Below are 99,123 nucleotides of genomic sequence, written 5' to 3' on the forward strand. Positions count from 1 at the left end.
TCCGCCCGGCCCGGGGCCGAGTAGACATGCACCTGCCGCCCGGGGCCATAGTAAAGCTCAAACTGTTCCAGCGCGGCGGCATACCGCTGCCGCTGGCGGGCCAGCACCGCCGGTTCTGTGCCATAGAGCGTGCAGAGCGCTTCGTCCCACTGCCCCGCAAGGATCTCCCGTTTGAGTTGTGCACTGGTCGCCATGGCCGTTCCTCCTCCACAAACGTTCTCCGCAAAGTCCGTGCATGAAGGGTCCATGCACTTGGGTTAGCCTTATTGTACTTCATTCCGCCCTCTTTTGCAATTTGAATCCGCAAAAAATCAAATTTCAGCGCGAAAAACAAAGTTTCGGATGTACTTTTGTTGAATTTGCAGATACAGTTATGATATACTGGAATCAAGAATGCGGTCAACTGGAGGAAACGATCATGGCAGATGTCTACAAGCAGTCCTTCAAGCAGAATTACACCAATAATATTGAATTATCCATCTTCAACTGTGGTCTGGAACGCTGTGCCCCGGGCCAGACCTGGGGCCCCGGTATCCGGGATCACTACCTGATCCATCTGGTGGTCTCGGGCAAGGGCACTTTTGAAGTGGGCGGCAAGACCTTTGAGGTCGTGCCGGGGGATCTGTTCTTTGCCCGGCCCAGTCAGCTCATCCGCTACTCTGCCGATGAGCAGCAGCCCTGGGAGTACAGCTGGGTCGGCTTCAACGGTGCCTGCGCTCACAAACTGGCGGCACAGCTGCCCTTTACCGACACTGCTCCTGTGCACCACACGCAGGACCCGGAGGGAATGCGGGCAGCTCTGACCAACATTTATTCTTCCCGCGGGTTAGAGCCTCAGGACGAGGCTGCCATGGTGGGGTACCTCTACCTGTTCATCTCTGCCCTGATGAAGGAGACCAGCGAGACGCGCCCCCACAACGCTTCCTCCTCCAATCAATATGTGCTGAATGCCATCAAATACATCCAGTTCAACTATTCGCACGACATCTCCATTGATGATGTCGCCAAGAGCGTGGGCGTTTCCCGCAGTCATCTGTACCGGGTGTTTATGCTCAATGTGGGCAAGAGCCCCATCGATTATCTGACCGAATACCGCATCAACGAAGCCTGCAAGCTGCTGAGGGCCGGCAACCTTTCCATTGCAGAGGTCGCCATCTCGGTGGGCTTCTTTGACCAGTTCTATTTTTCCCGGGTCTTCAAGCGGGCCAAGGGGATGCCGCCCAGCAAATACATTGCCGCCCAGAGCGAAAATGCAGATGCCCCCGCTTCGGAAGAAGCCTGACCCAATCCCATTCCAAAGGAGAATTTCCATGCCCTTACAAAAAAATCAGGTGCTGACCCTGACCATTGAGCGCCTGTCCAACGATGGCAGCGGCGTTGCTCACAGCCCGGACGGCGAGGCTGTGTTCATACCCGGCACCGCCCCCGGTGACGTTGCCGCCATCCGCATCGTGAAAGATTGCGGCCGCTACGCTTTCGGTATTTTGGATGCCATTCAGACTCCCTCGCCTGACCGTATCCCGGTAGATTGTGCAGTGGCCGGCCCCTGCGGTGGCTGCAGCCTGCGGCATCTGGATTATGCCGCTGAACTGCGCGCCAAGGGCGAAAGCGTTACCGATGCTTTCCGCCGCATTGGCGGGCTGGATGTACCCGTGCTGCCGCCCCTCCCCTCCCCCGAGATCGACCGCTACCGCAATAAGGTTCAATTCCCGGTGGGCCGTGATAAGAATGGCAAGCCCTGCATCGGTTTCTACGCCGGGCGCACCCACCGCATTGTACCCTGCCCCGACTGCAAGCTGCAGCCGGATGTGCTGAACGAGATCGGCAATACCCTCTGCGATTTCTTTGCCGCCCACAACATCCAACCCTACGACGAGCAGACGGGCAAGGGGCTGGTGCGTCATGTGTTTCTGCGGCGGGGTGTCCACAGCGGCCAGATCATGGTCTGTCTGGTCTGCACCCGGGCAAAGCTGCCCCACGCAGAGGAGCTTTGTCGCACACTGACTGCGCAGTTTTCCGATATCGCCACCATCCTGATCAATGTCAACGCCAGAAACACCAATGTGATCCTGGGCAGCGAGACCCACACCCTGTACGGCCCCGGGTTCATCGAGGACACCCTCTGCGGCGTTCCTGTGCAGCTGGGCCCTTTGTCGTTCTATCAGGTCAATACCCTGGCCGCTGAGCAGCTCTATGGCATTGCCGCAGAATATGCTCAGTTGACCCCAGATGACCTGCTACTGGATCTCTATTGCGGCATGGGCACCATTGGCCTGTCCATGGCAGACCATTGCCGGGAGCTCATCGGTGTGGAGATCGTGCCTGAGGCCATCGAAAGCGCCAAGGCCAATGCTGCCCGCATGGGTGATGCCATAGCCGCAAAGAGCCGCTTCTTCTGCGCCGATGCTGGTAAGGCGGCCTCTCAGCTTGCCGCCGAGGGCCTGCACCCGGATGTTGTGATGCTCGACCCGCCCCGCAAAGGCTGTGACGAAGCAACCCTTTCCGCTGTCGTCACCATGTCCCCCCGCCGGGTGGTCTATGTCAGCTGCAACCCCTCCACCGCCGCCCGGGATGCCAAGTGGCTAGAAGAGCATGGGTATCGGGCAGAAAAGGTGCAGCCGGTGGACCTTTTCCCGAGGACGAGGCATGTGGAGACGGTATGTTTATTGTCCAAACTTAATGCAAAGCAACATATCGAGGTAGACATCCACATGGACGAACTTGATCTCACCGATGCAGAGAAGAAAGCCACCTATTCGGAAATCAAGGAATATGTGCTGGAGCATACCGGACTCAAGGTCAGCAGCTTGTATATCGCTCAGGTGAAGCAGAAATGCGGTATCATCGAGCGAGAAAATTACAACAAACCGAAGTCCGATGATGCAAAACAGCCCCAATGCCCGCCCGATAAGGAAAAAGCAATCAAGGAGGCGCTCAAGCACTTCGGCATGATCTAAGGAGGGCAAAATGAAGCGTTTACTTTCTTGTGAGTTCAATATGGATACTGCCTGTGTGGAGCTGAAATTTGCAAATGGCAGCATGATTGCCATTGATACGATTGCGGTAGAGAATGAGGTTGCCGATAATATATATCAGCGGTCAGAGCTGGACTGGCTGATTTACAACGATCCGGCAGCCTATGCAGATTTAGTTCTCAACGGCGACCCGGAAACATACCTGAAAACTGTTACAGAATATAAACCTTTGGACTGATTACCAGAGATAAAGCAAGCCGCCTGTGCGGGCATATCAAATGCTCATACAGGCGGCTTTTCCTTTTTGTACTGTGACTTTATCAGTTCTCCGAAATGGACCGCTTAAACAATATCCATGTACTTATGAAGTAGCATATCAGCAGTAAGAAAAGAATACCAATGATAATCCCTACTTGTACCATCAAGGCTCCGCAGCCAATATAAGCTGAGATTTCAGCAGAAACACTTTGAAGAAAATAGCCAATCACAATAATTGCTACAACGATTGCCGCTGTGATCGGCATCCCAAACCAAACACCAAGCTGTTTTAGAACCAAAGTATGCAGGTCCTTCTCTTCCACTCCCATTTTTCGCAGAACCGAAAATCTGTAGTTGTTTTTTTCTGCATCCAGGAGCTGCTGAAGAGCCAGCACGGTAAGACACATCACCATCAGAACAATTGCACCATAGATCAAGGACGCTTTTAGGATAAAGTTAAGGGCGATTATACGGTTCACTTCCGTAGTATGGACAGTTGTACTGTATCCTGCCAGATTGTCTTTATCAGGATCTTCTGGATAAGAACGCCCAAGAAGCTGTTCCAGCATTTCTGCCGTTTTGAAGGGAAGCGGATATTGGGTCATCACAAATCGGTTGCGCTGTACCGGAAGCAAGACTTGCGCTATTTCGTCAGGTATGATATACACCACATCTGTATAAAGATTATAGATGGATTCCCCCACAGGCTCCTGAAACACGGCGTTCTCACTGAGTTTCAGGGTGCCTGCGTCAGTTTCCAATAAGGTATGCTCAGCAATGTAGTTTTCAATATCCTTGTCCTCTGCTGCACGATGCCAGTGGGTAGCAAATTCATCCGTTTGTAAGATAATAGGTTCATATCCCAACATTTTCCGAACAGCGTTATAATCCTTCAGTGCGATCGCCAAGGGAGGAAAATTGTACTTTACTCGCTGGTGAAAGTCGCTTTGCTTGGGAAGATATTCCGAAAAAGTCAAATCGTCCTTTATCGCTATTTTGTTTTGTTCTATGAACGCAGTAATTTCTCCATAGTCTGTATCCGGAAGATTTTCCACTTCATAAACATCGTTGTAGCGGCTTGAAATTTGAATATCATAGACAGCCCGACTGTCCAAATAGCCCAGACTCCATCCCGTTAAAACCGGCGCAATGACAAACAAGCAGATAGAAAAAGTCAGGGTCACACAAATGATCGTCATCGTTTTCGTATTGGTAGCCAGCTTAGAGGAAAGCTGTCCAAACAGAAATAAACTCGTATTATGATATTTGCGGGACACTTTAGACTCCTTCCAGTATAGGAGCGCCGCATTCGATAAATACATGACTGCGGAAATGATAAACAAAATATCCGCAACCCCAAACAGCAAATATTGATTCAGAGTTGGAGCGTCAAATCCAAGGAAGTAGGCTTTTTCCAGTTCTGCGATGGAAAAAATCGGGATAGCGGTCAATACAGCACCAGCCAGAAGTCCGCAAAGATATCGGGAAAACCCTATTTTTCTGTGTAAAACAGCACCTGCGATTGCCCAAAGCAGCGTCAGTGCAGGGAAAAGGACATTCCCCCAATACATGAGCTTTACAGGAAGCGGATGTCTGGAATCGAAGTAAAAATGATATTTTACAGTACCTACCTCCAGCATCCACAGCAGCAGAATGCCATAGAAAATACAGATCATCGGCATCCATCTGCTTTTATGAAGCGGTTTTTCATTCTGACGGTTTGCCGTCATAAGCTCAATAATCCTGCTTTTGTTGAGAATTCTGACATTCCCGACTCCAACCAGAATCTGGCAAACAACAAAGAAGCCCACGGTCAACAGCACAGTATCCGGGAAAAACGACCAAGAAAAAGCGTAGGGTTCCCCAAAAGAAGCAAGCAGCATAGCCGTAATGACCTGAGAAACGACCATCCCCAGAAGGATTCCCACCGACACAGAGAATATGAGCAGGAAAAAAGTCTCTCCAAAAAAGAGCAGGCCTATGGTTTTTTGCCCCATTCCCAAGGTTGCCTCAACGGCAAACTCCTTTTGCTTTTTTCTCAGCATGAAACGATTGACATAGTGGATCAGAAACAACAAAAGCAAACTAATCCCGCAAATTGCCAGTTTCATACCTCCAGCCAGCAGGGAAATATTATATTCCGCACCAATGGTCGGATGATAATGGGTGCTGCTGATAGACAAAAACGCATAGAACAGGGTGACACAGAGTGTCATGGTCACAATATAAATCAAATAGTCCTTCACAGACCGCTTTGCATTTTTGAAAATAAGTTTAGCGTACATCGCTCGTGCCCCCTCCCATCATGGTAAGGACATCCAGGATTTTTTCAAAGAAAGTCCTGCGGGAATCACCCCCCTTACGGATTTCCGTAAAGATTGCCCCGTCCCTCATAAAGAGAATACGATTGGCATAGCTTGCCGAGAAAGCATCGTGTGTCACCATCAGAATCGTGGCTCCGAGATCTTCATTGATACTCTGGATCGTCGAGAGCAGCATCTGGGACGAGTGACTGTCTAACGCACCGGTGGGTTCATCCGCCAAAATCAGCTTAGGCTGATTGATAATGGCTCTGGCACAGGCGCACCGCTGCTTCTGGCCGCCGGACACCTGATAGGGGTATTTGTCCAGAATATCCGTGATATTCAGCTTTCCGGCCATTTCCCGCACCCGCCCATCAATCTCGCCTGCTGGAACCTTGTTGATGGTCAGCGCCAGGGCTATGTTTTCCGAAATGGTCAGCGTGTCCAGCAGGTTAAAATCCTGAAATACAAATCCAAGATTCTCCCGACGAAACCGGGCAATCTGTTTTTCGTTGATTTCCGTCACATCGGTTCCGTCCAGATAGATATGTCCTGCACTGACGGTATCAATGGTGGAAATACAGTTGAGCAGGGTAGTCTTGCCGGAGCCAGATGCTCCCATGATTCCTACAAATTCTCCCTCTTGAACGGAAAAGCTGATGTCCTGAATTGCTTTTGTAACATTTCCGCCATTTCCGTAATATTTTTGGATATGATCCAGTTTCAAAATTTCTTTCATTGTTATCACCTCTGATCTCTATTGTAAAATAAGAGTGGCTTCGTTTGTATCAAGTTTTCTTACAAAGTTCTAACAAAAATGTAAGAAGTGCAGAACGCTTTTCAGTTCTGCACTTCATGAATCAGACAGTTAATGTGAAAAGAAAGGGAAATGGCTGTGCCATGTTCCGACGACTCCGCCGTAATGCCAATGCCCAGCTTTTCACAGAGCCGTTTGCACAGATACAGACCAATGCCCGTGGACTGCTGAATCAGACGACCATTCTGACCGGTAAATCCCTTTTCAAAGATACGGGGCAGATCGGACGCAGCAATCCCGATTCCATTGTCCTCCACGACAAGGACAACCTGATCCTGCCGTTTATGAGTAGAAATGCGGAGAACCGGCTGCTTCGTACGATACTTGACCGCATTGACAATCAGTTGATTTAGGATAAAACGCACCCACTTTTCATCTGAATAAACCGTATCCTGCATTTCCTCCACTTCCAGGCGCATACCACTTTGGAGCAGCAGATATTTGTTATCTGCAATCGCCTGATGCACCACTTGGGACAGTGCCATTTCCCGGACAGAATAATCTTTCTCTGTATGCTCACTGCGGGCATAATAAAGAGCCTGTTCCGTAAAGCGGTTGGTCTTTTCCAGTTCCAGCAGAAGTTCTTTTGTCCAGTTCGTCCGATGGTTTTCACATAGGAGTTTCATGGCAGTAATGGGCGTTTTGATTTCGTGAATCCATTGTTCAATGTATTCCTTGTACTCCAGGCGTTCCCGCTCGACCTCCCCAATCTGCTCCAACATGGATTTTCCAGCCATTTTCAAAATCTGATAGTAAACCTGATCCTCGGCCTGTTCCGGCAGTTCCATCACTTCAGAAATAAGGTATCTCTCGGAGAGCTGCTTCGCCATATCCAGAAGTTTTTTCATCTGCCGCTTTCGTTTCCAGTAAGTGAGGACAAGTCCCATCAGCAAAATCAATGCCCATACGATCAGGATCAATACTACTGCGGAAGCCGAATTGCCGCACACCAGCAAAAATACAGTGAGCGCAGCCATGCAAACAAGGTTCGTCAGCAGAAATGGAAGCCTGTTTTTCCAATACCGTTTGCTGTTCATATCGTGTACCCCTGGCGATGCTTTGTCTTGATAAAATCCGTCAGGCCAATGCCCGCCAGTTTTTCCCGGATGCGGTTGATATTGACGCTCAAAGCATTGTCATCCACATATAGCTGATTGTCCCATAGATAATCTACAATATCATTACGGGAACAAATCTTTCCTGCGTGTTTGAAAAGATAATATAATATTTTCAATTCATTCTTTGTCAGTTCTGCTTGGTTACCGTCATATTCAATCGTGCTACTTTCTAAGTGAAGAATCGCTCCTTGCCAATTCAGACGCTCAATTTGTTCTATCGGGTAAGCTCGTTTCATCAAGGATGAAATCTTTGCCAGCAGAATTGCTGTGTTATAAGGCTTGGTGATAAAAGCATCTCCACCCAGCAAAATACTGTTCAATTCATCCATGTCCGTATTGCAGCTTGTTACAAAGATAATCGGTACATTGGAAAAACTGCGGATTTGAGAACAGATTGAGTAGCCGCTTTCTTGTGGCAGCTTTATGTCCAGCAAAATCAAATAGGGATGAGTATTTTTGACCGCTTGCATAACTGATGTAAAGTCAGTAACTGCGGATGCCTCATATCCGTTTCCGTTTAACAGAACTTGTAATTCAGTTTGAATGATTGGGTCATCTTCGATGATGAGTATTTTATATTTTTCCATGATTACATGTCCCTTTCTTTGAATATTTAGTACCACCAAGGCAGTTCCAGCCAGAAGTTATCCAGAGCCAATTTCTCCGTGGACTTTGCTCTGCTCTCTGACAGATGGAAGTGCTTCGCCGTTTCGCTCAGAGGATGGAGGACATCGTCCTCAAAGCCAAAGCGATACCAGAGATAGGCTTTCTCTCGCTCATCAATCATTTCCAGAGCCGTATGGATTTCTTCGTGGGTTTCCTTTGCAATGAAAATCTGCTCTGGGTTCTGTACTCTGGAATCTGCTATAAATTCATGTTGTCCCTTATTCTCGCCCTTTTTGACCTCATCCAGACGAATGATACAGTCCAGATTTTTGGCTTCAAAGGTAGGATTCAGCCTGCGGATGTAGTCCAGCATGGCATTATGAATAGCCGGGGCAGCATAGGTCAAAAACTTGTTCCCGTAGTCGGGTTGAAAGCTGCTTATGCAGCCCAGAAGCCCCAATGAACCCTCCTGCACCAAATCGTTCAGTTCAATGCCGAGGGCAACGTTCAGCTCCCGCTGTGCGCTCCATATCTCGTATGCCGTCTTTCGGATAAACCGCAGATTGTTCTCTACAAGGGCGTTTTCTGCCCATTTGTCACCGCTCTGCGCCGCAATACAGAGCTGCTCGTTAGTTATCTTGTCCATCATCTTCCGGCAGCACCATCGTCTGCATCAGCCCCAGCAAGGCTTTGTTAAAGTTGTCCAGAGCTTCCTGATTGACTCCATCGACACCGGAAATGCTGCCTGTAATAGCATCAACAACTGCTTCCGGCGTGATGGTCGGATTCTGCATATCCTGCCCCTTGGTCAGCTCGGCAAACATCTTTTCGGTGGCTTCCTTGCTGATTGCCTTGGCTGCGACCAAATCGCTGCCTGCTTCTTTCTTGATTTCCTTAACCACCGTCATAAAGGTGTTTTGAATCGTGGTCTGGTCTGCCTGATAAGCGGGAATTTTCATGGCATTAGCGGTTCGGGCTGCCTGTACTGCTTCGGGAGCTTGGTTCTGTCCCAACAGCAGAGAGCCAACGGTAGCAAACATCTGGTTTTGTGCGGCATATCCTCTTGCAAGGGTATCATCCATATACTGTGCAATCATATAAGTAACCATGGCAAAGCGGGGATTTTCCAGCAGACGGTTGACTACATCATTGTTGACCTTTCCGGTATAAAGATTCTTTGCAGCTTCAACAGATAATCCCAGTTCTGAAATATCGTAGTTCTTTTTATCCGGGATTACGGTCGTACCCAAGATAAAGTCCGTGGACACATTGAACACTCTGGCGATGCGGATAACGCTTTCCTCGCTCAGCTTTTCGGTCTTTCCGCTAAGGAAGCGGCTGATGGTGCTTTCATTCACATCAATCCGAAGTGCCAGTTCTCGCTGGGTCATCTTGCGTTCTCTCATTACATCAACGATTCTTTTCCGAACATCGGCGGGTAAATAAGTATCAGCCATTATGCTTCCTCCCCTCTGTCTGTTTTCTGTTTGATATATTTTCCGCTTTTAATGCGGGCATCTGTCGGCTTTTCAGCGTCCTCCGGGATGATCCAGCGGCTTCCTGCCCGCTGTGCGCCCGGTATGCGGTCATTGTTGCAGAGGATACCAACTCTTCGGGGAGAGATACCCCATTTCTCGGCAACTTCAAATGTAGACAGGTATTTCATTTCTGTATCATCCCTCCTGATTCATATTAACTTCAATTATATTCTATTTACGGAACAATATCAACCAACTTTGTGTGAACACTGCCGTCTCGAAACTTACATTTTTTCAAGTTTTCGGGGCGGCTTTTTGCTTTGCTTGCGGAAGTGCCTGATTTTTCGGTTGAAAGCGTTTTTCTGCGTATATTCAGGCAGATGAAAAAATCATCGAGAAAAATCAAGGAGGTTATGCAAATGAACATTTTTGAAACAGTCAAGGCGGCGGTCACGGTTAGGCAAGCCGCCGAACACTACGGGCTGAAAATCAATCGCTCCGGGATGATTTGCTGCCCTTTCCACGATGACAGACACCCCAGCTTGAAGCTGAACGAGGATTACTTCTATTGCTTCGGCTGCGGTGCCAAGGGAGATGTGATTGACTTTGTGGCAAGGCTGCTTGACCTGTCTGCCTATGAAGCAGCGCAGAGACTGGCTGCGGATTTCGGACTGGACAGGCCGCCGTCCGTGGTGGCACAGGTAAAGAAGTACCGTCCCCGTGTGAATCAGTCGAAACAGGACGAGCTTTTCTGCATGAATGTGCTGTCCGGGTATCTTCATCTTTTGGAGGACTGGAAAGAGCGATATGCTCCCGAAGCACCGGAGGACGAGCCGGATGAGAGGTTCGTGGAAGCTTGCCACAAGCTGGAATATGTGGAGTATCTGAACGATTTGCTCCTTATGAGCGATCAGGAAGAAAGGACTGATACCGTCAAGGAACTTTTGACAGACGGAACGATTGCAAGAATGCAAACACGACTGGACGAGCAGAAAAAGGAGGTGCGCTGCCATGTCAGAGAACAGGAAATTGCTTGAGATGAATGTGCCGATGTGGTTTGACGGCAAGAGTATCAATGAAGCTCTGTTTTGTGAAGATTTTCTGAGAACCCGTCAGATTATCTTTGCAAACGGAGCTTTTTTCACACCTGATGGTCGAGTGACGGACGACCTGCCGCTTCGTGGCGAAATCTTTGAAGAATTGAAATATTGTGCCGTGAACAACATTCCCCGCAAAATCAGCAACATCATTGAGATTATGAAGCTGGCGGCTCATGTGGAGGACTTCCCGCCGGAGCAGGACAGGATTCATCTGGCAAACGGTACGCTCATGCTGGACGGCACTTTTACAGAGGGGAAGCCGGATATTGTGAGAAACAGGCTCCCGGTTTTCTATCGCCCGGATACTCCGAAACCTGTGCTGTGGCTTTCCTTTCTGAATGGTCTGCTTTACCCGGAGGACATCCCTACCTTGCAGGAATTTATCGGCTATTGCCTGATTCCCTCCAATAAAGGACAGAGGATGATGGTCATTAAGGGCAATGGCGGCGAGGGTAAATCCCAAATCGGTGCGGTGCTGGGGCAAATGCTGGGCAGTTCCATGAAGGACGGAAGCATTGGTAAAATCTCTGAGAACCGATTTGCCCGTGCCGATCTGGAGCATATCCTCCTATGCGTGGATGATGATATGCGAATGGAAGCCTTGCGCCAGACCAATTATGTGAAATCCATTGTGACAGCTCAAGGGAAAATGGATTTGGAGCGCAAGGGCAAACAGAGCTATCAGGGCTGGATGTTCGCCCGTCTGCTGGCTTTCTCCAATGGAGATTTACAGGCATTGTATGACCGAAGTGACGGTTTCTACCGCAGACAGCTTGTGCTGACCACAAAGGAAAAGCCTGCCGGAAGAATGGATGACCCTGACCTCGCCCAGAAGATGAAAGCTGAGGTGGAGGGCATTTTCCTCTGGGCGTTTGAGGGATTGCAGCGTCTGGTTGCCAACAATTTCAAATTCACGGAAAGTGAGCGCACCAAAACCAACCGAGAGTCCGTCAAGCGTGACAACAACAATATTTTCGACTTCATGGAGTCTGAGGGCTATATCCGGCTGAAAGCGGATGCTTCCATCAGCTCCAAGGAGCTGTACGAAATTTATCGGATGTGGTGTGAGGAAAATTCTCTGCCGCCCCTGAAATCCCGCAGCTTTAGTGACAGTGTGGTGGCAAATTTAAGTCGCTACAATCTGGAACACACCAACAAAATCACAAACTCTGCCGGGCGCAGGGTGTGGGGATTCATGGGAATTGAAGCCGTAGCCCGTCCGAATATAAATGGGTTTTACGACGTTTCGCCGTGTACGTACGTACCGGAGGAATGGCGGGATTGATTTTTTGGTACGTACGTACACAGCGTACGAGCGTAAATCACTCCTGTATAAAACCTTCGTGACGTACCCAAATGACAGGAAAAAGTCAGTCTTTTTTCTGTCAACGGACGGGGCGGTTTCGCAAAACAGCAGCCGTCCGTGCCGGACATTGGAAAGAGGAGCAGACAACTTTCTGATGTTCGGCAGAGGTCGCCGCAGCGACCGCATTACCCTCGGAGAGCCCCTCGGGAGAGCCCACGGCACTTTGCAGCCAGTATGGATGAAAGTGTCATAGTGGGTTATTACACTTCCGCAGAAGTGCCTTTCCAAAGCTACCTGTCTGCAAATCCCAAAGAAAGGAAGGAAAAATATGGCAAGAAATGACGGAGTTGACCGTACCTGTGCAAGAAATATGGATGTCACAGATAATGACATCGGAGATGCACAGGCACACAATGAGCGTGAAAAAGAAATATACAGTAACGAAGATATTATCCCGGAAAGAAGTTCCCTCAACGTACACTTCAAAGAACCTACCGGGAGCTACGCTGAAATGTTTGAGCAGATGAAAGCTGACAACATCATTTCCACCAGAGGTCTGAAGGCGGATGCCGTCCATTTCAACGAAATGGTCTTTGATGTGAACTCTGCGTACTTCGACAATCACGGCGGTTATGAATACGCCAGACAGTTTTATGAGGAAGCCTATAAATCCGCTGTGGAGATTGTTGGCGGTGAACAGTATATCCTCTCGGCAGTCATGCACGCTGACGAGATTAACCGGGCGATGTCCGAAGCACTTGGCAAGGACGTGTTCCATTATCATCTTCATGTGGTCTATGTCCCTGTGGTGGAGAAACAGATTTTGTGGTCGAAACGCTGCAAGGATGAAGCTCTCAGAGGAACGGTAAAGGAAACCATTATGCAGGTCAGCCGCAGTAAAAAGTGGCTGTCCAAACCTGCTGTGGACAAAGATGGAAAACCAATTCTGCAAGTCAATGGTAAGCCTGTTCTCCGAAAATCCTATTCTGTTTTACAGGATGATTTTTTTCAGCACATGAGAGCTGCCGGATATACCGATGTGGAACGTGGAGAGCGTGACAGCACCGAGGAACATCTGACTGTGACCCAGTTTAAGGTGGCAAAGGAAAAGCAGCGACTGGAAGCTGTGACGGCGGAACTGAACCAGAAAGAAGCACAGCTTGACGATACTACACAGGCTGCGGAGAAGAAAAAGCAGGAGCTTAAATCCCTGCAAGCACAGACTAAGGCGGCAACCGGAATAGCGGTGACGGTTCAGGAGCTGGAGTCGATGGGTAAGAAATCTTTTACCGGGAACATCGTCTTGACACCCGATGAATGCCGTACTCTCAAAAATTATGCTGTCAGCAGCTTTGCTGAAAAAGCGGAGAAATTAAAATACCAGCAGAAATATGAAACAGCCAAGAAAGATGCTGGGGTATGGAAAAAACGATATGAGAAACTTCTGGAACAGGCTCAGCCGTATCTGGATGCTGTCAAGCTCGCACCTGAAAGGGTACGGGCTTTTCTTAATGCCGTTTTGACCAGAGGAAAAGAGAAACAGGACATTCCGCAGGAACGTGGACGAAAAAGAAAGGAGAGCACTATTGACAGATAAATGGAATGGTTTTGCCGATTTACTTGCAAATTTAATAGAAAAATATGCGGCGGTTCTGGATATTGATAATCTTCCAGAGCCGCCGTCTTGTTTGGAGGAAGAAAACACATCTGAAGAACCCAGTGACACTATTGAATTGATGGAAAAGCAATGATATAATAGTCGTGGAATAAGTGTCCAAACTCTATGCGAGAGCTACTGTTCTCAACGCATAGAGCTACATAGAATAAAAGCGCAATACCCCGTTGCACAATTAGAAATGAGGTGTTCCGGTGAACAATTATGATGATATGAATCAAAAATCCAATATGATTATTTACACAACAGAAGATGGATTGACAAAAATTGAAACCACATTTGATGAGGATACCGTGTGGTTATCCATTGACCAGATGGCAGAGTTGTTCCAGAGAGATAAATCTACTATTTCAAGACATATAAAAAATGTATTTTCCGAAGGCGAGCTGCAGCGAGAGTCAGTTGTTGCAAATTTTGCAACAACTGCGGCAGATGGAAAAACCTATCAGGTTGACTACTATAATCTTGATGTTATCATTTCTGTCGGCTATCGTGTAAAATCCAAGCGTGGCACACAGTTCAGAATCTGGGCAACTAACATTCTCAAAGAATACATGAAAAAAGGTTTTGCTTTGGATGATGAACGATTGAAAAATCTGGGCGGCGGTGGATATTTCAAGGAACTGCTTGAAAGAATCAGAGACATCCGTGCATCGGAAAAGGTGTTTTATCGTCAGGTGCTTGAAATCTATGCCACCAGCATTGACTACGACCCGAAAGCGGAAATCTCTATCCGTTTTTTCAAAAAGGTTCAGAATAAAATTCATTATGCCATTCACGGACAGACTGCGGCAGAAGTGATTTATACAAGAGCGGATGCGGAAAAAGAGTTCATGGGACTTACCACCTTTGCCGGTAATCAGCCGACACTCAAAGAAGCGATTGTTGCGAAAAACTATCTGAATGAGAAAGAGCTTCGTGCTATGGGACAACTTGTATCCGGGTATCTGGATTTTGCGGAACGTCAGGCAGAGCGTGAACAGGCAATGACGATGCAGGACTGGGCAGAGCATCTGGATCGCATTCTTACCATGAGTGGAGAGCAGCTTTTAATTGGAAATGGAAGCATTACTCATAAGCAGGCTGTTGATAAAGCGACTGGAGAATATCGAAAATATAAGACAAGAACGCTCAGCGACGTGGAAAATGATTATTTAAATTCGATAAAGATGTTGGAACAGAAAACTGACGGCAAAAAATAACAGACGATGAAAGCTGAATTATGCCACAGGCTGTGGCACAAATGAGGATGGCGATATGAAAGAAAAAACAAAAGTATATATTTATACGAGAGTATCTACTGCCGTTCAGGTAGACGGTTACTCCTTGGATGCTCAGAAATCAAGAATGAAAGCCTATGCTGAGTTCAACGATTTTGAAATCGTCGGTGAATATGAGGATGCCGGTAAATCGGGAAAGTCCATTGAGGGCAGATTGGAATTTAACCGCATGATGGAGGATATCAAGTCCGGTAAAGATGGCGTGTCCTATGTGCTGGTGTTCAAGTTATCACGTTTTGGCAGAAATGCGGCAGATGTGCTGTCTACCTTACAGGTGATGCAAGATTTCGATGTCAATCTGATTTGTGTGGAGGATGGCATTGATTCTTCCAAAGATGCCGGTAAGCTGATGATTTCCGTGCTTTCTGCGGTTGCCGAGATTGAGCGTGAGAATATCCGTGTTCAGACGATGGAAGGCAGAATCCAGAAAGCTCGTGAGGGTAAATGGAACGGTGGTTTTGCTCCCTACGGATACAAATTGGAAAAAGGTATGCTGTATATCAACGAGGAAGAAGCCGAGGCAATCCGCATTATCTTTGACCAGTATGTGCATACCGATATAGGAGCTAACGGACTTGCGAAATACCTTGCCAATCACGGTATCAACAAAATTCAGCGGTAGAATGGAAAAAATCCTCTGTTTGATGCAGCCCTGATTCGCAGAATTTTGAAAAATCCCGTTTACTGTGGTAAAATTGCTTACGGCAGGAGAAGAACAGAAAAGGTACATGGAACTCGCAATGATTACCGACTTGTGGAGCAGGAAAATTATCTGTTAGTTGACGGTCTGCATGAAGCCATTGTATCAGAAGGACTCTGGCATGAAGCCCAAGTAAAACTTCTTGCTCAGGCGAAGAAGTATGAAAAGGTCAACAACGGTAAAGACAACAAGGTACACCTGCTGACCGGATTACTTAAATGTCCTATTTGCGGAGCCGGAATGTACGGCAACAAAAGCATCAAGCACAAGCCGGACGGCACGAAATATAAGGATTTCTTCTATTATGGCTGCAAACACCGCACTATGACCCGTGGTCATAAGTGTGAATACAAGAAGCAAATCAATGAGGAATTGCTGGACGGTGCTGTTGCAGAGGTTATTATCAAACTGGTCAGCAATCCGAAGTTTGCGGCGATGATGCAGCAAAAAATCAATATGAAGATAGATACATCCGCCATTGAACAGGAGATTGCCAATTATGAAAAACAGCTTCGTCAGAGCTATGCTACGAAGTCCCGTTTGATTGATGAGATTGATACCCTTGACCCAGATGATAAGCACTACATCAAGCGTAAAGCAGACCTTGATGATCGCCTTTATAAAATGTATGATAAGATAGAGGATACGGAGAATCTGTTGATTGAAGCCAGAGCAAAGAAAATGGCAATAGAAGCAGAAAAACTCACTGCTGACAATATCTACAAAGTGCTGATTTATTTTGAAAAGCTGTACGCTGTCATGGACGAGCAGGAGAAGCGACAGATTATGGAATCGCTGATTTCTGAAATCCATATCTATGAGGAACGACAGCCAAACGGTCAGTGGCTCAAATCCATCAAATTCAAGCTTCCGATTATTGAGGAAGATATGGAAATGAGTTTGGACAGTGATACACATGTCGAAGCGATAGTTTCGCTACAAAGAGGAATCTAGTGGAAATCATCCGCTTTACGTTGTTTTCTCGTCATGTTGTGTTCGATGGCGAGGGCGATAAACTCCGCAATAAACGCATTGAAAATCATATCACCGTTTCGGTGGTAATTGATATGGAGTGCGGAAACACAAAGAATTGAATATCTAACAATCGGCATAGCCGCAGACTTTAACAAAAAGCCTGCGGCTTTTTCTTTGCCCAAAAACAGAAAGGAGGCATCCGTGAAATGGCAGTTTTTCGGGTAGAAAAGAACAGCGGCTACACGGTCATGTCAAACCACCACCTGCGGAACCGGGCCTTGTCCCTGAAAGCCAAAGGCTTACTCTCCCAAATGCTCTCCCTGCCGGAAGATTGGGACTACACCCTGCAAGGGCTGGCCCGTATCAACCGGGAAAGCATTGACGCGATACGGCAGGCCATCCGGGAACTGGAACAGGCAGGCTACATCCAGCGTTCCAGAGAACGGGACGAGAAAGGGCGGCTGCGCGGTGCAGACTATGTGATCTTCGAGCTGCCGCAGCCCGTTCCTGCATCGGTTTCACCTACATTGGAAAATCCAACGTTGGAGAATCCCACGCAGGAAAACCCTACGTTGGAAAATCCAATGCAATTAAATAAAGATAAACTAATTACAGAAAAACAAAAGAAAGAGAGACAAAATACCGATTCCATTCCTATCCATTCCCCAAACCCCTTGCCTTTGGACAAGGACGAGGCAGTGGCACCGCCACCAGAATGGACGGGAAACCGAAAGGAAGCGGCCTATCAAATCTACCGGGACCTGATTTTGGAGAACATCGAGTATGACACCCTCACCCAGAATCCCCGGATAGACCGGGAACAGCTGGACGAAATCGTGGACATCCTGCTGGAAACGGTCTGCACTTCCCGCAAGTCCATCCGGGTGGCCGGGGACGATTACCCGGCAGAGTTGGTCAAGGCGAAATTCTTGAAGCTGGACAGCCATCACATCGAGTTCGTCATGGACTGCCTGCGGGACAACACCACCAAAGTCCGCAACATCAAGCAATACCTGCGGGCCATGCTGTTCAACGCCCCCAGCACCATCAACAGCTACTATGCGTCCCTTGTGGCGCACGATATGGCGCAGCCCGATTGGGGCCGCCCGCCCAACACCTGACCGAAAGGAGTACCCATCCATGAGAACACTTTACCTGCGGCGGCTGGTGGTTCCACCCTAGCTGCCGCTCTGAATTTTCTGCAACAAGGAGGGATTCATATTGCAGGAAGAAGTCACCCAGAAAACTATTGCCCTGTCCATGAAAACGGGCAAGCTCACTGCCCAAGCGTTGCAAGCTGCCCTGAAAAAATATTTGCAGCACCGGGCCAAGGGGCCAAAGCTGCACCACGGCAAGCAAAGCCTGAAACAGCTGAAAGCCCACGGCGCGGCCCTGACCAACATTGAAGTCACGGAAGCGAACATCGGGGCGTTCAAGCCCTGCGCCAAGAAGTACGGCGTGGACTTCACCTTGCGTAAGGACAAGACCACCCAGCCGCCCCACTACATCGTGATCTTCAAGGCCAAGGATGCGGACAATCTGGAACAGGCGTTCCGGGAGTTCACGGCCAAAACACTCTCCAAGGAGCAGCGGCCCTCCATCCGCAAGGTGCTGGCAGCAGCCAAGCAGAAAGCGGCCCAGCAGCCGAAACGCGCTAAAGAAAAAATTAAGCAAAGGGGGTTAGAGCGATGAAGCCTGAACTGAAAAAACTGCTGGTGCTGAATCTGCCGTATCTGCTGTTCGTGTACCTGTTCGCCAAATGCGGGCAGGCATACCGTCTGGCGGCGGGCGCGGATGCTTCGGCAAAGCTGCTCCACCTGACGGGCGGCATCTCTGTCGCCTTTGCAAGCCCGCTGCCCAGCCTGCATCTGTTTGACCTCTGCGTTGGCGTTGTTGGTGCGGTGGCTGTCCGGCTCATCGTGTACAGCAAGGGCAAGAACGCCAAGAAGTACCGCAAGGGCGAGGAATACGGTTCTGCCCGGTGGAGTGCATAATTTTAAGTGTAAATGACACATACATGGACGCACAGGAGGTTATGCACATGACTGATTATAGCAAAATTACAGCCCTTTACTCCCGCCTTTCCGTGGGCGACGAGGACAGGGACGGCGGCATCCCTAACCCGCATTTTCATGTGATGACAACCATGCGCCCTTTGAACCCGGATGGCACATGGGGACAAAAACAGCGTCGGGAATATCTTCTTGATGAAGATGGAAACCGAATCCGGGATAAAAACGGCGATTATATGTTTAACGCTGTCCATACAACAGACTGGCATGAGCCGGAAACGCTGGAACACTGGCGGGAGCAGTGGGCGGCTGCCGTTAATACAAAATTTGAGGAAAAAGGGCTGGATGTGCGTATCGACCACCGTTCCTATGTGCGGCAGGGGCTTGACCTGATACCTACTGTCCACGAGGGAGCTAATGTCCGGCAGATGGAAGCAAAGGGCATCCGCACCGAGAAAGGGGAACTGAACCGCTGGATTAAAGCCACCAACCGGCTCATGCAGGATGTGAGGAAGAAGATCAAAGCCCTGTTTGTCTGGATGGCAGAGGTAAAAGAAGAACTTTCCAAACCGCAGACACCGAGCCTTGCCGACCTGTTGATCGCTTATTACAACCAGCGCAACGCAGGGGCATGGAGCAATAAAGCCAGAACCGGAAACTTAAAGCAGTTTGCCGAAGCCGTCAATTATCTGACGGAAAACAAGCTGCTCACATTAGAGGATTTGCAGGAGCGTCTTTCCTCTGTCAACGAAGAATTTGAAGCGTTAAGCGACTCCATGAAAAAGAAATCTGCCCGGATAAAGGAATTGCAGGAATTGATACGGGAGGGCGAGAATTACCAGCGGCTAAAACCTGTTCATACGGAATTGAACAATATCAAGTTTAAGAAACAGAGGGAGAAATTTGAAACATCCCACGATGCGGAGTTACGGCTGTTTTATGCCGCCCGCCGTATTTTGAAAGAAAAACTGGACGGAAAACCCATTGCCCTGAAAGCATGGAAACAGGAATACGCACAGTTAAAAACAGAGTATGCCGAACTGTCTCCGCAGCACAAGCCACTCCGGGAGGAAGTCATACGGCTACGGCAGGTGCAGAACGCCGTAGATACCGCACTGCGCCGGAGGGAGCAGCCACAGGCAGTACAGAGAAAGAAACATGAGATGGAGCTATGATATAACCGGCAGCTTTACCGCTACCAGTATTTTTATGGAGGGAGCATTTGAATGTATTTGAAGCGGTGAAACAGTCTGTTACCACCCGGCAGGCTGCTTCATTCTATGGAATCCGGGTGGGGAGAAACGGCATGGTCTGCTGTCCATTCCACAATGACCGCACGCCCAGCATGAAAGTGGACAGCCGCTTTTACTGCTTCGGCTGCGGGGCTTCCGGGGATGTGATCGACTTGGCCGCTTTGCTGCATGGATTGGGGAAACGGGAAGCTGCGGTCAGGCTTGCGGAGGACTTCGGCGTTTCCTATGAGAAATCCGGCAATGCGCCGCCAGATAGGAAGCGTCACAACAGGTCACAGCCCCGACAAAAATCAGCGGAGCAGAGATTTCAGGAAACGGAACGGTATTGTTTCCGGGTGCTATGCGATTATCTGCGCCTGCTGGAGCATTGGAAAACAGCACACGCCCCACAGCCGCAGGATGCCATCTGGCATCCTCTTTTTGTGGAAGCGTTGCAGAGGATAAGCTACACAGAATACCTTTTGGATATTTTGTTATACGGAGAAATAGAAGAAAAAGCGGCATTGATCGCCGCACAGGGAAAGGAGGTGTTGCGGCTTGAACAGCGAATTTCAGAGCTTGCCGCCGGAAACGCAGGAAGCGGTCAAAAGGACGATGGACACAATGGAACCGGCGCAGACACCGGCAGAAATCCGGGAAACATTAGAGGGGACGCAGAAAGGCGGCGTGAAGAACAGCATCCGAAACTGCCTGACGGTGTTCCAGCGTGACCCTCTGTTTCGCGGGGCGCTGCGCCTGAACCTTTTGACGGAGCAGATTGACATTGTGAAGCCGCTGGGCTGGGAGCGCACCAGTACCACGCTGACCGACATGGACATGAACTACCTGCTTTTGTATCTGGAAGAAAATTACGGGCTTACCAGCGAGAAAAAGGTGCAGAGCGCCATCAAGATTGTTGCCAATGAAAACCGCTACCATCCAGTCAGGGATTACCTGAACAGCCTGCAATGGGACGGCACAGAGCGCATCCGTTACGCCCTGCATCACTTTCTGGGAGCCGATACGGACGAATACACCTATGAAGCCTTGAAACTGTTCCTGATGGGAGCCATCCGGCGGGTATTCAGACCGGGGAGCAAGTTTGAGGTCATGCTCTGTCTGGTTGGTGGTCAGGGAGCCGGGAAATCTACCTTTTTCCGGCTGCTGGCAGGCAGGGACGAATGGTTTTCAGACGATTTGAAAAAGCTGGACGATGAAAATGTGTACCGCAAGCTGCAAGGGCATTGGATTATCGAGATGTCGGAGATGATTGCCACAGCCAACGCCAAGAGTATTGAGGAAATCAAGTCATTCTTAAGCCGCCAGAAAGAAACCTACAAAGTGCCGTATGAGACACATCCGGCAGACCGGCTGCGGCAATGTGTATTTGGAGGGACGACCAACCGGCAGGACTTTTTGCCCCGTGACCGCACCGGCAACCGGCGCTTTCTCCCCGTGACGGTGTACCCGGAACGGGCGGAGGTTCACATACTGGACGATGAAGCGGCGGCGAGGGCGTATATCGAACAGATGTGGGCGGAAGCCATGACGGTTTATCGCAGTGGGAAGTATAAGCTGTCATTCAGCATGGAAATGAACCGATACCTGAACGCCCACCAGCAGGACTTTATGCAGGAAGACACACAGGCCGGCATGATCTACGCCTATTTGGAGGACTACACCGGCGACAGGGTATGTTCCAAGCAGCTTTATGAGGAAGCGCTGGGGAACTTAAATTCCCCGGCAGACTGGGAGACACGGGCAATCTGCGAGATTATGAATACCGGCATTGCGGGCGGCATCATACAGGGCTGGGTAGCCTACAAAAGCCCGAAGCGGTATAAGAAATACGGTTCTCAAAAAGGCTGGGAGCGTGTCAACCAAGCTCCGCCGGAGGGGGACGGTTTTCAGGAAATCACGGAAGAAGAAGCCCGGCAAATGGAACTTCCATTCTGAAAAGCCACCGGTTGACAGTTTGGTTGACGCTTTGGTTGACAGCCGGTTGACGGGGAAAAGCCTGATATTTGGGGCATTTCTCTCCTTTGTCAACCATGTCAACCAAGAAATCAAAGAAAAAGTAAAAAGTAATAATAGAGCGCCTATGGATTGTTTTCAAAGTCTTTTCTGCCGGTTGACACGGTTTGGTTGACACGGAGACAGTCTGCGGCTGTACACCTGTCTGACATTCCCTTGTCGGGCATATTTCATTTATGGAGGTAACTGCCTATGGCAAAAAGCAAAAACGAGAGCAATAACAAAAACAGCGGCACCCTGCTTACCGAAAAAGACGGCACCCAGTATTTTGTCATGGGGAAAGTCCGTATCAAGGTATCGGAGCATTTCGCACAGGATGGGAAGCCGCTTGACAGCCTGCTGGAAGATGTGATCCAGCACGCTGCCGCCGCTTCCTGAAAAAATACGGAATAACGACTGTCAATCAGCCCACGCTTATGATATACTTGTACCAGCGAGTATTGTATAAGCGTGGGTTGTTTCTTTTAGAAGGAGGATTTTTAACCGTGAAACAACCATACAATACAACGATTTATAACACTGCACTATATTTGAGATTGAGCCGTGACGATGAATTACAGGGGGAAAGCGGCAGTATCCAGACCCAGCGCATGATGCTTAGACAGTATGCCGCAGAGCATGGGCTGACCGTTGTAGACGAGTACATTGACGACGGATGGAGTGGGACAAATTTCGAGCGTCCAAGTTTCCAAAGGATGATTGATGACATCGAAGACGGGAAAATCAACTGCGTTGTCACAAAGGACTTATCCCGTCTGGGAAGAAACTATATCCTGACCGGTCAGTACACGGAAATCTATTTCCCCAGCAAGGGAGTACGCTACATTGCCATCAATGACAATGTGGACACCATCAACGGAGAAAGCGAGCTTGCACCGTTCTTAAACATCCTGAATGAAATGCACGCCCGACAGACCAGCAAAAAGGTCAAGGCTGCCATGCACACAAGATTTGCCAATGGCGCACACTATGGAGCCTATGCACCGCTGGGCTATGTAAAAGACCCGGACAAAAAAGGTCATCTTCTGATCGACCCGGAAACACGCTGGATTGTAGAGAAGATTTTTGACCTTGCTGTACACGGGCGTGGAGCCGCCAGCATTACACGGATTCTGGTGGAGGAAAAAGTACCTACCCCCGGCTGGCTGAACTATGAAAGATACGGGACTTTCGCCAATATCTACGCCGGTGCGCCCGCAGAAAAAGCCTATGCGTGGACGATAGCACAGGTCAAGAGCATTTTGAAAGAGGAAACCTACATCGGTCACAGCATTCACAACAAGCAGAGCAACATTTCATTCAAGAACAAGAAAAAGGTGCGGAAGCCGCAGGAAGAATGGTATCGTGTGGAAAATACCCACGAAGCCATCATTTCTGAAGAAGTGTTCCAAAAAGTTCAGGAGCTGATTGCAAGCAGACGCAGGAAACGCAGAAACGGTACGACACAGATTTTCGCAGGATTGATAAAATGTGCAGACTGCGGATGGTCTTTAGCCTATGGGGAAAACAAGCAGAATAAGAACCCATACGGGTACTACCATTGCAGCAAGAACGGGCAGGGATTACGCCAGTGTTCCATGCACTATATCCGCTATGATGTACTGTATGCCTATGTGCTTGCAAGACTGCAATACTGGTCTATGCTGGCACAGAAAGACGAGGACAAGCTGCTGAAACGCCTGCTCAATGCCAGCGACAGGGAAAGAAACTCTGCGAAGAAAAAGCAGGCTGCGGAGCTGAAAAAGGCAGAGAAGCGTAAAGCCGAGGTTGACGGGCTGTTTGCTAAAATGTATGAGGACTGGTCTGCCGGACGCATAACCGAGTATAACTTCAATATGCTGTCCGAGAAGTACCAGAACGAGCAAAAGGAGCTTGAAACAAAAATAAGACAGCTTCACGAAACGATGGAAGCCGCCGTACAGACCGCAGCGGATGCTGAAAAGTGGATTGCCCTGATGAAACAGTATGTCAACCCTGTGGAGCTGACCGCCGAACTTCTGAACACTCTAATTGAAAAAATAACCGTCCACGAAGCTGTCAAGGGCGAGGACGGAAGCCGTGAGCAGGAAGTAGAAATCTACTACCGCTTCATCGGCAAAATCGACTGACCTTTCTTTTTTACCCAACAATATCTTTAATTAAGGGAGACGGGTGCGACCTATCCTGAAATCAAGGCCCGTGTGTTGGAACAGACTGGGCTGAAGGTTTCTTCCCTGTATATCTCGCAGGTCAAGCAGAAATGCGGTCTGGAGGTACGAGAGAACCACCACAAGGCGAAGTCCGAAAATACAAAGCAGCCTCAGTGTCCGAAGGAGAAAGAGGATGCGATTGTGGAGGCTTTGAAGCATTTTCAGATGATATGATTTACAGTATGTCCGTCTGATTTTCAGGCGGGCATTTTCTTTTGCCGGAATATGGTGTTTCCACTTTTATCGTGGTACAATAGACGCAAGAATCATTTTTCAGGAAAAGCATTCTGCTATCCGATTTATAGGACACCCATTGTTGTAGAATCAGGATGTCCACCTATCACAAAAAACAAGGAGCAACGTATGCCAAACGATAAGATCACCGCCGTAGGTGCCAACATTGCCGAAAAAGCCGCCATGATCTGGAACGTGGCCGATATGCTGCGTGGGCCGTTCAAGCCCCACGAGTACGGTCTGGTTATTCTGCCCATGACCGTGGTGAAGCGGTTCCACGACTGCCTGCTGCCCACCCATCAGGCGGTGCTGGACACCTACGAGAAGGTGAAAAAGCTGCAGGTCATCGACGGCTTTTTGCAGAAAGCCTCCGGTTACCAGTTCTATAACACCAGCCGGTTCACCTTCGAGACCCTGCTGGCAGACCCGGACAACATTGAGTCCAACTTCCGGGATTACCTGTCCGGCTTTTCTGCCAACGCACAGGACGTGCTGGCAAAGTTCGACTTTGACAACATCATCAAGCGGATGGTGGAGAGCAACACCCTCTACCTCGTCATCAAGGAGTTCGGCTCTGGGAAGGGCTATCTTGGCCCGGACAAGATCAGCGCCGTGGACTGCGGCTACATCTTTGAGGACTTGGTGCGGCGGTTCTCTGAGAGCTTTGGCGAGGAAGCCGGAGCTCACTTCACCAGCCGGGATATCATCTACCTGATGACCGACCTGCTGCTGTCTGAAGCCGACCTCGATACCAGCAGCATGACCGTTTACGATATGGCCATGGGAACCAGCCAGATGCTGAGCTGCATGGAGGAGCGCATCCACGAGCTGAACAGCGACATTGAGGTAACCTGCTTCGGGCAGGAGTTCAACCCCTCCACCTTTGCCATCGCCAAGGCGGACATGATGATCCGGGGCGGCGACCCCAACAATATGCGGTTCGGTGACACCCTGTCAGAGGATCAGTTTCCCGGGTTCACCTTCCAGTACATCATCTCCAACCCGCCCTTCGGCATTGACTGGAAGCGGGAGCAGAAGGCGGTGGAAGCCGAAGCCGCCCGGGGCGAGATGGGGCGTTTTGCCCCCGGTCTGCCCAAGATCAGCGATGGTCAGCAGCTTTTTGTGCTGAACGGTCTTGCCAAGCTGGCAAACAAGGGCAAGATGGCCATTATCCAGAACGGCTCTCCCCTGTTCAGCGGCGATGCCGGCAGCGGCCCGAGCAACATCCGGCAGTATATTCTGGAAAACGACTGGCTGGACTGCATCATCCAGCTTTCCACCGATATGTTCATGAACACCGGCATCTCCACCTACATCTGGGTGCTCAGCAAGGATAAGCCCGCCCACCGTGCAGGCAAGGTGCAGCTCATTGACGCCAGCCACTGCTTCGAGCCACGCCGCAAGAGCATCGGCACCAAGCGCAACGACATCACCGATGCCTGCCGGGAGCTGATCGTCACCGCCTACGGCGAATTTGCCAACGGCAAGGTGTACGGCGACAAAAACGGCATCTACTGCGAGAGCAAGGTGTTCGAGAGCGTGGAGTTCGGCTACAACAAAATCGTGGTGGAGCGCCCCCAGCGGGACGAGGCAGGCAACATCCTCCTGAAGCGTGGCAAGCCTGTGCCGGACACCAGCCTGCGTGACACTGAAAACGTACCGCTGGTGCAGGATATTGACGCCTACTTTGCCCGGGAAGTTCTGCCCTACGCCCCCGACGCATGGATCGACCACAGCAAGACCAAGGTGGGCTACGAAATCCCCATGACCCGCTATTTCTACGAGTATCAGGCACCGGAAGCCGTAGAGGATATCGTGGCGCGCATCACCGCACTGGAACAGGATATCTCCGCCGGGCTGGCAGAGCTGTTCCATAAGGAGGACGAATAATGGAACGGAAAAGTATGATTAAGGTTCGCGGTGGATTTAGTGACAGAGCCGGCATTGACCCTTGTAACATCCAAATGCAAATTGATGATTTTGATGAAAGAACTCGGACATTTATTAGTAATAAACTCTACGATTTTTTGCAAGTAACATTCAACCATGAATGCGAAACTCGTAATATAAAGTACGGTCCTACAGATCAAAATCTTTCAAATATTTTCTGTAAAAATCTAATGCAGAATGTTTTTGCAGATTTAAATCATTTACCGCTTGGTTATCATTATGATTGGGAAAAGTTTTATTCCCGAATCGAAGAGGTTTTAATGGAGGCTCCTTATAACGAAGTTTTAGATTTGCTTTGGTATATTTGCAATTGGTTTGCCTTATCCACTAACAATTGTATCGATGTTTTTCAAGAGTGGTTCAATGAACTTTTCCAAAGTGAGTATGTAGGTTACCGCTTTATATCTGGTGAAATCGTTCCTATTACAGATGAAATCGAAGTAAAAGAAATTGAACAAGCCTGCTGTACGCCTTTTGACGGCGCACGCAAACACCTTAAGAAGGCTCTCAACTTTTTATCTGACCGTGAACACCCAGACTATAAAAACTGCGTCAAAGAAAGTATCAGTGCCGTCGAAGCAACCTGCCGCATTATTGCAGAAAAAGACAGTGCTACTCTTGGTGAAGCATTAAAACTACTTGCTAAGCACGGACTAAAATTGCATCCTTGTCTTAACTCTGGAATTGATAAACTTTACTCTTATGCCTGCGATCAAGGTGGTGTACGTCATGCCGAGCACGAAGCCGAAAGCATCGTTACTTTTGAAGAAGCCAAATTCATGATGGTTACCTGTAGTGCAATCGTCAACTATCTGGTTGCAGAATACGGAAAGCATGGTACAGAAAATGCGTAAAATGAAAGACAGCGGCATTGAATGGATTGGGGAGATTCCAGAGGGGTGGGAGGTTGTAAAGGCTAAGTATCTTTTTGCTCAACGGAACGAAAAAGGAAACTCTGCTCTTGTTCTTCTCTCTCCTACTCAAAAATATGGTGTTATTCCACAAAGTCAGTTAGAGGGCGTTGTTCAAGTCAAAGAAAACACGGATTTACGAACTTTCAAAACAATCCATATTGGAGATTTCGTAATCAGTCTGCGTAGTTTTCAAGGCGGCTTTGAGTTTTCAAATTATGAGGGTGTATGTTCCCCTGCATATCAGGTATTACATGCCACCAAAGACCTTTCCAATGACTTTTTTCGGTATCTTTTCAAATCAGATGGTTTTATCAGTAAAATAAACAGTCTTACTGTTGGCATTCGTGAGGGCAAGAATATCCAGTACTGGGATTTTTCAAATATGTTACTTGCCCTTCCTCCTAAAGAGATTCAGATTCGGTCTGCTCAGTACTTGAATGCAAAATGCACTGAAATTGACACTATGCTTTCCAAAACTCGCTCTAGCATTGAGGAATACAAAAAGCTCAAGCAGGCAGTTATTACGCAAGCTGTTACCAAAGGCGTGCGTGGTGAGCGGGAGATGAAGGATTGCGGAGTTGAATGGGCTGGTCTAGTTCCACACCATTGGGGTGTCGCTAAAATTGGAAGCATAGGTCAAACTTCCAGTGGTGCCACGCCACTAAGAAGTAAAGAATCTTCTTTTTTTGATGATGCCACTATCAGATGGGTTCGTACACTCGATTTAAATGATGGTTTTGTTTATGACAGTTCAGAGAAAATAACCGAATTGGCTTTAGCCTCATCTGCTTGCTCTATTATGCCTAAAGGCACAGTTTGTGTTGCCATGTACGGTGGTGCCGGAACAATCGGAAAATGCGGTCTACTCATGTCAGATTGTGCAACAAATCAGGCTGTTTGCTCCATCGTCTGCAATCGCAAAATTGTTTCTCCCATTTTTCTGCTAATGCAGTTGCTTGCACTAAAACCATATTGGATGAAATATGCTGTTGGAACAAGAAAAGACCCCAATATCAGTCAAGACATTGTTGCTCGAATGAAAATACTCATTCCGCCACTAGATGAACAAAAAGAAATCACCGACTACCTTGATGCCAAGTGCGCCGAGATTGACAAGTTGATTGCAAAGAAGGAGCAGCTGGTGAAAGAGCTGGAAAGCTATAAGAAAAGTTTGATTTATGAGGTTGTAACAGGGAAAAGGGAGGTGTAAAATTATGGTGGATGAAATCTCACCACGGTCTGGCGTCCTTGACTGTGAACAGGGCGGTGCAACATTTTATGAAGAGAACTACAAATTCCGTATTATGAATAACGTTCCTTTCAAAGCCACTTCTAGCCGTACCGAAGATTATTCAAAATTAGCACAGAGCAACAAATACTTTCATGGTACTACCCATGACGGCAGCGACATTGCTGTTTATTGCGGAAGTCGGACAATGCCTCCTATCCGAACCGTTGCAATTTTTTCTTCTAATGTTTATGCAATTCAAAAAGGAAATCTTGAAACTTGTAATTGGGAAAAAATCGATGCGATTGAGTTCAGGGGTGGAACTTTAGACTCATTGTTTTTCTCCATCGATTCGCCATATGAACTTGTAAATGGAGCCGTTCAACTTTCTGCTCCAAAGTCACCTTTTTGCTTTTCTTTTGATTATAATGGCTCCTGTATATATGTTAAATCAGGCAACCAGGCACATGAAACTTATGATTTGAACCGTGTTGAACTGATTGGTCGGACGCGTTATTTGACCCTTCAATTTTCAGAGCCGATTTCTTTCGGAGCGGTTCCGTTTCATATTGAAAAGATCAAAACACTGTTATCTTTTATGACTTTCCGTCAGAACGTCGACTTTGATGAAATTGCTTTACAAGAAAAAACATCCTTTCCTCCTCTTTTGATGGATACCGCTTTGGTTTATTCAAAAGGTTCTTCTACTGTGACTCAGAAAAAAGCCCCAAACAATATTTGCTTCAATGATTTAGATGTCACTCTTTCTTCTTTGATTGAGTTAATTTACTGTGAGCAAAAAAACAATCCTTTTTCTTTTATGAACTTCGTGCCAGAAGATGATAAAGGCCTTGGTCGAGTGACTAACGATATGGTCAAAGGGATTGTAACCTGTTTGGAATGCGAAATCGCACGTCTAAAAAAATCCGATGATATTACGTCAGCTATACAAGACAACAAAAACGACACCTATATTCAAGAAGAACTGCGGCTTCAGTCACTTGTGAAAGAATTACAGAAAGTTGCAAAGGATTTCCAAAAGAAAAATGGAAAATTTTCAAAGAAAACAAACGATATGATTTGCGGTAGACTCAAATATATGACTATCGCTGACGCAGATAAAGTCTGTCTCTTTTATGTCAAATATCAAAAATTCATCCGAAAGCTATTTGATAAATTTGAAATCGTTCCAACAGAAGATGACATCCAGAATTTAATCATCTATCGCAATAGAACTACGCATGGAACACAAGCTGTTTTGGATGAGCATATTGTAACAACTGCGCTTTATCTAACTGGTTTAATTTACTGTATGATTCTTCACAGTATCGGAATTGATGACAAAAATTTGGAGCAGCTTTGTTCCAGACACTTTTTATGGCGATAACAAAAGGAGGTCTAACCATGCCCCTCAACACCACCGAAAAGCAGTTTGAATCGGACATTGCGGCGGCGCTGCTCTCCCCTGCCGGGGGCTACACCCGCAATGGGGATTGCTACGACCCCAAGCTGGGGCTGTTTGTGGATACCCTGATCCGCTTTGTGCAAAAGACCCAGCCCAACGAGTGGGCATTTTTTGAAAAGCAGAACCCGGTAAACCCGGTGCGGAAGTTCTGCACGGCCTTTAACAATGCCTGCGATGCGGACGGACTGCTTTCGGTGCTGCGGTATGGGTTCAAGCACCGGGGACGGCGGTTCCGGGTGTGCTATTTTCAGCCAGAATCTGCGCTGAACCAGAAGGACGCCCAGCGCTACGCCCAAAACGAGATCACCTGCAACCGGCAGTGGTTCTACTCCGACACCACCCACAACTCGGTGGACATGGTGCTGGCGGTAAACGGCATCCCGGTGTTCGCCTTTGAGCTGAAGAACCAGTTCACCGGGCAGACCGTGGAGAACGCCAAACAGCAGTGGATGCACGACCGGGACCCCCGGGAGGTGTGTTTCCAGTTCAACAAGCGCATTCTGGGCTACTTTTGCGTAGACCTGACCGAGGTGTGGATGGCCACCCGGCTGGCAGGCAAGGACACCCGCTTTCTGCCCTTCAATCAGGGCTCCAACGGTGCCGGGCGGGACGGCGGCGCAGGCAACCCGCCCAACCCCAGCGGCTACCTTACCGCCTACCTCTGGGAAGAAGTGTTCCAGAAGGACAGCATGATGGACATCCTGCAAAAGTTTATGAGCCTGCAGGACGGCAAGACCCTGATCTTTCCCCGGTACCATCAGCTGGACGTGGTGCGCAAACTGGTGGCAGATGTGCGGCAGAAGGGTGCCGGGCAGCACTATCTCATCCAGCACAGCGCCGGGTCGGGCAAGTCCAACTCCATTGCTTGGACGGCGTACCGGCTGGCTTCCCTGTTCAACACCGAGAACAAGCCGGTGTTTGCCAGCGTCATCGTGGTGACTGACCGCACCGTGCTGGACGCACAGCTGCAGGAGACCATCTCCGGCTTCGACCATACGCTGGGTGCGGTGGAGGCCATCGGCGAGGACAAAAACTCCGGCGACCTGCGGGATGCCATCAACAACGGCGCACGCATCATCATCACCACGCTGCAAAAGTTCCCGGTCATCTACACTGAGGTGAATAAGACCGCCGGGAAGAACTATGCCGTTATCATCGACGAAGCGCACTCCTCCCAGACCGGCACCTCTGCTTTAAAGCTGAAAGCCGCCCTTGCCGACACCGAGGACGCGCTGCGGGAATATGCCGAGCTGGAAGGCAAAGCGGAGGACGAGATCGACCCGGAGGATGCACTGGTGAAGGAGTTGACCTCCCACGGGCGGCACAAGAACCTGTCCTTCTTTGCCTTTACCGCCACCCCAAAAGCCGCCACGCTGGAGCTGTTCGGCACCGAGTACCCGGACGGCAGCCACCACCCTTTCCACATTTACAGTATGCGGCAGGCCATCGAGGAAGGGTTCATTCTGGATGTGCTGCAAAACTACATGACCTATTCCACCTGCTTCAAGATCGCCAAGACCATCCCGGACAACCCCGACCTGCCTGCCAGCCGGGCGGCGAAGCTCATCCGCAAGTATGAGGAGCTGCACCCCTATAACATCAGCCAGAAGGCAAAGATCATTGTAGAGACCTTCCGGGAGACCACCAGCCACAAGATCGGCGGGCGGGGCAAGATGATGGTAGTCACCTCCTCCCGATTGGCCGATTGGCGGCGGTGCGATACTTCCACGAGGTCAAGCGCTACATTGCCGAGCAGGGCTATGACGATGTGCAGATCTTAGCGGCATTTTCCGGTGCTGTGCCGGACGGCGGTGTGGAGTACACGGAGCCGTCTCTGAACGTCCGCGCTGATGGCAGTCACATTGCAGAGAGCCAGACCAAAAAGGAGTTCCACAACAACTTCAATGTGCTCATCGTGGCAGAAAAATACCAGACCGGTTTTGACGAACCGCTGCTCCACACCATGATCGTGGACAAAAAGCTGAAGGGCGTCAAGGCAGTGCAGACTCTCTCCCGTCTGAACCGTACCTGTCCCGGCAAAACCGACACCTTTGTGCTGGATTTTGTGAACAAGGCAGAGGACATCCGGGAGGCATTCCAGCCGTTTTATCAGGAAACCTTTCTGGAGCAGGAGGTCAACACCGACCTCATTTACAAGACCCAGAAGGAGCTGCGGAGCTTTGCCGTTTATTCCGATGCAGACGTGGAAGCCTTTGCCAAGGAGTATTTCCGCAGCACCAAGCAGGATAAAAACGCCGTGGGCCGCATGAGCAGCGTCTTGAAGCCGGTGGCAGACCGCTACAACCAGAAAACGCAGGCCGAGCGGTACCAGTTCCGCCGCTTGCTGCGCAGCCTTGTCAAGTGGTACGGCTACGTTTCGCAGGTGGCACGGATGTTCGATGAAGAGCTGCACAAGGAGAACGTATTCTGTGCCTACCTGCTCAAGCTGCTGCCGCCGGACGAGGTCTCTCCGCTGGATCTGGAGGGCAAATTGCAGCTGGAATATTACAAGCTGCAAAAGACCTTTGCCGGTGCCATTGAGCTGGAACACGCCAAGGGCGTCTACGAGCCTGTCACCCAGAAGGGTGCTCTCGGCCACGACCCCAAGGAGCCGCTGGACGAGATCATTTTGAAAATCAACGAAAAGTTCAAGGGTGAGTTCACCAATGCCGACCGGGTGCTGCTTACCGCTCTGCATGACCGTCTGCTGGCTGACCCGAAGCTGGCAAAGCTGGCGCGCAGCTCCGACCCGCAGATCTTTACCGAGAGCATCTTCCCCAAAGCCTTTGACACCGCCGCACAGGACAGCTATCTCGAAGCGCAGGACACCTTCTCTTCCCTGTTTGAGGACACCAGCAAGTACAAGGCTATCATGTCGGCGCTGGCAGAGTGGCTGTATGGAGAATTCCGCAAGAAGTAAAACAGTTTTCCTTTTTATTTGCTTAAAACAGCCTGCATCCTTCAGATGCAGTTCAAGGGTTTGGGTGCTCCCCAACAAGTATTTTGCAGAGCAAAATAAGCAGATGTATATACGTCTGCATTGCTTGCTACAATGGTGTTGGTTCTGAGAAGCTCACAGCCAGTGAGCTATACAGATGCCCAAACCTAAGCTACAATGAAGATGTGCTGAGAGAACGAAGCATTGCTTGAGCTGAACGCTCGTACGCGCAAACTGTTCTCCGCCATCTCCATTGCAGCGTTCGATCGACGCAGGTTGAGTAGATGTTGCCGTACATTCGTGTCACAAAGCAAGCTGAATCGGTAATGGGCATAGGCGGAACCGGCATTAAAGGAGGTCAGAAAAATGGAAGCTGCTGTTATTACCGCCGTCGGTATTGATGTGTCTAAGAGCAAAAGCACAGTTGCGGTACGGAGACCCGGAGGCGAAATCGTACTTCGGCCTTTCGATGTCCGCCACACGAACAGTGACTTAAAAAAGCTGACATCCACACTCAAAAAACTGGGAGGCGATATTCGTATTGTAATGGAACATACCAGTACGTACTGGAGACCGATCGCGCTGACATTAAAGGAAGCAGGCTTTTTTGTTTCCGTTGTCAATGCGATGCTGATCCACGATTTTAGTGATAATACGATCCGAAAGCTGAAGACGGACCGTGCGGATGCTCTTAAAATCGCAAACTATGCGCTTACCTTTTGGGATATACTGCCCCCGTTCAATAATGAAGAAGAAACCAGGCTGCTTCTTAAAATGCAATCCAGAGCAAATGAGCGGATCACTGCGACTGCAACAGCGTTGCGGAACGGTCTGATTGCGCTGGCTGACCAAACATTTTCCGGGGTAAATATTGCGTTTGCTCCGAACACCAAAAATGCGAATGGACATGAAAAATGGGTAGATTTCTTTCTGCGTTATTGGCACAAGGATTGTGTCTGTCAATATTCCATGGAGGCTTTCACGGAATCTTATCGGGGCTGGTGCAAACGAAAAAACTACAAGTTCCGTACAGATACCGCTCACAAAATCTATCTGCTTGCACAGGAAAGCGTGGCTACTCTTCCGAAATGCGAAAGTACAAAGATGCTGATCACGCAGGCTTGCAAAAGCCTGAATGCCGTTTGCGAGGCCAAGCAAAGCACCCAGCTTGAAATGCAGCGGTTGGCTGCAATGCTCCCCGAATACGAGGTTGTGATGCAGATGGAAGGAGCCGGACCCGTTACCGGGCCTGCTCTTATGGCCGAAATTGGTGATGTTCGGCGGTTCAAAAACAAGAAAGCGTTGGTGGCCTTTGCTGGTATTGACGCACCGCCGTTCCAGTCTGGTGCATTTGAATCCAAGTCACGCCATGTTTCCAAACGAGGCTCACCGCATCTGAGGCGAACCATTTTTATTATATCGAATATTATTTTAACACGCTCAAACCCGGAAAATGCAGTTTACTGCTTTATGGACAAAAAGCGTTCCGAAGGAAAACATTATTACGTTTATACCGTCGCAGGAAGTGCGAAGTTCCTGCGGGTCTATTACGCTCGTGTTACTGAATTTCTACGGTCCCAGCCATCTTATGATGCCTATTGATGATTTCTGATGAACCATTACGATGATTTTCAGCTGACAAGCTGTGCTGTCGGCTTATTAAAGTTGCCGGATGCTTAACTGCACCCGGCAATAAATTTTTGATGATTTTTTGTTCAGGCTATTGACACTCGTTAGCAGGTTTGTTACTTCTACTATATACATTACATATAGAGCTTTTTATAATCATCCCCTCTTTTAATTATCTATATATAGTGTTGGTATATCTCTCAAAAAAAGCGGTCGAAGTGGTAACATCCCATATTTGCCGTCGATTTCGGCTCCGTTGTTACTTGCGTTACCGAATATTTTGCAGTATCCTTTTGTTATCAGAAGAATTCACTAGCTTTTCTGTATTCATAGGCCTGCTCAATATTAGCGATGATCACCTTTACGCTGCTCTTTCCAACTCGCTGGTTTTCCTGTCTGTTTTCGACATATCCACGGTCCTTGAAACCACGGATGCTCTTTTCGTAGGAAAAGCCATTGTCAATCAGCATTTTTCTGAGACAATTCGGCAGGATATAGGTTTTCTTTTCTCCTGGCTCATATCTTCCGAGCCGCGGTTCTCGTGCTACTTCATTAAGATGCTTCACTTCAAAATGCTCCTGATTGGAAGCGATCCATTCCTTTACAGTATCCCATGCACGCTCTACCGCATCTGCCTTCTGCTCTTTCTTCAGTGCTTCCAGCAGTTCAAAACCCATTTCCCATGCTGCACCACATGCCTCCTCACCAGCATTAAAAACAGCCTTTGATGCAATAAAGTCCGCAAAGACAAGCACAGCAACAAATTCCAGATGAATGCTCGTACATTTTTCATAGAGCATCGCGTACATCGAAACAAACTCATCCCGGAAATTTGTATAAGCCTGCCGCAGCTTGCTGGTGCCCTTTTCCAGCTCATATTCATGGAACAGGTAATCCATAAACATTTGCCCTGCAAAGCCGTAGTTCTCCGCTGCTGTCTGATGCACTGTTCTGGAAAAGTCCGTGTCACCGATTGGTGATGCATACAGTTCCATGACGCGCGTATTTTCACCGTCCATGGAATTCTGCACCGTGATCGGTTGTTCACCAGTAGACAGAATGGTATTGCACCATGTCTGCATTTTCTGCGTACCACCGATGCGGTCACCACGCATCTTTCCAATACCATTGCCCAGCATATACATCATTCGAGACAGATTTTCATACTTCAAACTGAGCGACTGCAGCTCATCCAGTGCCAGTGGAATGTTCCGCACTGTACCTGCCGTGTGCTCGATGCCGACCGCAGTGCTATTATAGCTCCGCAGCAGCACATTAGGATCGCCGTAGATGGACACTGCTGCCTTCAGCACCGCCGTCTTACCACTGCGAGAGTTTGCCCAGAGGTGGAAGATGAACGGCCGCTGTTGAAGGGGCTGCAGCAGTACAGATGCGAAGGATGTCGCCAGCATGACCCGTGCAGCCTGCATCGTGCGCAGCGTTGCTGCCATCTCCATCCATTTGTCTTTGTCACCGTGCGGCATAACAGCAGCGATAATTCGATGGCTTTCCTCGCCGGCACCATCATAGGCGGCACGGCTTTCCATGTGGTAAGGGAAGAATTCCCTGTTCTTGACCCAACCCATGCGCTCGATACTGCGGTGCCGCGGAATGACGGTTTTGTTGGAAGTTTCAAAAGCTTCCATATATTTGACTGCCTCTTTAGAGGTTTCCGATGTCACCGGCAATCCCTGATTTGCATATTTTACCAGTTTGCTCTTATCCATTGCATCGCCGCGTGGAACGATAATTTTTCTCCAACGGCAATCACCATAGAAAGCCAGTTCCAGCTTTACATCTTCATCATCAACATTCCTCATTCGCCGGGAAATATAAACCGGTGCGGAAAAGGCTGATTTTGTATAGGGAACGCCATTCAGGAATTCAATGTGTCGAACTCCTTCCATATCGACTTCCCAGCCTTTCGGCACCACCAGTCCATTCAGTTCCATGCCATCCAGTTCCAATGCCTTGCAGAACTCCTGTCCGCCTTCGTGTATATCTGCCTTTCCACCAGTGGTGGTCAGCATTTTTTCAAGGTCCCGGACTCCGATCTTCAGTTTGCCATATTTTTCCTTCAGCTTAAAATACTGGATTGGCTGGTGTTCCCGTGCATAACGTACCAGCTGAAGATTCTTTTCTTCTAAAGCCTCATCAACTGTCAGCTCCTCTTCCAGCAACTTTTTTACACGTTCTTCTATAGTGTAGTATGCAAAAACGATCGGTGCCCGAACACCGCACCCCTCTTTCGGACAATCAAATCCGAAAAAGTCCCGGATATAACGGCAGGAGCATGGACGGCTCATTTTTGCAGCACGCTCGTAATATTCCTCTGTCTGGTCGTAAGAATATCCGGGATATGTCTCGCTCCTCTCATGCACTTTTTTCTGACCGTCTTCCGTAATGGCAACAATAGAGATCATCGTATACCACATTGGCTCTGGCAGTGTTGCGGCATTTTCAATGCAATAATCAATAAAAGCACACTTTTCACACATACGTTCCGCAGGGCCGACCAAATCGCTCTCTGCATGGAACTCAACAATTTCGGTAATTCGCTTAAATTCTTTAAAAGCAGTTACCGGATAGCGGAATTCCTCGGCACTATATACCTCGCACCGTTTCGGCGGGTTGCTCTTAAAGTTCAGTGAACCCGGAGCCCGAAACATTCGAGGAACATCCTGCACATTGTCCAGTTTCCATCCCTTTTTACGCCCCTCTGCAATGACATACATACCGAACCCGGCAGAGAGTTCCCGGATCTGCTCACGCTCATCCTCGTTATGGATAATAAACGGCTCGTTCAGAGGCCAAATGGCATGCACGCCGTTGCCCGACCGCACAATGATGGAAGGCTTCAGCTTCAAACTGTTTACAAATGCAATCGCTTCTTCTTCCGTCTTCGGCAGTGCGGTTTCTTTGTGTGCCGGCCCCAGCACATCCACATCCGCCACCATGCAAACAACGGTGTGAATCTGTCCGATACCACCTCTGACACTCGATGGCAGCCCTTCCTGACGCAGTGCAACGCAATAATAGGTGTTGGCACTGGTACCCAGCACTTTAATGCGCTCCGCTGCTTTGTCCAGTTCCGTGACCGGGATATGCTCATTTCTGGAATCCGGCAGCGTCGTGACGGTAATGCATCCTTCTGTGCATTTACCATACAGCATCTGCAAAAAATCCCTCGTTGTAATATTCATAGGCTTCTCTCCACCCTGTGTTTTTAACGTGTAATCAATCTTTTTCTCTACATATCCGTACCTCCATTCTACCACGTTGCCTTTCAGACCAACGAACTTCTGAAGTTCACTTTCCTTCCGCTGCTCAAAATTAAAGGCCTTCATAAAGCGCACGATTTTCGGGCAAAATACAACCTTTTTACCGTTTCTTTCACACAATTCTTACATTTGCAGCCATTTCGATTATTTTCTCGTGAACTACAAAGCAGGCAACCTTTGCAATTGCCCATTGATCAGGGCATCTACAAAAGTCGCCTGCTTTGTTTACCTATCATCGAATCATGCTGTTGCATAGCAAATGACCAGCGGCAATTACCTCTGAACTGCAATAATTCCCTGACTTCCACTTTCTCCTTTCATCTGGCTCGGAAATAAAGGCCTTCACTATGTACACCGAAATCGGGTAAAAAGGAGACACTCTTCATGTTTCTTTCACAAAATTTTAACATTCAAAGCCTTATCCAAATCTATTCACCCTGCCCTTTATTGTACATAGCAGCTTGTGGAATAGGACGAAAAAAGCCGGTAGGCTTTCGACCTACCGGCTTTTCGTCTGTTTATATTCAGCTTTTGACAGTTTATATTATAGCACCGATTCGCTTACGATGCAATACGTTTTTTCTCCAATATAAGCCATTTTCTCCAATCAAATAGCTTTTCTCCATTTAAGCATCACTTTACTTTACTATTCATTCACCATTCTCTACTCTCCGGAACAACTACATGTCTGCAATCTCCCCGATGCACCTGTTCTATATAAGAATTCAGCGCGCCGCACGGCGGTGTTCCCTGCTTTTCGTACATCTTGTATCACCTGCCCTATGTATAAAAGTATACCATGGCAGCTAGACGGCTTCAACAAAATCTCATGCAATTCTTATGGCAGAATTGATGTTTGTGCCTGTCTGTGGTAGAATAATGATAATTATACTCTTATATGTATATCTCGGAAAATCATAAAAAGCAGGGAGATTTCAAAATGACAGATTATGCACCTGGTATGCGTGCTGTTATTCGTGACGAAGAATGGCTCATCAAAAGGATCGAAACAAACAGCCTTGGTCATCAAGTTTTACATTGCGTCGGTGTCACCCCACTAGTGAAAGATCGCGATGCCATTTTTCTCACAGATCTCGAACAGATTCAGATTGTAGATCCTGCGAGCATTCAGTTGATTGCCGACTCATCCCCATTTTTCAAACGGTCACTATTGTATTTAGAAAGTCAATGGCGGCAGCAGCTTCCCACTGACACAAATTTGCATATTGGCCACAAAGCGGCTATGGATCCCATGCCATACCAACTGGATCCTGCAAAACTTTCTTTGCAGCGTCCCCGCCAGCGCATCCTGATTGCGGATACTGTCGGCCTTGGCAAAACGCTGGAAGCCGGTATCCTGATGTCGGAGTTGATTGCACGCGGCAAAGGCAAGCGCATTCTGGTCGTCACCGTAAAAAGCATGATGACGCAGTTCCAAAAAGAAATGTGGAATCGCTTTACCCTTCCGCTTGTGCGGCTGGATTCCAACCGAATCCAAAAGATTCGAGCCAGTCTGCCTTCCAACTACAATCCTTTCTTTTACTACGATAAAACAATTGTTTCCATCGACACCTTAAAACGCGATGTGGAATACCGTACACATTTGGAAAAAGCATATTGGGACATTATCGTTATTGATGAAGCGCAGAATGTTGCCGAACGTGGTGACCATCAAGCACAGCGTTCTCGCCTTGCAAAACTGCTTGCCAACCGCAGCGATACCATGATCATGCTGTCGGCCACCCCACACGATGGCCGTGCCAAAAGTTTTGCTTCCCTGATGAATATGCTGGACCCGACTGCCATTGCAGACCCTGAAAATTATACCCCGGAAGACATCAGGGGTCTGTGTATCCGCCGCTTTAAAAGCGATGTCAAAAATCAGGTCAACGGCTCGTTTCTTGAGCGGCAGGTGACATTGGAACATTGTCACGCCTCTGCACAGGAGGAATATGCCTTCGACCTGCTTGCTGAAATGCAGCTGGAAATGGATGCTGGCAAAGCCAAAAGCTCTGGACGTCTGTTCAAAACAAGCTTAGAGAAATCTCTCTTTTCTAGCCCAGCAGCCTGTCGCAAAAGCATCGAGGCCCGCCTGAAAAAGCTCTATAAAAAATATACGGCAGATGATATTTCTGATATTCGCTTGTTAGAAGAGTTGCATACTGCTCTGGGACAGGTCACGCCCGAAAACTTCATGCGCTATCAAAAACTGCTGGAACTTTTGCGTAGCGATTCCTACGGATGGAACCCCAAAGATCCTGGTGACCGCGTTGTGATCTTTACCGAGCGCATCGAAACCATGAATTATCTGGCGGAACATCTGCGGACTGATTTGGGGCTGAAGTCCTCTGCGATCCAAGAGATTTCTGGTGGTATGAGCGATGCAGAGCAGCAGCGCATTGTAGAAGATTTCGGCCGCACGGAATCTCCCATCCGCATTCTGGTCGCTTCGGATGTAGCTTCTGAAGGTCTGAATCTTCATTATCTGAGCCACCGCCTGATTCACTTTGATATTCCGTGGTCATTGATGGTATTCCAGCAGCGCAACGGCCGCATCGACCGTTACGGTCAGCAAAAACGCCCTGATATCCGCTATCTGCTCATTGAGAGCAATAACAAACAGATCAAAGGTGATATGCGTATCATCGAGATTCTGATTCAAAAAGAAGAGCAGGCACTGAAAAATATCGGCGATCCTGCCTTACTGTTGGGCAAGTTCAATGTGGAAGAGGAAGAAACGGTGATTGCGGAAGCCATCGAATCCGGTTCCGACGCAGATACATTTGCTCAGAGTCTAGATGCCGATGCGCAGGAATTCAACCCCTTTGAAGCTTTGATGGCCGCTGCCTCAGAAACAGAGGAGACTGCTATTGAGCAGCTTTCAGAAACTGTTTCCGACGAAACATTGTTCACCGATAAGGAATATCTGGAGCAAGCTGTGCAATACCTTAATCAGACTGACAGCAATCCAGTTCAGGAACTGCAAACGGTTTCTGGCCTAGATATCCGGTTAACCCCGGAAATGGAGCGCCGTTTGCGTGCGCTTATACCGGAAGAAGCCATGCCGCAAGGAGAAACACTGCGCCTTTCGGATGACAAAGCCTTCTGCATGGAGCAGATGCGCACCAGCATGCAAAAGAACATGGATGAGGCGGCATGGCCGTCCTCGCAGTATTTGTGGAAGCTGCACCCGATTTTCTCTTGGGTCAATGATAAGGCCGGGCTTTTGTTCAAACGCGCAGAAGCTCCCGTTCTGGGTCTGCCCGGCGTTTTGTATCCCGGTGAAGCGTTGTACATCGTTTCCGGCAGTGTTCCCAACCTGAAATCCACGCCGCTCATCGATGAATGGTTTGGTCTGCTGTATCGGGATGGGCAATTCATTCAGCGACTTTCCATGGAGGAGGTTGTCCAGAAAGCCGGACTGCGTAGCGCGCGTATTCCCAACACAAACTGCATCACGAACCAAAGCATCGTTGCTGCAAGCAGCTTGTTGCACGATGTAGTCACGCAGGCAAAGACCTATCTCACAGAGCGATACCAGCAGTACCAGGCAGAGATGAACCCCAAGCTGGATGCAGAGGTGGATAAGCTGATTGAACTGCAGGAAAAACACAAGGAGTACTATCAGACCACCCTATTTGAACATGAACGTCAACTGCAGGAGCAGGAGCGCCGGGTGGACAAACTGTTTGATGATTTTACGAACTGGGTAAAAGAAACCCTGACGATTCAAAACAACCCATATATTCGTATCGTATCCGTCCTGATGGGGGTATCCGAATGAGCATCGATCTAACCGGTATCACAAATAAAAACGAATATTATACCAACCACTATTTTTCGACCATCTTTGAGGAAAATGCAGGTGAGGCCATCACTGCCTGGGCTCAGGCTGCAAAGTCATCCGAAGAGATCCGCACACCTTGGGCACAGCTGCGACAAAACGCCCGACAGTTCTATCCCTTGCACGACCGCTACGCAGGCGGTGCATTGAATTTGCAGCTTCTGGCTGCGATTCGCACGATGGCAGACCGTTACCTGGCTTCTCTTGGGTATCCAGAAGCTGCCCCGGAACTTGTCCCTGTAGATGCTTCTCTGTCTGTTCCCGTTTATTTGGAAATGAAAAAGAGCAACGGTGCACCACTGCTATGGGTCATGCTCTCTGCTTCCAGAGAATCGGATGCCGGTATTCTGGAAAGCAATGTCTTTGACGGTAACATTGCAGAGGAAGATGCCTTCGGTGCCGTCCACAACGATGACCTGCTGGAACTGAAAAATGAGGATCTTGCCACACAGATTCTGTTCGGTGCCGCAGAGCCGCCGCGTTTTCTTCTGTTTATTTCGCTGAATCAGATTGCACTGATTGACCGGAACAAATGGAGTGAAAAACGCTATTTGCAATTCGAATTAGAAGACATCTTTTCTCGCTTGGAACTCACAACCCTGCAAGCCATGGTCGTCCTACTGCATAAAGATTCCCTCTGCCCGGAAGACGGTTCTATTCTTCTAGATGAGTTAAACGAGCAGAGTCAGAAAAATGCTGCGGGTGTTTCACAGGATTTAAAATATGCCCTGCGTGAATGTATCGAACTTTTGGGCAATGAAGTCCTCCACGACATGCGAACCCGGCAGAAAATTAACCTAGAAGAGCATCCCGTGGATGCCGGACAGCTGACACTGGAGTGCCTGCGCTATATGTACCGGATGCTGTTCATACTGTTCATTGAGGCGCGGCCAGAATTGGGCTATGCTCCCATCCGTGAACTGAGTTATCTGAAAGGTTACTCGTTGGAAAGTCTGCGGGATATCGCCGACGCTGTCCGAGATGATGTGGATGAAGTGAGCGATGGCTATTATCTACATGAAACGCTGGCAAAACTTTATGACCTGATTTATAACGGTTATCCGGAAACGGAAGCCGAATTTCAAAAAGTAACCGGTGCCGACAGTATACACGATGTTTTTTTGATTGCTCCGCTCAAGGCGCATATCTTTGACCCGGAGTACACCAAGTTGATCAATGCTACCAAACTGCGCAACAGCTGCATGCTGCGTATTATCGACTTAATGAGCCTGACACGTGCCTCCGGCAAACGCAATAGCCGCCGGGGGCGTATTTCCTACGCCAATTTGGGCATCAACCAAATGGGCGCGGTATACGAAGCTCTGCTCTCCTACCGTGGCTTTATCGCACAGCAGGATTTATACGAGGTCAAACGCGCCGGAGTTGACTTCAATGAACTGGATGTCGGCTATTTTGTTTCTGAATCTGATTTGGCACAATATACAGAAGAGGAACGCGTCCGCTATGCGTCTGGCAACAAAAAGGGCAAGTTGCGCATGTATGCCAAAGGCACATTCATCTACCGCTTGGCTGGCCGCGAACGGGAAAAATCCGCTTCTTACTATACGCCGGAAGTTCTAACCAAATGCCTTGTCAAATATGCCCTGAAGGAATTGCTGAAAGACAAATCTGCGGATGACATTCTGCATCTAACCATTTGTGAACCTGCCATGGGCAGCGCAGCATTCTTGAATGAAGCGATCAATCAGCTTGCAGAAGCCTATATTTCTCGTAAAGAGCAGGAAACCGGAGAGATCATCGGCTACGAAGAACGTTTTAACCAGCTGCAAAAGGTCAAAATGTTCATTGCCGACCGCAATGTATACGGCGTTGACCTGAACCCTGTGGCCGTGGAACTGGCCGAGGTTTCTCTGTGGCTGAACACCATTTATCCTAATGGATTTGTGCCGTGGTTCGGTACCCAGCTGGTCAACGGCAATTCCCTGATTGGTGCCCGGCGGCAGTGCTACCGCGTGAGTTCCCTGCAAGCCACCAGCAAAGGTCTGCGCTGGTATGAAAAAGCCCCGGAGCGTGTTCCCCTTGGCACCGAGCGCAAGCGCGGCAAGTTGTCCACACAAATCTATCATTTTCTGTTGGGCGACCCCGGTATGTGCAGTTATACCGACAAAGTCATCAAACAGCTGGAGCCTGCAAAAATCAAGTTTTTGAACACCTGGAACAAGGCATTTACTGCTCCTTACTGTGACGATGATATCGAAACGCTGAAAAAACTCTCCAAGACGATTGACAAGCTCTGGAAAGATCAGATTTCTCTGCGTCAGCAACTGAAGCAGCAGACGCACGACAGCCTGTCTGTGTTCAAATTCAATGATGATGAACCGGACTCCCATACTTCCATCCGCACCAAAGATCAGATGCTGCGCACCATGTACCGTTCCGAGAATGCCAAAAATGCTGGTGCTTATGCTCGTTTAAAATTTGCGATGGATTACTGGTGCGCCCTGTGGTTCTGGCCCATTGACAAGGCTGATCTTTTGCCCAGCCGCAGCGAATTTCTGAATGATATGTACATGATCTTGGTGGGGCTGTACTCCACCAACAGTGATTCCCAGCAGCTTTCCATGCTAGAAGATGCAGACGAAGAAGATACTGACATCCTGCTTCAGGTCAACTTGGACGAACTGTGCGCCCTTTTGCCCCGGCTGAGGCTGGCTCGCACAATAGCACAGCAGAATCACTTTATGCATTGGGAGCTGGAGTTTGCTGATGTATTTGCCGAGCGCGGCGGTTTTGACCTGATGATCGGTAACCCGCCGTGGATCAAGATCGAGTGGAACGAACAGGGCGTGCTGGCGGATGCCAATCCCATGTTTGCTGTAAAAAAACTGACCGCTACCCAGACCACCCATGAACGGCAGACGGCACTGGAAAATGCACATACGCACAGCATGTATTTTGCAGAGTATGAAATGCTTTCCGGCGAACAGAACTTTTTGAACGCCGTGCAGAATTATCCTGCCCTGAAAGGACAGCAGACGAATCTGTTTAAATGTTTTCTTCCACTCTCGTGGGAGAAAACGAATGAAAGCGGCATTGCCGCTTTCGTACACCCTGAGGGCGTCTACGACGACCCGAAGGGTGGTCCACTGATGGTGTCATTCGACACCATCAGTAACCTCTACGATGTTAAAAGCATCGTAGAGTGTTACCAAGGCGAAGCCTCCGCGCCGATTCCAGGCATCAAGGATGCCAATGGCGACTGGAATATTACCGGCCATCCTGACCGTATCATTCATGTTACGCAGCGCGAATTAGAAGTTTTTGCCAAATTGTTTGATGGCAATGATAAGTGGCCGCAGGCACGGCTTCCCGTTTTGCACGTTCGAAGTTTAATTGGAGCCTTAAGTTGCATCGCAAGTCAGACGCAGTACATTTCTGATATAAAAACCGAAATTTTTGGCTCCGAAATGTGGCATGAAACAAATGCACAAAAAGATGGCACTATGGTTCGAAATGTACATTTTCCAGAAAGTCTTACTGATATGATTATTTCCGGACCTCATATTGCAGTTGCAAATCCTTGTTTCAAAACATCTCGAAGCATTTGTCGCCTTAACTCCGATTATGATAATATAGACTTAACTTCGATATCTGATTCATATTTACAACGTTGTAATTATCAGCCATATTGTGCGCCCGAAGAATATGAGGAACGTGCACCACTAACCCCATGGAATTGTAAAAACTATTACAGCTACCGCATTGCTATGCGAAATATGTTTAATCAAGGCGGAGAACGAACCTTAATGTCTGCCATTATTCCGCCGAAAGTCGGCCATGTTCACGCTGTTTACGAACTCGGCTTCAAAAATGATGTTGACACAGCACTAATGAGTGGTCTGATGGAATCTATTCCGTATGATTTCTACATAAAAGCAACCGGAAAGGGCTCTGGAGGCATCGGCGTTTTAGGCGGCCTTCCGATTATCCGCAGTATTTATAGTATCCGTATCATCCTTACCACTTTACTGCTTAATTCGCTCAATGAATATTACGCTCCCCTTTGGAAAAAATGTTGGAATGTTGTCTGGCCTTTCACTACTTGGTCCAAATCCGACCCTCGCCTCTCCCCTGCTCGCTTCACTTCTTTGACCTCGGAGTGGACATGGGACACGCCCTTGCGCACGGACTATGAGCGGCGGCAGGCTCTGGTAGAAATTGATGTACTTACCGCCATGGCACTGGGCATGACCCTGCAGCAGCTCAAGACCATTTACCGCATCCAGTTCCCCGTGCTGCAAAGCTATGAGGCCGATACATGGTACGATGCCAATGGCCGCATTACATTTACCAACAACCGCAGCCTGACCGGTGTAGGCTTCACCCGCCCGGAGTGGGAAAATGCCGGTGCTGTGCAGCCAATCAAGCGCGGCGATGCTCCGTGGGACGGTATTATGAAGCATGCTCCGGCCGGTTATGTGTTTGCCCGTACCATTACGGATGACACCATGCCTGGCGGCCCGGTACAGCGCACCATTGAGTATGCAGCACCCTTTGACCGCTGTGACCGGGAGCAGGATTATGAAACCGCGTGGAAGTTCTTTGAGGAAAAGTATAAAGAATAATAGGCCTATAATTTGATTGGAGGCATCAAGTTGTCCAAGAAAAAAGAGTGTTCCAACCTTGAAACACGCACTATGAATGTCACCATGTCCCAAGATGACTTCAAAAAATTAGATAGCGGTGAACTGCGCTCCAATCATGGACTCCGCGATAGTTCTGGTCATATTAAGGCTTCTCTTGATATTTCTTATATTTCAGAAAATGAACTTCCTCAACGTGAGGTAGTCCGCACGGAAACCGTATATAAAGAGTCTCCTGTCCCATCCCCCACGGCGCAGGCTCTTACTGGAACCACAATGGAAATTTTGGGCGACATCCTTAGCGACCCAGAAGTTAAAAAGTCCATTTCTGACCTTATTCACGTACTCTGGCACTATAAGGTACAACCAAAAATTCAAGATACTATTGATAGAATCAAAGGCATCTCACAACCGCAACCCCCTCGCTCTGAACAAGTTTTTCAAACAAAAGCAGAACAAATTCTATCTTCACAAACTATTGTTCCGGATTCAAAAGATACTTCATTTGAGCCTATTCCTGTCACAAATGAACAGGCTGCATTTTTGTTAGCCAAGACTAAAGAATCCGCATCCGAATTAACCCGATTGATTTATCTTCTTTCCAATATCGTAGTCAAGGATGATATAACAGCCGAAGAATACAGTCTGGAGCAATCTTATATTAAAGAGTTGCTCAGTGAATCCTCTGTGTCAACGATGACTTTTCTTCTTCAAAATCGTCAACTTGGTATTATTGACGATAAAACCGCACTTCTTTTTTCTGATGTTCTTGAGGGATATGTCGGTGACGGTCAACAGCGCATTCCTCTCTCCATCGACAAGATATCCAATCAATAATTATAGGAGTATATTGCGATATGTTACCCTCAATTCTTGCCAGCCAACTCGAAAAAGGCATTGGTGATTACATCGAAACTACATTTCCCATGAGCAACGCTCCCTTCAAAGGTTCCGTTGCAGAAATGCTTGCTCAGAAAGGCTCTGTTTATCATGAACCTTATCTTGCCGTGCGTCTGCCCTTCCGTGTTGCAAAGGAAATGCCAACCTGCTTTGAGGCAATTCACCCTGCATATCTTCCCTATGTTCATCAGCAAAAAGCGTTTGAACGACTGACTGGCAATGACGGCCGTTCTACACTGATTGCAACCGGCACAGGCTCCGGCAAAACTGAATGCTTCTTGTACCCCATTCTGGAATACTGTTACCAGCACCGTGGGGAGTCTGGCATCAAGGCGCTGATCATCTATCCTATGAATGCCCTTGCCACCGATCAGTCCAAGCGAATTGCAGAACTGATTCATAACAGTCCCGAACTGCGCGGCAATGTAACTGCCGGTATGTATGTTGGCGGTCTGGAACGCACTCCGTCCCGCACCATGAGTGAGCATGGCATCATTACTGACCACGAGACTCTGTTGAACAGTCCGCCGGATATCCTGCTGACCAACTATAAAATGCTGGACTATCTGCTTGTGCGCCCCAAAGATGCCCTGCTTTGGAAGCAGAATAATCCAGAAACGCTAAAGTACATTGCAGTGGATGAGCTGCATACCTTTGATGGTGCACAAGGCACCGACCTTGCCTGCCTGCTGCGCCGTCTCAAGCGCCGCCTTGGTATCTATGATGGGTACCTCTGCTGCATTGGCACCTCTGCTACCATGGGTTCCAAGGAAAATAACGGTGCCATCCTGAATTATGCCGAGGAGATCTTTGGTGAGCCATTTGAACGAGATGCCGTCATCACCGAGGATCGGCTCAGTGCCGATGAGTTTTTTGCTGGACAGTCGACCTCATTCTTTGCCTTGCCTTCCGCAGATCAGACTGCACAGCTGGTAGCTCTTGCCGAAGAGGACGATCCTTCCGCCTATCTTCAGTGCGCGGTAAAGGCATGGTTCCCGGATTTTTCGCAGGACGTTCTATCCGACAGTGGCCGCATTGAACTGGGCCGGGTTCTTCTGCAGCATGTATTCCTACAGTCTGTTCTACACCTAACGGAGGGCAATTACTATCAGGTTTCCCGCATTGTGGAAGCGTTGGCACCACATTATCCGGCACTGAATGAATTATCCGATGCTTCTGCCGCGCTCAACTCGCTCTTTGCACTGGTTTCTCATGCGCGCACCGGTAAGCCGCGAAAATTACGCCCGTTCCTGAATGTACAGGTGCAGCTTTGGATCCGGGAACTGCGGCGCATCGTTGCCAAGGTCGATGCGGAGCACATCACTTATAAAATTGCGCATGATCTGAACCGACAGCAGGCCAAACAGCACCTGCCCGTTGTCAACTGCCGTGACTGCGGCATCACCGGCTGGGTCACGATCCTGAACGAGCGTCAGAACGCCACCATTGTCAATCTTGAAGCGTTTTACAACCAATATTTTAAAGCAGATGAAAAAGTCGTGATGCTTTTCCCTCATCCGCATGAAAATGTTCCCACCGGAATGCTGCCTGCACGCATCTGTCCAGACTGCCTGCAGGTAAAACTGGGGATCGACGGCAGCAGCGAATGTGCCAGCTGCGGCACCCGCATGGTGGACATTCTGATTCCCAGTCCGATTCGGACAACCGGCCCGAAGCAGCATAAGCAGTACATCTGCCCCTGCTGCGGCAGCCGCCGGGGACTTTCTCTGATGGGTGTACGCAGTGCCACGGAGATCAGTGCCAGTATTTCTCAAATGTTCGCTTCCCGCTTCAACGATGATAAAAAGACGCTTGCCTTTTCCGATAATGTGCAGGATGCTGCTCATCGCGCTGGATTTTTCAATTCCCGCACCTGGCGGTTTGGTCTGCGCACGGCAATTCAGCGTTATTGCGCAGAATGTGGTTCAGGTCAAAGCCTTGCTGATTTTCAGGCCGGGTTTGTGGATTACTGGCACCTGCACATGACCGATGAAGAATTTGTCAGCTTTTTTATTCCGCCCAATCTAACCTGGAAGCGTGCATACGAAGAAATGACGCAAAATCGTAAGCTCAGTGATGACAAGCAGGCGCATATTTTGATGCATGAGATTGAGCAGCGCATCCAGTATGAAATCATGCTGGAATATGGTCTTACCAGTAAAATTGGACGCACTCTGGAACGGTCGGCTTGCTCGGTTCTTTCCTTTTCTCCTGAGGATATTGAGCAGATTGCTGCAGCAGTCCAGCTGCGTGTTGTTAACGAACTGGGTATCATGTCTCGGGAAGACCGCATAATCTTTCAGCGCATGGTCATCGGTTGGCTGAATCTACTCCGGTGCAATGGTGCTTTTAAAGATGTTGTTTTTGATGAGTACACCATCAATGATGGCAAAAGCTATATGCTTTCAAACGACCGCAATCGCTGGCTGCCCGGTCAACAATCCGGGCGTAATATTCCTCGTTTTATAGCTGAATACCTTGGAAAAAGCCATCCTACTTCTGAGTTTGATTTACCATCTTCGCGCCGTTACACAGACTGGATTGCTTTCTGCTGCACAGAATCAATTCTTGACGAGCTCAATTTCCGTGCTATCAGCAAGCTGATTCTGGAAGAATCTGTGAAGAACGGCATTGTCGTATCTGTGCCTTCTTCCGCAAACTATAAAGTCTATGGCCTGAACAAGAGCCGTGTCTTCCTTACAAACGATGTTATCCAGCTGCGCTGCGAACATTGCGGTGCGGTGTATTCGTTTTCTGCCGAAAGCCTGCCGCTGTGGGAAAATGCGCCCTGTCCTCGGTCTGCCTGTGGCGGTAAACTTGTCGAATATAAATCATCCGGCATCAATTACTATGGCCGACTTTACAGCACCGGCGATCTGGCGCGCATCAATGCACGGGAGCATACTGGCCTGCTGGAACGCCCAGATCGTGAGCAACTGGAGAAGGATTTTAAGCGTAGCAAGGAAAATCGTTCCAACTGGGACCCCAATGTTCTCTCCTGTACCCCCACTTTGGAAATGGGTATTGATATTGGTGACCTTTCCACGGTCATCCTGTGCAGTATGCCGCCTGCACAAAGTCAGTTTCTGCAGCGTGTTGGCCGTGCCGGACGCAAAGACGGCAATGCTCTGACCTTGGCAATTGCAAATGCGCGGCCACATGACCTCTATTTTTACGCAGATCCTTTAGAGATGATCTCCGGTTCGGTCACACCACCAAAAATCTTCCTGCGCGCTTCCGCTGTATTGGAACGGCAGTTCATGGCTTTTTGCATGGATTCTTGGGTGCGGAAAGGCATTCCTGATGATGCTATCCCCGATAAGGTCGGTATTATTCTGAAGAAACTGGATGCGCGGCCTTCCGATATGTTCCCTTTCAATTTTCTCAACTACGTGCAGAGTACACTTTCCCGGCAGATCAACTCTTTTGTCCAGATGTTTTCCGCTTATCTGGACGAAAGCTCCAAGGAAGAGCTGCAAATATTTGCCCGCGGCACTGGAACCACAGAAAGTTCCATGCACATTAAAATTCTGGATGCCTTTGAAAGTTTGAAGAAGCAGCAAAACAGCCTGCACAACAGCGTAAATTCCCTGAAGGTCATGATCCAGCAGCTGGAAAACAAGCCCAAAGACAGTTCTTACGACGAAGAGATCAAGGAACTAAAGGGCGAGGAAGCGGCTCTATTGACCGTTTTGCAGGAGATCAGCAAAAAGAACGTTTTCAACTTCTTGTCCGATGAGGGATTGCTGCCCAACTATGCTTTTCCGGAGGCTGGGATCATTCTGCGGGCGGTTCTCTACCGAAAGTCCGATGAGGAACTTCCGTCTGCCCGAAAAAAGTATGAAAAGCTCGTCTATGAATACAACCGCTCCGCTTCCTCTGCCCTCAGTGAGTTTGCACCGAGCAACAGTTTCTATGTGGATGGTCGCAAACTGACGATCGATCAGGTAGACCTGACAACTGCTCAGAGTGCCCTTTGGCGTCTGTGTCCAAACTGCTCTCATGCGCAGCTTGAAACAGCTGGCCGGAACACAGCAGCCTGTCCTCAATGCGGAAGCCCCGCTTGGGCCGATTCCGGTCAGATGCGCAACATGCTGAAAGTGCAGATGGTCTACTCTAACATGGACTACGCCAAGAGCTTGATTAGTGATGAAAGCGACGACCGCTCTAATATCTTTTATTGCAAGCAGCTCCTTGTAGACGTAGATGAGGACCATGACATCTCCTGTGCCTATCGCATGGACAATGAGGAATTTCCCTTTGGTTACGAATTTGTCCGTAAAGCAACGCTGCGGGAGATCAACTTTGGCGAGAGTGACCTGACAGGTGAAAAGTTATCGATTTCTGGTGTCGAGGAAGTGCGCAAAGGGTTCCGGATCTGCAAATATTGTGGTAAGATTCAGACTGACAGCAAGCCGAATAACCACAGCTATTCCTGTAAGACACGCAAAATCCCTGCGCTCTCACAGGCCGATGCCTATGAAGAATGTCTGTTTCTGTATCGTGAATTCAGCACAGAGGTTCTCCGACTTCTGATTCCCGCTACGACGATGAACTCTTCTTCCGTCCGGATGGAATCCTTTGTTGCGGCCTTCATGCTTGGTATGAAAGAATATTTTGGCAATGTCGATCACCTCCGGGCTGCTGTCAGCGAAGTACCCGTCCCGGATGCCGACTATCGCAAACAGTATCTCGTGATCTACGATTCGGTTCCCGGCGGCACGGGATATCTGAAGCAGTTGATGCATGAAAAAGATTCTTTGATTCAGATTTTTGAAAAAGCCCTTCATGTTATGGAAACCTGCTCCTGCAAAGACGATCCGCAGAAGGACGGCTGCTATCATTGCCTATATGCGTATCGCCAGAGCCAGCAGATCGGTAATATTTCGCGTGCAACTGCCATTCGGCTGTTGAAAACGATTCTTTCCGGTAAAGACCATATCCAAAAAATCGATATGATCAGCAGTATTCCTGTAAACCCGCTGTTTGAAAGCGAATTGGAATCGCGCTTTTGGGAAGCGATCCGTCTAAAAGTTGGTGCTGCAAATATCAGTGACACCGTAAGAAACGGAAAACACAGTTATTATCTCAAACTGAAGCACTCTGCTTGGGAACTTGAACCTCAGGTTTCACTGGGTCCAAGCAACGGTGTATCCGTTCCCTGTAAACCAGATTTTGTGTTCTGGCCTGTAGCCGCGCCCGGACACAAGCCCCTAGCGGTGTTTACGGACGGCTTCCTATATCACAAGGATATCGTTTCCGATGACACCATCAAACGTGAAGCACTCCGCCGCAGTGGGCAGTTCCGGGTCTGGTCCCTGAGTTTTAAGGATGTTCAGAACGTTTTTATCCCGCAGGGGGATTACGCCACTTCTGTTTTAGCGGTCGAAAAAATGCCGCTCGGCAAGGTGATGTACCGTTCCGAAGTACGAAAGCTCCATGCAGAGGTACTTGATCCTGCAAAGCTTTCTGCGTTTGACCTCTTGATTGCCTACCTGAATCTGCCGGATGCCGAAACGATCTTCCACGCACAGGCACACGCTTATGCACTTTCTCTGCTGTATCCGGCATTCATCAAGAACAATGCGGCATTCGATCAATGGCATCAGGTCTTTCAGGATGTGAACGATCAATTGCATTTTACAGATTCCAGTTTCCGCTTTGGGCTGACCGCTTATGGAGCGTGGGTCCCTCGTGCTGTAAATTCTCATCTGGCTCTCTATGCAGGCATTTCCGCTGCATCCATGAAAGCAGATGGTGCTGTTACCGTCTTTGCCGTCCTGAACGATGACAAGAACAGCCGCACAGATAAATACGAACCGGAGTGGAACGGTTTCTGGCAGTTTTTCAATCTGATGCAGTTTGCCTCAGAATTTGCTGCCGTTTCTTCTACCGGGCTCAGGCGCATGGACTATCTCGCACTTCCCGTTTCCCAGAGCAGCTGTTCTTCGGCGGAAGCCTCTTCCACACCCGATTCCGGATGGAATTCCATCGGTGAATTGCTATTTGACGAAGATGCGAAAGCATTCGCTGCCTTGGCACAGAAAAGCGGTATCCCAGCACCTGCTGAAGATTTCATTGGATTTGAGGCAGCTGGTGCAGATGGAAATGTCATCGCAACGATTGAAATTGCTTGGCCGGACAAGAAATTGGGATTTATGACTTTTGAACAGTCCATTGATCGAGAAAAGATGGAGCATCTCGGCTGGAAAATATACACCGCAGCCGATCTATCTGGTCTTGATTTAAGCAATCTATTGGGAGGAAAGAACGTATGACAACTGCAAAAGTCGCAATTTCCGCTGATTTTTTGACGGCCTTTGCACACCTTCCCCGTCAGGTGCAGGGCAAAGTTACCGAACTTGTCAACAAATTCCGGAATGACCCTGCTTCGCCGGGAATTCACTACGAAAAGATAAACTCTTGTATCGATAAAAAAATATATTCCATTCGTATCGATGATGCCTACCGCGGCATTGTCGTTCGTCAATCCGAAGTTTATCTGCTTTTATGGGTCGATCATCACGATGAGGCCTACCAGTGGGCCGCCCGAAAACGCTGTGAAGTAAACCCGAACACCGGTTCACTTCAGGTTTTTGATGTACAAACGGTTTCCGAACCGATCGCAGCACACAGTCAGCCGCTTCTGTTTTCTGCTTTCAAAGACGCGGATCTGCTTCGGCTGAGTGTTCCTGAAGCGCTGCTGCCTTATGTCCGCAGCTTTGAAACAAAAGAACAGTTTTATCAGGCGCGATCTTCCTTCCCGGCAGATGCATACGAATATCTCGCCTGGCTTGCAGAAGGCTTTTCCATGGAAGAAGTTCTGGAACTTGCTAACGAAGAATGCAATACCTCTCCCGCAGCACAGGATTTGTCGGCAGCATTGGAACAGCCCATTACCATGCGGTCCTTTGTCGTCGTGGAAGGGGAAGACGAACTGCGCCGCATCATGGCTGCACCGCTTGAAAAATGGCGTGTTTTTTTACATCCGGCTCAGCGAAATCTGACGCAGAAAAATTACTCTGGCCCTGTTCGTGTTCTGGGTGGTGCAGGAACGGGAAAAACGGTTGTCGCTCTGCACCGCGCTAAATATCTGGCATCTCAATGCACCGGGCAGCAGCGTATTCTTTTTACGACCTATACGGCGAACCTCGCCGCAGATATTCAGGAAAATCTCCGCAAGATCTGCTCGATCGAGGAACTACGCAAAATTGAAGTCATTCATCTTGACGCATGGGTCAGCCGCTTTATGCGCGAGTCCGGCTTTTCTTTCCAGATCGGCTACGATGACGCCTTGGCTCCTATATGGGAAAAGGCGCTCTTTCTTGCAAACACGGAACTGCCTTACGACGTTTCTTTTTATCAGGAAGAATGGAATCGGGTCGTGATTTCACAGGAGGCGATTACGCGTGACCAATATCTGAAAGCCTCCCGAAACGGCCGCGGCACACGGCTGGACCGCAGAAAGAGGCTTCTTGTATGGCAGGTTCTGGACAACTACCAAAATCTGATGAAAGAGCATCAGATTCGCGACATCAATACTGCCATGTATGAGTGCACAAAACTTTTACAGGGCAGCAGTGTAAAATCGCAGTATGCCCATATCATTGTAGACGAAGGACAGGATCTAAGCGATAACGCATATCGCCTGATTCGTGCTCTGGCCGGCCCGGAACACGCAAACGATCTTTTTATCGTGGGTGATGCGCATCAGAGGATCTATCGGAATCGGCCTATCTTATCGAAATGCGGTATCAATGTCCGCGGCCGAAGCAGTATTTTAAAGATCAACTATCGCACCACAGAGGAGATTCGGCATAGTGCATTCTCCTTCTTAGAGGGCCTCTCTTTTGACGATTTGGATGAAAGTACCGATAGCGGAACCCAATGCCAATCTTTGACCCACGGAGAACCTCCTATCATTCGGAATTTCCCGGATGCAAACGCAGAATTCAACTTCATTTATACTGAAATCCGGAAGCTACAAAATTCTGGTATTTTGCTAAAGGAGATTTGCATCGTTGCGCGTACAAAGAACCTTACAAACGATTATCTGTCCCTGCTGACAAAGGCCAGCATCCGTTCTTACGCAATCAAACGGAATCAACCTGACAATCGAAACTTTGATGGAATTCGTGTCGCAACCATGCATCGTGTGAAGGGGCTCGAATTCAAATACGTCTTTATTGCTGCCCTCAATCACCGCGTTGTTCCTCTAGCTGCTGCCATCAATCACATGGATCCAATCTCCGAAAAAGAATCCATCACATCCGAAAAATGTCTGCTTTATGTGGCTATGACACGCGCGCAAAAGGGAGTTTACATCACAAGCTATGGTACTTGCTCTCAGTTCCTACATCAATCTGACTGAAATACTTTCTATATGTAATTCCTCTACTTCTTTTTGTTGAATTTTTGGCCTACCCATGGTAATATTGAATTACCATTACAAGGAGGATTTCCTATGAAACTCACAAGCCTCTATGTGCATGACTTCAAGGGCTATAGAGAACATCAATTTGATTTGCTGGGAAAAAGCACCGTCCTTTTCGGTGTAAACGGTGCTGGCAAATCAACCGTTCTGACAGCCATTAATTATTTAATGTGGCCAGTTTTGAACCGTTTAAGCAACACTCAGGGAATTGCTTTCCGCTCCTTAAATACAGAATCTGTTCATGCTGGCTTTGGAATGATGAACCTTGGTGCTGATTTCAGCCTGGCTGGTGAAACCTTGTCTTTAAGAAAAGATTATATTAAAGCCAAGCCCGGAAAAGCTCCACGAGTAATTCCATACAAGGATTTATACGATTCTTTTGTTGAAAAATTTACAGCAACTTATCTCTCTGAGGGATCAGAAAACAATATGCCCATTTTCGTCAATTATGGAACCAATCGTTCCGTCCTTGACATTCCTCTTAGAATTCGTACCAATCATGAATTTTCGCAGCTGGCAGCTTTAGAGCGAGCCAGCGAGAATGAATTGGATTTTCGTTCCTTTTTTGAGTGGTTTCGCAATCAGGAAGACATCGAAAACGAAACAAAAACAGAAACCAAAAATTTCGATTATGAGGATGTTTCTTTAGGGTGTGTCCGCACAGCTGTCTGTTCTATGTTGGATAATGTCTCCGACCTAAAAGTTAAACGTAGTCCCCTGCGCATGACAGTCAAGAAGAATGGTCTAGAAATGCGCGTTGATAATCTTTCTGATGGTGAGAAATGTACCCTCGCTCTCTTTGGTGACTTAGCTCGTCGTATTGCTCTGGCTAACCCTTCTCGCAGCAATCCACTTGAGGGAGAAGGTATTGTACTCATCGATGAGATTGAACTTCATATGCACCCTTCTTGGCAGCGAAAAATTCTCGGTGCATTAAAAAGTACTTTTCCGAACATTCAATTTATCATCACAACGCATTCTCCTCAAGTGATAAGCGAAGTAGATGACAGTTACAATCTTTTCGGTCTGAAGCAGGAAAATGACGATGTAATCGTTAAACCCTATAATGTGCATGGATGGGATACCAACGGAATTCTGCATAGCGTAATGCATACCACTGAGCGTCCCGAAAATGTTGTACGAGCATTTGAAGCATTCGATAGCGCCATCGAATGTAACCTTGAAGAAGCATCTAAAATTCTTCAGTATCTGAAAGAAACTGTTGATCCCAACGATCCAAAGTTGACAGAGTGTGAAGTTCGTTTCGATTTGGAGAATCGCTGAGGATTAACTATGATTAAAATCAATAAAGGTATTGAGCCTGTAGAGCTTACGAAATACAAACAACAGCCTAATGCATCCTACCGAGATATGCATGGTGCTCCCTCAGGAAAAAGTAATTCCGATGGAACTCCCATCGATGTTTATACTATAGTTCTGAATCGTCTAATTCAGGAACAAGGGTGTATTTGTGCTTATTGCATGTGTCGAATTCCAGAAAAAGGAAAGAAAGCAACGATTGAGCATATTGACCCACAGAGTGCCACTTCTGAAGAGAAAGCCTTAGATTATCGGAACATGCTTGCTGTATGTAATGGAAATCGTGATGCTCACAATGACAAAGAAAAATCCTGCGATGCACATCGCAAAAATGCTCCTTTAAGCGTCAATCCATTAAAATCAGATACATTATCTTCTCTCAAATATCTATCCAATGGCGAAATAACTGCCTCTGACGATGCTATTAAGAAAGACCTCTGTGATACTCTCAATCTAAACTGCTCAGAAAGACGCATCCCGGAAAACAGAAAGGCCGCCTTAACTGCATACCTTCGGGTCTTTGTCGCCAAACATCCCACCGGCGATATTAAAGAATCTTGCCGACGGGAGTTAGAAAAATATCAACAGGAATCCCCCAAAATGCCATACGTTGGTATTATTTTGGATTGGCTTACTCGCCATACCCAATAGTATACCTCTTACATCTCTTATTGAGCATTGGGGCAGTGGTATTCCGTGCATCATGGGAAAAGTCAAAGCCTATGGTCTTCGAGATCCAGAATTTATCGGCGGTGAAGTTGATTTGCGTATCAATATCTATCATAACCAACTGAATGCCGCCAGTGCTGCTCAGGACATTCCTCAGCATATGTGAGTGCCGACAAACAATGAGCAGTGCCGAGAAAGTGCCGACAAATGAACAAAAGCGGCAAATTTACAACTATGTCCTCGAAAACCCATCCATTACAACTACCCAAGCTGCTACTTTGTTAAACATCGGGCAGCGTCGCGCACGAAACCTTTTGATTAAAATGGTAGATGATCGGTGGCTAAATAAGGAAGGTGCTTCTCGCAGCACTGTTTATGTAATCAACCATGACACTGTGTAATGTTCCTCTGTTCCCCAGAACGACCGCTCAATCTGCTCTTTCCTCCCCTTTCCCTCACACCCACATCGCATTGTTCCCAAGAACGAAGCCTGAAAATGTACGATTATGACATCAATTTGCAGGTGTCGAGCCATTGCGAGTGTATCACGGCATTAACTCGCATGAAACCTTGATTTCTAGCACTTTCAAGGTTTGAAGAGCAGTAATTTTCCACCTTTGAACCGGCTCCAGATCAGTCAGAATAATCTTCACCGTCTCCTAGAACTACAAACAAGAAAACCGCCCTGCCGTATAGCTACGACAGAGCGGTTTTCTGCTGTATGGACTCGAAGGGAGTCGAACCCTCGACCTTTCGGATGCGAACCGAACGCTCATCCCAACTGAGCTACGAGCCCTCAACTGTCCTCTGACCACTAGAGCCAGAGGACATCGTTCATTTTGACTTTATTATTTTACTGCTTCTGGAATCATTTGTCAAGAGTTTCTACCTTCCGGCGAAGCAGACTCATGGGGGGCAGCTCCGGGGTGGGGATGGTGTACTTTTCCATGGCGTGGGGGGTGGATTCCACGCTCTCCCCTGCCTCGTTTTTGATCCACTCCGGGTGCAGCGGGATGCTGCGCCCATCCGGGCAGAGCACCTCCAACGTATCCCCAAGGCTCCATTTGCCGCGCTGCTGGCAGGAGGCAACACCATTCTCCCAGCTTTCCACAGTGCCCACAAACTCCCACTCACGGATATAAGTAGCGCTGTCGGTTGCCTGACGGGCCTGGTCGCGGCCAAAGTAAAAGCCCGGGGAGTAGTGCCGGTGGCTGGTACGGGTCAGCTCGGCCAGAACATCATCGCTCAGCTCAAAGTTATCGTTGAGCGGGTCGGCCAGATACTGATCCAAAGCCTTGCGGTAGGCGGCGGTGACGCTGGCGACATAGTAGAACGTCTTGGCGCGGCCCTCGATCTTCAGGCTGTCCACACCTGCCTTGCAGATGAGGTCGATGAAGGGGGCGGTGCACAGATCGTTTGCATTGAGGATATAGCTGCCGTTCTCATTTTCGCCGATCTCATACAGCTGGCCCGGGCGGGTCTCCTCGCTCAGGTAATACTTCCAGCGGCAGGGCTGGGCGCACTGGCCCCGGTTGGCATCCCGGCCTGCCATGTAATTGGAGAGCAGGCACCGGCCCGAAATGCTCATGCACATGGCTCCATGGACAAACGCCTCGATCTCCAGCTCCGGCGGGGTCTTATCGCGCAGGGTGGCGATATCCTGCAGGCTCATCTCACGAGCAAGCACCACACGCTTTGCACCCATGTTGTAAGCGGCACGCGCAGCGGCCCAGTTGGTGATGCCGGTCTGGGTGGACATGTGGACATCGATCTCCGGGGCGAACTGCTTACAGGCTTCCAGCACGCCCAGATCGGCCACGATAAAGGCATCCACACCGGCGGTGGCAGCAGCCTTGATGGCTTCGGGCAGACGGTCAGCTTCCTCATTGGTGGGCAGCGTGTTCATGGTCAGATAGACCTTGCGGCCACGGGCATGGGCATAGATCACACCCTCGGCCAGCTGCTCCGGCGTAAAATTGGCAGGTGCCGACCGCATACCGAACTCCGGCAGGCTGCAATAAACAGCGTCTGCTCCATAGTTGATGGCATAACGCAGGCGCTCCAAGTCGCCTGCCGGGGCCAGCAGTTCCGGGATCTGTAACATAAAATCGTCCTCTCTTTTTAACACCCTCTCTATCATCGCTGACGCGATGCCGCCTCATCGGATCGGTTTCTGCAAACCTGACTCCGGAGCCGCAATTGGCACTCCCCTTTGGGAGAGCTTTCAGCATAGCGGACTGAGAGGGACTTACTTCTTCAAACTCTGATTGACCTCAGCCGCTTTCCGGCAGTTGGCCTGATGTTCAGCATAGGTCTTGGCGTAATAGTAGTGACCGGAAAGGTCCGTAACAAAGAAATAGCAGTCCCGGACTTCCTCATCGCACTGAGGTGCCAGAGCAGCCTGGATCGCGGCAAGGCCCGGGTTCGAGATGGGCCCGGCGGGCAGGCCGGTGCAGGTGTAGGTATCGTAGGCATTCCGGATGTTCTCGGGGATATCCTCCCAGCCGCCATAATACGGAGCCACCCAGTTCCAGAGGTAGTTGTTGTCCGCATCGCTCTGGACATAGCTGGAGGTGTTGCTCTGGAGCTTGGGGTAAGGCGAACCCTCGGCCAGACGGTTGCGGAACACCTGCGCCACATTGGAATCCTGATCGTTGCCCGCTTCCTCCTGCACAAAAGAAGCCAGTGTAATGACCTCGGGCAGGGTCAGCTCCTGCTTTTCCAGTTCCCTGTACATCTCGTCCGTAAACTGTTTATCGAAGTGTGCATAGAACGTTGCAACGTAATGATGCACGGTATCGTCCGTCAAAAACTCATAGGTGTCCGGAAAGAGGTAGCCCTCACACTTCATAAAGCGGTCGGGGGCATCGTCCGGGACATACTGCCAGAAGGTGTACTCACTGAAATCTCCGGTGTTGGCTTCTTCCAGAAACTCCTCGGCAGTACACAGACCGGCTTCCTCCATTTTCCGGGCAATTGCAATGGCGGTGGTACCCTCCGGGAAGGTCAGACGCACCGAATCCGCCTTGGCATACGTGGACAGCTCTGCGATCAGGCCATCGTAGGAATACCCGCCGGTTTGCAGCGTAAAATCACCGTACTGCAGTTTTCCGGCGGCACCCTTGTGCCCCACATACCAGCGGAACAGATAGGCCGAACGGATCACTCCAGCCTCCTTCAGCTCCTTTGCGATGGCAGCAACGCCGCTGCCCTGGGGGATGCTGACGGTCACCTCTGCACCGGGCTTTCCTCCATTGCCGTTGATCTCGTTATACGCAAACACACCTGCTACACCGACTGTCAGTACCAGCAGCAACAACACGGCCAACAGGATCTTCAGCACACTGCCTTTTTTCTTTTTCTGGTGTTTCTCTGCCATATCCACGTTCCTTTCAATCCATCATCAGGCGCATGTAGCTCTCCGAAACATCAAAAGGTTCTCCTTCAAAACGGATGAGGCCATACTCCTGCCGGGTTCCCTCGCCCAGGAACAGATTCTGGGCAGCCCCCACCGTGATGACGGCCTTTTCCACAATGACCTCTTTCTCCCGGGCGGCTTCCATCAGCACCTCGGCAGCACGGTCATTTTCCGCCATCATCTCCACAAAGTAAAGGGTATCCTCCCTGCGGAAATAGATGCCGTAGCCCTGCTCACTGGATACGATGGTTGCGCCACGGGAATACAGGTCCCGCAGAACTTCCCCCATCTGCTCCGGCGGCAGCTGAACGGTGTCGGGCCAGTATTTTGCCCGCAGCTCGCAGAGTTTTTTTGCCGTCACGGAATCGAATTCCGCCTGGCTCCACAGGTTGCGCTCCACCTCCCGGGGCAGGCAGCGCAGGGCAAAGGCTTTCTGGAAGCCTTTATCCTGCAGCAGCGTTGATTGTTCCGGGCTGGCGGGCACTGCCACCACAAAGCCTGCGCCCCGCAGTTTCTGCTGGGCGCACAGGGTATCCACCAGGCCCGCAAGGAGCAGGCTGCCCTGCCCGCACAAACCGAACAGATAGCTGCCCGGGCGGCCCTGCAGGGTCACCGGCACAGCCAGTGCCACAGCCTCAATGTGGTCGTTTTCCTCCGCGACGTAGACATTCTGCACCCCGGCAAAGCGTTCCACAGCGCCACGGACAAACTCCTCCGTGTCGCCGCGCTGGGCCTGCCACAGGGCCAGCACCTCCGCCCAATCGGACGGCTGCATCAAACGGTACATGATATAGGATGCCTCCTTTTGTTTCAAATAACAGCGAGAGCAAGAGTTCTGACCTCTTCCTGAATATCCTCAATGCTCCGCATCTTCTCCCCTGCCGTGCAGTGGACGGTATCCCAGCCGAGGTGAGCGGCACAGTATTCTGCCGCCCGGCGGCTACGGGCCAGATATTCGGTGTCCTTTTCATGGACATCCTTCTTGGTCTCGTCGCCATGGTAGCGGGCAGTCATCAGCCGCTGGCTCACCGCCGGATCAACCTGCAGATAGATCACTTTATCCGGTGCAGGCAGGCCCAGCAGGTGGTATTCATAGTCAAAAAGCCACTGCAGGAATGTGTCCCACTGCTCCGGAGGGAGCTTCGAGCACTGATGCACGGCATTGGAGGTGGTGTAGCGGTCAGCGATCAGGATGCCGCCTTCCTCATAGAACTTGCCCCAATCCGACTTATACCCCGCATAGCGGTCCACCGCATAAAAGCTGGATGCCGCGTAGGCGTTGACATCGTCAGGCTTGTCGCCAAACTGCCCGGCCAGATACATCTTGACCAGCGCACTGGAATCACTGTCATAATCCGGGAAGGTGATCTCTCTTACCAGATGATCCGTCACCGTCAGGTGCTTTGCCAGCAGCTTGGCCTGCGTGCCCTTGCCGCTGCCGTCCAGCCCTTCCAGAACGATCAGCTTGCCTTTGCTCATACACCAGCCTCCTGCTTAATGGCCTCATACTTTGCGCGGACTTCGGCAGTTCTGCCGCAGCACATCTTGCCCTCGGGGCAGGGGCCGCTGACACAGGCCGGGCCGGCCTTGGCAAAGATATGGGGTGCCACCGGGTAGACCAGCCGGAACATTTCCTCAGCCAGCTGACGGATCTCCCACTGAGCGCGGGAGCAGCAGCGCAGATGGAAGAAATTCTGCAGACTGCGGGCGTTCATGGTCACGACCATCTTCGTCTCGCAGGCGTTGGGCAGCACAAAGCGGGCATCCTCATTGGCCTGTTTGGAGGCCTTGGCGCGGGCCTGCTTTTCCGGCATTCCCTCCGCCATCAGGCGGGCAGTGTGGCCGTCCTCCAGCTTTTTTGCAAGGTCCAGGTAGCGTTTCGCATCCTCATCCATGCTCTCAAGAAAGGCTGCCTTTGCCTCAGGGATGGCCTCGATCTCCGGCGGGATGACATAGTGGAAGTCGTCCAGCCGGACATACCGCTGGCTCTGGACACTGAAGGATGCGATGCGGTGCCGGGTGATCTGGGCCAGCAGGGTGCGGCTCACACCCTCAATGCCAAAGGTGAAGCTGGCATGTTCAATGGGGCTGGCATGGCCCAAGTCGCTGAGCATGGTCAGGAACTTGGCCGTTTTCTCCTCGGTCAGGCCGTCCAGCAGGTCGGTGATATGGGCATCGGAGTAGCAGAGCTTGGCCGCTGCCGCCACCACCTTTTCCGGTTCCGGGGTATGTGCGATCAATCGAACGGTCATCATAGTTTTCTCATTCCTCCGTGATTTTCGTCAGCGGCGCAAAATTTGCCATGGTTTTCTTCACGCCGACCTTTTCAAAGTTGATCTCCACGATCTGGTCTCCGGCAGCGGCCTTGACCGCCAGCACCCTGCCCCGGCCAAAGACCTTGTGCTCCACAATGTCGCCCACCTCGTAATGTTTTGGGCCGGTGGATGCCGGGCGGGAAGCTGCCGGGCTCCCCGGAAAGCTCACGGGTTTGGACGCTGCCTTGGGGGCCGCGGGGCGGCCATAGCCCGCGCCAAAACCGGAGGAGCCGGACGCGTGCGGGGCGCTGCTTCCGCTGCCAAACCCGGAAGCACTGCTGCCACGGCCTGCATAACCGGAGCCGAAACCGCCGCGCTCAGAGGCATTGTATTCCCGGTTGAGGTAGCTGCCGCCGGTGCGGCCGCCGAAGCTGCTGGAATTGCGGCCCCAGCCGGACGCGCCGGAGTAGCCCGAGGCCCCGCCGGGAACGGTATCACTGTAACTGGAACCCCAGCCCATGGAAGAACGGCGTTCCAACGCCGGGCTGCGGGTCTCTTCTATATACTCAGGCTCGATCTCCCGCAGGAAGCGGCTGGGCTCGTTGCGCTGGGTGCGGCCGTAGAGCATCCGGGAGACGCTGTTGGAGATATACAGCTCTTTCTTGGCGCGGGTGATGCCGACATAGGCCAGGCGGCGCTCTTCCTCCAGATCAGCCTCGGAGTATTTGCTCATCTCGCTGGGGAACACCCCCTCCTCCATGCCGATGAGGAACACATAGGGAAATTCCAGACCCTTTGCGGAGTGGATGGTCATCAGGACCACCTGGTCAGCGCTCTCGTTGTAGCTGTCAATGTCGCTGATGAGGGCGATATCCTCCAGGTAGCCTTCCAGTGAAGCATCCTCGCCGTGCTGGTCGCAGTAGTTTTTGACGTTGTTGACCAGCTGGCCCAGGTTCTGCAGGCGGTCTGCCGCATCCTCGTGGCCCTTGGCCGCATCGGCTTCCAGCATGGCCTTGTAGCCGGTCACCTCAATGACATCCTGGGCAAATTCGTCCAGTGTCCTGGTTTCCAGCGATTCCTGCAGTTTTTCGTAGATCTGCCAGAATTTCAGCAACGGCATAACGGCACGACTGAGTTTGGCGTATGCATCCGCGTGGGAGATGACTTCCAGCATACTGATTCCCTGCTGGGCGGCAAGGTCAGCGATCACGTCAACAGTGGTATTGCCGATCTTCCGGGCAGGCTCGTTGATGATGCGGCGCAGGCGCACATCATCCCGGGCGTTCGCCACGATGGACATATAGGAGTGGATGTCCTTGACCTCTTTGCGGTCATTGAAGCGCTGGCCGCCCACGATCTTATGGGGAATGCCCGCGCGGGTAAAGTAGCTTTCGATGGGGGCCGACTGGGCATTCATACGGTAGAGCACCGCATGGTCCGCCAGATGCCCGCCCTCTTTCAGGTGCTCACCGATGACATCCGCAATGTGCATGGCTTCGTCCTGCTCATTCTCGGCAGTATAGACCTGCACCTTGTCGCCCTCGTCGTTCCGGGTCCACAGGGTCTTGCCCTTGCGCTCGGTGTTGTGCTGGATGACGCAGTTGGCAGCATTCAAGATATTGGAGGTGGAGCGGTAATTCTGCTCCAGACGGATGGTCTTGGTGCCGGGGAAGATGCGCTCAAAGTTCAGAATGTTCTCAATGGTGGCACCGCGGAAACGGTAGATGCTCTGGTCATCGTCACCGACAACGCAGATGTTCTTTTCCGGGCCGGTGAGCAGGCTGACCAGCCGGAACTGGGCCACGCTGGTATCCTGATACTCGTCCACCAGCAGGTAGCGGTACTTGTTCTGGTAGAACTCCCGCACATCCTCGTGCTCCGCCAGCAGCTGCACGGTCTGGTAGATCAGGTCGTCGAAGTCGAAGGCTCCTGCCTCCCTGAGCTTTTTTTCGTAGGCGGCGTAGACTTTGGCGGCAATGGCTCCCTTGGTGTCCCGCGCTGGGGTGCGCAGCGCCTCCTCCGGGCTGACCAGCTGATCCTTCCAGCGGCTCATCTGGTTGATGGCGCTCTTGATCGGGAAGAACTTATCGTCGATGCTCAGTTCCTTATAGACCGCCTTCATCACGCGCTGGGAGTCATCGGTATCATAGATGGTAAAGCTGCGGGGGTAGCCGATGGATTCTGCCCAGCGGCGCAGGATGCGCACACAGGCCGAGTGGAAGGTGGAGGCAAACACCTCGTCCCCCTCTTCGCCGCCCAGCATATTGCGCAGGCGCTCCTTGAGCTCCCCTGCCGCCTTGTTGGTAAAGGTGATGGCCATCACGTTCCAACTGCGGACAGCGTTCTGCCTCAGCATCCCGTCCAGCCAGGCGGGCGCATCGGTGCCGGTCATAATTGCCGTTTTCAGGGCCTTGACATCCTCCTCTGTTACCTCACGGGGGGTCCAGCTGGAACCGTGGGCCGAGCCAAACCGGATCAGGTTTGCGATGCGGTTGACCAGAACAGTGGTCTTGCCGCTGCCTGCACCGGCCAGAATGAGCAGCGGGCCGTCGGTGGTAAACACCGCCTGCCGCTGCATATCGTTCAGGCGGCCAAACTGCTTTTCAATATAGGTATCGCGCAGAGCGCAGAATTCCTGTTGGAGACTTGCTGCCATTGTTTCACCTGTTCTTCTATAAAATTACTTACTTTATAAGTATATCACAATTCAAGAGGGTTGTACATATTTACTCCCTCAGTCACGCTTCGCGTGCCAGCTCCCTCTAGGAGGGAGCCTGATCCCTTGCGGCAAAGAAAAGGCCCCCTCTCAGAGGGGGCTGTCTGCGTTAGCAGACTGGGGGAGTAACGCAAAAAGCCCGACGGCTTATAAAACCGTCGGGCAAAGCTTTTACGAAAAATCAGCCGAAGATGTTGATCAGGATACCGGCAGCAACTGCGGAACCGATAACGCCAGCGACGTTGGGGCCCATGGCGTGCATCAGCAGGAAGTTGGAGGGGTTCTCGCTCTGGCCGACCTTCTGAGAAACACGGGCAGCCATGGGAACAGCGGAAACACCAGCGGAGCCGATCAGGGGGTTGACCTGACCGCCGGTCAGGGCGTACATCACCTTGCCGCACAGAACGCCTGCAGCGGTACCAAAGGAGAAGGCGATCAGACCCAGCACGATGATGAACAGGGTGCGGCTGTTCAGGAAGGTGTTTGCAGAGGTGGTGCAGCCAACAGACAGAGCCAGGAAAATGGTGATGATGTTCATCAGCTCATTGCCGGCAGTCTTCTGGATACGATCCACAACACCGGACTCCTTCATCAGGTTGCCCAGCATCAGCATACCGACCAGAACGGCTGCATCGGGAACGATCAAAGAAACAATGATGGTGACCATGATGGGGAAGATGATCCTCTCGGTCTTGGACACGGTGCGCAGCTGCTTCATTACGACCGTGCGCTCTTTCTTGGTGGTAAGCGCCTTCATAATGGGCGGCTGGATCACGGGCACCAGAGCCATGTAGCTGTACGCCGCAACGGCAATGCTGCCCAGCAGCTCAGGTGCCAGACGGGAGGTAACAAAGATGGCAGTAGGGCCGTCTGCACCGCCGATGATGGAGATTGCAGCGGACTGCTTCTGGGTGAAGTCCACAATGCCGGTAGCGGCCAGCAGACGAGCGCCCATGTAAGTACCAAAAATACCGAACTGAGCGGCAGCGCCCAGCAGCAGACTCTTGGGGTTGGAGATCAGGGGGGCGAAGTCGGTCATGGTGCCGATGCCCAGGAAGATCAGCGGGGGGTAAATGCCCAGCTTGACACCCATGTAAAGCATATCGGCCAGACCGCCGTTATTCAGGATCTCGATCCACATCGGGTGCTCAAGACCATCACCAACGAAGTACTGCATGTGGATAACGCCGCTGCCGGGCAGGTTGGCAAGGATCATGCCAAATGCCATGGGCAGCAGGATCAGGGGCTCAAATTCCTTTACGATGGCCAGGTACAGCAGGAAGCAGCCCACGCAGATCATGATCGCGTAGAGGTAGCCGCCCGGCTCACCGAACCGTGCAAAGCCGGAACTCTGGAAAATACCGACCAGAGTATCGATAAACTGTGTCATGTTTTTCCTCCTGTGTTAAAAAGGTGCGGTGGTGTCGTTGACACCAGCCTTGCTCCAGCCATTTGCAGCACGGCGCACGGCCTTCAGGGTGTACTTGCCATTGCCCATGGCATGGATGGCAGCCATAATTGCGGCAACCACATCGCCGGGAATGCCTTCCTCCACCACAGGGGCGGGAGCAGCCTGCTGCACGGGGGCAGCGGGCTTTGCGGCAGCCTTGGGAGCTGCAGGCTCCTTGGCGGCCTTCTTCTTGGCGGCCATACCGTCGAAGATCTTGCCTTCCAGCATGATGATGAGCATCAGCAGGACGAGGATGGCAAACACCAGCACGATACCGGTAATGGTGATAACCACATCAGAACCCAGATTCATGGTCTTCCTCCTAATAATAATTTACTCCGCACTCCGGAGCAGACCCCGGCGCGCAAAAAGCGATTTGAAAATATTATACAATATTTCCCGACCTGATTCAACAAGTATGAACAAAATTTTGTTGCAACTTTTCCAATTTCTTAACGAGCCGGGCCGGCACCCCATTTAACGGCGGCCCATGCGGGGGGTCGCATCCAGGAAGCCGGTCTCCAGCTTATCGTTCAGGCCCAGGCTCATGGCAGTGCCCAATGCCACGCAGTTCACGGGATCGGGCGAGACGGCCACATCCACCTTGAGCTCCTGGCTCAGGTATTCGGGCAGGCCGTGCAGCTGTGCGCCGCCGCCGGTCAGCACCACACCATTGCGGAAGATATCGCCTGCCAGCTCGGGCGGGGTCTTTTCCAGCACCTGATGGGCGGCAGTGCCGATCTGCTCACTCAGCATCATCACAGGCTCGTAGAGGTCGCTGGTGGAAACATTCACCTTGATGGGCAGGCCGGTCAGCAGGCTGCGGCCCTTGACCTCCATCGTCTCGTCGAAATCAGCCTTCTGGGGGCAGCAGGCAACGTTCTTTTTCAGCTGCTCTGCGGTACGCTGGCCGATGGCAATGCTGAACTTGTTGCGGACATGTTTCAGGATCTCGTCATCATAGTGGTTACCCGCCACACGGACACTGGTGGCCTTGACCTTGCCGCCCAGAGACAGGACAGCAATATCGGTGGTGCCGCCGCCGATATCAATGATCATCCGGCCATCGGGCTGGGTGATGTCGATGCCGGAACCCAGTGCAGCGGCAATGGGCTCATCGATCAGGTAGACCTGACGGGCACCGGCGGCCATCACGGCCTCCACCACGGCATCGCTCTCAATGCCGGTGATGGCAGCGGGCACGCAGACAGCCACCCGGGGCTTGACCATGTGGGAGCTGTACACCTGATTCACAAACCGGCAGATCAGCTCCCGGGTCATGGTGTGGTCGCTGATGACACCGTCCTTCAGCGGGAAAATGGCGGAAATATAGTTGGGGGTGCGGCCTACCATGGCCAGGGCCTTGTCGCCCACCTCCAGCACGGAGTTCTTGCGGGTATCCATTGCCACCACGCTGGGCTGGTTGAGCACGACCCCCTGCCCTGCCTGTGCAATGATAATGGTCGTTGTGCCCAGATCGATGCCGATGTCATTCTGTGCCATAATGAAACGTTCCTTTCTCTGCTCCCCTGTTTTCTATCGTAAATGCCCGTTCGGGCGGGAAATCAAATCAATTTATATTGTAGCATAAGCCAGTAAAAAAGTATAGACCAAACCTCGCCGTCCTCCCTGTGGGATGCCGTCCTTCACTCTGCCGCCATCTGTTCCGGCGGCAGATTCTCTTTCAGCAATTCGCACAGGCCGCTGTACCGCAGGTTCTGCCGGACATTGGACATCATCCGGTTCACCACATCCCGCCGCCCGGCCACGATGCACAATTTGCGGGCGCGGGTCACGCCGGTGTAAAAGAGGTTGCGGTAGCAGAGCCTTGGCGGCACCTGCGCCACCGGCAGCACCACCGCCGGGAACTCGCTGCCCTGGCTCTTGTGCACCGTGATGGCGTAGGCGATCTCCAGTTCGTTCAGGTTTTCCGCCGGGTAGAGCAGGCGGCGGTCATCCATCCGCACCACCATGGAGCGGTCGCGCATGTTGATGGATTCCACAATGCCGATATCACCGTTATAGGCTCCCACGCCCTGCTCCCCGCCAATGCGGTTCCAGACGATCTCGTAGTTGTTCCGCACCTGCATCACCTTATCGCCCACCCGGAACACCCGGGAGGCGCTCTGGAGCTGGGGTTTGCCCTTTTGCTCCGGGTTGAGCAGGTTCTGCAACTCCACATTCAGCGCCTGGGTGCCGGTGGGTCCCAGCTTGGTGGGGCAGAGCACCTGAATATCCCGGACAGGGTCAAAACCATAGCTCCGGGGCAGACGGGTGGTAACAAGATCGCACACCAGTTTCTGTGCCGCATCGCCGTCCGATTCCAGAAAGAAGAAATCGTCTGTCTTACCGCCCTTCTGCAGCGGCTCACTGCTGATGATGTGGTGGGCGTTCTCCACAATAAGGCTGCGTTTAGCCTGCCGGAAGATCTCGTTCAGGCAGACGGTGGGCACCAGCCCGGAGCGGATGACCTCCCCCAGAATGTTGCCGGGCCCCACGCTGGGCAGCTGGTCGGCATCGCCCACCATAATAATGCGGCAGCTGTACCGCAGGGCTGCAATGAGCGCCTGAAACAGCTTCACATCCACCATACTCATCTCATCCAGAATGACCACATCGCATTTGAGCAGGTTCTTGTCATTGTGGATGAAGCTGACCACGCCGCCGGAGTAGTCCACCTCCAGCAGGCGGTGGATGGTAGAGGCCTTGCGGCCGGTCAGTTCACTCAGCCGTTTGGCCGCACGGCCCGTGGGGGCACAAAGCGCCACCCGGTCTGCCTGATGCTCCAGCAGCTGCAGGATGGCGTTGACCGTAGTGGTCTTACCGGTGCCGGGGCCGCCGGTCAGCACAAGGCAGTTTTCGGTCATGGCCTTGCGGATGGCTTCCCGCTGCAGGGGCGCATAGGCAAACCCCTGGGTCAGCTCCAGCACCTGGATGTTTTTATCAAGGTCCCGCACCGTCTGCTTTTCCCGCTTCGCCAGCAGGGCCAGCCGGTCGGCAATGGCCTGTTCTGCTTCCAGCAGGTCAGGCAGATAGATATACGGCACCGCCTCCAGCATCTTTACGCCAAGCTGCCCGGTCTCAATGCAGTGGTCCAGCGCACGGGCCAGCTTTTCGGGCGGCTGCTGGATGAAGTGGGATGCCGTGTCCAGCAGCTGCGTACGGGGCAGGCAGGTGTGGCCGTTGCCCGCGTTGTGGCGCAGGGTGCGCAGAAGCGCTGCTTCCAGCCGCTGGGTGCAGTCTCCTTCCATGTGGTAATACTGTGCAATGCTGTCGGCATGGCGGAAATCCAGCTGCAGGGGTTCCCCACAGAGCAGATAAGGGTTCTGGGAGATGGCCTGCATGGCACTGGGGCCAAAGACGCGGAACACCTCCATGGCGCGGCGGGGGCTGATCTCGAACTGTGCCAGATAGGCGATCAGTTCCCGCATTCCGAACATCCGCTTGAACTCCTGCTGGATGCGGTCAGCTTTGTCCGCCGAGATGCCGGGGATCAGGGTGAGCTGGGCGGGGTCGTTGGCGATCACCTCCAGCGCCGCCGCGCCGAATTTGTCGATGATCTTATTGGCCGTGCGCGCCCCGATATAAGGCAGGGAGCCGCTGGCAAGAAAGGCGTATACCGCTTCCAGATCCTTCGGCATATCGGTCTCGCACTCCTGGGCGTGGAACTGGCGGCCATAGGTGGCGTGGTTCTCATATTTACCGCGGCAGACCACACTCTCGCCCGCATGGAGCTCGCCCACGATCCCGCACACCACGGTGACCGTGCCGCCGCCGGAAATTTCAAACACCGTGTAGCCGTTGTCCGGGTTCTCGTAGATAATGTCCTCCACCGTTCCCTCGATCTGTTCCAGCTCCATGCTCCTCACCCCCTTGTGACATAATTATTTATAGTATAATCGTTTTGGTGTGATTTGTAAAGGAATTGGGCAGGCCCTGTTCTATACATCCCCTCAGCCCTCGCTAACGCCAAGGCCTCGCCTACTCGGAGAGGTTGGACGGAGAAGAGCGCAACAAAAGAGCCGCCCTTCTGCGGTTTCGCAAAAGAGCGGCTCAATTTTTACAAGTTTGCGTGCGGTCTTGCTTTTTCCCGTTTCAGCTTCCGGAACACAACGATATACGCCGGGATCAGGAAGAAGCAGGCAAAGAACCAGGCCACCGGGTTTGCAATACAGGCGGCAAAATAGCCCCACAGCGGCACGAACAGGAAGCCCACCATAGCACGGGCGATCATCTCTGCCACACCGGCAAACATGGCCAGGCTGGAATAACCCAGACCCTGAATGGTATAGCGGTAAATGATAAGGACCGCCAGCGGGATATAGAACACGCTGTTCCAGAAGATGAAGCTCTGGGCGTTGGCCATGATCTCGGTCTGGCTGCTCTCAAGGAACAGGCCGATCAAAGCCTTATCCAACACGCGCAGGATCAGGAAGGATGCCACACTGTACACACAGCCGATGCCCAGGGCAGTGTTCACGCCCTTATTCACACGGTTCAGGTCGTGGGCACCCATGTTCTGGCTGGCGTAGGTGGTCATGGCCGTGCCAATGCTCTCCAGCGGGACGGACAGGAACTGTGCCGCCTTGCCGCCTGCAGTCTGTGCTGCCACGATGTCACTGCCCAGACCATTGACTGCACCCTGCAGCACGACGGAACCGATGGCCGTGATGCTGCACTGCAGACCCATGGGGATGCCCATGCCGCACAGCTTGACACAGTGCTGTCTGCTCAGGCGGCTTTCTTCTTTGTTCCAACGCAGCTCATTATAATGCTTGAGGATGTACCACAGGCTGCCCAGACCGGCCACTGCCTGGCTGAACACGGTGGCGAATGCTGCACCGAACACGCCCATCTTGAAGACGATGATACAGAGCAGATCCAGCCCGATGTTCAGAAAGCTTGCCACCAGCAGGAAGTACAGAGGCCGCTTGCTGTCGCCCAGAGCGCGCATCAGGGCACTGGTCATGTTGTACAGCAGGGTGAAGGGGATGCCGATAAAGATGGTGCGGATGTAGATGTCCGCCAGATCAATGATGTTGTCCGGGGTATTGGTCCAGACCAGAATGGAACGGGTCATGGCCACCGTGACCACGGTAAGCACTGCGGCAAAAAAGACACTCAGCCAGACGGCATTGGCGGTGTAGCGGCGCATCTCCACATAGTCTTTCGCACCGAATGTCCACGAGATGGGGATGGAGAAGCCGCAGGCAATGCCATTGACAAAGCCCAGCACCAGATAGTTCAGACCGCCCACACTGCCGACCGCCGCCAGCGCTTCCACGCCCACAAAGCGGCCCACGATGATGGTATCTGCCAGATTATAGAACTGCTGGAACAGGCTGCCCAGCATCAGCGGCACCGCAAAGGCAAGGATCAGCTTGAGCGGGCTGCCCTGCGTCATATCTTTCGTCATACGCACATTCCTCCTTGGGAAAGCATCACAGACCTTATCACACGAATTTTTTCCGACAAAAACGCCCTGCCGCGCAATGGGCAGGACGTTTTTGTTCATGTGGGTATTATATCAGGTTGCGATGAATTTTCAAGAGGTTTTTTCAAATTTCTCAGTGCTTCCCGGCCAGATGCTTCAGCAGCTGGAACAAAATGCTCCAGAAACCTGTTCCGGCATTGCCCGAAGGCGGGGTCTCCTCATCCGGAATGCTCAACGGCGTATCATCCTCCGTGATGCACATAGCGACCGACACACCAGATTCGTCCTGAGCAGCCCAAACCTACTCTGTACAGCAAAACCGCCCCGGCGTACGTTTCTGCACGCCGGAGCGGTTCGGGTCATTCTTCATTTTGGACGATTTTCTCAAATGCCTGTTGCAGCGGCGCTTCGATTCCCTGCGCCGCATAAATCGTTGCGATCATCAACTCGTCCGGATCTACCGCAGTGAAATCCAAATCATACCCCGCATTTTCTGCCAACTGTGACAAAAAGACGCGCTGTGTTCGCCCATTGCCCTCCCGAAACGGGTGTAGCTCGTTGGTTCGTTGATAAAGATCCACTAATGCAGCGATAAAATCATTCCTTGCAAGCCCACAAAGAAGATTATTCTGCGCAAGACGCTTAAAAATCGCCGCACTCACCCGTGGGATTTCCTCCACCGGGCAGAACTGCGTTCCTTTTTTGGACAGGTTGACCATCCGTACCTGTCCCGCCCAATCATACAACTCACCGAATAAATGTCGATGGATTGCTTTATAGTGCTCAAAATCAAATGCTGCACATCGGGGGTTCTCTGACCATTGTATCGTTTTGGCCGTAACCAGAACCGATTCTACTGCATTCAGCTCTTTTTGCGTATGCAGATCAAATTTATTGACCAGGACTGTCGTTCCCGGATAGCAGCCGTCCTGAGCCGCTTCGATGGTATAAGGCATTCGTCACCTCCGGGACAGCTCCTGCTTTTTCTGACGTTTCAATGCTTCTCTTACAAGGGTTGCAGTATCGATTTTTCCATCCAGATAGCGCAGGCAGTCTCTCTTTTCCTGCTCTGAGATCTCCAGCCCCTCCATCCGGGCCGATGCCACTGCGTTTGCAAGTGCTCGTTTCCGTGCTACTGTCATTTTTCCGCCCCCCTGTTTTTATCAGTATACCAAAAGACACCCACAGAGTGCAAGAGATAAAACCGCCCCGGCGTGCGTTTCTGCACGCCGGGGCGGTCCGGGTCATTCTGAATAATGTGCGAGGAACTGTCTGGTACGCTCTTCCCGGGGGTGGTCGATGAGCTGTTTGGCCGGGCCCTCCTCCACGACCACGCCGCCATCCATGAACAGGATGCGGTCGGCCACATCGCGGGCAAAGTGCATCTCATGGGTGACAATGATCATCGTGGTCTTGCGGTCAGCAAGATCACGCAGGACCTTCAGCACCTCGCCGGTCAGCTCCGGGTCAAGGGCGCTGGTGGGCTCATCAAAGCAGAGGATATCCGGGTGAAGCGCCAGTGCGCGGGCAATGGCCACACGCTGCTGCTGGCCGCCGGAGAGCTGATGCGGGTAGTGGCCGGCCCGCTCCGAAAGGCCCATCTGCGCCAGCAGTTCTCTCGCCTGCTGTTCCAGCTCCGCGTGGATGGCCTTTTTGTTTGCCTGATATTCCGGACGTTCCTTTGCCAGCAGTTCCCCTGCCAGCATCACGTTCTGCAAGGCCGTGTACTGCGGGAACAGGTTGAAGTTCTGGAACACCAGACCGAAATGGAGCCGCTTTTTGCGGATCTCACTTTCCTTCTGGGTGGCAGGGTCGGCGGCATCCCACATGGTCTCGCCGTTCACCTTGATAATACCCGTGTCAGGCCGTTCCAGAAAATTCAGGCAGCGCAGCAGAGTTGTTTTGCCGGAACCGGACGAGCCGATGATTGCCAGTGCTTCACCCTGCTCCAGATCCAGGGAGATGTCCTTCAACACATGGGTCTCGCCAAAATTTTTCCCGATACCGGAAGCTTCGAGCAACGCCATAATCTATCTGCCTCCTTAGCAGCGGAAATAATCGAGCTTTTTTTCAGCCCAGTTGAACAGGATGGTCAGTGCGCCCACAAACACCAGGAAGAAGAGCGCGGTGGAGAACAGCGGCCAGATCAGGCCCTTTGCGCTATACTCCTTGGCCATCATAATGATTTCCTTGTTGGCAATGGTGTTTGCCAGCGAGGTATCCTTGACCAGCGTGATGATCTCGTTGCCCATGGGGGGCAGGATGCGCTTGACGACCTGAAGCAAGGTCACCTTGAAAAAGATCTGTGTTTTGGTCATGCCAAGCACCTGCCCGGCCTCAGTCTGCCCCTTGGGCACTGCTTCAATGCCGCCGCGGTAGATCTCAGAAAAATAGCAGGCATAGTTGATGGCAAAAGCCACCACCGCCGCCACCATCCGTCCGCCGGAGCCAGAAGGCCAGGGGTTGTTCATGCCCAGCAGGCCGGGGCCCAGATAGATCACAATGATCTGCAGCATCAGCGGGGTGCCGCGGATGATCCAGACAAAGGTCTTGACCAGCCCGGCCAGCGGCTTGCAGCGGCTCATGGAGCCAAACGAGACCACCAGCCCCAGCGGCAGCGCAAACAGCAGTGTCAGGGCAAAGAGCTCACAATTGAGCAGGAACGCGCCGGACAGGCGCATAAGAATCACAGACACAAAAACACACCTTTTTTATTCAGAATCCATATTCCCTTCCATCACCGCCGGTGAAAATTCCCTCTGCTCGGGAGCCTTTCACGCATCGGCAACAAAAAGCCTCCCTCACCGAGGGAGGTCGCATCGCATAGCGATGACGGAAGGAGCTTTTCAACAAATTCAGTCAGCCAGTGCCAGATCGTACTTATCGGCCAGTGCCTGCATGGTGCCATCGGCCTTCAGTGCATCAAAGGCCTCATCCACAGCGGCGGCAGCATCACTGCCCTTGCGGAATGCCACGCCGTACTCCTCGGCGTTCAGCTCGTCCACGATCTTCAGGTCGGCATAGTCAGTGCCCTCACCGATCATGGCGTTGGCCAGGGTCAGGTCAAGTACAGCGGCATCGGCAGTGCCTGCGGCAACTTCCATCAGGCAGTCGGTCTGAACGCTCTTGGAAACGTAATCAGCCTGTGCCAGGTTCTCGTCCCCCTCAATGGCGGCCTCACCAGCGGAACCAGCCTCGGCGACCACGGTCTTACCCACCAGGTCAGCGGTAGAGGTATAATCGGTGCCATCTTTCACAACGACCACCTGTGCATTCTTTGCATAAGCCTTGGTGGTAGCGGCGTTCTGCATGATGTCATCGGTCAGGGTCATGCCGTTCCAGATGCAGTCGATGCTCTTGGCATCCAGCTCCACGACCTTGGTATCCCAGTTGATCTCCACAAACTCCGGCTCCACACCCAGCTTTTCGCAGACAGCAGTTGCCAGCTCGGTATCAAAACCGGTGAAGTTGCCATCGGCATCGGTGTAGTTCATGGGCTCGTAAACAGTGTAGCCAATGACCAGCTTGCCCTTGCCCTTGATGTAATCCAGGTCGCTGCCTGCAGTCTGGGAAACGGCGGCACTGCCGGAAGCAGAGGCCGAAGCAGATGCGGCAGTGGAAGTGGAAGCGGCACCGCCGCAGGCGGCAAGGCTCAGTGCCATGGCACCGGCCAGAAATGCGGATACAAGACGTTTCATATACGGTTCCTCCCTCAGTGGCAAGCAGCTTTGTTTTATTGCTTTATCATGCTAAATTGCTAAACTGTGGTTATAGAATAGCGCGTTTTCTGCCATTTGGCAAGGGGGAAAACTGATTTTTCGCAGTTTGCTCAAATCTTTACCGCTTTACCACGGCAAAGCGGGCAATTTGACAAAACAAAAACGCCGCGTCGGCAGCTGCCAGACGCGGCGAGAGGGTTTCTCTCTGAAAACGCAGCGGAATGCCACCTATCCGGGAGAGCCGGTGTGCGATTGTGAGACCGAAAAGGGTTTCCTCCTCAGCTCAGGGCATCCAGCGCCGCCTTTTGCAGATCGGTGATGTCAATGGTACACAGAGCCTTCAGGTCGGCATCGCCGCCGGAAAGCCCGGCGATCTCGGTGCGGGTCTTGCCCTTGAGGGCATCGCAGAAGCCCTCGCTGTGCTCATACCACTCCTTGCCCAGCGCCGATGCGCCGCGCATCCCGTAGTCCTCGCCCAGCTCCAGCTTGGTCTTGACGAGATCCGGGGCTGTCACACCGCCGTCTGACACCACTGTCAGGGCCGGCTCAGCCATATCCGCAATGGCGCTGGTCACACGGCGGTCCGCATCGGTGGTCAGTGCCACGATGCTCACATCCACCTGCGCATTCACATCCTTGTCATCGGTGGCGGTGATGTCCGAAGTCCCGTTCATCGCTTCGATGCCCAGCGCGGCCCTGTCGCCCCTGGCGGCACCCAGTGCCCTGGCATTGGCGCAGGCCCGGGTCACGGCATCCCGGTAACGGTCCACTGCAATGGTGCACCCGCTCAGCAGGTCGGCATCCGTGGGCTTGCCGTCTTTATCCACTTTGAGCATGGAGACCTGTTCCGGGGTCATGCCGATCAGGTAACTGGCAAAGGCATCCGCCTGTTCCGCCCAGCCCTTTTTCAGGGAAGAGACCTCGGCCAGCGGGTAATCGTCCCCCTTCTGCCGCTTGGTGCGCCAGTCGGTGGGCAGGGTCACATGGCCGGTGCTGTCCGCCGAAACAGACACTTCCAGCTCGTCCAGCAGAACACTTTCCAGTTTCCCCTCGCCATCCAGCAGGACAGCGGCCGCTGCCAGCTCAATTTTCCCTGCCCTGTCCTGATCGGTGGCCTCTGTCACCACACCCAGACCGGTTTTCCATGCCGCTGTCTGGGTCTGTGCGGAGGATGTGCTGCTTCCGCTCATGCTGCCGGAGCTGCCCGACCCGGCGTTCGTTTTGCCGCAGGCGGTCAGCAGCAGCGCCGCCGCCATGGCACAGCTCCAAAGAGCCCGATGGTTCTGATTCATAGATACGCTCCCTTTCCACACGGCCCGTTGGGCCTTTGCCCCATAGTATGTCCAGAAGAGCGTAAGATTACGCAGCCGACGGGAGTTTTCCAAAGCAAGTGTCCGCTGGGGTGGGACCCTGTTGCCGCAGGCAATAGGGCGGGCGATGGAATGGCCCGTTTCACTTGCGTGGAAAAGCTCCCCGAGTGCTGCGCGCAGCCGCTTACATCAACGGACTCAGCAGCCGCAGCACGCTGTCCAGTGCTGTGCCCGGCAGATTGGTGCGGCAGTCGGACCGCATGATCTCCCGGCACTGCGGCAGGGTGCGCTCCACATCCTTCCGCAGAGCGGCGATCTGGCTGTTATGGAAGAGCAGTGTTCCGCACTCAAAATGGAGAAACAGGCTCCGGTAATCCATATTGATGCTGCCCACCACGGCCACGCGGTCATCGCTGACATAGCACTTGGCGTGGAGGAAACCGGGCGTGAATTCATAAATGCGCACGCCCGCCCTGAGCAGGGGCAGATAGTAGGAACGGCTGAGCCGGAACACCAGCTTCTTATCCGGGATCCCAGGCAGGATGAGCCGCACGTCCACCCCGCGCTTGGCCGCACTTTTCAGAGCATCCAGCATCTCCTCGCTCACGGCCAGGTAGGGCGTATAGATATAAACATATCTCTGGGCCTGAGAGAGGATGTCCAGATAGACCGTCTCGGCCAGCGGCTCCTCATCCAGCGGACTGTCCGCGTAGGGCTGCACCACGCCATCCTGCACTGCGGGCAGGCGGGTGGGCGCAAAGGCGGTGTAATCGGTCTCCTGCGGGCGGAAGGCGTTCCATACATTGAGGAACATCACGGTAAAGTTCCAGACAGCGGCTCCTTCCAGCCGGATGGCCGCATCCTTCCAGTAGCCAAAGCGCTGCTCTGCATTGATATACTCATCCGCCAGATTCACGCCACCGGTGTAGGCCACATTGCCGTCAACCACCACGATCTTGCGGTGGTCGCGGTGGTTCATCACCAGCGAGACCAGCGGCACCACCGGGTTGAAAGGGATGCAGCGGATATGCGCCCTCTCCATGCGGATGACAAAATCACTGGGCAGGCCCAGCAGGCTGCCAAAATCATCGTAGATCAGCCGCACATCCACGCCCTGGGCGGCCTTGCGGCGGAGGATCTGCTCCACACCGTCCCACATTTTGCCGGAACGGAGGATAAAAAATTCCAGAAAGATAAATTTTTCCGCCTTGTCCAGATCCGCCAGCAGCTGGGGATACATCTCCTCCCCGCAGGAAAAGTAGTGAGCAGCGGTATCCCTCCAGGCCGGATACGGCCCGAACTTTGCCACATAGCGGCTCAGGTTCCGGCTGGAGATATCCAGCGCATCGGTCTGGCCCTCGGGCTGGGCAAGCTCAGTCTGATGGGCCTGTTCCACCTTCTGCATCCGCTCCCGCAGATGCTTGGCGGGGGCCTTGTTGCCAAAAGCCAGATAAAGCGCGCCGCCCAGCAGGGGCAGAAGGCCGATCAGAACGATCCAGCCGATCTTATAAGCGCTGTTTTCATCCTTGCGCACCAGATACAGCACGATCAGGATGCTCAGCGCCTTCAGGGCACCGTTCAGCCAGACCCGCCCCGCCGTGAACGACCAGAATGCCCAGAGCAGCCAGAGCACCTGTAAAGCCACCAGCACCACTGTGATCGTGACACGGTTGAAGATGCGGTTGAAAAACTTGACGATGGGCAATCTGAACATGTGGTAACCCTCCCCTGCCGCCCACGGCGATTTTTGATGCTGTTAGTATAGCGCAGAGCGGAAGATTTTGCAAACAAAAAAGCGCCCACAACGGCTTTCCCCGCTATGAGCGCCTATTCAATCGTGGCAGAATTTTTCCCGAGGGTTGTCCGCTTATGCTTCCGCGTCCTCATAACCAACCAGCAGGCCGCCCAGCTCTGCATAATAGCTGCACAGACCGCCGCATTCGCTGATGTCCACCTTTGCTCCATCAAACACAGCCTTTACCATGTGCTTCAGGCGCTCGGCGGCGGCGGGATTGCCGCAGTGAGAGATATGGAGCCTGCCGTTGGTGTAGCCGTGCTCCTTGAGTTCCAGCACGATGCGTTCCAGCGCACCATGCTCACCACGGGTCTTGCAGAGAACATCCAGCTCTCCGGCCTCACTTGCCTGTCCGATGACCCGGATGCCCAGCATCCGCGCCATAGCAGCAACAGCAGGCTTCACGCGGCCATTGCGGGCCAGATTGGCCAGCGACTCCAGCGAGAAGAGCAGATGGGTGTGCTTGTGGTAGCGGAGCATCTCTTCACAGACCTCGTCAAACTCCTTGCCCTCAGCCAGCAGATCCCGCAGATGCTCGGCCAGCAGGCGCTGCTCCGGGCCGGTGGAAAGGCTGTCCAGCACGAACACCCGCTTGCCGGGGTTCTCCTGCTGGTATTCCTCGGCGGCCAGCTGGGCGGCATTGTAGCTGCCGGACAGAGTGCCCGTGATGGTGATGGCATACACCTCGTCGGCTCCCTCGTAGGCGGCCAGCCAATCGCTGACGTTGGGGCAGGAAGTCGAGGTCTTTCCCTTATAGGTGCGCAGGGTCTGGGCCATGCCCAAGGCATCCATTGTGCCGTTGTCCAGATATTCGGCATCGTCGGTGATGATCTTCAGGGGAACGCATTCAAAATCCACGCCCTGCAAGGTGTACAGGCTGGCGGAGGAATCCACAACAATCTTGGTGTTCATAAGCATTTATCTCCATTCCGGCGGCAGAGGATGCCGCAGTTTTTCCTGTTGTTTGAATCACTATATCAGTTTTTCAAAAACCTGTCAACTGTTTTCTTGAATTATTTCAAAAGTTTTTAATTTCCTGTTGACCGCATTTCCAAAACATGGTATACTGTCCGCATGAAATTAGAATCAAACCGCCGCGTTGCGGCCTGCGCCGCAGGGTTTGCCCTGCCCCGGTATGCAGAACTCCCCACCGTAGGGCTTTATCTGGATCAGAGTGTACAGTTTGTCAACGGGTGTTTCTGCACATTTCAGGGGGTGGAGCTCACCGCTTCCATGGTGAGCAACTACGTTAAGAAAGGGATCATCAGCCACCCCATCAAAAAGAAGTATACCCGGGATCAGCTGGCCTGCCTGATCTACATCGTGGTTTCTAAAAATGTCCTGTCCATGGAAAATATCGACAGCCTGTTCAAGATGCAGCAGGCGCATTATACCTCCGCGCAGGCGTATGATACCTTTTGCGATGAGCTGGAGAGCTACCTGCCCTATGTGTTCGGCCTGACCAAAAGCTTTTCCGAGCTGGAGCCGGATGTTGATGATGCACGCAAGCTCCTGCGCAGCACCATCATCTCGGCTGTGAACAAGATCTATCTGGACTGCGTTTTCACCGACCTGCGGCAGGAGCAGGCCCTCTGGCCCGATATCCTGCCGGATCTGGCATAACAACAAAAAAGGCCCTCTCCGTCATGCTTTGTAAAGCAATGATGGAGAGGGCCTTTTTTTCTTAAAATGTAAGCGTGGGGCTGATCTCATTGCGGCGCTGAGCCTGCACGATGCAGTCCTTTTCCGGCACGACACCTGCCGCACCCAGGGTGTTGAACATGGTCTGCAAAGCAAGCGCTGGGGTGTTGTTCTCCTGCGAGAGATGGCAGAGGGCAAACTTCTTGCATCCCTCCTGGATCAGCTCCAGCAGCTTTGCCGAGCACTCATCGTTGGAGAGGTGGCCCCGGTTGGACTCGATGCGGGAGCGCAGGTAGTAAGGATACCGCCCGCTGCGGAGCATGTGGAGGTCGTAGTTGCTTTCCAGCGCCACCAGGTCACAGCCGCTCAGGGCCTGATGCACCGGCGGGGTCAGGACTCCCAGGTCGGTGGCAATGGTCATGGTCTTGTTGTCCGGGGTGTGGATGCGGTAGCCCACGCAGGGCACGTCATGGCTGGTGGGGAACATCGTCACGCCGAAATCTCCCACATCCTCTTCCCCGCCGGACAGGGTGCGCAGCTCACAGGTGGCGGGCACAATGCCGCTTGCATCCAGAAAATCCAGCGTATCGTCTGCGCCGTATACCGGCAGCGGATTCTTTTTGAGGAAGGTAGCCAGCCCCTTGACGTGGTCAGAGTGCTCATGGGTGACCAGAATGCCCGCACAATCGCTGATGTTCAGGCCCAGCTCCTTGAGTGCCGCCGAGGTGGTGCGCACGCCCTTTCCCATATCGATGATGATGTACTTTTCCCCCGTGCGCACCACGCTGCAGTTGCCGGAGGAACCAGAGTATAACGAGATGAATTCAGACATTTCAAACCTCAAGAAACGAACCTCTCCGTCATTGCTTCACAAAAGCTCCCTGTCAGGGAAACTTCTGCAAAACAGACTGAGAGGTTCTGAATGATCACATTGCCGATTCCAGTGCGGCAGGCATCCGCTCCACCTTGCTGATCTCAGCGCCCAGGCCGCGCAGCTTTTCCACGATGTTCTCGTAGCCGCGCTCAATATGGCCGATCTCCTCAATCTCACTGGTGCCGTCTGCCATCAGGGCAGCAACGACCATGGCCGCACCGGCACGCAGGTCAGAAGCGCGCAGGGGGGCGGGGTTCAGTTTGTCCACACCCTCAAACACGGCCACCTGACCGTCCACTTGCACCATTGCGCCCATCTTGCGCAGCTCGTCCACATAGCGGAAGCGGTTATCCCACACGCTCTCGGTGATGGTGGAGGTGCCCTTTGCCACGCTGAGCAGCACACCCATCAGGGGCTGCATATCGGTGGGGAAGCCCGGGTGGGGCATGGTGTTGATCTTCAGCGGCAGGATATCGCCCTTGCGGGAGACGCGGACGGAATCATCGAATTCCTCCACATCCACACCGGCACGGCGGAGCTTTGCCGTGATGGGTTCCAGATGCTTGGGGGTGACATTTTTGATCAGAACGTCGCCGCCGGTGGCAGCAGCGGCAACCATGTAGCTGCCCGCCTCGATCTGGTCAGGGATGATGCTGTAAGTGCAGCCGTGCATCTTTTCCACGCCGCGCACCTTGATCACATCGGTGCCGGCACCGCGCACATCCGCGCCGCACATATTCAGGAAGTTTGCCAGATCAACGACATGGGGCTCCTTGGCACAGTTTTCCAGAATGGTCTGGCCCTGTGCCATCACAGCGGAGAGCATACCGTTCATGGTAGCGCCCACGCTGACCTTATCAAAGAAGATATGGGCACCGTTCAGTTCCTTGGCACGCACGGTGATCATGCCGTAGTCCACGCTGTCCTCTGCACCCAGTGCGCTGAACACCTTGAGGTGCTGGTCGATGGGGCGGGGGCCCAGATTGCAGCCGCCGGGCATGGCCACCTGTGCCTTGCCAAAGCGGGAGAGCAGCGCACCCAGGAAGTAGTAGCTGGCACGCATCTGGCGGGACAGATCGTCCGGGACGTTGGTGCTGTTCAGGTGGGTGGTGTCGATCTCGTAGGTATTGCGGTTCAGCATCTTGATGCTGGCACCCAGGGTGCTCAGGATCTTCAGGCTGACTGCCACATCACTGATGTCCGGCAGGTTTTCGATCACACAGACATCTGCCGCCAGAATGGTGGCAGGCAGAATGCCCACAGCCGCATTTTTTGCACCGGAAATGGTAACTTCGCCATGCAGGGGCTTGCCGCCCGTAATAACAAACTTTTCCAATTTTATAATCTCCTTGTCGCAGGCCCGCCAGCGGCAGGGCCACTCAGGGTTCTTGCTTGATCTCTCCGCGCACCGCTGGGCACACACCCTCACGATACAACTATCTTATTATACACAACTTCGGGCAAAAAGCAAAGCCCCCTTTTCCCCTGCCCGATTATTTTCTGTTTTGCCCAGAATCTGCGGAGATATTCGACATTTTTGTTTCTTATTTCAAAAATTTTACAATCAGCGCCCCTTACCAGACGCAATCCTCGCTGCAAGTCTCCTTGATCCAGCCCAGTTGATAGGCCTTGACCAGCTGTTTCAGGTCATGCACCCGCTCCCGCAGGATCTCGCCCTCGTCCGTCTCTTCCACCAGAATGCGGTGGTTCTCCGTTTCCAGAATGTTCTTCTGCGACACGATGTCGATGTTTTCGTTCACGGCCTTTTCAGCACTGACAAAGGGCTGATGGGTCCGCAGGGACATGGTGCGGCTGGAGTACACCAGCGTGTACCCTGCAATGCCGGTCTTTTCATGGTAGGCGCGGCAGAACCCGCCGTCAATGACGACCAGACGGCCCCCGCCCTTGATGGGACTCTCGCCGCTCTTCTCCCGCACCGGCACATGGCCGTTAACGATGTGGCTGGTGCCGGGCAGACCGAATTCCGCCAGGATACGGCGGCAGGCGGCCTCTTCATTGTACCATGTATAATAGGGGTCCTTGACTTCCTCGTGGGTGGCGGGGTCGGCAATATACAGCCGCTCAAAGGTGGTCATGGCGCTGCGGCCGAACAACGGCGACAGCTTGCCGCACCACAGATACCACAAAAAGTCCTGACCGCTCCGCCGGGCCGCGCTGCTCTCGGGGGCAAAGTAGCCGCGGCGTGCCCGCTCGTCACAGTAGTCCATCAAGCCGCGGCCCGAGTAGTTGTGTCCCTCGAACCGCTCCACGGCAAAGCTGCCGTTTTTGGTCATGGGCACCACGCCGTGGTAGAGCAGGTTGCCGTTCTCGATGTGGTAAACGCTGCCCTTGGCATACAAAAATTCCACATGCTGCTGCAAGCGCTCGCTCTGCCGGAAGGATTCCACCAGCTTGCGGAGCACCAGCCGCTCATCATCATTCAGGGCGGCGGGGTCTGCCGGATCCACGGTGGGGAAGCTGGTGTCCCGCAGGGGGTATGCCTGCCCGTTCAGGGTCACTGTTCCCTTTTTCCAATCGATGTGCCGCAGGAAATCCCGACCCTGCATCTTGAAATCCGGGTTGCGGTCGATGACCTTGCACTCCATCTTGAGCATCAGAATGGTCACGGCCTTGTGCATCACGGCACAGCGGTGGAGCATTCCCTCGGTGTAAGGGCCGCGCGCCGCGTCGGTGTGGGGCATCCAGAGGGTCAGGTCGTCATTTCCGTAGAACTGCTCGGCCATCCGCTGCAGATGCCGCAGGTTGATGCCGTAGCAGTCCTCAAGCATGGCATGGTTGTGGTAGGCCAGTGTCGTTTTGAGCACAGTGCAGACACAGATGGGACTTCCGGCGGCGGCACCCATCCAGACCACATCATGGTTGCCCCACTGGATATCCACATGGTGGTGGCGCATGAGCCGGTCCAGTATGATATCAGGCCGGGGGCCGCGGTCAAACAGGTCGCCCACGATGTGCAGCTTGTCCACAGCCAGCCGCTTGATGAGCTCACACAGCCGGACGATGAACCGGTCGGCGCGGCCATTTTCGATGATGCTGCCCACGATCTGCCCATAATAAAGGTCCTTGTCGTGGTCCTCAAAGTGGGCATGGAGCAGCTCATCCAGAATATACCCGCAGCTGGACGGCAGGCAGGAGCGCACATGCTCCCGGGTATGCTTGGAGGACACCAACCGGCAGATATCAATGAGCTGAAGCAGGGTCTCTGTGTACCAGTGGTCAAGCGCTTCTTCATCCGCGCACCCAGCTTTGAGCTGGGGCAGCTTCTCGTTGGGGTAATAGATGAGCGTTGCCAGCCCGGCACGGGTCTGCTCCGGCACACTGTCCCCCAGCACAATATCCACCTTTTCCCGGATGACACCCGAAGCCGAGTTCAGGATGTGGACAAAGGCCTCGTTTTCACCATGCAGGTCGCTCATAAAATGTTCGGTGCCCTTGGGCAGCTTGAGCAGGGCCTGGGTGCTGATGATCTCACTGGCGGCGGCTGCCTGCGAGGGGTAATCCCGTGCCAGCAGGGACAGATATTTCAAATGATCCCGGATCTCCTCGTTTTCGGTGCGCATGACATCCTCCGTCTGATATGTAGTATTTTTGCATGATATATAATATTCTATCATAGTATACCACATTCCATATCATAAATGGTATAATAAACAAGAGTAATTCTGTCAAATCTTTTGCAAAGGACTTGGATATTATGCCCAAAACCATTTCTGTTGCCGTGCCGGAAGCCTGCACTCTCTGCCCCCGGCAGTGCAAAGCCGACCGGGCCGCCGGGCAGACGGGCTTCTGCGGGGCGGGCCGCACCCTGAAAGCGGCCCGCGCGGCCCTGCACTTCTGGGAGGAACCCTGCATCAGCGGCACCCGGGGCAGCGGCACGGTGTTTTTCTCCGGCTGCACCCTCAAGTGCTGCTTCTGCCAGAACTACCCCATCAGCGCCGAGGGGCTGGGCAGGGAGATCACCGTAGAGCGCCTGGCCGAGATCTTTCTGGACCTGCAGGCGCAGGGAGCCCACAACATCAACCTTGTCACGCCCGGGCAGTGGCGGCCCTGGATCATCGCCGCCCTCGACCTGGCCCGAGCGCAGGGGCTGCATCTGCCCATCGTCTGCAACACCGGCGGCTACGAGACCGTGGAGAGCGTGCACGCCTGGCGCGGTTTCATCGACATCTGGCTGGCCGACCTGAAATATGTTTCCCCTGCCCTTTCGGCAGAGCTTTCCGCCGCGCCGGACTATTTTGCGCAGGCCAGGCCCGCCATTGAAGCCATGATGGCTCAGGCCGGGCACCCTGTTTTTGACAGCGAGGGCATCCTGCAGCGGGGCGTGATCCTGCGCCACCTTGCCCTGCCCGGCCATGTGGACGACAGCTTTGCCGTGCTCGATCAGATGGCGGCTTGGAACAAGGCCGACCCCGGGTGCTTCCTGCCCAGCGTGATGAGCCAGTACACCCCCTTCTATCAGGCGGCAGACCACGGCATCGGGCGGCGCATCACCACCTACGAATACCGCCGGGTGGTCAACTACGCCATGGATTTGGGCCTCAGTTCTGGTTATATGCAGCAGAAGAGCAGTGCAAAGGAAGAGTATACGCCCAGCTTTGACCTGACGGGGGTGTGAACCCCGCCGTCATCCCTGCGGGATTCTTTCGTCAAAACAACCAAAATTTCTTTTTCTTTTTCTCTCGGCCGAAACAGCATTTGCTTGCTATCCGGTGCGCTGTGCGGTATAATGGATACAACAATGTGTTCTCACATAGAATGGATCCCAGAAACGACTTTTTTAGGAGGAGCGTTATGGAACACTACAATCCCATCCTCGGCAGCGAGCCCAACGGCCAGAAATTTATCACCTGCGGCGAGATCATGCTCCGTCTGACTCCGCCGAACTACGAAAAGATCCGCATGGCATCCAGCTTTGAAGCCAGCTACGGCGGCAGCGAGGCCAACATTGCACTGGCCCTGGCCAACCTGGGTGTGGACAGCACCTTCTTCAGCGTAGTGCCCAACAACAGCCTGGGCAAGAGCGCGGTGCGCTGGCTGCGCTCCAACGATGTGCATTGCACCCCCATGATCCTGACCGAGCCCAACGAGACCCCCTCCAACCGGCTGGGTACTTATTATCTGGAAACCGGCTACGGCATCCGCGCTTCCAAGGTCATCTATGATCGCAAGCACAGTGCCATTACCGAGTATGACTTCTCCCAGGTCGATCTGGACGCTCTGCTGGACGGCTACGACTGGCTGCACCTGAGCGGCATTACCCCGGCACTGGGCCCCAACTGCCGCGGCCTCATCATCGATATGCTCAAGGTGGCCAAAAAGAAGGGCCTGACCGTCAGCTTTGACGGCAACTTCCGCTCTACCCTGTGGAGCTGGGAGGAAGCCCGCGATTTCTGCACCGAGTGCCTGCCTTATGTTGACGTTCTGCTGGGCATTGAGCCCTACCACCTGTGGAAGGACGACAACGATCACAGCAAGGGCGACTGGAAGGACGGCGTGCCCCTGCAGCCCAGCTATGAGCAGCAGGACGAGATCTTCCAGCATTTCATTGCCCGCTACCCCAACCTCAAGTGCATTGCCCGCCATGTGCGCTATGCCCACAGCGGCAGCGAGAACAGCCTCAAGGCCTTTATGTGGTACGACGGCCACACCTTTGAGAGCAAGCTCTACACCTTTAATATTCTGGACCGCGTGGGCGGCGGCGATGCCTTTGCCAGCGGTCTGATCTATGCCATGCTGCACAACTATAAGGCTATGGATATGGTCAACTTTGCCGTAGCAAGCAGCGCCATCAAGCACACCATCCACGGCGATGCCAACATCACCGACGATGTCAGCTCCATCCGCAACCTGATGAACATGAACTACGACATCAAGCGGTAAGCTTTCCGCTCTCAACCCGTTCCCGGATTTTCCCCGGGGACGGGTTCTTTTTTATTGCCCGCGATGCTGGAAAAACCTTTTCTTGTACATTCCTCCAAACTTTTTTGTGAGTTCCTACAATTCCATTGACAGAGAATTCCATGCATGGTATTCTTCAAATTGGCATTATTACCTTTTTTTGCCATTCACTCTATGTCGTTTTTCTGCGGCACCAATCCATGAAAGCGGGGAAATCCATGAAAAAACGGTTTGTCAGTCTATTAGTGGCACTCAGCATAACGTTAACATTCCTACCCATCGGAGCAGTAGCAGCGACTCCGATTAGGATAGGCAACCTCAAATATACAGTTAACGCCGATGGAGAATCAGTTACAGTTTCCGGTACATCAGGAAACCCTACACAACTTAACATTGAGAGCTCAATTTCAAGCAATGGCAGGAACTATACTGTAACCGAAATTGCAACGTGGGCCTTTAATAAATGTAACACGCTTACGGAAGTTACATTGCCTAATACGGTGGACGAAATTGGATACCAGGCATTCTTTAACTGTTCCAATCTAACTAATGTTACAATCCCTGAAGGTGTTACAAAAATCGGCCAAGCTGCTTTTTATGGTTGTTCTCAGTTAACAAGCATTACGATTCCGAGTACCATCACAGATATGGATACGGCTTTTTCAGGAAATACCGCATTATCTCAAGTCACCTTAACAAACGGCATTCCCAAAATCAGTAGTCACGCTTTTGAGCGTTGTACAGAGTTAAGAGAAATAAAAGTACCCATAAGTGTGGATGAAATCTGCCCATTTGCATTTAATGGATGCACAGGTCTTACAAGCGTGACCCTTGAAAAGGGTATTAACATTATAAATAGCAACGCATTCAAAGATTGCACAGAACTAAATGATGTAAAATATAATGGATATAAAACAGACTGGGAAAAAGTCAGAGTTAATAACGCAGGCAATGATACACTAACCAGCAAAGTTCAGTATCTGTGTGATATCAACTTTGATTTGGACGGTGGCACTATAAATGGTAGTGACACTATGGCCACGCAGACTGTTTACAGCAACGAGAAGCTAGGAACTGCAAAATGCTACCCGAATGACCAGCCGTTTGTAGTTCCCACCGACCCTGTAAGAGAAGGTTATACATTTCTTGGCTGGTATACACAGGCAGAAGGCGGCATAAAATATACATTTACAGAAGCCGTCAGCAGCAACATCACCTTGTATGCCCATTGGAACGCACATAGCCATACTGTAACACTGGAGAACGACGAAAACAAGGAAACGAACTCGTACGACTATGGTTCGTCCGTTTCCGTTCCTACACCCACAAAGAAAACCGGCTATAACTTTAATCATTGGGAAGTTACCGTTCCTGATGGAGAAACCGCCCCATCCTTGAACGGCCCAGATGAGAACGGCAATTATAGTTTCTCCATGCCGGACTATGATATAATCTTGACTGCAAAATGGACACAAAAAGATGTGATTGACCCGGATGTTGACCTTAAGTTTGACGCAGTGACCGGAGAAGTGACATCGAACAATGCTAAAGTCAATGCTGATGATATCATCAATAAGAAATTTTATGATGATAAGGGAAATGAAGTTCCCGGTGAGAAATTGAATGACCGCGGGCTCCCTACGGAACCGGGCGATTATATCGTCAAAGTTGATGTCAAAGAGACCGAAAATACCGCTCCCGCGAATCAAGTCACTGGCAATCAGATTAAGTGGAGTTACAATGTTCCCCAGAAAGAAGAAAAGGTCACCTACACTCTATCCCTTCTTGGCGGTATTGCAAAAGTAAACGGCAAGGATACTACTATCAATGACAATGGTGACATTACCATTGAAAAAGGTGCAACAGTGGAAGTAACCTTTGATAGGAGCATTCTTTCCGATGCTCAGACTTTTGACCAGTGGACAATTAAGCCTGCCAGCGTGCTGAACGCTGTTGATCCCAAGGCTGAAACCATTACCTTTACCATGCCGGGTGAAAATGTTATTATCGAAGCCATGACAAAGGATGCAAGCATTGAGGAAGAGCCCAACATTCTGGGCACTACCCTCATCATTGGTACTGCCGCCGCGGGTACCGCGGTGCTGGCCTACCAGACCTATCAGTTGGGTACTGAGTTCTATCTGATTTGCGCCCTGCCAACCGGTACAGCTATTCCAACAAACCGAGGTGAGCTGGCTGAACTGGTGTGGAACAATGCAGGAAAGCCTGAACCCGCCGCCGTGCTGAACGCCAATGCCACTGAGACTGACAAGGCCATTGCCTGGGCCGTGGAGAACGACCTGCTCAAGGCCGCGAAGAACAACGGCGAAACCTATGAAGCAACTGATCCTGTAAGCCGCACAGAGGTTATCAAGGCATGGAATCAAGTGCAGGCGTTCAAAAAGTAATTCGTACCGTAACGAGAAGAACAAATAACACCGCAAACCCAATACTCTAATAGAGAACCCCCCTGCCGGTGATCTCCCGGCAGGGGGGTTCTCTATGTTTTAAGAAGCAACTACTTTATTGCCGCTTCATCTTTTTTAAGAAAGGATCATGCGGTCGTTGGCGAACTCGCCGCCGGACGCGATCTGGAACTTGGCCAGCAGGTCGGAGACATGCAGGTTCTTCTTCTCTTCCCCGGAGACATCATAGATGATGTGGCCCTCGTGCATCATGATCAGGCGGTTGCCGTACTTGATGGCATCCTTCATGTTGTGGGTGATCATCATGGTGGTCAGGCGGTTCTCCTCCACGATCTTGGCCGAGAGGGTCAGCACCTTGAGCGCCGTCTTGGGGTCCAGAGCGGCGGTGTGCTCATCCAGCAGCAGGAGCTTGGGCTTGTTCATGGTAGCCATGAGCAGGGTCAGTGCCTGACGCTGACCGCCGGACAGCAGGCCCACGCGGGCGGTCAGGCGATCCTCCAAGCCCAGGTCCAGGCTCTTGAGCAGTTCACGGTAGCGCTCCCGTTCGGCCTTGGTAATACCGATCCTCAGGCCGCGGCGCTTGCCGCGCCGGGCGGCCAGGGCAAGGTTCTCCTCGATCTGCATGGTGGCGGCGGTGCCGGTCATGGGGTCCTGGAACACGCGACCGATGTAGGCGGCGCGCTGGTGCTCCCCCAGTTTGGTCACGTCGGTGCCGTCAATGATGATCTTGCCGCTGTCCACGGGCCACACACCAGCCACAGCGTTCAGCATGGTGGATTTGCCCGCACCGTTGCCGCCAATGACGGTGACAAAATCACCTTCGTTCAATTTCAGGTTCAGACCATTCAGGGCCGTTTTCTCGTTGACAGTACCGGCGTTGAAGGTCTTGGAAACATTCTGGATCTCAAGCATTTTTTGCATCCTCCTTCTGTGCCTTCTTTGCCGCGGGCTTTGCGAAGTACTTGCTCTTCCAATAGGGCACGGCCAGGAACACGGCCACCACGGAGGCGCTCAACAGCTTGAGCAGATTTGCGTCAAAGCCGAGGGTCAGCACCAGCTGGATGACAATGTAGTAGATGATGGCACCCAGCGAGACGGACACCAGCTTGAGGGCAAAGTTGTGGAAGATGCGGCTGAACAGGGCCTCGCCGATGATGACAGCGGCCAGACCGATGACGATGGCACCACGGCCCATGCTGACATCGGCAAAGCCCTGATACTGGCTCAGCAGTGCACCGGACAGGGCCACCAGACCGTTGGAGACCGCCAGACCCAGCACCACATTGAAGCTGGTGTTGATACCCTGGGCACGGCTCATGGCGGGGTTGGAACCGGTGGCGCGGATGCCGCAGCCCAGCTCGGTGCCAAAGAACCAGTACAGCACGCCGATGACCACGGCGCTGACCAGAATGACCATGATGATGGGGTTGTGCAGGGCAATCTCCTTGACCCAGCGCAGGGAGATCAGCAGGTCGTACTTGTCCACGTTGATGGACTGGTTGGCCTTGCCCATGATCTTCAGGTTGATGGAGTAGAGGGCCAGCTGGGTCAAGATACCAGCCAGAATGGCCGGGATGCCCATAAAGGTGTGGAGCAGACCGGTGACAAGGCCGGTGGCCAGACCGGCCAGCAGGGCGATGAAGAGCGCTGCCCAGACGTTCATGCCGGAGAGCAGGCACATAACGCAGACCGCGCCGCCGGTGCCAAAGGAACCGTCTACGGTCAGGTCAGCCACATCCAGGATGCGGTAGGTCAGGTACACACCAATGGCCATGATGCCCCAGATGAGGCCCTGCGCACAGGCACCGGGCAAGGCACCGGGCAGGTTGGCAAGTCTTGCAAGAATATCCAAAACGTTTTCCTCCTGTAACTACACTTTTTTCTGATACGGGAAAGCGGAGAAGAACCAAAATTCGCTCTTCTCCGCTGATTTTATTGTAAAGTCTCTTCGTTACTGCAGCGTGAACTCTGCGCCTCTATCAGGGGAGCTTTCTGCAAAGCGGACTGAGCGCTTGTTATTTCTCAATGGCCTCGTAACCCTCGGGAACGGTCATGCCCAGGTCATCGCAGATGGTCTTGTTGTACTTCTTGGTCACATTGGTGTACTCAACGGGCATGGTGGAGATATCGGCCTCACCGGTCAGAACCTTGGCAGCCATCTCACCGGTGGTGTAGCCCAGATCGTAGTAGCTGATGGACAGGGTCGCCACGCCGCAGCCGGAGCAGATGCCCTCCTCACCGGCGAACACGGGCTTCTTGGCCGGGCGGCAGATGCCGTCGATGATGCCGGTGTTGGCGGCGCAGGTGTTGTCGGTGGGGACATACACTGCGTCGTTCTCGTCGGCAGCCTTCTGGCAGACAGAAGCCAGATCGTTGGAATCAGAGAAAGCGTACTGGGTGGCGGTAACGCCCTTGGCCTCCAGGTACTTCTGGACCTCGTCTACCTGATACTGGCTGTTTGCCTCGGCAGAGCAGTAGAGCAGGCCCACCTTGGTGGCCTCGGGCAGCCACTCGGTGATCATATCCGCCTGCTGATCCAGCGGAGCCAGATCAGAGGTGCCGGAGACATTGCCGCCCACGGTGCCATCGAAATCGGTCAGGCCCAGAGCAACACCGTACTCGGTGACGGAGGTGCCCAGAATGGGGATGCTGTCGGTGGCAGCCTGTGCGGCCTGCAGGGCGGGGGTAGCGTTTGCCATGATCAGGTCAACGCCTGCGGAAACAAAGCCGTTGGCGATGGTGGCGCAGGTTGCGGAATCGTTCTGGGCGTTCTGGAAGTCAAAGGTGACATTCTCGCCGAACTGTGCGGTCAGGGCATCCTCAAAGCCCTGGGTGGCAGCGTCCAGAGCGGCGTGCTCCACCAGCTGGCAGATGCCAACGGTATACTTCTGGCCGTCAGCCGCTGCGGAAGAAGCCGCAGCAGAGGAAGCGGTGGAAGAAGCAGCCGTGGAGCTGGAGGAACCGCCGCAGGCAGTCAGGGCAGCAGCTGCGCCGCAGACAGCGGCGGCAGACAGGAACGAACGACGAGAAATTTTACGCATGATATTACTCCCTCAATTCTACTTTCGCGGCAACAGGACACCGCATGAAAGTCAGTATTCAAGCGGTCTATCGCATCGCGCTACCGCTTTACACTCGTGAAGTATATCACACTTTCCGCTCCAAAACAACCGGGAAACAGCCCGAATTATCAATCAAAGTAATTTTATCTATCACTTTTTTCGATGGTGCTGTGCCGCATCTGCATCCCTTCGAGCTTTTTCAGCTCACCGTCCAGCCAGAGCAGATTTTCTTCCAGCTGGGGGCGGTACTCTTTTGCAAAGTCGTACCGGTAATACAGCGCCTGCCACAGCTTTTCCTGCATCCGCCGGGCAAACACCGGCTCAAACAGAGCGTCCAGCCGCTCCACGGTATCCTCCAACTCCATGCACACCTGCGCCCAGCGCACATCGGTGGCCTCCCGGGCGGGCACATCGTAACGGGTCAGATAATCCCCCACTCTTGCCGCAATGACCTGCCCGCCGCACTGGGTGGGCTGCAAAAAGTAGGATACCTGCCCGTCCTTCGTGATCTCCTGCGCCAGCGGGTAAAGGGCGCAGACCAGCGGCTCGGCATCGTGGATGGCGCAGTGGTTCCCGGTGAGGAAGGGGCAGTTGCCGTGCTCCTCCTTCAGCGGGGCCAGCCGCAGCACCGGCAGGCGGCTGACCCGCCCGATGCTTCCCCGGCAGAACGCTCGGGCCACGGTGCGGGGCGGCAGGCGCAGGCGGGCCGCAATGCGCCACAGGTCAAAGCCCGACAGCACGATATCCTCCCGCCCCCGGCAGCAGCCGCCGCAGCCCGCGCAGGCAAACGAAAACGCCTCGTCCCGGGCAAGCAGGGGCGCGGTGCGGGTAAAATCGGTGCGGCCGCAGAGATCGACCTGTGAATCCTTGAGCATGATGGTTCTCCTGTTCTGTGAATGGTTTTGTTCCATTGTACCACAAAGCCGGGCACAGAAAAAGGGAGCGCATCCGCTCCCCTGTTCAGGACCCCCGGCTCACACGGCGGTAGACTGTTACGGCATCCTCGATGTGGTAGGGCGCGGTGCTGTGGTCTCCCCCTGCCCCGGCCGTGACCAGAATGTATTCCCTGCCCTTCACCTCGGCCAGACTGGCAAGGCAGAGCCCTGCCTCCCCGGTGTAACCGGTCTTACCGCCCAGGATCCGGCCACGGTGCAGCTCTGTGCCGTCCAGCTGGCTCAGCAGGGTGCTGTGCATCGTGAACCCCTGCGGGTGGCAGTTGGTGGCCGGAACGGTATACCGCTCCGTGGTAAACAGCTTGCGGAAGGTCTCGTTCTGCAGGGCTGCTTCTGTCAGCCGGGCCATATCCCGCACAGTGGAAACATGCTCCGGGTCGTGCAGACCGGTGGGGTTGCAGAAATGTGTGCCGGTCATCCCCAGCTCTGCTGCTTTCTGGTTCATCCGGGCCGCAAAGGCTTCCTCGCTGCCGCTCACCTCCCGGGCCAGCGCTTCGCAGCACTCGGCCCCCGAGGGCAGCATGGCCCCGTACAGCAGATCCCGTACCGTGGCCGTTTCCCCGGCCTGAAACCCCGCCAGCGAGGCATTCTGGGCCTGCAGAGCCGGAAAGATCTCCTCGGGCAGGGTCACGGGCGTGTCGAGGTCCGGGTTTGCTTCTATGGCCAGCAACGCCGTCATCATCTTGGTCATGGAAGCCGGATAGATCGTGCTGTCGGCATCCTTTTCGGCCAGCACCTCTCCGCTGTCGGCCCGCAGTAAAATGGCATGGGGACTGTTCAGCCCATCCAGCGTGACCCGCCGGGGCCACAACAGCAGAAGCAGGGTTGCCAGCGCCAGCACCAGCAGCCAGAACAGCCGCCGGAAGGCTCTGCGCCGGTGCTTCCGGCGGTACGGTGAAGTTTTCATTCTCGTTCTCATCCCTTTTTGCAAAATCAAAAGCGCTTTCATCCCCTAATACGAGACGAGAGCACCTTTTTCTGCAAAAAGTGGGGCCGCCCCACAAAAATTTGTGCAGCGGCCCCAAGCCAGTTCAATATTTTACCTTTTTACGTCATCTACAAGAACGTGTTCAGTGCTGTGCCTTATGGAACATGCTCTTGCGCTTACGCTCCAGCAGATAACCGGCAGCCAGCAGAACACCGCCTGCACGCACCAGAACATCTGCCATCCAGTTGGTGGTACCGGTCTGGATCAGCTTGCCGCTCTCCGGGCGGGCATCCTGTACCGGCGGGTTCACGGGGGTCTCCGGGGCGGGCGTGGTCTTAGCAACTGCCTGCTCCACGGCGGGAGTGGTGGGCCGTGCATCCTGCACTGCCGGGGTGGTCGGCGTAGTGGGAGCCGGAGCCGGAGGAGTAGGATCGGAGTCCTCGGGCGTTTCCGGTTTCGGGTTCGTGGGGATCACAGGGTCGGTCACTTCCCGCAGAGCGCCGTAAATGGTCACGGTATACTTTGCGGAGTCAGTGCCGTCGATGTTCTCGCCGGTGACCTTCACGTTGGAATCCGGGCCAAAGGCATCCAGCACGCCCGCTGCTGCGGTGGTGTTGGGGTTGTTCTGGCTCTCATAGCCCCAGACGATGGTATAGGTCTTGCCCTCATACTCGTACTCGGTGCCATAGACCATGTCATAAGCGCTGGGAGCACCCTCTGCCTGTTTTTCGTAGTTGCCCCAGATGAGCTTGGTGTTGCCCTCTGCATCGGTGGTCTTGGTGAAGTTCAGGCTCTTACCGTTCACCACCATATCCCGCAGAATAACGACCTGATCGCCATTCTCAGCGGTCTGGTAGGCAGTGTCGAAATTGTATCCGGCCTGCTTCAGCTCTTCCAGTGCCTTGCCGATGATCTCCGGGTCGTGGGAACCGTCCACATCCAGCATATAGTTCAGTGCGGCGGCGGGCACCCACACGGAGAGATACTGCTTCCCGGTCTCCTTGTTCAGGTCAGAGAGGTAGGTGTAGGTCTGGCCTTTATAGGAAAGGGCATCGAAGTTTGCGTGGGCATCATCCTTGGTCAGCAGGAAATTGGTCAGCTTGTCGCCCTGATCGTTCACCGGCCACAGGGTATTGTCGGCCTTGTAATCATAGGTCAGCGTGCCACCGGTAACGATGAGCTTCTGGCCCTTGTCATTCTTAGTGCCAACGATAGAATTCACATCCACATGGGAGCCGTTCTTGATGGTAGTGGTGGAGTTGGTGCCCAGAGAATAGATACTACCTTTGCGGAAATTGCCCTCAGTGATAAGGGTGCCGTTGTCCATGGTAAGAGTTGCACCGTTACCGAGAACAATAGCACTTGCACCTGTTGTGGCCTGCGAAAGGTGCAACTTGCTATTTTGATCAACCAGAATACGGCTTGGATTCTTGCTTAGGTTAACACGTAGAGCATGAGCATAGCCCTTCATTTGCAGATTATATTCGCTCTCTCCGGTAACATGCAGTTTGGTCGCACCACTCTGACCGCCAACAAACATCATACCAACACTGCCTATGGAGGTAACCTTGCTCTTGCCGCTGATTTCTACTTCATCAAAACCAGCGTAGATACCTGTGGGAGCTTCCAATTTGACCTCGCTCTTGTTGGTAACGGTCAGTTTTCCCTTTCCGTTACTCTCGGGGCCGTAGATGGCAGTACCATTCTGAGCACTGACGCTTCCGGTGGAGTTGTCAAATGTGATGTTGGTGCCGCCTTCAGGAGCAACGGAGATCCCCATGCCATTGCCGCTGATATTCACCTCGGAATTATCGAAGGTGATGTCCCCGGCACCGCCCTCATAGTCGATGCCACGGCCATTGCTGTCGATGTTCAGCGTGCTGTCCTCTACGGTCAGGCTGGAACCGGTTCCGCCATAGATTGCTGAGCTCTGTGTTCCCTTGATCTCCAGTGTGCTGTCACCTGTTACCGTGATGTCATCGGTACTGTCAATGCCATAACCATTGTTGCCGTAGACTAAGCCTTCCTGATCATTATCGATTTTATAAGCACCGCTGCCCACCGTGTCAATGGTCAGGCTGGACTTGTCCTCTACGGTCAAATCGCCCCGCTGTACGATACCGCGTCCACCCTGCGTACTGGAACCTGCTTCTGTGTGCTTGATATCCACATCGGCGTTGTCCGTCAAGGTCACATCAGAATCGTTAGAGATCACCATTCCGGTAGAAGTATGATCAATGTTCAGAGAACCTTGGTCGCTGGTCACGTCACCCTTGATGGTCAGGGACGCACCCTCGCCACTGCTGTCATCACCTGCGTTTTCGCCGCCCACGCGGATACCTTCCACATTGCGGTTGGGGCTGCTCTTGCCTTTTTCTTTCGCGGCTTCTGCTTCCTGGGCGGCATTCTCCAAGGCTTCCTTGCCATCAATGGTGTTTTTGCCCTTTAATGTAACGTCCACCGTGGAGTTATCCCGTGCAACAATACCTGCGGTGTTATCTTTCTCGGTCAGATTGATTTTGGTATTATCCAGCGTCAGGTCAACGTTGGTTTCCTTGTTTTCATCCTTGCCTTCCAAATTCACACCAATATCAATGCCGTTGCCGCCGGTGGTCAGGTTGGAATCCTTGACTGTCAGGTCAACATCTGCACCCTCGCCCACCTTGATGATGGTTTTATCTTCTTTGGCATCTGCGGGCACTTCAGCCGGGGTGCTGGTGATATCCACATTCACACCGTCAACCACAATGGTTGCACCCGTCACATCCTCTTTGACCGTGATGGTGTTTGTGGTTGTGGTCTCAGACGTGGAACTGTTCTCTGTGTTGTTGCCAGAAGCATCGGTGGATTGTGTGTCATTATCCGTAGGTATGGGTACCTCTGTGCCATTGTCGGAGTTATCAGTGGTTGGCGCGTGGCCGTCCTGGACGTAGATCGTACCATCGCCAGTTTTCGCTTTCTCATCGTTGACGTAGGTGCGGTTCTCATCGCCTTTATCCTCGCCCTGATAACTGAATGCACCGCGATTCTTATCCTGGTCAACAGTTACACTGCCACCGCCCAGATAATACGTCACCGCAGAAGCACTGGGGCCAACCGTGCTCACGGCAACCGCAGTAGCCAGCGACATTGCTGCCAACTTGAATTTCTTGTTTGTCATTTTTCTTCTGCTCCTTTCCAGTTCATGCTCACATGATCGAAAAGTGGTGGTCAAACAGCAGGCCGATCCTTTGTCAACTGTTTTTTGCATGGGAACGCGTTTCTCCCAAAAGCGTTTCCAGCCTTATGATAGCACACCGTACGAAAAAATCAGGCAGAAATAGAAGCCTTTGGCAATTTCTTTGCCAGTGGAAGAAAGTACCGTGCAAAAACAACAAACCCCTGAAGAATTTCTTCCTCAGGGGTTTCATGTAAGTCGGCGACTACCTATTTTCACGCGCCGTTTCCAGCGAACTATCTTGGGCACGAGTGAGCTTAACTTCTGTGTTCGGAATGGGAACAGGTGGAACCTCACCGTCATCGTCACCGACCAATATGACTGGTTCAGTATAACATTTCTGTTCTACTTTGTCCAGTGTTTCTTGAAGGACGTGCCTTCAAAACTGAATAATCACTGCTCACATTTTATCATTGACTTGAGAATTCAAGCGAATTGTGGTCAAGCCCTCGATCTATTAGTACACACTTGCTGAATGGATCACTCCACTTACACATCGTGCCTATCAACCTCGTAGTCTACAAGGGATCTTACCTGA

The 99,123-nt window shown here is 52.0% G+C and carries 73 protein-coding genes, 1 tRNA gene, 2 rRNA genes and 2 pseudogenes (1 of these 78 running past the window's edge); 37 read left to right on the forward strand and 41 right to left on the reverse strand.

The window, feature by feature from the left end; translation table 11 throughout:
• A protein-coding gene (locus J3352_RS02735) for a galactokinase family protein (protein WP_156065849.1) crosses the window boundary here: on the reverse strand, positions 1–194 show its beginning. It extends 1,099 nt beyond the left edge of the window; 194 of the gene's 1,293 nt are visible here — the first part of the coding sequence; its start codon is at positions 192–194; the stop codon falls past the left edge of the window.
• Positions 195–418: 224 nt separating this feature from the next.
• Here J3352_RS02735 and J3352_RS02740 point away from each other — a divergent pair, with 224 nt between their 5' ends.
• Genes J3352_RS02740 through J3352_RS02750 form a run of 3 tightly spaced genes read left to right on the forward strand, consistent with a single transcriptional unit; the run spans position 419 to position 3,213 of the window.
• Positions 419–1,282 carry an AraC family transcriptional regulator gene (locus J3352_RS02740; protein ID WP_035394341.1) on the forward strand — a complete coding sequence of 288 codons (864 nt, stop codon included), beginning with the start codon at positions 419–421 and terminating at the stop codon, positions 1,280–1,282.
• 28 nt (positions 1,283–1,310) lie between these two features.
• On the forward strand, positions 1,311–2,957 hold the full coding sequence (rlmD, locus tag J3352_RS02745) for a 23S rRNA (uracil(1939)-C(5))-methyltransferase RlmD (RefSeq protein WP_207700487.1): 1,647 nt from the start codon (positions 1,311–1,313) through the stop codon (positions 2,955–2,957).
• A gap of 10 nt (positions 2,958–2,967) precedes the next feature.
• Positions 2,968–3,213, forward strand: a complete 246-nt coding sequence (locus tag J3352_RS02750) for a DUF6061 family protein (RefSeq protein WP_015538088.1) — start codon at positions 2,968–2,970, stop codon at positions 3,211–3,213.
• 82 nt (positions 3,214–3,295) lie between these two features.
• On the opposite strand, the gene J3352_RS02755 is transcribed toward J3352_RS02750, so the two are convergent.
• From J3352_RS02755 to J3352_RS02785, 7 genes are all read right to left on the reverse strand, one after another.
• Positions 3,296–5,518: an FtsX-like permease family protein gene (locus tag J3352_RS02755; RefSeq protein WP_156065861.1), complete on the reverse strand. Its 2,223-nt coding sequence runs from the start codon at positions 5,516–5,518 to the stop codon at positions 3,296–3,298.
• On the reverse strand, positions 5,508–6,275 hold the full coding sequence (locus J3352_RS02760) for an ABC transporter ATP-binding protein (protein WP_102287017.1): 768 nt from the start codon (positions 6,273–6,275) through the stop codon (positions 5,508–5,510). The genes J3352_RS02755 and J3352_RS02760 overlap by 11 nt, the downstream gene beginning before the upstream one ends.
• A gap of 101 nt (positions 6,276–6,376) precedes the next feature.
• Positions 6,377–7,390: a HAMP domain-containing sensor histidine kinase gene (locus J3352_RS02765; protein ID WP_102287016.1), complete on the reverse strand. Its 1,014-nt coding sequence runs from the start codon at positions 7,388–7,390 to the stop codon at positions 6,377–6,379.
• Positions 7,387–8,058 (reverse strand): response regulator transcription factor, encoded by a 672-nt coding sequence (locus tag J3352_RS02770; RefSeq protein ID WP_015538084.1) that lies wholly within the window; start codon positions 8,056–8,058, stop codon positions 7,387–7,389. The genes J3352_RS02765 and J3352_RS02770 overlap by 4 nt, the downstream gene beginning before the upstream one ends.
• A 26-nt stretch (positions 8,059–8,084) precedes the next feature.
• On the reverse strand, positions 8,085–8,726 hold the full coding sequence (locus tag J3352_RS02775; RefSeq protein ID WP_082419129.1) for a sigma-70 family RNA polymerase sigma factor: 642 nt from the start codon (positions 8,724–8,726) through the stop codon (positions 8,085–8,087).
• Positions 8,707–9,534, reverse strand: a complete 828-nt coding sequence (locus tag J3352_RS02780; RefSeq protein ID WP_055149782.1) for a helix-turn-helix transcriptional regulator — start codon at positions 9,532–9,534, stop codon at positions 8,707–8,709. Before J3352_RS02780 ends, J3352_RS02775 begins: the two co-directional genes overlap by 20 nt.
• Entirely contained in the window at positions 9,534–9,743 is a 210-nt protein-coding gene (locus J3352_RS02785; RefSeq protein ID WP_015538080.1) for a helix-turn-helix domain-containing protein, read from the reverse strand. The genes J3352_RS02780 and J3352_RS02785 overlap by 1 nt, the downstream gene beginning before the upstream one ends.
• A gap of 231 nt (positions 9,744–9,974) precedes the next feature.
• Between J3352_RS02785 and J3352_RS02790 the strand changes: the two genes are divergently transcribed.
• The 22 genes and pseudogenes from J3352_RS02790 to J3352_RS02890 all read left to right on the forward strand — a co-directional run bounded on the left by J3352_RS02790 (position 9,975) and on the right by J3352_RS02890 (position 34,389).
• The gene (locus J3352_RS02790) at positions 9,975–10,592 is read left to right on the forward strand and encodes a CHC2 zinc finger domain-containing protein (RefSeq protein ID WP_015538079.1); all 618 of its coding nucleotides are present in this window, start codon (positions 9,975–9,977) and stop codon (positions 10,590–10,592) included.
• A complete protein-coding gene (locus tag J3352_RS02795; RefSeq protein ID WP_015538078.1) occupies positions 10,567–11,940 on the forward strand; it encodes a phage/plasmid primase, P4 family in 1,374 nt (457 codons plus the stop codon). The genes J3352_RS02790 and J3352_RS02795 overlap by 26 nt, the downstream gene beginning before the upstream one ends.
• 349 nt (positions 11,941–12,289) lie before the next feature.
• Entirely contained in the window at positions 12,290–13,558 is a 1,269-nt protein-coding gene (locus J3352_RS02800; protein WP_015538077.1) for a plasmid recombination protein, read from the forward strand.
• Positions 13,548–13,712 (forward strand): hypothetical protein, encoded by a 165-nt coding sequence (locus J3352_RS02805; RefSeq protein ID WP_165852585.1) that lies wholly within the window; start codon positions 13,548–13,550, stop codon positions 13,710–13,712. Before J3352_RS02800 ends, J3352_RS02805 begins: the two co-directional genes overlap by 11 nt.
• 136 nt (positions 13,713–13,848) lie before the next feature.
• Entirely contained in the window at positions 13,849–14,838 is a 990-nt protein-coding gene (locus J3352_RS02810; RefSeq protein WP_155220044.1) for a virulence RhuM family protein, read from the forward strand.
• A 55-nt stretch (positions 14,839–14,893) separates the two neighbouring features.
• Positions 14,894–16,570 (forward strand): annotated as a pseudogene (locus J3352_RS02815) (recombinase family protein).
• Entirely contained in the window at positions 16,570–16,710 is a 141-nt protein-coding gene (locus tag J3352_RS02820; RefSeq protein ID WP_166444378.1) for a hypothetical protein, read from the forward strand. The pseudogene J3352_RS02815 and the gene J3352_RS02820 overlap by 1 nt, the downstream one beginning before the upstream one ends.
• Positions 16,711–16,797: 87 nt before the next feature.
• A complete protein-coding gene (locus J3352_RS02825) occupies positions 16,798–17,712 on the forward strand; it encodes a DUF6017 domain-containing protein (protein WP_005933689.1) in 915 nt (304 codons plus the stop codon).
• Between the two features lie 100 nt (positions 17,713–17,812).
• Positions 17,813–18,283, forward strand: coding sequence for a PcfB family protein (locus J3352_RS02830; RefSeq protein WP_005933691.1), 471 nt, complete (start codon positions 17,813–17,815; stop codon positions 18,281–18,283).
• A pseudogene (locus J3352_RS02835) lies at positions 18,280–18,576 on the forward strand (conjugal transfer protein TraG); the annotation flags it as partial. The gene J3352_RS02830 and the pseudogene J3352_RS02835, both read left to right, overlap by 4 nt.
• Before the next feature lie 56 nt (positions 18,577–18,632).
• Positions 18,633–19,778: a MobA/MobL family protein gene (locus tag J3352_RS02840; protein ID WP_279237273.1), complete on the forward strand. Its 1,146-nt coding sequence runs from the start codon at positions 18,633–18,635 to the stop codon at positions 19,776–19,778.
• Positions 19,779–19,825: 47 nt separating this feature from the next.
• Positions 19,826–20,566, forward strand: a complete 741-nt coding sequence (locus tag J3352_RS02845; protein ID WP_035110550.1) for a CHC2 zinc finger domain-containing protein — start codon at positions 19,826–19,828, stop codon at positions 20,564–20,566.
• Positions 20,451–21,791 carry a virulence-associated E family protein gene (locus tag J3352_RS02850; RefSeq protein ID WP_009321442.1) on the forward strand — a complete coding sequence of 447 codons (1,341 nt, stop codon included), beginning with the start codon at positions 20,451–20,453 and terminating at the stop codon, positions 21,789–21,791. Before J3352_RS02845 ends, J3352_RS02850 begins: the two co-directional genes overlap by 116 nt.
• Before the next feature lie 270 nt (positions 21,792–22,061).
• Positions 22,062–22,247: a hypothetical protein gene (locus tag J3352_RS02855; RefSeq protein ID WP_004849804.1), complete on the forward strand. Its 186-nt coding sequence runs from the start codon at positions 22,062–22,064 to the stop codon at positions 22,245–22,247.
• 107 nt (positions 22,248–22,354) lie between these two features.
• On the forward strand, positions 22,355–23,977 hold the full coding sequence (locus tag J3352_RS02860; protein WP_008791695.1) for a recombinase family protein: 1,623 nt from the start codon (positions 22,355–22,357) through the stop codon (positions 23,975–23,977).
• A 444-nt stretch (positions 23,978–24,421) separates the two neighbouring features.
• On the forward strand, positions 24,422–26,182 hold the full coding sequence (locus tag J3352_RS02865; RefSeq protein WP_005936070.1) for a class I SAM-dependent DNA methyltransferase: 1,761 nt from the start codon (positions 24,422–24,424) through the stop codon (positions 26,180–26,182).
• Positions 26,182–27,096, forward strand: coding sequence for an AbiJ-NTD4 domain-containing protein (locus J3352_RS02870; RefSeq protein WP_156065867.1), 915 nt, complete (start codon positions 26,182–26,184; stop codon positions 27,094–27,096). Before J3352_RS02865 ends, J3352_RS02870 begins: the two co-directional genes overlap by 1 nt.
• Positions 27,077–28,366, forward strand: a complete 1,290-nt coding sequence (locus tag J3352_RS02875; RefSeq protein ID WP_156065870.1) for a restriction endonuclease subunit S — start codon at positions 27,077–27,079, stop codon at positions 28,364–28,366. Before J3352_RS02870 ends, J3352_RS02875 begins: the two co-directional genes overlap by 20 nt.
• A 4-nt stretch (positions 28,367–28,370) precedes the next feature.
• On the forward strand, positions 28,371–29,771 hold the full coding sequence (locus J3352_RS02880) for a hypothetical protein (protein ID WP_035394984.1): 1,401 nt from the start codon (positions 28,371–28,373) through the stop codon (positions 29,769–29,771).
• Positions 29,772–29,788: 17 nt separating this feature from the next.
• Positions 29,789–31,630, forward strand: a complete 1,842-nt coding sequence (locus J3352_RS14465) for a DEAD/DEAH box helicase family protein (protein ID WP_317347265.1) — start codon at positions 29,789–29,791, stop codon at positions 31,628–31,630.
• On the forward strand, positions 31,564–32,769 hold the full coding sequence (locus tag J3352_RS14470; RefSeq protein ID WP_317347264.1) for a hypothetical protein: 1,206 nt from the start codon (positions 31,564–31,566) through the stop codon (positions 32,767–32,769). Before J3352_RS14465 ends, J3352_RS14470 begins: the two co-directional genes overlap by 67 nt.
• Positions 32,770–33,168: 399 nt before the next feature.
• The gene (locus J3352_RS02890; RefSeq protein WP_099045445.1) at positions 33,169–34,389 is read left to right on the forward strand and encodes an IS110 family transposase; all 1,221 of its coding nucleotides are present in this window, start codon (positions 33,169–33,171) and stop codon (positions 34,387–34,389) included.
• A 326-nt stretch (positions 34,390–34,715) separates the two neighbouring features.
• Here the strand turns inward: J3352_RS02890 and J3352_RS02895 are convergent, their stop codons facing one another.
• The gene (locus J3352_RS02895; protein ID WP_156065873.1) at positions 34,716–37,817 is read right to left on the reverse strand and encodes a DUF927 domain-containing protein; all 3,102 of its coding nucleotides are present in this window, start codon (positions 37,815–37,817) and stop codon (positions 34,716–34,718) included.
• Between the two features lie 820 nt (positions 37,818–38,637).
• Between J3352_RS02895 and J3352_RS02900 the strand changes: the two genes are divergently transcribed.
• From J3352_RS02900 to J3352_RS14380, 8 genes are all read left to right on the forward strand, one after another.
• Complete coding sequence (locus J3352_RS02900) at positions 38,638–41,481, forward strand: DEAD/DEAH box helicase (protein WP_242699843.1); 2,844 nt, start codon at positions 38,638–38,640, stop codon at positions 41,479–41,481.
• A complete protein-coding gene (locus tag J3352_RS02905) occupies positions 41,478–46,127 on the forward strand; it encodes a class I SAM-dependent DNA methyltransferase (RefSeq protein WP_207700488.1) in 4,650 nt (1,549 codons plus the stop codon). Before J3352_RS02900 ends, J3352_RS02905 begins: the two co-directional genes overlap by 4 nt.
• Before the next feature lie 30 nt (positions 46,128–46,157).
• A complete protein-coding gene (locus J3352_RS02910) occupies positions 46,158–46,982 on the forward strand; it encodes a hypothetical protein (protein WP_156065878.1) in 825 nt (274 codons plus the stop codon).
• Between the two features lie 20 nt (positions 46,983–47,002).
• Positions 47,003–53,323 (forward strand): DEAD/DEAH box helicase, encoded by a 6,321-nt coding sequence (locus J3352_RS02915; protein ID WP_156065880.1) that lies wholly within the window; start codon positions 47,003–47,005, stop codon positions 53,321–53,323.
• A complete protein-coding gene (locus tag J3352_RS02920; RefSeq protein WP_156065882.1) occupies positions 53,320–55,416 on the forward strand; it encodes a UvrD-helicase domain-containing protein in 2,097 nt (698 codons plus the stop codon). The genes J3352_RS02915 and J3352_RS02920 overlap by 4 nt, the downstream gene beginning before the upstream one ends.
• 93 nt (positions 55,417–55,509) lie before the next feature.
• A complete protein-coding gene (locus tag J3352_RS02925; protein WP_005936130.1) occupies positions 55,510–56,763 on the forward strand; it encodes an AAA family ATPase in 1,254 nt (417 codons plus the stop codon).
• A 9-nt stretch (positions 56,764–56,772) separates the two neighbouring features.
• Positions 56,773–57,450 carry a retron system putative HNH endonuclease gene (locus J3352_RS02930; RefSeq protein WP_156065884.1) on the forward strand — a complete coding sequence of 226 codons (678 nt, stop codon included), beginning with the start codon at positions 56,773–56,775 and terminating at the stop codon, positions 57,448–57,450.
• Positions 57,451–57,502: 52 nt separating this feature from the next.
• Complete coding sequence (locus tag J3352_RS14380) at positions 57,503–57,634, forward strand: hypothetical protein (protein ID WP_255568881.1); 132 nt, start codon at positions 57,503–57,505, stop codon at positions 57,632–57,634.
• Between the two features lie 556 nt (positions 57,635–58,190).
• Here J3352_RS14380 and J3352_RS02935 read toward each other — a convergent pair.
• The 21 genes from J3352_RS02935 to J3352_RS03035 form a co-directional block, all read right to left on the reverse strand.
• Positions 58,191–58,264 (reverse strand) — tRNA-Ala (locus tag J3352_RS02935).
• Positions 58,265–58,336: 72 nt separating this feature from the next.
• The gene (locus J3352_RS02940; protein WP_156065888.1) at positions 58,337–59,572 is read right to left on the reverse strand and encodes a U32 family peptidase; all 1,236 of its coding nucleotides are present in this window, start codon (positions 59,570–59,572) and stop codon (positions 58,337–58,339) included.
• A gap of 144 nt (positions 59,573–59,716) precedes the next feature.
• A complete protein-coding gene (gene mltG, locus J3352_RS02945) occupies positions 59,717–60,847 on the reverse strand; it encodes an endolytic transglycosylase MltG (RefSeq protein ID WP_156065890.1) in 1,131 nt (376 codons plus the stop codon).
• A gap of 13 nt (positions 60,848–60,860) precedes the next feature.
• Entirely contained in the window at positions 60,861–61,673 is an 813-nt protein-coding gene (locus tag J3352_RS02950; protein ID WP_097773776.1) for a hypothetical protein, read from the reverse strand.
• A gap of 23 nt (positions 61,674–61,696) precedes the next feature.
• Positions 61,697–62,365, reverse strand: coding sequence for a deoxynucleoside kinase (locus tag J3352_RS02955; RefSeq protein ID WP_005936151.1), 669 nt, complete (start codon positions 62,363–62,365; stop codon positions 61,697–61,699).
• Positions 62,362–63,141: an FAD-dependent thymidylate synthase gene (gene thyX / locus J3352_RS02960; protein WP_005936154.1), complete on the reverse strand. Its 780-nt coding sequence runs from the start codon at positions 63,139–63,141 to the stop codon at positions 62,362–62,364. The genes J3352_RS02955 and thyX overlap by 4 nt, the downstream gene beginning before the upstream one ends.
• Before the next feature lie 7 nt (positions 63,142–63,148).
• Positions 63,149–65,797 carry an ATP-dependent helicase gene (locus J3352_RS02965; RefSeq protein WP_156065892.1) on the reverse strand — a complete coding sequence of 883 codons (2,649 nt, stop codon included), beginning with the start codon at positions 65,795–65,797 and terminating at the stop codon, positions 63,149–63,151.
• A gap of 241 nt (positions 65,798–66,038) precedes the next feature.
• Positions 66,039–67,247: a sodium ion-translocating decarboxylase subunit beta gene (locus J3352_RS02970; protein WP_156065894.1), complete on the reverse strand. Its 1,209-nt coding sequence runs from the start codon at positions 67,245–67,247 to the stop codon at positions 66,039–66,041.
• Between the two features lie 15 nt (positions 67,248–67,262).
• A complete protein-coding gene (locus J3352_RS02975) occupies positions 67,263–67,619 on the reverse strand; it encodes an OadG family transporter subunit (protein ID WP_097771767.1) in 357 nt (118 codons plus the stop codon).
• A gap of 165 nt (positions 67,620–67,784) precedes the next feature.
• A complete protein-coding gene (locus tag J3352_RS02980) occupies positions 67,785–68,810 on the reverse strand; it encodes a rod shape-determining protein (RefSeq protein ID WP_154277187.1) in 1,026 nt (341 codons plus the stop codon).
• A gap of 143 nt (positions 68,811–68,953) precedes the next feature.
• A complete protein-coding gene (locus J3352_RS02985) occupies positions 68,954–71,167 on the reverse strand; it encodes an ATP-dependent RecD-like DNA helicase (RefSeq protein WP_156065896.1) in 2,214 nt (737 codons plus the stop codon).
• 200 nt (positions 71,168–71,367) lie between these two features.
• The gene (locus J3352_RS02990) at positions 71,368–72,723 is read right to left on the reverse strand and encodes an MATE family efflux transporter (protein WP_156065898.1); all 1,356 of its coding nucleotides are present in this window, start codon (positions 72,721–72,723) and stop codon (positions 71,368–71,370) included.
• Between the two features lie 151 nt (positions 72,724–72,874).
• Positions 72,875–73,015 carry a hypothetical protein gene (locus J3352_RS02995; protein WP_156065900.1) on the reverse strand — a complete coding sequence of 47 codons (141 nt, stop codon included), beginning with the start codon at positions 73,013–73,015 and terminating at the stop codon, positions 72,875–72,877.
• Between the two features lie 85 nt (positions 73,016–73,100).
• Positions 73,101–73,697, reverse strand: a complete 597-nt coding sequence (locus J3352_RS03000) for a Fic family protein (RefSeq protein WP_005936183.1) — start codon at positions 73,695–73,697, stop codon at positions 73,101–73,103.
• Positions 73,698–73,700: 3 nt separating this feature from the next.
• Positions 73,701–73,883, reverse strand: a complete 183-nt coding sequence (locus tag J3352_RS03005; RefSeq protein WP_035395000.1) for an antitoxin VbhA family protein — start codon at positions 73,881–73,883, stop codon at positions 73,701–73,703.
• 102 nt (positions 73,884–73,985) lie between these two features.
• Entirely contained in the window at positions 73,986–74,768 is a 783-nt protein-coding gene (locus J3352_RS03010) for an amino acid ABC transporter ATP-binding protein (RefSeq protein WP_005936190.1), read from the reverse strand.
• A 15-nt stretch (positions 74,769–74,783) separates the two neighbouring features.
• A complete protein-coding gene (locus J3352_RS03015) occupies positions 74,784–75,422 on the reverse strand; it encodes an amino acid ABC transporter permease (protein WP_005936193.1) in 639 nt (212 codons plus the stop codon).
• Between the two features lie 174 nt (positions 75,423–75,596).
• The gene (locus tag J3352_RS03020; RefSeq protein WP_005936196.1) at positions 75,597–76,439 is read right to left on the reverse strand and encodes a transporter substrate-binding domain-containing protein; all 843 of its coding nucleotides are present in this window, start codon (positions 76,437–76,439) and stop codon (positions 75,597–75,599) included.
• A 299-nt stretch (positions 76,440–76,738) separates the two neighbouring features.
• Complete coding sequence (locus J3352_RS03025; RefSeq protein WP_156065902.1) at positions 76,739–77,752, reverse strand: hypothetical protein; 1,014 nt, start codon at positions 77,750–77,752, stop codon at positions 76,739–76,741.
• A 202-nt stretch (positions 77,753–77,954) separates the two neighbouring features.
• Positions 77,955–79,484, reverse strand: coding sequence for a cardiolipin synthase (gene cls / locus J3352_RS03030; protein WP_156065904.1), 1,530 nt, complete (start codon positions 79,482–79,484; stop codon positions 77,955–77,957).
• Positions 79,485–79,637: 153 nt separating this feature from the next.
• Positions 79,638–80,477, reverse strand: coding sequence for a DegV family protein (locus J3352_RS03035; protein ID WP_227610580.1), 840 nt, complete (start codon positions 80,475–80,477; stop codon positions 79,638–79,640).
• Positions 80,478–80,639: 162 nt separating this feature from the next.
• On the opposite strand from J3352_RS03035, the gene J3352_RS03040 reads away from it, so the two are divergent.
• Positions 80,640–81,188, forward strand: coding sequence for a DUF1836 domain-containing protein (locus tag J3352_RS03040; protein ID WP_097773762.1), 549 nt, complete (start codon positions 80,640–80,642; stop codon positions 81,186–81,188).
• A gap of 61 nt (positions 81,189–81,249) precedes the next feature.
• Here the strand turns inward: J3352_RS03040 and J3352_RS03045 are convergent, their stop codons facing one another.
• The 3 genes from J3352_RS03045 to J3352_RS03055 form a co-directional block, all read right to left on the reverse strand.
• Entirely contained in the window at positions 81,250–82,038 is a 789-nt protein-coding gene (locus tag J3352_RS03045) for an MBL fold metallo-hydrolase (protein ID WP_097773761.1), read from the reverse strand.
• 94 nt (positions 82,039–82,132) lie between these two features.
• Positions 82,133–83,416: a UDP-N-acetylglucosamine 1-carboxyvinyltransferase gene (locus J3352_RS03050; protein WP_156065906.1), complete on the reverse strand. Its 1,284-nt coding sequence runs from the start codon at positions 83,414–83,416 to the stop codon at positions 82,133–82,135.
• A 238-nt stretch (positions 83,417–83,654) separates the two neighbouring features.
• Positions 83,655–85,661, reverse strand: a complete 2,007-nt coding sequence (locus J3352_RS03055) for a fructose-1,6-bisphosphatase (RefSeq protein ID WP_156065908.1) — start codon at positions 85,659–85,661, stop codon at positions 83,655–83,657.
• Between the two features lie 134 nt (positions 85,662–85,795).
• Here J3352_RS03055 and J3352_RS03060 point away from each other — a divergent pair, with 134 nt between their 5' ends.
• From J3352_RS03060 to J3352_RS03070, 3 genes are all read left to right on the forward strand, one after another.
• Positions 85,796–86,716 (forward strand): radical SAM protein, encoded by a 921-nt coding sequence (locus J3352_RS03060; RefSeq protein WP_097773758.1) that lies wholly within the window; start codon positions 85,796–85,798, stop codon positions 86,714–86,716.
• A gap of 176 nt (positions 86,717–86,892) precedes the next feature.
• Positions 86,893–87,981, forward strand: a complete 1,089-nt coding sequence (locus tag J3352_RS03065; protein ID WP_035395021.1) for a sugar kinase — start codon at positions 86,893–86,895, stop codon at positions 87,979–87,981.
• Between the two features lie 236 nt (positions 87,982–88,217).
• On the forward strand, positions 88,218–90,407 hold the full coding sequence (locus J3352_RS03070; protein ID WP_207700489.1) for a leucine-rich repeat protein: 2,190 nt from the start codon (positions 88,218–88,220) through the stop codon (positions 90,405–90,407).
• 135 nt (positions 90,408–90,542) lie between these two features.
• Here J3352_RS03070 and J3352_RS03075 read toward each other — a convergent pair whose 3' ends face one another.
• The 8 genes from J3352_RS03075 to J3352_RS03110 form a co-directional block, all read right to left on the reverse strand.
• Positions 90,543–91,337, reverse strand: a complete 795-nt coding sequence (locus J3352_RS03075; RefSeq protein ID WP_005936395.1) for an ABC transporter ATP-binding protein — start codon at positions 91,335–91,337, stop codon at positions 90,543–90,545.
• Complete coding sequence (locus J3352_RS03080) at positions 91,330–92,277, reverse strand: ABC transporter permease (protein WP_005936399.1); 948 nt, start codon at positions 92,275–92,277, stop codon at positions 91,330–91,332. The genes J3352_RS03075 and J3352_RS03080 overlap by 8 nt, the downstream gene beginning before the upstream one ends.
• 163 nt (positions 92,278–92,440) lie before the next feature.
• Entirely contained in the window at positions 92,441–93,466 is a 1,026-nt protein-coding gene (locus J3352_RS03085; protein ID WP_005936402.1) for an ABC transporter substrate-binding protein, read from the reverse strand.
• A 164-nt stretch (positions 93,467–93,630) separates the two neighbouring features.
• Positions 93,631–94,362, reverse strand: a complete 732-nt coding sequence (locus tag J3352_RS03090; protein ID WP_242699844.1) for a YkgJ family cysteine cluster protein — start codon at positions 94,360–94,362, stop codon at positions 93,631–93,633.
• An 85-nt stretch (positions 94,363–94,447) separates the two neighbouring features.
• Complete coding sequence (locus tag J3352_RS03095) at positions 94,448–95,347, reverse strand: D-alanyl-D-alanine carboxypeptidase family protein (RefSeq protein WP_099357320.1); 900 nt, start codon at positions 95,345–95,347, stop codon at positions 94,448–94,450.
• Positions 95,348–95,510: 163 nt separating this feature from the next.
• Positions 95,511–98,528: a hypothetical protein gene (locus tag J3352_RS03100; RefSeq protein ID WP_005936412.1), complete on the reverse strand. Its 3,018-nt coding sequence runs from the start codon at positions 98,526–98,528 to the stop codon at positions 95,511–95,513.
• A 253-nt stretch (positions 98,529–98,781) separates the two neighbouring features.
• A 5S ribosomal RNA gene (gene rrf, locus J3352_RS03105) occupies positions 98,782–98,898 on the reverse strand.
• Positions 98,899–99,022: 124 nt separating this feature from the next.
• A 23S ribosomal RNA gene (locus J3352_RS03110) occupies positions 99,023–99,123 on the reverse strand; the annotation flags it as partial.

Source organism: Faecalibacterium sp. Marseille-Q4164, assembly GCF_017377545.1.
Classification (GTDB): Bacteria; Bacillota; Clostridia; order Oscillospirales; family Ruminococcaceae; genus Faecalibacterium; species Faecalibacterium duncaniae.

Excerpts from the sequence above, each read along its gene's own strand:
- J3352_RS02740 (WP_035394341.1), top strand. The coding sequence starts at position 419 with ATGGCAGATGTCTACAAGCAGTCCTTCAAGCAGAATTACACCAATAAT.
- rlmD (WP_207700487.1), top strand. The coding sequence starts at position 1,311 with ATGCCCTTACAAAAAAATCAGGTGCTGACCCTGACCATTGAGCGCCTG.
- J3352_RS02750 (WP_015538088.1), top strand. The coding sequence starts at position 2,968 with ATGAAGCGTTTACTTTCTTGTGAGTTCAATATGGATACTGCCTGTGTG.
- J3352_RS02755 (WP_156065861.1), bottom strand. The coding sequence starts at position 5,518 with ATGTACGCTAAACTTATTTTCAAAAATGCAAAGCGGTCTGTGAAGGAC.
- J3352_RS02760 (WP_102287017.1), bottom strand. The coding sequence starts at position 6,275 with ATGAAAGAAATTTTGAAACTGGATCATATCCAAAAATATTACGGAAAT.
- J3352_RS02765 (WP_102287016.1), bottom strand. The coding sequence starts at position 7,390 with ATGAACAGCAAACGGTATTGGAAAAACAGGCTTCCATTTCTGCTGACG.
- J3352_RS02770 (WP_015538084.1), bottom strand. The coding sequence starts at position 8,058 with ATGGAAAAATATAAAATACTCATCATCGAAGATGACCCAATCATTCAA.
- J3352_RS02775 (WP_082419129.1), bottom strand. The coding sequence starts at position 8,726 with ATGATGGACAAGATAACTAACGAGCAGCTCTGTATTGCGGCGCAGAGC.
- J3352_RS02780 (WP_055149782.1), bottom strand. The coding sequence starts at position 9,534 with ATGGCTGATACTTATTTACCCGCCGATGTTCGGAAAAGAATCGTTGAT.
- J3352_RS02785 (WP_015538080.1), bottom strand. The coding sequence starts at position 9,743 with ATGAAATACCTGTCTACATTTGAAGTTGCCGAGAAATGGGGTATCTCT.
- J3352_RS02790 (WP_015538079.1), top strand. The coding sequence starts at position 9,975 with ATGAACATTTTTGAAACAGTCAAGGCGGCGGTCACGGTTAGGCAAGCC.
- J3352_RS02795 (WP_015538078.1), top strand. The coding sequence starts at position 10,567 with ATGTCAGAGAACAGGAAATTGCTTGAGATGAATGTGCCGATGTGGTTT.
- J3352_RS02800 (WP_015538077.1), top strand. The coding sequence starts at position 12,290 with ATGGCAAGAAATGACGGAGTTGACCGTACCTGTGCAAGAAATATGGAT.
- J3352_RS02810 (WP_155220044.1), top strand. The coding sequence starts at position 13,849 with ATGAATCAAAAATCCAATATGATTATTTACACAACAGAAGATGGATTG.
- J3352_RS02825 (WP_005933689.1), top strand. The coding sequence starts at position 16,798 with ATGGCAGTTTTTCGGGTAGAAAAGAACAGCGGCTACACGGTCATGTCA.
- J3352_RS02840 (WP_279237273.1), top strand. The coding sequence starts at position 18,633 with ATGACTGATTATAGCAAAATTACAGCCCTTTACTCCCGCCTTTCCGTG.
- J3352_RS02850 (WP_009321442.1), top strand. The coding sequence starts at position 20,451 with ATGGACACAATGGAACCGGCGCAGACACCGGCAGAAATCCGGGAAACA.
- J3352_RS02855 (WP_004849804.1), top strand. The coding sequence starts at position 22,062 with ATGGCAAAAAGCAAAAACGAGAGCAATAACAAAAACAGCGGCACCCTG.
- J3352_RS02865 (WP_005936070.1), top strand. The coding sequence starts at position 24,422 with ATGCCAAACGATAAGATCACCGCCGTAGGTGCCAACATTGCCGAAAAA.
- J3352_RS02870 (WP_156065867.1), top strand. The coding sequence starts at position 26,182 with ATGGAACGGAAAAGTATGATTAAGGTTCGCGGTGGATTTAGTGACAGA.
- J3352_RS02875 (WP_156065870.1), top strand. The coding sequence starts at position 27,077 with ATGGTACAGAAAATGCGTAAAATGAAAGACAGCGGCATTGAATGGATT.
- J3352_RS02880 (WP_035394984.1), top strand. The coding sequence starts at position 28,371 with ATGGTGGATGAAATCTCACCACGGTCTGGCGTCCTTGACTGTGAACAG.
- J3352_RS14465 (WP_317347265.1), top strand. The coding sequence starts at position 29,789 with ATGCCCCTCAACACCACCGAAAAGCAGTTTGAATCGGACATTGCGGCG.
- J3352_RS02900 (WP_242699843.1), top strand. The coding sequence starts at position 38,638 with ATGACAGATTATGCACCTGGTATGCGTGCTGTTATTCGTGACGAAGAA.
- J3352_RS02905 (WP_207700488.1), top strand. The coding sequence starts at position 41,478 with ATGAGCATCGATCTAACCGGTATCACAAATAAAAACGAATATTATACC.
- J3352_RS02915 (WP_156065880.1), top strand. The coding sequence starts at position 47,003 with ATGTTACCCTCAATTCTTGCCAGCCAACTCGAAAAAGGCATTGGTGAT.
- J3352_RS02920 (WP_156065882.1), top strand. The coding sequence starts at position 53,320 with ATGACAACTGCAAAAGTCGCAATTTCCGCTGATTTTTTGACGGCCTTT.
- J3352_RS02925 (WP_005936130.1), top strand. The coding sequence starts at position 55,510 with ATGAAACTCACAAGCCTCTATGTGCATGACTTCAAGGGCTATAGAGAA.
- J3352_RS02930 (WP_156065884.1), top strand. The coding sequence starts at position 56,773 with ATGATTAAAATCAATAAAGGTATTGAGCCTGTAGAGCTTACGAAATAC.
- J3352_RS14380 (WP_255568881.1), top strand. The coding sequence starts at position 57,503 with ATGGGAAAAGTCAAAGCCTATGGTCTTCGAGATCCAGAATTTATCGGC.
- J3352_RS02940 (WP_156065888.1), bottom strand. The coding sequence starts at position 59,572 with ATGTTACAGATCCCGGAACTGCTGGCCCCGGCAGGCGACTTGGAGCGC.
- mltG (WP_156065890.1), bottom strand. The coding sequence starts at position 60,847 with ATGGCAGAGAAACACCAGAAAAAGAAAAAAGGCAGTGTGCTGAAGATC.
- J3352_RS02950 (WP_097773776.1), bottom strand. The coding sequence starts at position 61,673 with ATGTACCGTTTGATGCAGCCGTCCGATTGGGCGGAGGTGCTGGCCCTG.
- J3352_RS02955 (WP_005936151.1), bottom strand. The coding sequence starts at position 62,365 with ATGAGCAAAGGCAAGCTGATCGTTCTGGAAGGGCTGGACGGCAGCGGC.
- thyX (WP_005936154.1), bottom strand. The coding sequence starts at position 63,141 with ATGATGACCGTTCGATTGATCGCACATACCCCGGAACCGGAAAAGGTG.
- J3352_RS02965 (WP_156065892.1), bottom strand. The coding sequence starts at position 65,797 with ATGGCAGCAAGTCTCCAACAGGAATTCTGCGCTCTGCGCGATACCTAT.
- J3352_RS02970 (WP_156065894.1), bottom strand. The coding sequence starts at position 67,247 with ATGACACAGTTTATCGATACTCTGGTCGGTATTTTCCAGAGTTCCGGC.
- J3352_RS02975 (WP_097771767.1), bottom strand. The coding sequence starts at position 67,619 with ATGAATCTGGGTTCTGATGTGGTTATCACCATTACCGGTATCGTGCTG.
- J3352_RS02980 (WP_154277187.1), bottom strand. The coding sequence starts at position 68,810 with ATGGCACAGAATGACATCGGCATCGATCTGGGCACAACGACCATTATC.
- J3352_RS02985 (WP_156065896.1), bottom strand. The coding sequence starts at position 71,167 with ATGGAGCTGGAACAGATCGAGGGAACGGTGGAGGACATTATCTACGAG.
- J3352_RS02990 (WP_156065898.1), bottom strand. The coding sequence starts at position 72,723 with ATGACGAAAGATATGACGCAGGGCAGCCCGCTCAAGCTGATCCTTGCC.
- J3352_RS03000 (WP_005936183.1), bottom strand. The coding sequence starts at position 73,697 with ATGCCTTATACCATCGAAGCGGCTCAGGACGGCTGCTATCCGGGAACG.
- J3352_RS03005 (WP_035395000.1), bottom strand. The coding sequence starts at position 73,883 with ATGACAGTAGCACGGAAACGAGCACTTGCAAACGCAGTGGCATCGGCC.
- J3352_RS03010 (WP_005936190.1), bottom strand. The coding sequence starts at position 74,768 with ATGGCGTTGCTCGAAGCTTCCGGTATCGGGAAAAATTTTGGCGAGACC.
- J3352_RS03015 (WP_005936193.1), bottom strand. The coding sequence starts at position 75,422 with ATGCGCCTGTCCGGCGCGTTCCTGCTCAATTGTGAGCTCTTTGCCCTG.
- J3352_RS03020 (WP_005936196.1), bottom strand. The coding sequence starts at position 76,439 with ATGAAACGTCTTGTATCCGCATTTCTGGCCGGTGCCATGGCACTGAGC.
- J3352_RS03025 (WP_156065902.1), bottom strand. The coding sequence starts at position 77,752 with ATGAATCAGAACCATCGGGCTCTTTGGAGCTGTGCCATGGCGGCGGCG.
- cls (WP_156065904.1), bottom strand. The coding sequence starts at position 79,484 with ATGTTCAGATTGCCCATCGTCAAGTTTTTCAACCGCATCTTCAACCGT.
- J3352_RS03035 (WP_227610580.1), bottom strand. The coding sequence starts at position 80,477 with ATGAACACCAAGATTGTTGTGGATTCCTCCGCCAGCCTGTACACCTTG.
- J3352_RS03040 (WP_097773762.1), top strand. The coding sequence starts at position 80,640 with ATGAAATTAGAATCAAACCGCCGCGTTGCGGCCTGCGCCGCAGGGTTT.
- J3352_RS03045 (WP_097773761.1), bottom strand. The coding sequence starts at position 82,038 with ATGTCTGAATTCATCTCGTTATACTCTGGTTCCTCCGGCAACTGCAGC.
- J3352_RS03055 (WP_156065908.1), bottom strand. The coding sequence starts at position 85,661 with ATGCGCACCGAAAACGAGGAGATCCGGGATCATTTGAAATATCTGTCC.
- J3352_RS03060 (WP_097773758.1), top strand. The coding sequence starts at position 85,796 with ATGCCCAAAACCATTTCTGTTGCCGTGCCGGAAGCCTGCACTCTCTGC.
- J3352_RS03065 (WP_035395021.1), top strand. The coding sequence starts at position 86,893 with ATGGAACACTACAATCCCATCCTCGGCAGCGAGCCCAACGGCCAGAAA.
- J3352_RS03070 (WP_207700489.1), top strand. The coding sequence starts at position 88,218 with ATGAAAAAACGGTTTGTCAGTCTATTAGTGGCACTCAGCATAACGTTA.
- J3352_RS03075 (WP_005936395.1), bottom strand. The coding sequence starts at position 91,337 with ATGCTTGAGATCCAGAATGTTTCCAAGACCTTCAACGCCGGTACTGTC.
- J3352_RS03085 (WP_005936402.1), bottom strand. The coding sequence starts at position 93,466 with ATGCGTAAAATTTCTCGTCGTTCGTTCCTGTCTGCCGCCGCTGTCTGC.
- J3352_RS03090 (WP_242699844.1), bottom strand. The coding sequence starts at position 94,362 with ATGCTCAAGGATTCACAGGTCGATCTCTGCGGCCGCACCGATTTTACC.
- J3352_RS03095 (WP_099357320.1), bottom strand. The coding sequence starts at position 95,347 with ATGAAAACTTCACCGTACCGCCGGAAGCACCGGCGCAGAGCCTTCCGG.
- J3352_RS03100 (WP_005936412.1), bottom strand. The coding sequence starts at position 98,528 with ATGACAAACAAGAAATTCAAGTTGGCAGCAATGTCGCTGGCTACTGCG.